This is a genomic window from Paenibacillus sp. LS-5 (assembly GCF_056121505.1).
In genome coordinates, this window is record NZ_JBWAVA010000002.1 from 230,686 (window position 1) to 346,028 (window position 115,343).

105 protein-coding genes, 3 tRNA genes and 1 pseudogene (2 of these 109 only partly in view) are annotated in these 115,343 nt (G+C 49.2%); 81 read left to right on the forward strand and 28 right to left on the reverse strand.

The genetic code is table 11. From position 1 onward, the window contains the following. From carB to AC0MA3_RS04350, 8 genes are all read left to right on the forward strand, one after another. Nucleotides 1-2,159, forward strand: the 3' portion of a protein-coding gene (gene carB / locus AC0MA3_RS04315) for a carbamoyl-phosphate synthase large subunit (protein ID WP_379161282.1). The gene continues 1,063 nt to the left of window position 1, outside the view; 2,159 of the gene's 3,222 nt are visible here — the last part of the coding sequence; its start codon lies off the left edge, out of view; it ends in the stop codon at nt 2,157-2,159. Between the two features lie 225 nt (nt 2,160-2,384). Beyond that, nucleotides 2,385-3,119, forward strand: a complete 735-nt coding sequence (gene pyrF / locus AC0MA3_RS04320; protein WP_474655443.1) for an orotidine-5'-phosphate decarboxylase — start codon at nt 2,385-2,387, stop codon at nt 3,117-3,119. Then, complete coding sequence (gene pyrE, locus AC0MA3_RS04325) at nt 3,116-3,757, forward strand: orotate phosphoribosyltransferase (protein ID WP_474655274.1); 642 nt, start codon at nt 3,116-3,118, stop codon at nt 3,755-3,757. Before pyrF ends, pyrE begins: the two co-directional genes overlap by 4 nt. Nucleotides 3,758-3,954: 197 nt before the next feature. Further along, entirely contained in the window at nt 3,955-5,451 is a 1,497-nt protein-coding gene (locus AC0MA3_RS04330) for an extracellular solute-binding protein (protein WP_474655275.1), read from the forward strand. A gap of 121 nt (nt 5,452-5,572) precedes the next feature. Then, on the forward strand, nt 5,573-5,737 hold the full coding sequence (locus tag AC0MA3_RS04335; protein ID WP_019909365.1) for a hypothetical protein: 165 nt from the start codon (nt 5,573-5,575) through the stop codon (nt 5,735-5,737). Between the two features lie 83 nt (nt 5,738-5,820). After that, nucleotides 5,821-5,897: transfer RNA gene (locus tag AC0MA3_RS04340), tRNA-Met, on the forward strand. Nucleotides 5,898-5,943: 46 nt separating this feature from the next. Beyond that, nucleotides 5,944-6,017, forward strand: a tRNA-Ile gene (locus AC0MA3_RS04345). A 323-nt stretch (nt 6,018-6,340) separates the two neighbouring features. After that, the gene (locus AC0MA3_RS04350) at nt 6,341-6,790 is read left to right on the forward strand and encodes a hypothetical protein (RefSeq protein ID WP_474655276.1); all 450 of its coding nucleotides are present in this window, start codon (nt 6,341-6,343) and stop codon (nt 6,788-6,790) included. A gap of 191 nt (nt 6,791-6,981) precedes the next feature. On the opposite strand, the gene AC0MA3_RS04355 is transcribed toward AC0MA3_RS04350, so the two are convergent. Then, nucleotides 6,982-7,143 carry a hypothetical protein gene (locus AC0MA3_RS04355; protein ID WP_379161290.1) on the reverse strand — a complete coding sequence of 54 codons (162 nt, stop codon included), beginning with the start codon at nt 7,141-7,143 and terminating at the stop codon, nt 6,982-6,984. Between the two features lie 91 nt (nt 7,144-7,234). Continuing rightward, entirely contained in the window at nt 7,235-7,777 is a 543-nt protein-coding gene (locus AC0MA3_RS04360; RefSeq protein WP_474655277.1) for an ImmA/IrrE family metallo-endopeptidase, read from the reverse strand. A gap of 259 nt (nt 7,778-8,036) precedes the next feature. Here AC0MA3_RS04360 and AC0MA3_RS04365 point away from each other — a divergent pair, with 259 nt between their 5' ends. After that, on the forward strand, nt 8,037-8,192 hold the full coding sequence (locus AC0MA3_RS04365) for a YjcZ family sporulation protein (protein WP_474655278.1): 156 nt from the start codon (nt 8,037-8,039) through the stop codon (nt 8,190-8,192). A 78-nt stretch (nt 8,193-8,270) separates the two neighbouring features. Here AC0MA3_RS04365 and AC0MA3_RS04370 read toward each other — a convergent pair whose 3' ends face one another. Continuing rightward, a complete protein-coding gene (locus tag AC0MA3_RS04370) occupies nt 8,271-8,711 on the reverse strand; it encodes a NucA/NucB deoxyribonuclease domain-containing protein (protein WP_379161296.1) in 441 nt (146 codons plus the stop codon). Between the two features lie 117 nt (nt 8,712-8,828). Between AC0MA3_RS04370 and AC0MA3_RS04375 the strand changes: the two genes are divergently transcribed. Then, nucleotides 8,829-9,245, forward strand: coding sequence for a cytidine deaminase (locus AC0MA3_RS04375; protein ID WP_474655279.1), 417 nt, complete (start codon nt 8,829-8,831; stop codon nt 9,243-9,245). A gap of 138 nt (nt 9,246-9,383) precedes the next feature. Here the strand turns inward: AC0MA3_RS04375 and AC0MA3_RS04380 are convergent, their stop codons facing one another. Next, nucleotides 9,384-9,884 (reverse strand): zinc ribbon domain-containing protein, encoded by a 501-nt coding sequence (locus AC0MA3_RS04380; RefSeq protein ID WP_474655280.1) that lies wholly within the window; start codon nt 9,882-9,884, stop codon nt 9,384-9,386. Between the two features lie 214 nt (nt 9,885-10,098). On the opposite strand from AC0MA3_RS04380, the gene AC0MA3_RS04385 reads away from it, so the two are divergent. Both AC0MA3_RS04385 and AC0MA3_RS04390 read left to right on the forward strand, forming a co-directional pair. Then, complete coding sequence (locus AC0MA3_RS04385; protein WP_474655281.1) at nt 10,099-10,740, forward strand: hypothetical protein; 642 nt, start codon at nt 10,099-10,101, stop codon at nt 10,738-10,740. Between the two features lie 187 nt (nt 10,741-10,927). Next, entirely contained in the window at nt 10,928-11,263 is a 336-nt protein-coding gene (locus AC0MA3_RS04390) for a YolD-like family protein (protein WP_379161304.1), read from the forward strand. Nucleotides 11,264-11,303: 40 nt separating this feature from the next. Here the strand turns inward: AC0MA3_RS04390 and AC0MA3_RS04395 are convergent, their stop codons facing one another. Beyond that, nucleotides 11,304-11,465 carry a hypothetical protein gene (locus AC0MA3_RS04395; protein WP_474655282.1) on the reverse strand — a complete coding sequence of 54 codons (162 nt, stop codon included), beginning with the start codon at nt 11,463-11,465 and terminating at the stop codon, nt 11,304-11,306. A 209-nt stretch (nt 11,466-11,674) separates the two neighbouring features. Here AC0MA3_RS04395 and AC0MA3_RS04400 point away from each other — a divergent pair, with 209 nt between their 5' ends. The 9 genes from AC0MA3_RS04400 (at nt 11,675) to AC0MA3_RS04440 (ending at nt 19,800) form a co-directional block, all read left to right on the forward strand. Further along, nucleotides 11,675-12,361: a M15 family metallopeptidase gene (locus tag AC0MA3_RS04400; RefSeq protein ID WP_474655283.1), complete on the forward strand. Its 687-nt coding sequence runs from the start codon at nt 11,675-11,677 to the stop codon at nt 12,359-12,361. 71 nt (nt 12,362-12,432) lie between these two features. Continuing rightward, entirely contained in the window at nt 12,433-12,867 is a 435-nt protein-coding gene (locus tag AC0MA3_RS04405; RefSeq protein WP_474655284.1) for a WGxxGxxG family protein, read from the forward strand. A 350-nt stretch (nt 12,868-13,217) separates the two neighbouring features. After that, nucleotides 13,218-14,207: a tyrosine-type recombinase/integrase gene (locus tag AC0MA3_RS04410; protein ID WP_474655285.1), complete on the forward strand. Its 990-nt coding sequence runs from the start codon at nt 13,218-13,220 to the stop codon at nt 14,205-14,207. 172 nt (nt 14,208-14,379) lie between these two features. Then, nucleotides 14,380-15,396, forward strand: coding sequence for a tyrosine-type recombinase/integrase (locus tag AC0MA3_RS04415; RefSeq protein ID WP_474655286.1), 1,017 nt, complete (start codon nt 14,380-14,382; stop codon nt 15,394-15,396). Nucleotides 15,397-15,474: 78 nt separating this feature from the next. After that, entirely contained in the window at nt 15,475-15,621 is a 147-nt protein-coding gene (locus AC0MA3_RS04420; protein ID WP_474655287.1) for a hypothetical protein, read from the forward strand. Between the two features lie 655 nt (nt 15,622-16,276). Next, nucleotides 16,277-16,507 (forward strand): hypothetical protein, encoded by a 231-nt coding sequence (locus AC0MA3_RS04425; protein WP_474655288.1) that lies wholly within the window; start codon nt 16,277-16,279, stop codon nt 16,505-16,507. 419 nt (nt 16,508-16,926) lie between these two features. Next, nucleotides 16,927-17,394: a helix-turn-helix domain-containing protein gene (locus AC0MA3_RS04430; RefSeq protein ID WP_474655289.1), complete on the forward strand. Its 468-nt coding sequence runs from the start codon at nt 16,927-16,929 to the stop codon at nt 17,392-17,394. Nucleotides 17,395-17,957: 563 nt separating this feature from the next. Beyond that, on the forward strand, nt 17,958-18,767 hold the full coding sequence (locus tag AC0MA3_RS04435; RefSeq protein WP_474655290.1) for a hypothetical protein: 810 nt from the start codon (nt 17,958-17,960) through the stop codon (nt 18,765-18,767). A gap of 169 nt (nt 18,768-18,936) precedes the next feature. Beyond that, on the forward strand, nt 18,937-19,800 hold the full coding sequence (locus tag AC0MA3_RS04440; protein ID WP_474655291.1) for an ATP-dependent DNA ligase: 864 nt from the start codon (nt 18,937-18,939) through the stop codon (nt 19,798-19,800). Here the strand turns inward: AC0MA3_RS04440 and AC0MA3_RS04445 are convergent. The 5 genes from AC0MA3_RS04445 to AC0MA3_RS04465 all read right to left on the reverse strand — a co-directional run bounded on the left by AC0MA3_RS04445 (nt 19,793) and on the right by AC0MA3_RS04465 (nt 21,851). Beyond that, on the reverse strand, nt 19,793-20,377 hold the full coding sequence (locus tag AC0MA3_RS04445) for a hypothetical protein (RefSeq protein WP_474655292.1): 585 nt from the start codon (nt 20,375-20,377) through the stop codon (nt 19,793-19,795). The two genes, AC0MA3_RS04440 and AC0MA3_RS04445, sit on opposite strands and share 8 nt — an antisense overlap. Nucleotides 20,378-20,496: 119 nt before the next feature. Continuing rightward, complete coding sequence (locus tag AC0MA3_RS04450; RefSeq protein ID WP_474655293.1) at nt 20,497-20,691, reverse strand: hypothetical protein; 195 nt, start codon at nt 20,689-20,691, stop codon at nt 20,497-20,499. A gap of 84 nt (nt 20,692-20,775) precedes the next feature. Next, the gene (locus AC0MA3_RS04455) at nt 20,776-21,162 is read right to left on the reverse strand and encodes a YhjD family protein (protein ID WP_474655294.1); all 387 of its coding nucleotides are present in this window, start codon (nt 21,160-21,162) and stop codon (nt 20,776-20,778) included. Between the two features lie 247 nt (nt 21,163-21,409). Then, the gene (locus AC0MA3_RS04460) at nt 21,410-21,619 is read right to left on the reverse strand and encodes a hypothetical protein (RefSeq protein ID WP_474655295.1); all 210 of its coding nucleotides are present in this window, start codon (nt 21,617-21,619) and stop codon (nt 21,410-21,412) included. A 16-nt stretch (nt 21,620-21,635) separates the two neighbouring features. Beyond that, nucleotides 21,636-21,851, reverse strand: coding sequence for a helix-turn-helix domain-containing protein (locus AC0MA3_RS04465; RefSeq protein WP_474655296.1), 216 nt, complete (start codon nt 21,849-21,851; stop codon nt 21,636-21,638). A 175-nt stretch (nt 21,852-22,026) separates the two neighbouring features. Between AC0MA3_RS04465 and AC0MA3_RS04470 the strand changes: the two genes are divergently transcribed. The 10 genes from AC0MA3_RS04470 (at nt 22,027) to AC0MA3_RS04515 (ending at nt 29,198) form a co-directional block, all read left to right on the forward strand. Then, the gene (locus AC0MA3_RS04470; RefSeq protein WP_474655297.1) at nt 22,027-22,200 is read left to right on the forward strand and encodes a hypothetical protein; all 174 of its coding nucleotides are present in this window, start codon (nt 22,027-22,029) and stop codon (nt 22,198-22,200) included. Continuing rightward, nucleotides 22,197-22,526 (forward strand): hypothetical protein, encoded by a 330-nt coding sequence (locus AC0MA3_RS04475; protein WP_474655298.1) that lies wholly within the window; start codon nt 22,197-22,199, stop codon nt 22,524-22,526. Before AC0MA3_RS04470 ends, AC0MA3_RS04475 begins: the two co-directional genes overlap by 4 nt. Before the next feature lie 121 nt (nt 22,527-22,647). Next, entirely contained in the window at nt 22,648-22,899 is a 252-nt protein-coding gene (locus AC0MA3_RS04480) for a hypothetical protein (RefSeq protein WP_474655299.1), read from the forward strand. After that, on the forward strand, nt 22,877-23,200 hold the full coding sequence (locus AC0MA3_RS04485; RefSeq protein WP_474655300.1) for a hypothetical protein: 324 nt from the start codon (nt 22,877-22,879) through the stop codon (nt 23,198-23,200). Before AC0MA3_RS04480 ends, AC0MA3_RS04485 begins: the two co-directional genes overlap by 23 nt. A 1,160-nt stretch (nt 23,201-24,360) precedes the next feature. Then, a complete protein-coding gene (locus AC0MA3_RS04490; protein ID WP_379161339.1) occupies nt 24,361-24,726 on the forward strand; it encodes a hypothetical protein in 366 nt (121 codons plus the stop codon). A 37-nt stretch (nt 24,727-24,763) separates the two neighbouring features. Beyond that, nucleotides 24,764-25,576, forward strand: coding sequence for a phage antirepressor KilAC domain-containing protein (locus AC0MA3_RS04495; RefSeq protein ID WP_474655301.1), 813 nt, complete (start codon nt 24,764-24,766; stop codon nt 25,574-25,576). A gap of 70 nt (nt 25,577-25,646) precedes the next feature. Beyond that, on the forward strand, nt 25,647-26,624 hold the full coding sequence (locus AC0MA3_RS04500; RefSeq protein ID WP_474655302.1) for a hypothetical protein: 978 nt from the start codon (nt 25,647-25,649) through the stop codon (nt 26,622-26,624). A gap of 193 nt (nt 26,625-26,817) precedes the next feature. Further along, on the forward strand, nt 26,818-27,480 hold the full coding sequence (locus AC0MA3_RS04505) for a hypothetical protein (RefSeq protein WP_474655303.1): 663 nt from the start codon (nt 26,818-26,820) through the stop codon (nt 27,478-27,480). A 210-nt stretch (nt 27,481-27,690) separates the two neighbouring features. Further along, nucleotides 27,691-28,212, forward strand: a complete 522-nt coding sequence (locus AC0MA3_RS04510) for a hypothetical protein (protein WP_474655304.1) — start codon at nt 27,691-27,693, stop codon at nt 28,210-28,212. A 584-nt stretch (nt 28,213-28,796) separates the two neighbouring features. Beyond that, nucleotides 28,797-29,198 carry a hypothetical protein gene (locus AC0MA3_RS04515; RefSeq protein WP_474655305.1) on the forward strand — a complete coding sequence of 134 codons (402 nt, stop codon included), beginning with the start codon at nt 28,797-28,799 and terminating at the stop codon, nt 29,196-29,198. 173 nt (nt 29,199-29,371) lie between these two features. Here AC0MA3_RS04515 and AC0MA3_RS04520 read toward each other — a convergent pair whose 3' ends face one another. Next, nucleotides 29,372-29,869: a tyrosine-type recombinase/integrase gene (locus AC0MA3_RS04520; protein ID WP_474655444.1), complete on the reverse strand. Its 498-nt coding sequence runs from the start codon at nt 29,867-29,869 to the stop codon at nt 29,372-29,374. Between the two features lie 436 nt (nt 29,870-30,305). On the opposite strand from AC0MA3_RS04520, the gene terL reads away from it, so the two are divergent. The 21 genes and pseudogenes from terL to AC0MA3_RS04625 all read left to right on the forward strand — a co-directional run bounded on the left by terL (nt 30,306) and on the right by AC0MA3_RS04625 (nt 49,368). Beyond that, nucleotides 30,306-32,117, forward strand: coding sequence for a phage terminase large subunit (gene terL, locus AC0MA3_RS04525; RefSeq protein WP_474655306.1), 1,812 nt, complete (start codon nt 30,306-30,308; stop codon nt 32,115-32,117). Between the two features lie 14 nt (nt 32,118-32,131). Further along, on the forward strand, nt 32,132-33,589 hold the full coding sequence (locus AC0MA3_RS04530) for a phage portal protein (protein ID WP_379161354.1): 1,458 nt from the start codon (nt 32,132-32,134) through the stop codon (nt 33,587-33,589). Further along, entirely contained in the window at nt 33,589-34,422 is an 834-nt protein-coding gene (locus tag AC0MA3_RS04535; protein ID WP_379161356.1) for a phage minor capsid protein, read from the forward strand. The genes AC0MA3_RS04530 and AC0MA3_RS04535 overlap by 1 nt, the downstream gene beginning before the upstream one ends. An 88-nt stretch (nt 34,423-34,510) precedes the next feature. Further along, entirely contained in the window at nt 34,511-35,131 is a 621-nt protein-coding gene (locus tag AC0MA3_RS04540) for a phage scaffolding protein (protein ID WP_379161358.1), read from the forward strand. Nucleotides 35,132-35,191: 60 nt separating this feature from the next. Beyond that, nucleotides 35,192-36,118, forward strand: a complete 927-nt coding sequence (locus AC0MA3_RS04545; RefSeq protein ID WP_379161360.1) for a major capsid protein — start codon at nt 35,192-35,194, stop codon at nt 36,116-36,118. Nucleotides 36,119-36,137: 19 nt separating this feature from the next. Then, nucleotides 36,138-36,362 carry a hypothetical protein gene (locus AC0MA3_RS04550; RefSeq protein WP_474655307.1) on the forward strand — a complete coding sequence of 75 codons (225 nt, stop codon included), beginning with the start codon at nt 36,138-36,140 and terminating at the stop codon, nt 36,360-36,362. 14 nt (nt 36,363-36,376) lie between these two features. Continuing rightward, the gene (locus AC0MA3_RS04555; RefSeq protein ID WP_379161364.1) at nt 36,377-36,760 is read left to right on the forward strand and encodes a hypothetical protein; all 384 of its coding nucleotides are present in this window, start codon (nt 36,377-36,379) and stop codon (nt 36,758-36,760) included. Next, nucleotides 36,760-37,080 carry a hypothetical protein gene (locus AC0MA3_RS04560; RefSeq protein ID WP_474655308.1) on the forward strand — a complete coding sequence of 107 codons (321 nt, stop codon included), beginning with the start codon at nt 36,760-36,762 and terminating at the stop codon, nt 37,078-37,080. Before AC0MA3_RS04555 ends, AC0MA3_RS04560 begins: the two co-directional genes overlap by 1 nt. Before the next feature lie 44 nt (nt 37,081-37,124). After that, entirely contained in the window at nt 37,125-37,457 is a 333-nt protein-coding gene (locus AC0MA3_RS04565; protein WP_474655445.1) for a minor capsid protein, read from the forward strand. 63 nt (nt 37,458-37,520) lie between these two features. Further along, entirely contained in the window at nt 37,521-38,045 is a 525-nt protein-coding gene (locus AC0MA3_RS04570) for a hypothetical protein (RefSeq protein ID WP_474655309.1), read from the forward strand. Nucleotides 38,046-38,105: 60 nt separating this feature from the next. After that, complete coding sequence (locus AC0MA3_RS04575; protein ID WP_474655310.1) at nt 38,106-38,558, forward strand: hypothetical protein; 453 nt, start codon at nt 38,106-38,108, stop codon at nt 38,556-38,558. A 308-nt stretch (nt 38,559-38,866) separates the two neighbouring features. After that, a complete protein-coding gene (locus AC0MA3_RS04580; RefSeq protein ID WP_474655311.1) occupies nt 38,867-39,268 on the forward strand; it encodes a hypothetical protein in 402 nt (133 codons plus the stop codon). After that, the gene (locus AC0MA3_RS04585; RefSeq protein WP_474655312.1) at nt 39,265-42,888 is read left to right on the forward strand and encodes a hypothetical protein; all 3,624 of its coding nucleotides are present in this window, start codon (nt 39,265-39,267) and stop codon (nt 42,886-42,888) included. Before AC0MA3_RS04580 ends, AC0MA3_RS04585 begins: the two co-directional genes overlap by 4 nt. A 35-nt stretch (nt 42,889-42,923) precedes the next feature. Continuing rightward, a pseudogene (locus AC0MA3_RS04590) lies at nt 42,924-43,202 on the forward strand (phage tail domain-containing protein); the annotation flags it as partial. Between the two features lie 51 nt (nt 43,203-43,253). Beyond that, nucleotides 43,254-43,688, forward strand: coding sequence for a phage distal tail protein (locus AC0MA3_RS04595; protein WP_474655446.1), 435 nt, complete (start codon nt 43,254-43,256; stop codon nt 43,686-43,688). 19 nt (nt 43,689-43,707) lie between these two features. Beyond that, nucleotides 43,708-45,399: an SGNH/GDSL hydrolase family protein gene (locus AC0MA3_RS04600; protein ID WP_474655313.1), complete on the forward strand. Its 1,692-nt coding sequence runs from the start codon at nt 43,708-43,710 to the stop codon at nt 45,397-45,399. Nucleotides 45,400-45,794: 395 nt separating this feature from the next. Further along, a complete protein-coding gene (locus tag AC0MA3_RS04605) occupies nt 45,795-47,909 on the forward strand; it encodes a phage tail protein (protein ID WP_474655314.1) in 2,115 nt (704 codons plus the stop codon). Between the two features lie 66 nt (nt 47,910-47,975). After that, nucleotides 47,976-48,164 carry a hypothetical protein gene (locus tag AC0MA3_RS04610; RefSeq protein ID WP_474655315.1) on the forward strand — a complete coding sequence of 63 codons (189 nt, stop codon included), beginning with the start codon at nt 47,976-47,978 and terminating at the stop codon, nt 48,162-48,164. Then, nucleotides 48,165-48,476 (forward strand): hypothetical protein, encoded by a 312-nt coding sequence (locus AC0MA3_RS04615; RefSeq protein WP_474655316.1) that lies wholly within the window; start codon nt 48,165-48,167, stop codon nt 48,474-48,476. Beyond that, nucleotides 48,477-49,178 (forward strand): M15 family metallopeptidase, encoded by a 702-nt coding sequence (locus tag AC0MA3_RS04620; protein ID WP_474655317.1) that lies wholly within the window; start codon nt 48,477-48,479, stop codon nt 49,176-49,178. Between the two features lie 4 nt (nt 49,179-49,182). Beyond that, on the forward strand, nt 49,183-49,368 hold the full coding sequence (locus AC0MA3_RS04625) for a hypothetical protein (protein WP_474655318.1): 186 nt from the start codon (nt 49,183-49,185) through the stop codon (nt 49,366-49,368). A 61-nt stretch (nt 49,369-49,429) separates the two neighbouring features. Here the strand turns inward: AC0MA3_RS04625 and AC0MA3_RS04630 are convergent, their stop codons facing one another. Further along, entirely contained in the window at nt 49,430-49,792 is a 363-nt protein-coding gene (locus AC0MA3_RS04630) for a YhjD family protein (protein ID WP_474655319.1), read from the reverse strand. 248 nt (nt 49,793-50,040) lie between these two features. Between AC0MA3_RS04630 and AC0MA3_RS04635 the strand changes: the two genes are divergently transcribed. The 8 genes from AC0MA3_RS04635 (at nt 50,041) to AC0MA3_RS04670 (ending at nt 60,559) form a co-directional block, all read left to right on the forward strand. After that, nucleotides 50,041-50,126: transfer RNA gene (locus tag AC0MA3_RS04635), tRNA-Leu, on the forward strand. 379 nt (nt 50,127-50,505) lie between these two features. Further along, nucleotides 50,506-51,834, forward strand: a complete 1,329-nt coding sequence (locus AC0MA3_RS04640; RefSeq protein ID WP_379161404.1) for an ABC transporter substrate-binding protein — start codon at nt 50,506-50,508, stop codon at nt 51,832-51,834. Nucleotides 51,835-51,905: 71 nt separating this feature from the next. After that, nucleotides 51,906-53,978 carry an alpha-glucuronidase family glycosyl hydrolase gene (locus AC0MA3_RS04645; protein WP_474655320.1) on the forward strand — a complete coding sequence of 691 codons (2,073 nt, stop codon included), beginning with the start codon at nt 51,906-51,908 and terminating at the stop codon, nt 53,976-53,978. Nucleotides 53,979-54,123: 145 nt separating this feature from the next. Beyond that, nucleotides 54,124-55,083 (forward strand): carbohydrate ABC transporter permease, encoded by a 960-nt coding sequence (locus AC0MA3_RS04650; protein ID WP_474655321.1) that lies wholly within the window; start codon nt 54,124-54,126, stop codon nt 55,081-55,083. Beyond that, nucleotides 55,083-55,928, forward strand: a complete 846-nt coding sequence (locus AC0MA3_RS04655) for a carbohydrate ABC transporter permease (protein ID WP_474655322.1) — start codon at nt 55,083-55,085, stop codon at nt 55,926-55,928. The genes AC0MA3_RS04650 and AC0MA3_RS04655 overlap by 1 nt, the downstream gene beginning before the upstream one ends. 104 nt (nt 55,929-56,032) lie before the next feature. Further along, nucleotides 56,033-57,769, forward strand: a complete 1,737-nt coding sequence (locus AC0MA3_RS04660; protein ID WP_379161413.1) for a sensor histidine kinase — start codon at nt 56,033-56,035, stop codon at nt 57,767-57,769. A 47-nt stretch (nt 57,770-57,816) separates the two neighbouring features. After that, complete coding sequence (locus AC0MA3_RS04665; protein WP_474655323.1) at nt 57,817-59,436, forward strand: response regulator transcription factor; 1,620 nt, start codon at nt 57,817-57,819, stop codon at nt 59,434-59,436. Between the two features lie 43 nt (nt 59,437-59,479). Beyond that, the gene (locus AC0MA3_RS04670) at nt 59,480-60,559 is read left to right on the forward strand and encodes a Gfo/Idh/MocA family protein (protein WP_474655324.1); all 1,080 of its coding nucleotides are present in this window, start codon (nt 59,480-59,482) and stop codon (nt 60,557-60,559) included. Between the two features lie 42 nt (nt 60,560-60,601). On the opposite strand, the gene AC0MA3_RS04675 is transcribed toward AC0MA3_RS04670, so the two are convergent. After that, entirely contained in the window at nt 60,602-61,459 is an 858-nt protein-coding gene (locus AC0MA3_RS04675) for a helix-turn-helix domain-containing protein (RefSeq protein WP_474655325.1), read from the reverse strand. 148 nt (nt 61,460-61,607) lie between these two features. Here AC0MA3_RS04675 and AC0MA3_RS04680 point away from each other — a divergent pair, with 148 nt between their 5' ends. Further along, the gene (locus AC0MA3_RS04680; protein ID WP_474655326.1) at nt 61,608-63,584 is read left to right on the forward strand and encodes a hypothetical protein; all 1,977 of its coding nucleotides are present in this window, start codon (nt 61,608-61,610) and stop codon (nt 63,582-63,584) included. Nucleotides 63,585-63,656: 72 nt separating this feature from the next. On the opposite strand, the gene AC0MA3_RS04685 is transcribed toward AC0MA3_RS04680, so the two are convergent. Next, nucleotides 63,657-64,544 carry an AraC family transcriptional regulator gene (locus AC0MA3_RS04685; RefSeq protein WP_474655327.1) on the reverse strand — a complete coding sequence of 296 codons (888 nt, stop codon included), beginning with the start codon at nt 64,542-64,544 and terminating at the stop codon, nt 63,657-63,659. A 238-nt stretch (nt 64,545-64,782) separates the two neighbouring features. On the opposite strand from AC0MA3_RS04685, the gene xynC reads away from it, so the two are divergent. The 12 genes from xynC (at nt 64,783) to AC0MA3_RS04745 (ending at nt 87,141) form a co-directional block, all read left to right on the forward strand. After that, on the forward strand, nt 64,783-66,465 hold the full coding sequence (xynC, locus tag AC0MA3_RS04690) for a glucuronoarabinoxylan endo-1,4-beta-xylanase XynC (protein WP_474655328.1): 1,683 nt from the start codon (nt 64,783-64,785) through the stop codon (nt 66,463-66,465). A gap of 229 nt (nt 66,466-66,694) precedes the next feature. After that, nucleotides 66,695-67,663 (forward strand): LacI family DNA-binding transcriptional regulator, encoded by a 969-nt coding sequence (locus AC0MA3_RS04695; protein ID WP_474655329.1) that lies wholly within the window; start codon nt 66,695-66,697, stop codon nt 67,661-67,663. A gap of 189 nt (nt 67,664-67,852) precedes the next feature. Beyond that, entirely contained in the window at nt 67,853-68,770 is a 918-nt protein-coding gene (locus AC0MA3_RS04700) for an ABC transporter permease (protein WP_474655330.1), read from the forward strand. A 13-nt stretch (nt 68,771-68,783) separates the two neighbouring features. After that, complete coding sequence (locus AC0MA3_RS04705; RefSeq protein ID WP_379161431.1) at nt 68,784-69,680, forward strand: carbohydrate ABC transporter permease; 897 nt, start codon at nt 68,784-68,786, stop codon at nt 69,678-69,680. A gap of 115 nt (nt 69,681-69,795) precedes the next feature. Next, nucleotides 69,796-71,421 carry an ABC transporter substrate-binding protein gene (locus AC0MA3_RS04710; RefSeq protein ID WP_474655331.1) on the forward strand — a complete coding sequence of 542 codons (1,626 nt, stop codon included), beginning with the start codon at nt 69,796-69,798 and terminating at the stop codon, nt 71,419-71,421. Nucleotides 71,422-71,449: 28 nt separating this feature from the next. Continuing rightward, on the forward strand, nt 71,450-73,894 hold the full coding sequence (locus AC0MA3_RS04715; RefSeq protein WP_474655332.1) for a PfkB family carbohydrate kinase: 2,445 nt from the start codon (nt 71,450-71,452) through the stop codon (nt 73,892-73,894). A 20-nt stretch (nt 73,895-73,914) separates the two neighbouring features. After that, nucleotides 73,915-76,194 (forward strand): GH32 C-terminal domain-containing protein, encoded by a 2,280-nt coding sequence (locus tag AC0MA3_RS04720; RefSeq protein WP_474655333.1) that lies wholly within the window; start codon nt 73,915-73,917, stop codon nt 76,192-76,194. A 197-nt stretch (nt 76,195-76,391) separates the two neighbouring features. Next, on the forward strand, nt 76,392-82,067 hold the full coding sequence (locus AC0MA3_RS04725; protein ID WP_474655334.1) for a GH32 C-terminal domain-containing protein: 5,676 nt from the start codon (nt 76,392-76,394) through the stop codon (nt 82,065-82,067). A gap of 200 nt (nt 82,068-82,267) precedes the next feature. Continuing rightward, nucleotides 82,268-84,475 (forward strand): MMPL family transporter, encoded by a 2,208-nt coding sequence (locus AC0MA3_RS04730; RefSeq protein ID WP_474655335.1) that lies wholly within the window; start codon nt 82,268-82,270, stop codon nt 84,473-84,475. A 104-nt stretch (nt 84,476-84,579) separates the two neighbouring features. Next, the gene (locus AC0MA3_RS04735; protein ID WP_474655336.1) at nt 84,580-85,329 is read left to right on the forward strand and encodes a glycosyltransferase; all 750 of its coding nucleotides are present in this window, start codon (nt 84,580-84,582) and stop codon (nt 85,327-85,329) included. After that, on the forward strand, nt 85,295-86,491 hold the full coding sequence (locus tag AC0MA3_RS04740) for a sensor histidine kinase (protein WP_474655337.1): 1,197 nt from the start codon (nt 85,295-85,297) through the stop codon (nt 86,489-86,491). The genes AC0MA3_RS04735 and AC0MA3_RS04740 overlap by 35 nt, the downstream gene beginning before the upstream one ends. Beyond that, entirely contained in the window at nt 86,491-87,141 is a 651-nt protein-coding gene (locus tag AC0MA3_RS04745) for a response regulator (RefSeq protein ID WP_474655447.1), read from the forward strand. The genes AC0MA3_RS04740 and AC0MA3_RS04745 overlap by 1 nt, the downstream gene beginning before the upstream one ends. A 116-nt stretch (nt 87,142-87,257) precedes the next feature. On the opposite strand, the gene AC0MA3_RS04750 is transcribed toward AC0MA3_RS04745, so the two are convergent. From AC0MA3_RS04750 to AC0MA3_RS04770, 5 genes are all read right to left on the reverse strand, one after another. Continuing rightward, entirely contained in the window at nt 87,258-89,675 is a 2,418-nt protein-coding gene (locus AC0MA3_RS04750) for an MMPL family transporter (RefSeq protein WP_474655338.1), read from the reverse strand. Between the two features lie 28 nt (nt 89,676-89,703). Continuing rightward, nucleotides 89,704-90,321 carry a TetR/AcrR family transcriptional regulator gene (locus tag AC0MA3_RS04755; RefSeq protein ID WP_474655339.1) on the reverse strand — a complete coding sequence of 206 codons (618 nt, stop codon included), beginning with the start codon at nt 90,319-90,321 and terminating at the stop codon, nt 89,704-89,706. Between the two features lie 171 nt (nt 90,322-90,492). Beyond that, nucleotides 90,493-91,164, reverse strand: coding sequence for a LutC/YkgG family protein (locus AC0MA3_RS04760; protein WP_474655340.1), 672 nt, complete (start codon nt 91,162-91,164; stop codon nt 90,493-90,495). Then, nucleotides 91,161-92,588: a LutB/LldF family L-lactate oxidation iron-sulfur protein gene (locus tag AC0MA3_RS04765; protein WP_474655341.1), complete on the reverse strand. Its 1,428-nt coding sequence runs from the start codon at nt 92,586-92,588 to the stop codon at nt 91,161-91,163. Before AC0MA3_RS04765 ends, AC0MA3_RS04760 begins: the two co-directional genes overlap by 4 nt. Beyond that, nucleotides 92,585-93,334, reverse strand: coding sequence for a (Fe-S)-binding protein (locus tag AC0MA3_RS04770; RefSeq protein ID WP_474655342.1), 750 nt, complete (start codon nt 93,332-93,334; stop codon nt 92,585-92,587). The genes AC0MA3_RS04765 and AC0MA3_RS04770 overlap by 4 nt, the downstream gene beginning before the upstream one ends. A 170-nt stretch (nt 93,335-93,504) precedes the next feature. Here AC0MA3_RS04770 and aldA point away from each other — a divergent pair, with 170 nt between their 5' ends. After that, nucleotides 93,505-94,950 (forward strand): aldehyde dehydrogenase, encoded by a 1,446-nt coding sequence (aldA, locus tag AC0MA3_RS04775; RefSeq protein ID WP_474655343.1) that lies wholly within the window; start codon nt 93,505-93,507, stop codon nt 94,948-94,950. Between the two features lie 131 nt (nt 94,951-95,081). Here the strand turns inward: aldA and AC0MA3_RS04780 are convergent, their stop codons facing one another. Further along, nucleotides 95,082-96,050, reverse strand: a complete 969-nt coding sequence (locus AC0MA3_RS04780) for a bile acid:sodium symporter family protein (RefSeq protein ID WP_474655344.1) — start codon at nt 96,048-96,050, stop codon at nt 95,082-95,084. 95 nt (nt 96,051-96,145) lie between these two features. Beyond that, on the reverse strand, nt 96,146-96,799 hold the full coding sequence (locus AC0MA3_RS04785; protein WP_474655345.1) for a GntR family transcriptional regulator: 654 nt from the start codon (nt 96,797-96,799) through the stop codon (nt 96,146-96,148). Nucleotides 96,800-97,018: 219 nt separating this feature from the next. Between AC0MA3_RS04785 and uxuA the strand changes: the two genes are divergently transcribed. From uxuA to AC0MA3_RS04805, 4 genes are all read left to right on the forward strand, one after another. Continuing rightward, nucleotides 97,019-98,095: a mannonate dehydratase gene (gene uxuA, locus AC0MA3_RS04790; RefSeq protein WP_474655346.1), complete on the forward strand. Its 1,077-nt coding sequence runs from the start codon at nt 97,019-97,021 to the stop codon at nt 98,093-98,095. Then, a complete protein-coding gene (locus AC0MA3_RS04795) occupies nt 98,096-99,706 on the forward strand; it encodes a mannitol dehydrogenase family protein (protein ID WP_474655347.1) in 1,611 nt (536 codons plus the stop codon). A 15-nt stretch (nt 99,707-99,721) separates the two neighbouring features. Next, entirely contained in the window at nt 99,722-101,134 is a 1,413-nt protein-coding gene (gene uxaC / locus AC0MA3_RS04800) for a glucuronate isomerase (protein WP_474655348.1), read from the forward strand. 185 nt (nt 101,135-101,319) lie between these two features. Further along, nucleotides 101,320-102,765 (forward strand): glycoside hydrolase family 32 protein, encoded by a 1,446-nt coding sequence (locus AC0MA3_RS04805; RefSeq protein ID WP_474655349.1) that lies wholly within the window; start codon nt 101,320-101,322, stop codon nt 102,763-102,765. A gap of 391 nt (nt 102,766-103,156) precedes the next feature. On the opposite strand, the gene AC0MA3_RS04810 is transcribed toward AC0MA3_RS04805, so the two are convergent. Further along, nucleotides 103,157-103,546, reverse strand: a complete 390-nt coding sequence (locus AC0MA3_RS04810) for a hypothetical protein (RefSeq protein WP_474655350.1) — start codon at nt 103,544-103,546, stop codon at nt 103,157-103,159. Nucleotides 103,547-104,018: 472 nt separating this feature from the next. Between AC0MA3_RS04810 and AC0MA3_RS04815 the strand changes: the two genes are divergently transcribed. Further along, nucleotides 104,019-104,891 carry an AraC family transcriptional regulator gene (locus AC0MA3_RS04815; protein ID WP_474655351.1) on the forward strand — a complete coding sequence of 291 codons (873 nt, stop codon included), beginning with the start codon at nt 104,019-104,021 and terminating at the stop codon, nt 104,889-104,891. 34 nt (nt 104,892-104,925) lie between these two features. Beyond that, nucleotides 104,926-105,840, forward strand: coding sequence for an alpha/beta hydrolase family protein (locus AC0MA3_RS04820; protein WP_474655352.1), 915 nt, complete (start codon nt 104,926-104,928; stop codon nt 105,838-105,840). A 258-nt stretch (nt 105,841-106,098) separates the two neighbouring features. Here the strand turns inward: AC0MA3_RS04820 and AC0MA3_RS04825 are convergent, their stop codons facing one another. The 5 genes from AC0MA3_RS04825 to AC0MA3_RS04845 all read right to left on the reverse strand — a co-directional run bounded on the left by AC0MA3_RS04825 (nt 106,099) and on the right by AC0MA3_RS04845 (nt 113,262). Then, nucleotides 106,099-107,850 carry an ABC transporter substrate-binding protein gene (locus AC0MA3_RS04825; RefSeq protein WP_474655353.1) on the reverse strand — a complete coding sequence of 584 codons (1,752 nt, stop codon included), beginning with the start codon at nt 107,848-107,850 and terminating at the stop codon, nt 106,099-106,101. 75 nt (nt 107,851-107,925) lie between these two features. After that, nucleotides 107,926-108,828 (reverse strand): carbohydrate ABC transporter permease, encoded by a 903-nt coding sequence (locus AC0MA3_RS04830; RefSeq protein WP_379161474.1) that lies wholly within the window; start codon nt 108,826-108,828, stop codon nt 107,926-107,928. Nucleotides 108,829-108,838: 10 nt separating this feature from the next. Next, nucleotides 108,839-109,795 carry an ABC transporter permease gene (locus AC0MA3_RS04835; RefSeq protein ID WP_379161476.1) on the reverse strand — a complete coding sequence of 319 codons (957 nt, stop codon included), beginning with the start codon at nt 109,793-109,795 and terminating at the stop codon, nt 108,839-108,841. 127 nt (nt 109,796-109,922) lie between these two features. After that, nucleotides 109,923-111,482 (reverse strand): response regulator, encoded by a 1,560-nt coding sequence (locus AC0MA3_RS04840; protein ID WP_474655354.1) that lies wholly within the window; start codon nt 111,480-111,482, stop codon nt 109,923-109,925. After that, nucleotides 111,475-113,262 carry a sensor histidine kinase gene (locus AC0MA3_RS04845; RefSeq protein ID WP_474655355.1) on the reverse strand — a complete coding sequence of 596 codons (1,788 nt, stop codon included), beginning with the start codon at nt 113,260-113,262 and terminating at the stop codon, nt 111,475-111,477. Before AC0MA3_RS04845 ends, AC0MA3_RS04840 begins: the two co-directional genes overlap by 8 nt. A gap of 225 nt (nt 113,263-113,487) precedes the next feature. On the opposite strand from AC0MA3_RS04845, the gene AC0MA3_RS04850 reads away from it, so the two are divergent. Further along, nucleotides 113,488-114,216: an SDR family NAD(P)-dependent oxidoreductase gene (locus tag AC0MA3_RS04850; protein WP_474655356.1), complete on the forward strand. Its 729-nt coding sequence runs from the start codon at nt 113,488-113,490 to the stop codon at nt 114,214-114,216. 144 nt (nt 114,217-114,360) lie between these two features. Here AC0MA3_RS04850 and AC0MA3_RS04855 read toward each other — a convergent pair whose 3' ends face one another. Continuing rightward, nucleotides 114,361-115,343: the 3' portion of a glycoside hydrolase family 1 protein gene (locus AC0MA3_RS04855; protein WP_474655357.1), read on the reverse strand. 436 nt of this gene lie beyond the right edge of the window; the window shows 983 of its 1,419 coding nt (coding positions 437-1,419); the start codon falls outside the window, past its right edge — the gene reads right to left on this strand; the stop codon is at nt 114,361-114,363.

The following is a 115,343-nucleotide window of genomic DNA, read 5'->3' on the forward strand; positions in this document are numbered from 1 at the left end:
GCAAAATTCCACGCTGGCCGTTTGACAAGTTCATCTATGCGAACCGCAAACTGGGTACACAGATGAAGGCAACCGGCGAGGTAATGGCGATCGGCCGTACCTTTGAAGAGTCGATTCACAAAGCTATTCGTTCCCTTGAAATCGGTGTGCACCGTTTCCGCCTTCCGGGTGCAGAGCAACTGGAGGACAGCGTGCTTCGCACAAGGCTCGCCAAGCCAGATGATGAGCGTCTGTTCCTGATCGCTGAGGCCTTCCGCCGCGGTTATGGCTTGCAGGAGATTCAGGATATCACGAGCGTAGACTGGTGGTTCCTCTCCAAGATCGAGGGTCTAGTGAACTTTGAAGATGAGATCCGCAGCGAAGAAACGCTGTCGCCGGAAACACTGTATCAAGCTAAGCGTAAAGGCTTCACTGACCGGGCGATTGCCGAGATCCGGGCGGAAGGTCGTTCAGGTCTTGAGCAGACCAAAGAATCCGAAGTCCGCGTGATGCGTATTCAGCAAGGACTGGTTCCGGTATTCAAAATGGTTGATACCTGCGCCGCTGAATTTGAAGCCTCAACGCCATATTACTACTCGACTTACGAAACAGAGAATGAGGTCATTCATTCCGACAAGCAAAAGGTCATTGTACTGGGTTCCGGTCCTATCCGGATAGGCCAGGGTATCGAATTCGATTACTCTACCGTACATGCAGTATGGGCGATTCAAAAAGCCGGCTATGAAGCAGTAATTATCAACAACAATCCAGAGACAGTGTCTACGGATTTCAATACCTCGGACCGGCTGTATTTTGAGCCGCTGTTCTTCGAGGATGTTATGAATGTTATCGCTCAGGAAAATCCTATCGGCGTCATTGTCCAGTTCGGTGGACAGACAGCTATCAACCTGGCCGCTCCGCTGGCTGCTGCGGGTGTGAATATTCTGGGCACCAGCCTGGAGAGCATCGATGAAGCTGAGAACCGCAAGAAATTCGAAGCACTGCTGGCCCGTCTGGATATCGCTCAGCCGAAGGGCAAGACGGTCATCAACATTGATGAAGCTGTAGAAACCGCACAATCGCTCGGGTATCCGGTTCTGGTTCGTCCTTCCTACGTGCTGGGCGGCCGTGCGATGGAGATTGTCTACAATGATACAGAGCTGCTGAGCTACATGGTTGAAGCGGTGAAGGTCAATCCGGAACATCCGGTGCTAATCGACCGCTATATGCTTGGTAAAGAGGTTGAAGTTGATGCCATCTGCGACGGTGAGACCGTAGTTATTCCGGGTATTATGGAGCATGTAGAGCGCGCAGGCGTTCACTCCGGTGACTCCATCGCCGTCTATCCGCCGCAGTACCTGGACGAAGGCCTGAAGCAGAAGATTGCTGAAATCACCATCAAAATTGCTAAAGAGCTGAAGACCATCGGGCTGGTCAACATCCAGTTCGTTATCTATCAAAATGAAGTGTATGTCATCGAGGTTAACCCGCGCTCCTCGCGTACGGTTCCATTCCTGAGCAAGGTGACTGGGATTCCTATGGCTCACCTCGCCACCAAAATTATCCTCGGCGGCAAGCTGAAAGAGGACGGTTATACAGAGGGTCTGTGGCCGGAGAGCGACTATGTTTCGGTAAAAGTGCCGGTGTTCTCTTTTGCCAAGCTGCGCAGAGTAGAGCCTACGCTCGGGCCGGAAATGAAATCGACCGGTGAAGTTATGGGCCGCGACAAGCTCTACGCCAAAGCCCTCTATAAGGGACTGATTGGAGCGGGCATGAAGATTCCGGCAACCGGAGCCATCATTGTTACGGTAGCGGACAAAGACAAGGCGGAAGCCGTTGAGCTGATGAAGGGCTTCCATGCCATGGGCTACAAAATCATTGCTACTGGCGGTACAGCTCTTGCGCTTGAACAAGCGGGCCTGAACGTGATGAACGTCAACAAGCTGGATGAAGGAGAGCCGACCATCCTCGATCTGATCCGCGGGGGTCAAGCCAACTTCGTCTTCAATACCCTGACCAAGGGCAAGACACCAGAGCGCGACGGCTTCCGTATCCGCCGGGAAGCCGTAGAGAACGGTGTTGTGTGTATGACATCGCTCGATACAGTAACGGCGCTGCTGAGAATGCTCCAGACGATCAACTTCTCTTCCCAGTCAATGCCTGCTTTTGTCGGACAATAAGATTGAAAATATATAAGGCAGCCTTTCGGGGTGATGTCACAGGGACGGTTTGCGTTAGCGCAGACCGTTCCGCTGCGCCCGGAGATAAATCCCAGTAAAGTAGAGGCTGCTGCTGAGATGAATTGAAAATAGTGCATGGCAAGGAGCGTATAAACGATGACCAAGGGAGAGAATCAGCAAGTGGAGCAGACGGTTACGCAGCACGGGCATGAGAATATCGGACAAATGGAGAAGCGTGAGGAAATGGCAGGCCGCCTCATGGTTGCCCTCGATTATCCGGATGTGGCCCAGGCCAAACTTTTGATTGAGAAGCTGGAAGATATTCCATGTTATATGAAAGTGGGTATGCAGCTGTTTTATGCGGCTGGTCCAGACTTTATCAGAGAGCTGAAAACGCGTGGCTATTCCGTATTCCTGGATGTCAAAATGCATGACATCCCGAATACGGTTCGTGGTGGAGCAGAGAGCCTGACCATGCTGGGGGTAGATATGTTCAATGTGCATGCAGCCGGGGGGAAGGCCATGATGACTGCTGCGCTGGAAGGCGCAGCGAAAGCGGCAAGCCTGCATCCATCGCTGCGTATTCCGCTCATAATCGCCGTAACACAGCTTACAAGCACCAGCCAGGAGATCATGAACACCGAGATCGGTATCTCAGGCTCGGTAACCGATACTGTTGTGCGATATGCCAAGCTGGCAGCCGAAGCAGGCTTGCACGGCGTGGTGGCTTCACCGCAGGAAGCAGCAGTTATCGCCGCTGCCTGCGGACCGGAGTTCCGCACAGTGACGCCGGGAATTCGTCCTGCAGGGGCCTCCCTGGACGACCAGTCCCGCGTGATGACACCCGGACAAGCAATCCTTCAGGGAAGCCACTTTCTGGTTGTCGGCCGGCCGATTACAGCTTCGGAGGACCCGCGTCAGGCCGCACTTAATATTATCGAGGAGATGAGCCAAGCATGAGCCCATTATTGAATAAAAGTGAACAGATCGCCCGTTACCTGCTGAAGATCGGTGCGGTGGCGCTGCGTCCACAGGATCCTTTTACCTGGACCTCCGGTATTAAATCACCCATCTACTGTGATAATCGTCTGACATTGTCCTTTCCCGAAGTCCGGAGCTACATCGCCGATGCATTCGTGGAAACCATCGCGAGTTCATACCCGGATGCCGAAGTGATTGCAGGCACGGCTACCGCTGGTATTCCTCATGCTGCCTGGGTAGCAGACAAGCTTAACCTGCCAATGGCTTATATCCGTGACAAGGCCAAAGGCCACGGCAAACAGAATCAGATCGAAGGCCTGATCACGCCAGGCCAAAAGGTCATCGTGATCGAGGATCTGATCTCCACCGGAGGCAGCTCCATCAAGGCCGCTCAGGCTGTACAGGAAGCGGGAGGCATACCACTGGTCGTGCTGGCCATTTTCAGCTATGAGCTGGACCGTGCCACTGAAGCATTCACCGCAGCAGGCATACCGCTGCAGGCTCTGTCCAACTACACCACTCTAATTGATGTGGCTCTGGCCCAGGGCACCATCGCCGAGACCGATGTAGAACTGCTGCAATCATGGCGTAAAGATCCGGCGTCTTTTGGCGTGTAAGATCTGAATTCATAAAGAGCTTTCATTCTAATCCCCACCTGACGGTGGGGATTTTTGGCATCATCCTATGAAGAAATCGTAGTGCATCTTTAAACTGCCTGTAACTTCCTGGACCGCACCAATCCTTATAATGCTAATTATAGGAAAGTTTTATTTCCGTAAGGGAGATAAGAATTCGACCAGGAGGGGATTTATTCATGAATAGTAAGGGAATCAGTACGGCAGCCAAACGCTGGCTGTCACTTGGCATCTGTGCGGCACTTGTGCTGCCGCTTACATCTGCAGGAGGGATTCGTGCCGCCGCCGAGGGTTCCAAGGGCTCTGAAGGGCAGCGGGTACTGCGTATCGGGAGCTTGTGGAGCGGGGAGGACGACAATTATTTCCGTCAGCAGTTTACCGATCTCTATGAGTTGCAGCATCCTGAGGTTAAGCTGGAGTTCGTCCCGGCCATTGATACCGAGAAGCTCCGCTTCAGTATCCCAGATCCTGTGGCGGGTCCGGATAACCTGGACAGTATGCGGGCGATTATGGGCGGTGCTAAGCCGGTGGATGTGGTTATTGTCGATAATACGCTGCTAAAAAGACTGGCTGACCACAATTTGGTGGACCCGCTGCAGCCTCTGATTGATCGTGACCATTACGATCTCAGTAATATAGCTCCCACGGTACTGGACGGAATACGGGAGCTGGGCAAAGGGCAACTGTATGCATTGACCCCTACCTTTTCTTCAAGTGCACTGTTTTATAACAAAAAGATATTCGATGCTGCCGGGGGAGCCTACCCAGAGAACGGGATGACTTGGGAGAAATTGTTCTCTGTCGCTGCCAAGGTTACGAAAGTGTCCAAACAGGACAAAGGCCGCGTCTATGGATTAGCCTTGAACCGCTATGCGAATGATCCATTCTGGGATATGCTGAACTACCTTTCTCCGCTGCAGCTGGCGATGTACGATCATAATGGGGGGCAAATGACCGTAAACACTCCTTACTGGACCAAGGTATGGACGGATTTCAACCTTCTGATCAAAAAACAGATCATTCCGGGCTTGCAGGAAATTAGTAACCCCGAATCTTCTCCTGTGGGTGGCGACTTGTTTCTGACAGGCAAAGCGGCTATGACAGTTGGCGAATACGGTTATATCAATGAGCTAACAGCAGCCAACAGGAACGCCTCACTCATTAAAAATTTCCAGCCTGTTGAGTGGGGCATCGTGTCCGTACCTACCTTTGCAGAAAAGCCCGGGGTAGCTATGGGAACCACGCTTTACAGCTTGATGGCGGTCAATACATTGGCACAAAACAAAGAGGATGCCTGGGATCTGATCCAATTTGTCAACAGCAACGGAGTTGCCAAAATCAAAGCCCATAACCGCTACGAGCTGACTTCACGAAAAGATTATAATGTACCTCCGGAAAAAGGTCTGGATCTTACTCCGTTCTGCATCCAGAAGCCACTGCCGGCGAGTGATCCGGCCATGGACAGTCTACAGGCGCGCATTCCTGGAATTACCCAGATCAATGATGTCGGGCGGATCTTATTCACTGAGGTGTATCAAGGCAAACGAACCGTTGCCAGTGCTCTTCAAGCCTGGGAGAAACAGGGCAATCTCATGCTGAAGGCTCTGCAGAAAGAGCCTGAGAAGTATTTTGATGTTGAGAATGGCTGGCCTGGGAAAAGCCCAACAACCAAATAAGACGCACCCAGAAAATTACACAGCCGCCGCCGGAAACCGGCGGCTTATTTTTAGGAAACAGGGCATGATATCTTTAGCAACAGAGCAATCATAATTTTGCGGAGAAGGAGAAGAAGGTATCATGAACTGGATATACTTCGCGAAGCTGTTCAGGACGAGATTTCAAGCCGGATGTCTGGCCAAGAGGCTGGAGCAGGACGGCTGGATATACGGCTATCATGACCCGCGTTTTGTGGAAATATACCGTTCACGCAAGGGCCGCTATGGTGTTCGTTTTCTGCCTTGAACCCATTGGTCAAAATCATGCTTGACTATTGACCCGGATATGATGTATATTATCTATTGTCGCTGTTTGAATATAATTACTGACGCGGGGTGGAGCAGCCCGGTAGCTCGTCGGGCTCATAACCCGAAGGCCGCAGGTTCAAATCCTGCCCCCGCAACCAATTTTATTTTCTCAGACAGCCATTGTATATACGGAATCCTAGATCCGGGCCCTTAGCTCAGTTGGTTAGAGCGGTCGGCTCATAACCGATTGGTCACAGGTTCGAGTCCTGTAGGGCCCACTTCTCAAAACCCCTTGCCTAGCAAGGGGTTTTTGCTATTTATAGGCTCGTAGAAGCGAATATGCTTGAGTGGGGAAGGGCCATATTTTTAAGCTTGCTAACGTATTTGATAACGGAGACTTTTATTCCACAGATTCAAGCTGCTTTTCTACAAATTTGCCAAAGTATCAATGTAGTAGGCCAGTGATAATTGTAAAAGGTAATGAATTGGTTGCTTTATTTTGTACTCATACCATTGAGTCGATAGTACAAACAATACTATGATCCGGCTCATAGAATGTACTATCTTCCGGAAGAAATCTTTATATAAAGGAGAGAGTGAAATGCCAATTCAATTCCTTGATTCCAGAACTTCAACGGCCTTGGCGGGACCTACCGGTACAACATCAATTCCAGAAGTAACACCAATCTTACTTGGTGACATAGGTCTTCAGGTAGCCGCAGTGATCGGTACTCCTAATGAGGCAGACGTGCGTATAGAGCTTTGGGGAACGATTGGAGTAGTCGGTGTGGCCACAAATCAAGTGACTGTCACTGTAGAAAGAGGCGGAACAGGAGTTAGTGGTACAGGTACTGTAATCTACACCGCCATTGTGGATTTGATCACAGGGTACAATCTGATTTCTTTCACCGCAGCAGATTTCCATCCGACCGTCCCTGCTTCGGGCGAGCTGCGCTATACCATGTATGCGGTAGATACAGGTCCAGGACCAGCAATAACTATAGCAGGACCTGTTACGTTTAATGGAATAGCTCAAGCTGGTGCATTCTAATTGCACTGTGTTAGTACCCTAACGAAAGTTTGTTAGGGTTTTTTCTTATCTATAATAGAATAGCTCTATTTCATATGTATTTAAGCTAGAAGGAATATACTAATAGCATATCCCCTAATTAAGATATTGGACCCTGCCGGATGCCGGCGGGGTCACTTTTTGTGGATTGGCCAGTCTTGCGGCATAAGGGCTTAATCTTCCTGAGGTTCCTGCAGCAGAATGGAAAAAGTCTGAGTCTCATGGTTCACTTCAATGGCTTCGATACCAACAAAATCCGGGATTTCGGGATGCACCGCGTCCACGTTGTAATCTGGATGGTTCAATAATAGGTGGATTATTTCGATGGCTTCCATACCGTTCCCCCCTAAGGGTAATTTCGCTTAAGTCTGATGGCTTGAGCTCCTATTGCAGCAGATTCGTGTCTGCATATTATCTCCTATGCATTTAGCGAATATGTCTGTGGATTAATTTTCTGTCCTCATTTCTCTCCATAACAGCTATTAACTGCCCCTGGAACACACGCCGCTGAATTTGATCGATCCGCTGCAGAGCCAATTCGCTGGGAACCTGAAAAGTGGCGGCAAGCTCCTGAACCGCTTCTTCGCGGAGCTCAGGCAGGGTCATCTTCGAGATTATGGAGTAAGGCATTGCTGCATACAAAATAAAGCGTTCCGATTCATCCTGTTCCGCTTGACTATATTGCTCAGGCATCAGCGTATGGCTGCCGGAATGACGGAGCAGGTGACAAAGCTCCTGCAGAAATTCCAGGCGCTGCAGTTCTCCAGAAAGCCGGTTATCGATGAACATACTGTACATACCGGCTGAGGCTTCAATCCCTTTGCTCCTCACATCCAAATAATGAACCCAAATATTCAGGCGTTCGGCAATATACGCAATCGAAATTTGTGCCGGCTTACAGATATCCAGCCGTTCATATAAATCCTCCGTCCATTTCTCCAGAGCAGTCATTTGATAATAGGAATGCATTTGATTCACCTCAGATACAAGATCGTATGTTCGTATTTATGGCCAAAAGAAAAGCCCAGAGGGCTTAAAACTACGCGAACCTGTGTTCTTATGTGTCTAAGCATATAGCAATCAGATAGTAATATCAAGTGTTTTCAGCTTGGAAGGTTGGGCTTACATAATTAGATGAATCGGAATTTCTTTGCCTATTGGCCCATGCAGTACAATGGCCTGTAACATATTCTGTGCTGTAGTCATTATTTCAGAGGAGGAATTAACAATGGGAGCAGATTATGGTTGCGGTTGTGGAAATAATATCGGTGGAGTAAATCAGGGACCCCCAGTAGTACCGGTTGTCAGCCCCTTTACTTCAACAGGTGCAATTCTGGTACTGTTCATTCTTCTGGTAATTATCACCAGAGCCTGGATGTTCTAGAATCTCCAGCCGTGATTGTTGCCCTGTCAGGCTAAAAGCCTGATAGGGCTATACGGGTTTCCACGATCAATGTGTGCGCTATCTGAACATGAATTCTACTCGCGTTCCGTCAGGCAGCTCCTCCAATTGATTGCCCACCCAGCTGCCAGCCCCGCGGTTATCTTTTGGCGTTATGTATTCGATGTCAGCTCCGCTTCCGCCTTCCTCGCACATGGCCATCGGCCATTCATCGCGGTCATAGCCTTTTTTGGTCGGAATCCCCTTCAGTGACTCTTTACGGTTCTCTTCAGCTTCCTGCCGGTCGATAGTGCAAATGGACGACTCTCCACTTCGGATAGCATCTTGAATGTGCTGAGCAGTCTCCGGATAACGGTCACTTGGAAAGTCCAGCTGGACAACATCAGTATCTTCTGTGGAGTTCTGACTGCCAGGCAGCGGACCATTCTCCTCATACCAGTATGCGGCGGCCAAAAGCACCAGGATGATGATGAGACTCGGGATGAATTTCTTGGACTTCACTGTGCTGCCCCCTATAAGTTTGTAAGCCTGCGCTTAAAGCATACGCAGACTTAACCAGTATATCTTAAATATAGCCTCCTTTAGTATACTGAAAATAGTAAAAAGGGGGTAAGGTTAATGGAATATGAGATTACTTCAGAGGATCAGAATTTGATTGCCTCCGCACAGGAGATCATCACGAAACGTTATGAGTGGGAACGTCACCATGTGGGAGCGGCTCTGCGGACCAAGACGGGAGAAATCTTCACCGCCGTTCATGTGGAAGCCAGTCTATCCAGAGTTACGGTCTGCGCAGAAGCGATGGTGATAGGTAAGGCTATATCGGAGGGATACAAGGAGTTTGATCTGATAGTCGCGGTAAGACATCCCGATCCTGACAACCCTGAGGAGGAGATCAAAGTCGTCTCGCCCTGCGGCATGTGCAGAGAGCTGATCGCCGATTACGGCAAGGATTGCAAGGTAATTGTGCCTGTTGAGGGAAGAGTGATCAAGGTGAATGCAGCCGAGCTTCTTCCGATGAGGTATTCCAGATAACCGGGGAAAGAAACATACATAATCGTATGAAAAACAGAGCAATGCGCGAACGGTTCAGATGTGGGGACAGCCCCAGCCAGGTTTAAGGCGTTAATCCGGCTGAGGCGTTCTATCCTCCCTACGAGGCAGACCAGCGGGTTAGATTTGTTCGCGGTAGCTGATATTGTTGGCGATTTTTTCATCGCGTACCGCTTTGCGGAGTACATCCTTAACGGTTTGGGGTTGGCGGATTCTGCGGAATAGCAGCTGCGGTGATGAAGCATCGTCCGAAAATATCGTAAGCATCCCGATGCCGAGAATACGCTGCATGATCGACTGGTCCACAGAGAAGTCATTCACTCGCAGCAGCTCGATTTCTTCAACGTCCTTGCCAATCAGTCCGGTTTTGACCATAATACGCTGGCTGGTGATCGTATATGTGGTTGTGTTCAGCCGCACAATGCCTTTGAGGCGGTCAGCAATACCGGCTGGTTTACCCTGCCACAGCTCGACTTCAGGCCCTGAGCCCGATCCGGGTACACTTCCAGCTGACGGTCGGCGTATATGTGCAGCCGAGTCTCCCTCCGTACTTGCTCCACATTCTCCGCAAAATTTGGCGCCTTGCTCGTATTCTGCTCCACAGCTTGTGCAATAAGGCATGGTCAATCTTCCTTTCTGTCAGTCATAATGAAATCATTATAGTACAAACAAAGATTTCCAGACACTGCTTGTGATTCTTTTTATTAAATATTACTCACTGAATCAATGAATACGCTTCATTTCTGTCAAATGTTCCATTCATCCTAATTTTACATAATTTTCAGTTGCACTTTACAAAACTCGCTATTATTCTGTTAATTGGAGGGATATAAATATGAGACAAGCCTTACTGGCAGTGTTATTAATGGTAGTGGTGATTCTGAGCGCCTGCAGCAATAGTACTTCGGCACCTGCTTCCCATGAAGAGGTACAGGAGAAGGTGCAAAGCTTTTATAATGAAATGTCAAAATTTGATGAACTGGGCAAATCCTCATTGGAAGAGTTCAACACAACCCTAACCTCGTTTTCAAGTGGAAAAGCATCAGACAAAGAAATGGAAAAGGCGATAGATCAATTTCAGGATACTGCTACTGATATCGCCGATGAAGTCAAAGATGTGAAGATTTCCAAAAGCCTGCCCGAAGATATTCAAAAGCTCCTGAAAGAGTCGGTAATTGCGTTCCAGAGCGCGTACTCGATCAAAGAGAAGGCCGCAAAAGATGCCGCCTCCCCGGACGTTACAGCCGATGAGTTCAACGATATGAACCAGCAGGCGGACGTTGCGATGCTGTACGGGATCTCCAAGCTGAATGAAGCCAGAGCAGCCGCGGGGCTGATTGAGCCGGAAAGTGCGGCAGAGGGAACGTTGTCCGGGACAGACAGCGGCACTGATGCAGCAGGTAAGCAAGCTAATACAGACTCTACAGACACGAATGCAAAGTCCGGTTCTGGAACATCGGTATCTGACGTTAAGTAAAAAGGACACACTCAGGTATTATAGAGGCGCTGCACAGAAAAACTGTGGGCGCTTTTTTACTTGCTATTTACATTTTTTTCTGATTGCTTAAGAAGCAGATAAAGGCATATAATACAAACATACGTTCGGTTATAGTGGAACGCAATCGGTGAATGGAATCAAGAATAATTCTGGGAGGAGGGACATAATGGGAAAAAAGCTGGAAGGGAATGGCCTGGGGATGAGCAGCCGAATGATGCTACCGGATCATACAAGCCGGATTCGGAATGAAGAATTGGAAACTCTGCACCGCGGGAAGCCGTTTCTGGATAAACAGAAGCTGGAGGAGATTGAGTATACGCTGGCACTGTCACTACGGAGTCATGTCCGGGTAACGCTAGTGGTGTTTGATGCTTTTGAGAAGAAGCTGCTGAACGGATTTGTGACCTCCATCCACACCCACTCGCGCGAGATCAAGCTGCAGTGGGCGGAGGAATGGAAGTGGATTGATGTCGATAATATTGTGGAGGCGTATATCGTCTGAATAGGCAGTGAGGACAACTTTGTGGAGTGAACCTTGTTCTTTAGGTATGGAATTGGGCTTCGGTCCTCTCATAAGCGATCAGGGTCACCGGCTTGTTGCCATTGATCTGGGCAATTGCCGTTTCGGCTTGGCGGATGATCTGCAGCGCCTGGTCCTGTCTACTCAATTCCGCAATTTTGTAGCTGTCACTGTGAATGTCCATTTTGTCATCCCACCTTTCGCTTATAGAATAGCCTGTTCGGATAGGAATCATCCCGAAAAAAATGTGCGGAAGGTGGTTACACGTACAACCCTATAGGATAGATACTCAGGCTCCGTGATGAATCGGGGTCTTCTTTTTTATAGATTTAAGGGAACAGCGTACAAGCAACAGCAGAATAAAGGGCATTTACTGTACCAGGAGGGGATTAGATGCTGACTTTAGATGAGGTGATTAATAAATCGGCAGCCCGGCTCGGCGGTCTTCATCCCGTCTTGTTGATGGCTGCAAATGTCTTGATTCAGCGTTGTTATGCCAAAGGCATCCCCATTGTCATTACACAGGGCATGCGCACCATAGCCGAACAGAATGCACTGTATGAGCAGGGGAGAACCCGAAAGGGGAATATTGTAACCAATGCCAGAGGTGGCAGCAGCTATCATAATTATGGCTTAGCCATGGACTTCGCGCTGCTGCTTCCGGGTGGGCAGAACATCTCTTGGGACATGAACCTGAATGGGGATGGAGACAAGCTGGCAGACTGGCAGGAGGTCGTACAGGAAGCGAAAAAGTTGGGATTCGAATGGGGCGGGGACTGGACTTCTTTTAAGGATTATTCCCATTTGCAGATGGCTTTTGGACTGACTGTTGCACAGCTTAAGAGAGGCCAGCGTCCGACCGCTCAGCAGGAGAAGGAAGCTTTAAGCCGGATTACCGGAGGTGAGGGTGAAGTGAATAAAGATGTGGAAATTACGGTCAATCTGAACGGAGTTAAGCTTATGGTTGGAGTGCTGGATAAGGGGACCACCTATGTTCCTGTGCGGGTATTGGCTGAAGCTCTTGGCGCCAAGGTGACTTATGATCCTGCGAGCAAGACAGTGAATGTGGTAACTGTATAAAATTCTTTGCATAGATTACACGCCGCAGGGGAAAATTATCAGCGACAAACCACACAAGGGGGTATCACATTTTGAACAAGCTGATTACAAGTCTTGCCTGCGGCACGATTTTATCCATGAGCCTGCTGGGAGTAGGATATGCATCCAACGCTTCCGGTACAGCCGGTATGGGCGGAACGGCACCGATATATAACGGTTCATCTACGAATGACCGTATGGGTACCGGCACCCGGATGATGAACGAACAGGGTAACACTATGTTAAATAATACGACCGGCACCCTGCGCAACAATGATACGATCATGAGAGACAAGGTACGCACCGGAGATAACAGCACGGTCTCTCCCCTGTCTAACACCACGCAAACAGGCAGATACCGGGCTACAAGCACGACCACTAATGCAACAGACAACGACAACGGCTCCAATTGGGGCTGGCTAGGATTGGTAGGTTTGCTCGGTCTGGCTGGCATGAGAAACAGAAGCAGCGAACGCGAACGCCGCTAGTCCTGCAATACAAGAGGTCCGTATCGGCTCCGGCTGAGCGGGCCTTTTTGATAAGTATACACTAAATAAAAATTATGATTGCGTATCCACAGAAACCATGATAATATATTTATTGTCGCGTTAACAACGCTGTTATCATGCCGGGGTGGCGGAACAGGCAGACGCACAGGACTTAAAAATTTGTGCGCATACTTACGCATCCGATTCGCATAGCATTGCGGTGTCGGTACGTATCCCTAACGGTAAAACTTACGCTAGTCCTACGAATCATATTAAACGGAAACCTGTACGCCTGCATTCGCTTTATTCGTTATTACTGACGGATAGAACGAATGGAGGCGTTTATTTATATGGCAGCAGAACGGAGCCGGCGCGTTAACCTCGCGGCTGCCGGCCGCAATTCATCCGCAACAGAATTACCGCTAGAGTCTACGGACTTTGAAGCCGCACAAACCGCATTCCTGCGCTACTGCCGCATACGAAACCTCTCAGATACAACTCTAAGCTATTACCGCGATACAACGAAGGAATTGCGCACTCAATTAACCGCGCAAAACGTAGAGAGACCGATTGACGTCACGCGGGATCACGTCCTTACCGCGCTGGACACGAAACGGAGCTCGAAGATTAAACGGGGACGTGCGGAAACACCCTCGGACGCAACGATTAATAAGTTAATCCGAGGCTGGCGCGCGTTCTTTAATTGGTTGTATACAGAAGGCTACGTCGATAGTAATCCGTTTAAAGGCGTAGGCACCGTTAAATCGGAAAAGCGTATAATCGAAACATTCAGCAACGCGCAAATAAAGGCGCTGCTCGATGCGCCTAATCGCGTAACATTTACGGGCTATCGAGATTATGTGATTATGCTGACGCTCTTGGACACGGGCATTCGCGTCAGTGAACTTGAAGGTTTGGAAGTTACCTCCATTGACTGGCGTGATCGTATGTTGAAGGTTTATGGGAAGGGTCGTAAGGAGCGCTTAGTACCGTTTAGTCGTACGTTAGATAAACACCTGCGTGAGTATACGGAAATGCGTGGTTATCTAACAACTCCGCGACTGTTTGTGAACATCGATAATAATCCGTTCCAAGTGCGGGGTATCCAGCAGGCGATCCAACTTTACGGACAGGCTGCGCGGATTAAAGGGGTGAGAGTGTCGCCACATACGTTCCGCCATACGTTTGCGAAGATGTATATTATGAACGGAGGCGATTCGTTCAGTCTGCAGAAAATCTTAGGCCATACCTCATTGGAGATCGTTAGAATGTACGTAAATCTGTTCAGTACAGACATATCAACACAGCACGCGAAGTTCTCGCCATTGGAACGAATGTAAAGAAATGCGAACGCGCTCGGTCCTAAGCGGATCGGGCGCTATTTTTCGCAATACGGTAGCCGTAAACATTAGTGATTACTCGATAGTACATAATATTGCCAATATAACTCAACCTGCCAAAATACGCTATACTGGAGAGTGGCCTAATACATGCATAGAAAGGTTGTCCCGAATGGTCAATAGCTCGGATATTGAAAAATACAGATTGGTAAGGAGTGTTAAGGCGGCAGATAAGCAACTCGATTATTTGTTTGAAATATTCATCAATGCTAAGATTTCCGAAGGTAGATCACCTCGAACAGTGGAATCATACGAGGAGTATTATCGGTATTTCTGCGGTTATCTAGACAAACGCGATATAGAGAAGGTATTCTCGTCAGTAACCCCGGAGTTACTACGCTCTTATATGGGGTGGATGCTTTACGGCCAATTAAAATGGAGCGGTCATCCCCATAAAAGTCAGGAAAACATGACATTAGGATTGAGCCCGGTCACCGTCAATACAAAGATGAAAGCGATCAAAGCAATGTTTCGTTTTCTTCATGAGGAAGGCGTTATACCGAGTAATCCGGCTGCGCGTGTCGGGAAAGTGAAGGAGCCTGAGAATAAAATACGGATACTCACAGTAGAAGAACTTCAGCAGTTGCTTGAATCCATAGATTTAACAGAATATCCGGATTTCAGAGATTTTGTAGCAATAAATGTTCTGATTGATAGTTTTGCGAGAGTTGGCGAAATACTGTCACTTAAAGAAGAAAGCATCGACTTCAAACTCGGCATGCTCCACTTTGACGCAGACATAGTAAAGACCCGTAAAGGACGGTCCGTTCCAGTATCGAATAGTACCTTGCGGCTACTAAAAATACTTATTAATATGAACGGTGAGTTTGAATCGGAATACATATTCTTAACAAAACAAGGCCGAAGATTACGCGACGATAGGCTAAGAGACCGTATCAAGAAGCATTCGAGGAAAGCCGGCATCGACGCGAACGTATTCTTACACCTATTTCGCCACACGTCAGCCACGATGTTCATGGAGAATGGCGGTTCAATGCGACACCTCGCCGCTATCCTGGGGCATACGGACCCGCGCTCGACCATGCGATATACAACACCGTCAGACCGGTCGCTAAAGGAACAGCATGAAGCCTATTCGCCAATGAATATCGTTCTGAATCCGTATTAACTCTGACAAGCCGGAAAGCCCACGTAGGGCCGACCGGCTTTTTCTTCGTTTATGGTTCTCGTACACTGGAGGCTTAATATGCTCGGGCTTCCGTTTGATGACGTAGGTGACGAATTTATCTCGGAGTGTATACGTGTGGGAGCGCTAATCTCGCAAGGTGGACGGGAGCAAGCGGCATATGCATTGTACCTGCGGAGAAACAAAGGGAACGAGGAGGCAACGTAAGTGAAGAGGGTAATGTCTTTTATGACACAAGTTAGACACACTCACGGGCTTTTACAAAGTTTCTGTTGTACCGGCCCGAAAAATACTAATAGAGAAGAACCGCGCCCAGCGTGGAAAATCGGCGGTTTCATTAAATATCAGGGTCCGGAAGCAGGTTGGAAAAGTAAAGATAAACGGAGTGACTACGAGATAATGAGAGATATTCGCAGATAATGTATATGGCGGAAAGGGTAGATGAGTTGTTTTTTCACTTAGACTATTTGAGAGAGTTGGCAATATAATCGAGGTATCGGACGAAGGGAGTTTTTGGAGATGAAAACATAAGAGCGCCCGAGAATAAGGATGAATTCGGGAGGATGGGCAAAATGTTCGCATGGTAATTTTTGATATGAACAAGCTGTAATATTTATCACTCTATTATCGTTTGTATCATTCTATTTATGTATAAGTACCTTATTCCTCGGAATAATTACCAGCGAATTTATACCGCTAAATGTACGAAATCGCCTATTTTGGCGTTCGCACATCGTTCGTGTTAAATCTATAATCGGAGGTGTCAACGGAATGACCACGAGTGAAGCTACGGAAACACAAATTTAAGCACAGACTTGACGGTCTGCAGCGTGGCAACCGTGAACTGTGAGAGGCGATCGACATGCACGGTCCTGAGTTACTGCGCGCAGCCTGTGAGGTTGCGTTCGCGGGGTATAAACCGAGGCGCGAGTATCCGCTGCTGACCGCCGGCTTCTGCATGGCGTATCAAATTAACGGAATCATTCCGCAGCTACAGGAGGAGATTGCCCGGAAGGAACGGGCAAAGGCAGCGCAGGAGCAGCGCGTGGTAACTGGCGGGATGTCGGCGGAGGAGATTGCGGCGTTTTTATAAAATGTGTAAATAGGCGCAATCTTGGGAGAATAGGCGATAATGTACGAGAGCCGCAAACTCGCGCACCCACGCCCTTGTAAAAATAAAAATCGTCAATTATGGGCTAATATCGTGGAATAACGAAGAATATCAGGTTTTTCAAATACGAACCGATACGGTAACATATTCCACAAAAGGAGGAACGGAAAGACACAAGATTCCGCATTGTGTTCGCTCACCGAGGAGTACGGCGAGGATACACGCGTCGAAATCGTGTACCTGCCGATTTGGGGTATCGTACAGGAAACGGATTTAGCGCAAGAAGCTGCGCAGTTTAATCCGTAGAAGCTCATTATAAAATTATCATAACAAGATAATAATATTCCTGTTGACCCTTCAATTATTATCATGATAAGATAATTTTGAGGGGGTGGATAAACATGGAATTTTCAGAAATAGTGCGTAAAAACAGAAAAAAGCAAGGACTAACGCTGAAAGATCTTGCAGATAGAACAGGCGTTAGCGTTTCCCAGCTTAGCAAGATTGAGAGAGGTACAAGCGAACCTCAAAGAGAAAGTGTAGTGCTCATAGCGAAAGGACTAGACATGTCAGAAGAAGCATTACTGGTGGCCGCTGGGTACGCATCAAAATCGTTGGAGGATATTACTAGGAAAATAATACGACTCTCGGAGAGCTATCAAGTCAGTTTTCAAGAGGTAACGGAAAAGCATGAACAATTTATTCAACAACTGAATGCTCTCACCTATCAGGAGTGGTCCCGCACTTGGATGAAAAGGCACAACGGGGATATTCTTAGTGTTGAGCAGTTAGATTTATTATCCGCTGAGGTGTCTGATTTTTATGAAGTCCGGAGGGCCTCAATGTTAAGAGGGATTAAGGCACCTTGAGCGTATAAAGCAGGAGGTGAATCTATGAACATAAATAATCACGAGCTATTTCTTTCTGCCATCGAACGCCGCCCATTCCGCAATCTCCTCCACACTTGATCCGGGCGCCTCATTGCGACGTATCCCGAGGGTTAACGCGGTTTGTCAAAGTTCCGACGGAATGTGCGCCCGGATCAAGCATAGGGTAGCTGAATTGATTTAACTAACAAAGAGTTTTTACATAAATGCAAAGGAGGTGAGGAAGATGTTAAGTCTGAATGATGCTCTAACGCTAATGATATCGTTTGCTTCCCTGGTACTTGTAATCGACAGAAAAAAGCGAAGCTAAAATAACCGGCCATCCGCCAAGATAACGGTTATCACTCCGCTGTACTTACTTAACGCAATTGTACGCTCATTTATATTCAGGCGCAACAGTGAGGCGCCAGGAAACGGGGAGTAAGGTCCGTGTAACTGGCGTTCTACTTTCGCTAATTTTGATCTTTTCATGTCTTTAGAACTCGATTTACATCAATATCACCAATTTACAAGTCAGTAAATACTTCAATACTTAGGAGGCAGTTATGGCTTGTGATTTTATACATTATTATGTTGAATCTAGCTTTATAAAAATTAACGAGATCTATACTGAGAACGTTTATGATTCTCCCGTTGTTAAAGTAGATATTAGCTATGAAAATAAAGAAAGGGAAATAGTTTATGTAAGATGTTACTTTAACAATATATCCAACCTCGACAGTGCGCGTGTTGAAGCGAATAGGGTGGCGTCTAAGATTTTAGCCCAAATATGTCTAGCTTACGACAATGTGATATTTGGCCCGCTAAACTTTCTATATGCTTGGTTAGGAGGAGAGGTTATTACCCCATCAGATTTAACAGCGACGGTAGGAGTGAGAAGATTACTGGAATCTCATAAAGTGAAAGAATTTGAAGGAGTCTCAGAAAAGCACCTTTTACTCTATAGGTATGCAAATTTAGTAGATAATGAAGCTTTGAAATTTATCCATATGTACGGTATCCTAGACAGTATTGTTAGAGATAAGTCCGATCGCAAAAGCCAACTAACAAATGACACTTTAATCTATCAATGGGAGCGCGCTAGGGGATTGAGTACAGAGTGGAGAAGCTCGCTAAATCCTGATAAAAGAGATCCGGAGACAATTTATACTTGGACAAGAAATCAAATAGGACATGCGGAAGAAACTTCATATTCAAATGAGGTTTATTCACTGGCGTACAATAATCTAAAGCCTTTAAGAGATATAGTTAAATGGTGTATGCTTGAGTATGATAACCTTGTTCAGGGGTTTTTTGACAGTTCCTATCGATTATACCGGGGCGATAGTAGGGCGATCATTAGGAGTATTATTTGATAACTTAATACCTGTTAACTGAACGGTCTGGGTACAAGAACATAAAAGATATTCTTAGTTATATTTGAATAACGAGCAGGCCGGACGCACTCCGGTCTTTTCCGCGTTCCATAACTTACCGCGCCAATCAACGCCAGCCGCGCGTTATAATTAACGTTGAGGTGATTACGTGTTTATTTCCCCAATGTTACTTGAAACTGCGGCCGCCCCGTTCTCGGATTCGCGCTATATCTACGAGCCGAAGATCGACGGCCACCGTTTAATATACGATCAAACAGGCGGTAACGTCCGCCTATACACGCGTCATAACAACGAATGCACGCGCCAGTATCCGGAGATTAGCGGCGCACTCTTTCCGCACGACATAACGCTCGACGGCGAGATTGCGTGCGTAGATCCGCAGAACAGCGCGGTTGACTTTGAATCCGTCATGTCGCGGTTCCAAGCGCGGCGCTCCGATACCATCCGCCGGCTTACCGCTGAGCTACCGGTTACGTACGTCATATTCGATATCCTGCGCTATAAGGGCGAGGACCTGCGCAATCGGCCGCTAATGGAGCGTAAGGCCATTCTTGCGGGCCTAACGTTACCTAACGCACACTTCGGCGTGACTCCGTACGTTGAAGGCGCCGGCGAAGCGCTATTTACGCAGATGCAGGCGCGGGCTATGGAGGGCGTAGTCGCCAAGCGGATGGACAGCGTATATGAAACGGGAAAACGTTCTTCACAGTGGCAAAAGGTCATTAACTGGACGTACGCTGACGTTTATCTTAGCGGATATAAGAAGGCTGAGTTCTGCTGGCTCGCGTCTGTGCCGGACAATCGCGGTAAAATGCGGCCGGCTGGCATAATCGAGTTCGGCGCATCGCCTACGCATAAGCGTGCATTTTACGGCGTCAGTAAGGCGCTGATTACGGGCGAGGACAGCGACTTCGTTTACGTGGAGCCGCGCATTAGAGCTCGCGTGAAAATGCGAAATTGGACTCGCGCGGGGATGTTGCGGAGTCCGGTGTTTACGGAGTTTCTCATTTAGACTGTTTCTTGAGTTCACGCATGACCTCATCAGACAGAGCGTTTGGAGTGTCTTTAAGTACATGCTCGAGACTTTTACCGTTCATGAAATAACCGTTTGAAATCATCTGGAGGTCTGAGTAAGTAAACTTAAGTTTGAGTATTTTCGCCAGACTGTCGAATGCCTTAATCCTATTTTCTTCTAAATAATGACTGACGCTTGACTGGTTAGACACATTATCAGATAACTCAACGAGGTCTGAAGTAACTTTAAGTGTCTCTCTTAAAGACGGGTATCGCAGAAAGAAAGCGAAAATCGAGTAGAAAGGGACGGAACGGGAAGTCGAGATCAAGTCTCCACCTATCTCGATAGACTTTCCAATAAGGATTTTTCGGAGCTCTTTTACTGACTCAAATGACCGCTCATTTTGCGTTTTTTCTAACGTGAATACTTCTGAATTTAAAACAATGTGTTTGACCACTGCGGCCCTTGCCTTCTTAAACTCTAATAAGGGGTCCAGTATGTATCTATGTACGGTCTGACCAAAGACGTACACAGTAGCGCCGCTGAATATAGTCCAAAACACAGTTGTAGGCATCTATACATTACCTCCGATAGTAGTAACGTGAGATTTTCTGACGTAGTATACCCCGCCGATCTTCACGCTTTCTAGTGTATACTTCTCAATCGGCCCAGCGTAAGCCGCAGTTTTTCCGTTTAGCTCGCGTATTTAAAAGTGCAGGAATCGCGCATATAATACTCACCCCGCACCTTAACGGCCGCATACGATATATCTTCGATTAATCCGCTGCCCGCTAGTTCGTTTCCGATGAATACTACGATTGGCAATCGCTCTATCTGCGCGGTATAAAAGTGAACGTTAGCGGTCAGCGGCTTCATAAATCGGCTCATTAACGTAGTCCTTTCGTTAGGTATTACGTTAATATTCGCTATCTTTCGCGCCAGTTCCTTCCGGGAGCTGGCGCTTATTTGCGTTCAACTAAGAGCTCCACTAACGGCCGCACCAAAATCAGCTATATATTGCGCCATCCTCGCGCGCATTTCATCGCGCAAAACCTCGCGGGCAACCGCGTATACTTCCGCCTGTGATTGACCTTTACGCGTAAATTCAACGTGAATCAATCCGTTAAGCTCGGCTGTCCGGGTAATTCGCAAGCCGGCGCGGCTAAGTGCTAAGCGGTTCTCGCCCAGGTCTTTCGTCATTTTACGTAGTAGGAACGTACCGGATGCGCTGTAGGCCCGGTTGAGTACGTTAGGCACGTCATCAAGTTCGTCTATACTGCGCTGAACGGCAGATGTGAGCTGCGGAAATAGTATGTAATCGCGTAATAACGCGTTCTCTTCGTTGATATGGTTGTTCATCGTAGAACCCTCCGTGATAAGAACATATGTACGTATTATATGCGCCTAAACTATTCTTATGCAATGGAGAATCATTGGATTTCGGTCTCGCTATAATAAAAACGCCAGGATGCGGAGTGATATCCGTTATCCTGACGTTCGTTTTCATCGTTATATGAGCGTTGATTTACCCTTGAATTAGCCGCGCTAACCCTTGCGGAGTGTATTCGTTAGGGTTGCATAAGCTCAGGCTCGCCGTAGAACAATTCTACTCCTCTGTTGAGAAAAAGTACTTCGATGTCTCGTAAGAAGTGCCATTAATTGTTATGTAGTTGGCTAAAAATCCGCCGCCCGTAATTATGCCCTGGTCAATGGGGCTCTGAATATTCTCAACTTCAAAAACATATATCGTTATCTCAGCAGCTCTGCAGAAAGCAAAGTCCTCATTAGTTTTAATACTACGCGGAACTGATTCCATAAAATAACCTCCTATACTATTCTTTTATATACTCAAGTATATCTCCAGGCAATACTCCCAAGCCCCGGCATAGCGCTCCAAGTGTGTCGTAGTCTATGCGCTTAGTAGCATTAGCAGCTAGTGATGTGATTGTGTTGCGGCTAACTCCTGTAAGATCGACGATTTGCTTATTGGATAATCCTCTCTCTTTCATCAAATCCCCTAAACGGCAGCGTATTAGCAGGTCTTCCATATGTATGGCACTCCTCATAAAATATTATTGCACAACATGTTGACATGCGGAAAAAGAGAGGTTAATATAAGGTTAATCAATGCACAGCATGTTGACATATTGATATGTTGACTATTGATAAATATTACGCAGATTATACCATAACGTTTCAAGATTATAAAGGAGGATTACCGAAATGCCCAATCTGATACCGATCAATGCCGTAGAAATCCCCGCTGTCTACCCATCCCGTTCAGGTTCTCGTACCGCCGTCCGTAATCGCCGCGCTGCTCTCCGGTCTGCTCTTTGGAGCGGTCTTAAATTCGCCGTTACTTTGGCCGCTATTATCGTTAAGGAACTCGTACTATGAACGCGAGGCTTATAACGCTGATTCTCGGCCCGTTCGATCCCGGCGAGTTCGAAACGCTGCCGGCGTATCTTGTCGGCAATGACCGCGCTATCTTCGTATTCGAGGGCGCACTATGGGCGCAGGTCGTCCGTCAGAGCGAATCCAGCGCGGATTGTTACGAAGGAAACAACGGTGATGACTCCGTAATGATTGCGGATGATGTGACCGGCGCGGCCGTAGACGTTGTGCCGGCGCTTATCGAACGGTGGGCAGGCATGAGTGCGCTGCAGTTTATCGTACGGGACATGGTTAGCGCCGTGTGTGACGAAATGGGGTTAGCGCTATAATGCCGCTCGATAAGCAGCCGGAGGGATACCGGCCGAAACCTACCGGTGATGCCGGGATGGTCGCGGTAATCCGCAATGCAATCATACAATAGCCGGCGGGCTTTAAACGCGGAGGTCATTCATGGTAAAAACGTTTGAGATTGGATACGCACGCGACTGTAACGGTAATTTTATCGTTACTTGGATTAACGCGCCAGGTCGCACGCAGCAGATAGTTGTTTTACCTCGTGTATTTCTTCGCAATTTCCCCACAACAAATAGCCGCGCCTACACCGGCAGACGGCCCGTAAGTACCGCGCAACTTCATGAACTCGGCTTTATCGTCCGCGTAGAAACGGAGGTCGCCGCTATTGACGAACTCATCCCAGCCTAAGTACCCGCGTATCAATGTCCGTTGGATTCCGGATGACGGCGCAATGGAGCCGGAAGATAGTCGGGGGATCCTCGTAGCAAATAACGCCGCACTCTACCGTTCAGAAGACGGACGCACCGCGCTGGGCATCGTTGAGCCAGCGGATAGAGCCGACTCGTACCGAATTAAAGGCGCTGACCTCGTTTTGTTGTCGCGCGAATCGTTGCCGAAGCTGGCCGACCGTCTCACCGGTATGACCGCGCTGCAGTACCTTCTCTCACTTGTTCCGCATTTTGAATGTCCGGAGGAACTTCCGGTATGAAATATTCACGCAGACTCGCTCGTAAAGATCGCCGTCGTTTGTACATCCGCGAGGTTAACGATACATGGGCGGAGATTAAGATTTACCCGCAAGGTGTCCGCCTGGGTTAACTATTACCGGACCGTCTTCGCGCTAACGTTGACGTCCGTAGTGTGTAACCAACTTTGGGGAGACCCATGTCCGCGCCTACCGGTTGCAGCCGGAGGATCTCGACGCGGAGAATCTCACTGTCCAACTTTGGGCAGCCAACTCAGATTCACGGTGAACCTAACCCCGTACCGTGCGTTACTACTGAATCCACTTGTGGAGTGAGTTAACACGGATCGCCATGCGGGTATGAACCTCAGTCTTACGCAGTACGCCAATGCTGCGCGTAACAACGTGAGTAGCGCCAAATACTTGCGTATCACATCCGGTCACTCACGCCAGGGACACGCCAATGTCTTAACGGGTGGCCGGATTTACTATCGCCAATTACTGTACCGTCGGATGTGGCGCATCCTCCGTGTACGTTCACATATACCCTTGCGGACATCTCCGGGGGCATACGGGGTTGTTCGTACGTTATGAAAAGTAATACGCGCATGTGTTCTCACGGTTCCAAAATATTGAATTTATTTTTTTTGTTTACAGAAACACCTTTGTTGGGTTATTTTTACTTATCGACGAGGCGCTTCCGTAAATGGTGGCGTCTTTTTCATACGTCAATGTCTCAATCTACGAAAATACTGTCCTATTATATAGGGTAAGGTGCGGGAGGTCGAAGTCATTACGGATATATTAATGTAAGGGTGCGGGAAGCCTCGGAGACTGTAAGTAAATCAGTAGATGGTGCGCGAGGCCGTACAGGCTACGATTAATACAATAGGCGGAAATTTAAGTATGTGGTGCGCACAGTGTTATCGGCCGGTGTCAGTAAAAGTATACGGAAAGTGTGTCAGCAGACTCGGCCGCTGTAGATAATACCGTAAATGGTGCGGGAGGCTGCGCAGGCTGTAAGTATATGAGTAGGCGGATATTTTATTTTCGCTGAGTGTGCGAAAAGCAATCGGCAGGTTAGTTAGTGAAAGTGTGCAGGGTCAAAGATAGCTTTCTATAAAGGGGTATAGGCGGCATGACCGCTTAACTATATAAAACCAAACGATAAAGGAGACGCTACTATGAACGATAATCGCTGCGTTGTCGGACGTTTCGGATCGGCGACGTTCACACTCGGACAAACAGCGCTGGCGCTCGGCTGGGATGAGCGTACTATGCGCGAGTTCCTTTACAGACGCAAGGTGCTGCGTAAGTTCGGATTGCCGTTACAGCGCTATATTCCGAAATACTTCGTTATCCACGAGTTCGAAGTGACGGAGACTCCGGAGCCGCCGTTCATTATGCGCTACACCGGTGTAACTGCGGAGGGTATGGCGCTGATTCGTAGGGTTCGAGAAGGGGCAGACGTTAGTGTCCGAGGGGATGACGGCGATATCCAGGTAATGGTCGATCAGCCAATACCGACACGGCTGCCTTACGCCGCTTAGTCGTTAATATAAAACCATTCATTAAGGAGGCATCGTAATGGAACAGTTAACAAAGGTAATTAATATCGAGGGCGTGCGGGCTTACCTTGACGAAAACGGGAATGCGTTTCTAAATCTAGAAGACGTCGCACGGGGGTTGGGCTTCACACAGATAAAGGCCGGTGTTGAGTACATCCGGTGGGAAACCGTAAGCGCGTATTTACGTAACTTTGGATTTTCCCAACGAGCTGGGAAAGACGACTTCATTCCCGAAAGTGTCTTTTACCGTCTTGCAATGAAGGCTAAGAACGAGGTAGCAGAGGCGTTTCAACTAAAAATTGCGGAAGAAATTTTACCATCGATCCGCAAGCACCAAGCATTCATCACTCCGACAAAACTCGAAGAACTCATTCGCGATCCGGACCTTATGATCGGGCTGCTGCAAGAGCTCAAGCACGAACAGCGGGAACGTGCGAGGTTACAGGCGGAGGTCGCTGTTATCCAGCCGAAGGCGGACAAATACACGGAGTTCCTCGACTCCGAGGGGCTCACGACGTTCACGACGATCGGTAAGCACTTCCTCGGCGGAGTTGAAGCGCAGGACCTAACGAAGTTCCTTCAGGGACATGGCATACTCTTTGGGCGGTCCGTGGACAAGTGCTTCCCGCCGCGTAAAGGTTACGAGAAGTGTTTCCGCATCATCCCGCACTATCAAGACGGCCACCTACTGAGACAGCGCGTTAAGGCAACCCCAGCAGGTATCGACCTCATCGTTGAACTTTACCGTAAGCATGACGGAAAGGTTCCGGAACGCAGCAAAAAACGGACAGTGACTCCAGAGATTTCCGTCAGTGTGCGGAAAAGTGCTTAGGAACACGCATAGGGGTGTCTGCAGACTTGCGGATGCCCTATATCTATAAACAAACGGAGGGGGAATACGGATGGACTTTCGTCAAGCAGTATCCGCATACCAAACGGCCGGCGACCGCTACATAATCGACGCAATCCTTGAGAAAGTTGAAACGGACTTCTTAGCGAATACCTCACGCAGATATAAAACGAACTTCACGCGAGACATTTCGATTAATCTGACGAGTCCGGAGGAATACATCGCATATCGGATAAAGGCGATCCGCGAAAAGGCCGTCAAGAGAGCGTACTATGTCCGTAAGGACTCGCAATGGGCTCACTCGGAGATTAATCGCTACCTATCTATTATGGTACTCGACCTAGGTATGCGCATCCCCGCCAAACCCGTAAGGCAATGCTCGTACGGCTATGAGTACGTCTTAACGCCGGAACTAACCGCCTGGCTAAGAGAAAAGAACGGCCGAATAGAGCGAAGGTTCCGCGAAGAAGGTTTTCGCAGCTCGTTTACACACTACCAACGCGCCCTGGACGTTGCCGAAGGCACTGAACAGGAAGCCGTCGCTGAGGAAACGCGGATACGGGCGGAGGTTATGGCGGACATGGTCGGCGCACTAGAATATGCGCTAAAACACGTCGATGTTAGCCGTAGTTCGAGGGAGATCGTCACATACGTCAATAAGGCTCTGTTAACACGCTACTACGACGTCCAGGCGCGCCGAAAGGGAATGCGGAGGGTTACTGTAGACGGACGCCGCCGAATGATTGCGCCTTTTTATGCGGGGGCGATCCGAACGATATTGGGCGTTAACTCTTCGGAAAATTACGTATTTAAACGAGTGACCAATAAGCAGGCGGATTTCATGCGTGAGCTCATCGGCATCGTAGACGGGGACATGGCTGCGGGGGATTGCTCAGCTTACCACGTGCTTCCGAACGGTGAGTACCGTCTCTCGCGGAAATACGCGGCTGAGAAGACCGGACTGCCTTATTTAACCGTAAAAATGCGGCTTTTGAGAATTCGAAAATTAATTATGGAAAGGGCATCGTAAATGTATCCGTAGGGATGTATATCTAGAGACTACGCAGGAAGAAATAAGGGCGCAGACTGCCGCTGAACCACGCGTAAACCACAGTGAGAAAAAGGCGGAAGAGTCATGCGGCATGCGCTTATTTACGCTTACAGGAGGCACGAGTATCCTTCGTACGTCCTTACGTTATTTTAACGATGGAGGGGATGTTAGAGTGGGAATTTTAGAGAAGACGATAGAGGTAAGTACCGCTTTTCGCAACCGACAGTACTACATAGACAAGGGATACACTATTGACCCCGGCGTAAAGAGGTTGGAGGTATCAATAGACGATTTACCACGTGGGTGCGAAAGGTTAGTTACTCCCATATGTGACGCTTGTGGCAAGGTAGGGAGGCAGCGGAAATGGTCTCTCGTAATGAGGGATCGCATTTACGGCATGGACCTCTGCGCAAAATGTATGTACGACATAAACGTAGTTGTTGATCTAGGTGATCGCGAGTCCGTAGGTGAGAAGACGGTAAGATACTGGCTAGATTTTTACCAGTTAGAATATAGAACGCAAGTGCGCAGGAAGGGTGTTATCGGAGTTTGTGGTAGACCTCTTCTGTTTGACTTTGCAATACTAGGAATTTCCGGAGAACCTATCGCATTTATCGAGTACGATGGGGAGCAACACTACCGTCCGTCGGTCTTTGACGGAGGAGACTCGAGTAAAGCTGACCATAATTTCGTATTTCAGCAAGAGTTCGACCGCAGGAAAGATAATCACTGCGCTAAGATAGGGGTCCCTATGATCCGCATAAAGTATGATCTATCTGTTCAGGAGATCGGCGATATTTTAAGTAGATTGAAAGGGGAGTTGCTCGTTGCCTAGTAATTATCTTTATTGCTATTCGCCCGCTATGTTCCACTTTTTACGAGCGGCCGGCCACCGATATATCTGCGTAGGGCTTAACGAAAAGACTGGCGGACGCTTCTGGCTGTTCGCTAAGGACGACGCGGTTAAGCGCACTTTAGACGAATATGACGCAAATAAGTAACGCCAAGCTAACGCAAATATACGCAATAAATGGAGGTTATACGGATGATTGAACAAGTTAAGCCGCTACCTAATGATAAGCGTACGCTACTAGACGGGGCGGCCGGTTATGAAACGTACAATCGCGAGCTTATTCGTAAAGTGTTCCCACGCATCATAACCGAAGCATACGACGAGGTGTTCGCGGGCTCAAAGCGTAAGCCAGAGATACGCGATATTGTTGCGTTGTACTTCCTTCTGCAATCGTATATTGACGGGAATCACACGCGCGCAGACGGTACACACAACGACCGTTTCGGCGCGTGTTTCCTTTCGTATGAGGCGATTATGGCTGCGCTGCGTATCGACAGGCCCCGCGTTAAGCTATTGGCGGATATCCTTGATACTAACGGGATTATACGGACAGCGAGCCACTACGAGGGAACTCGGCGCTTTAAGTGGTACTTTCCGTCATTCTGTCCGCGCATAACCGACGATGGTTATATCGTGGATGAGGACGGCGTAGTTATTAAGCCGGATTTGTCAGTGTATAAACCGAGACGACGCGCGAAAGAGGACGCCGCCTGATGGACCTAAATTGTCTTAGTGTGTGCAGGGCGTACGACTGGTAGTAGGCGCAGGGCGCATTACGGTTAGTACGTCCTAGGCACACGGTAAAGATAGAAAGTAGTAAGAGAGAAAGATGTAAGAGAGAAACAAAACATTACCGCATCGAATTAATTCGCTACGCTCATGAATCCTTGCGGGACAATAGGATTAATAGATTAATCGCGCATAAAAATAGTTTCGAGGGAACGGTAGTGACTGAGATAGGTTTTGCAAAGGACTGAACTATTACCTATTCATGATGATTAATCAAAGAAGAATCTCATGTAGGCAAAGACAAGGAATAGCGCGGATCTAAATAAACGTAGTTTACTTCGCAGGTATAGCGCTATATACCGAATCTATTAAGCGCTAGTATCACGTTAAGTATCGATATACGCAACGCATATTTAAGCGCTGTTCTTACGCTTTGCCCGAGCGTATGAGTAGCGCTATTTATTTGCGCTTTCTACCGTTAAATATACGTTGAATTAGGCGTTCTATACGCAAGGTAATACAAACACTAATAAGCGTCATTCAGGCGCTAATATACGGGAGGAATAACGGTGGCATTAAAACGGTTAGAGGCGCACCATCTTATCGCGCTGAACTATCTTGCGCTACCAAGGCGCGGAGGATTAACGATGGAACAGATCGGAGAGGCCGCAAGTGTATCGCGCCAGGCTGTATACGATTGGCTAAAGGACCCGCTATTTGAACGCGAGCTTAAGAAGCAGATTACGCGGAACACCCTCGATCGGATGCCGGAAGTAGTCGACGCAATGGCAGACGCAGCTATTCGAGACGGTAACGCTGCAGCTGCGAAGCTATTGCTAACGATGAACGAGATGTTAACGGAGAGAGTGGACGTTACGAAGACGGATGTAACCGGACTGGACCGCGAAGAACTCGACCGTAAGATTGCGGAGTATAGAGCGCGCAGAGACGCTGTTAATCCGGAAGTGTAAAGCGTAGGGGAGGCGCAGTGTTAGCGTGTATTAGATGAAGGAATGCGAATGGGTACGTCTTGACTACAGCTTACAGCGCGGTAATTACATCGGCTGCGATGCTCTGGCGCGTGCCCTCCGAGAATTTTTGGAATAGCGAAAAGGGTACGCATTAACTACGTACCCTACGCTCGTTACAGCTTAAACCCTTCGAGAGACTCGTCGATTTCGTCCTGGCGGATGCCTATGTAACGCTTCGTGATGGACGGCGCGGAATGGTTGAATATCTCCTGCAGCGCGGCTACGTCCTTATTGCGCTTGTAGTGGTGATAACCGAACGTCTTACGCATCGTATGCGTACCGATATCCGTACGATCAATCATCTCGCCAGCCTTTACGAGCGCCCTATACGCCTGTGTCGGCGTGATATGGCCGTTGCCCTTACGGGAAGGGAACAGCCAGTCTTCCGGGCTCATACCGCGCGTATACGCAGTGATTTCCGGCTGTATCGCCTTGAGATTAACGTTGCGGACCTTACTGCTCTTTTGCTCAACGATTCGTACGTGCGTCTTGTCTTTGACGTCCGCGACCTTGAGCGTGACTATATCCGATACGCGAAGGCCCGTATTTATTCCGAGGGTAAACATAAATAGATTGCGTTCGCCACACCAGCGACGGAGTGATTGCTTCATGTCTTCGATTTCCTCACGGCTTCGTAACGGCTGGACATCGTATATAGCTTTCTTTTCGTTCACTTTGGCACGTCCTTTACATACGAAATAGTACGTTGAATGTACGATTACGTTATCATGAGCCAATCATAACACGCAACCCTAGTAAAATCAACGTTTTGAATGTACGAAAAGATACAAAATCATACATTCGGAAAATTATGAGGGCGGCCCACCCCCGGCACCCCTCGAAGGGCCTACGTTTCGTGGCGTGTCGGTCCGCGAATCAAAATTAACTTTGAACTTTACGTTATTTCCGCCGGTATCGTAGTCTCGCTGGCATACGCTTGTTTTTACCGTAGAATCACCGTTAAATTAGCCCGCGTAAGCCTTGGAGGGTATAAACGGAAGGTTACACTGTACAAACGCTAATTCCACGACAATTCTACGGGCTGACATGGCGCTGCGTTTTTGCGCCAATTATATCGAAGGAGGTGGCGCGGATATCGCTTGGATAAATGACCGCTGGATTAAACGAGATGAACGCGCCGAGATGATCTCGGGACTCGACGCACTTATCGGGGCGATGACCGCGAGCCTTGATACGTTGACGTACGAAGAAGAATCGGAGCTTGCGCAATATTTAGATGAGATCGATCGATTAGCGCGGATTCATCGGGCGGAGGGAGACCTGCTGTATTTTGCTTTCGAATACTTCTCGGAGACGCGCAATCCGGGTAACGCGGGTAATTGGGACGGATTCGATATCGTGAGCCTTGATGAAGCACCCGCATTTCACCGTGAAATCTGCGAGGAAATGGACAACGTTTCGATGCGGACCATTAACGCTAAGGTAGTGCGGGCGGCGCCGCGATCTCACGCTAAATCATCGTATTTATCAAAGGCTAAGCCCTTGCGTGAGATAGCGTACCGTCATCGTAAGTACATCATTAATATTTCGGAGACACCTACTGTATCAACCGGTAACCTTGAATGGATCGCGGGGCAGCTCAAAAGTAACGAAAAGCTCCGGCGCGATTTTGGGCCGTTGCTTTCGCCGAAACAGCAAGCAAATCCAAAAGACAACTCCACGGAGTTTATCGCATGGGAACCGCAGCCTAACGGAGTACCTCATTTACTTACGAAGATGGAGGCCGCAAGTAGTAACCAAACGTTGCGTGGCCGAAATTGGGAAGGCGTACGGCCAGATCTCATTATCTGCGATGATTTGGAGGACGTAAGGACGAACGCCGCAACGCCTGAACAGAGGTTGAAACTGCGGGACTGGTTCTCTCAGACAGTTGTACCGCTAGGAGATCCGGAAGGTAAAAAGACCGCGATTATCTATATGGGAACTGTCGTACATGTTGAATCCTTGCTCCGAACTGTAATGAAGCGCCCTGACTTCAACGCGAAGCTATATAAAGCACTAATCGAGGAGCCTGAGCGGGCCGATCTATGGGACAATTGCCGCACAATTTATCTAAATACAGACGACGAGGATTCGGTAGCAAAGGCACGAGCTTATTACGAAGCGAATCGCGAAGAAATGGATCGCGGAGCCGTCGTGCTCTGGCCTACGGTTCAGCCGTTATGGACACTGATGACGTGGAAATGGGCAAACGGATCGAAGGCATTCAACACCGAGTATCAAAACACGCCGATTGACGAAGAGTCTGCGATTTTCAATCCGGAAGTATTTCACTATTACGATGAATCCGACTTATTTGACGAATCGGGGCGTCCTAGAGCGCTTGAATTATACGCGTTTTGGGATATCGCACAAGGAAAGAACAGCCGGTCGGACTATAACGCTATCGTTACGATAGGAAAAGACAGATTAACCGGCGTGATGTATGTACTGGACGCCTGGGCGCGCAAATGTCCGGCACATATTGCGTTAGATCAGTCTGTTACGGCAATCGTAGAATACGGGCATAAGGTCTTTGCGATTGAAACAGTCGGCGCGCAGCACGATATGTATCGTCAATTACAGGAACGGCTATCAAAAGAACGCATCGGGACCACTCGACTAAAGCCCGTCATATCCCGCACTAAAAAGGAAATTCGCATAGAGTCATTGGAACCACTCATTGAGAGTGGTTTTTTACGTTTTAACCGTTCGCACCGCCTCTTGTTTGAGCAAATGGAGCAATTTCCTTCCGGGACACATGACGATTTGCCGGATGCACTGGCTGGCGCTGTAGAGGTCGCAGGTGGAACGGGGCGGCGCGGACGGACGTGGCAGAGAAAACCAAAAGGACTTTAAAAGGAGGTTAGGACTTGTTCGAGGTAGGGCATATTTATCCACCAAAAGAACACGAAGACCGAATATCCCGGTACAGAGAGAATGCAGAACTAATAAGCTGCAGCAAAGACATGATTAGGCGAATTGCTCAGTTACTCGAAACAGAAGAACATCGGTTTATTTATACGAACTATGCCGGGTTAATCTGCAAAAAGTCAGCAGACCTACTATTCGGTGAGTCTCCGATATATAGCGCTGGTGAGGACAGTTCTAAAGAGCAAAAAGCCCTTGAGCGTATTGTTAAGGACAACGCGCTAGGTACTGTCAATTACGAAATGGCCTACGGTAACGCCTATCGGGGCGACTCGTTCTATAAAGTGAAGTGGGCGCAGGAATATCGCGGGGCCTTACCCGAGACACTCGATCCTTACCGCGCCGTAATCGAAGCGCAAAACGCAGCGTATGTGTTTCCGGAAACTATCCCAGGTAACGATAAGAAAATCGCAGCTTATCATATCGCGGTTCCGGTAAAAGTTACCGAAGGGAACTCTGTAAAATGGGAACTTTTCGTAGAGACGCATAAGCCGAGCGAGATCATTACGGCTAAATATGCAATGTCTGCGCAGTCGACTAAAGATGGCGAAGTTATTTCGTGGAATATTACCGAGGAACTTGAAGCGCCGGGCGATCCAATCGAGACAGGCGTACCCCTTCCGCTAGTAGTTCACGTTCCTAACTTTGCGCTTGATACGTCTTGGCAAGGCGTCGACGACATTACTGAGAATAGGGCGCTTCTTCGCGAGATTAATCACCGTCTTACGCAGATATCTAGCATCCTGGATAAGCACGCCGATCCAATTCTCGCGGTCCCAACTGGCGTATTAGAAGACGGTCCCGACGGCGTGCCTCAGCAAAAAGCGGCTTACGCTAAAGTGTTTGAGATCGTAGGAAAAGACGACGTTATACCGCAGTACGTTACTTGGGACGGACAACTTGAGTCCGCTTTTAAAGAGCTAGACAAGCTCATTGACGCGCTGCTAACCGTCGCTGAACTTCCTCCGGTGGCTCTCGGTAAAGAGAACGCTGGAACTAGCGGTGCGACGGGGCTCGCGGTCAAATATCGGATGGGACCACTGCTTTCGAAGACGACGCGTAAACGCCAGTATTTCGATAAAGCGTTAATCGAGGTGCTTTTCATCGCGCAATTATTAGAACACGCACAGTCCCGTGAGGATCTCGGATATACTCCGACGAAGCCACACATTATTTTCAAAGACGGACTGCCTACGGACGCCCGCGAGATGGCAGAAATAGCGCAAATACGTACGGGTGGAAAAGCGACATTGGCAGTATCTGATGCGATTAAGCGGTTGGACGGAGTGAACGATGAACAGGCCGCACAAGCAATCGCGCGGATTGACGACGATGAATCGCGAACGGCTGGAACGGTCGACTCCTCAGTATTTAATGAGACCGGCGAGAGTGCTGCGTAATGGTTATACCGGACCCGCAATACGATTACGACGTCGGTCTACTCGTTCACGCATTCAAAACCGCAATACTCGATATAACTGGCGAACTCTCCCGTCTTGACTTAACCGGCCTATCCCGCGCTAATTCAAAGTTCGCACTCGCGGAAGTTTCAAAGATACTCAGCGGACTCAACGCGGAGTCTGCGGCGTGGGTAGAAAAATACGTACCAAAAGCGGCGACCGACGGAGTAATCCGCGCGATCGTCGATTTGGGCGTTGTGAACACCATGGCCGAGGCGGAGAACATTGCGAAGTTTAACCGCATCAATCGCGAGATGGTCGCGGCAGCCGTAGCAGATACACAAGCGGACGTATTGGCGGTTACGCAGAATATCGAGCGCAAGGTACGGAGCGCAGTCCGCCAGGCAACCGCAGATTCTTTGCGGAGGAATATGGCGAAAGGGGTTAACGGCAACCGTACGATTAGCCGCGATATTCTCAGCGGAATGAAGAGGACGCTGGGCGACTCCGTTAATACCGGAATAATTGATTCGGCCGGAAGGCGCTGGGACCCAAAAGTTTATACCGACATGTTGGCGCGAACAAAGTTATCGCAAGTACATCGCGAAGCTACGACAAATGAGGCGATTGGACGAGGGGCTTATTATGCGGTAGTGTCGCGCCACGGTGCCTCGGATGCCTGCCGCAATTGGGAGGGCCGGATAGTGAGGCTGATTCCGGAAGCGCCCGGCGACTTTCCGTTTGTAGGCGAAATCCCGAGGCGCGAACTGTTTCACCCGTCATGCCGGCACGTTTTATCGCCAATACGTGATCCGAAGTTATTGGAGCAATAAGGCTCCGCGTCCAGACGTGAATTGACGCGATAAACTTTACGGTTAGCCATTCGATAGCCGACGGGCTCAAAACGGACGGAGGAATACGATGGAAACCGAATTTACACGTAGCAAAGTCTCACGATATCCGTTGAATCTGCAGCTATTTGCGGAGGGCGATCCCGATCCGGACCCAACGCCGGACCCAACAGACAAGACGTTCACACAGGCGGATCTAGACCGCATTGTTGCCGACCGTCTCGCGCGTGACCGAAAAGGACGCGAAGATTACGACGATATCAAGGCAAAACTCGCTGAGGTGGAAGGTAAGCAGGCTACAATTGCAGCGGAGAAAGAGGCTGCCGAAAAACGCGCTCAGGAAGCCGAAGAAGTGCGCTCGAAAGTGTTTGAGGAGGCTAACGCGCGGTTGGTAAAGGCGGAGTTTAAGGCGCTGGCACACTCCGGAGAGCTGAAAATCCGGGCGGATGCAGTTGACGATGCGTTCAGGCTCGCGGACATGTCCGCAGTTACAGTTGATGATGCTGGCAATGTAGTCGGAATAGAAGACGTAATTAAAGTGCTAATCGAGTCTAAGCCATATCTGGCAGACACGGCCGGCGGTAGAAGCCGTCAAATTGGCGGGGATACAAACGGGGGGAGCCGTAAGCCTGGAACTGACGGGCTTAGCACTCGCGAGAAGCTTTCCGCAGGATACGCTGCAGGTAAATAAGATAGCAGAGGGCCCTAAATGGGTTCTTTTTTATTACAAAAAACTAGGGGGATTTATAAAATGGCATTGACACTATTGGAATCCGCAAAACTTTCACAAAACACGCTTCAACAAGGGGTAATTGAGACTTTCGTGCAAAATGCACCAGTGCTGCAGCTTATGCCGTTTATGGACATTCAGGGCAACGCCTACACGTACAATCGCGAGGCTACGCTGCCTGGAGTTGCATTTCGCGGCGTTAACGAAGCCTACACCGAGTCCACTGGCACGGTTAACCCGGTCACTGAGAGCCTGGTAATCCTGGGCGGGGACGCTGACGTTGATAGATTTATTCAGCAAACGCGCTCTAATATCAATGATCAACGCGCAATTCAAACGGCATTGAAAACAAAAGCGGCGGCCTTCAAGTTCCAAGACACTTTCTTCAACGGTGACACTGCTGTTGATTCTAAATCATTCGACGGCTTGAAGAAACGCCTTACCGGTAGTCAGTTAATTACGGCAGCCACCAACGGTTTGGATCTAAGCGATGCAGCAAACGCGGCCCTATTCCTCGAAGCTCTGGACGCTTTGATTTATCAGACTCGCGGTAGAGCAGACGCGCTGTTCATGGATTCTAAGACAATGATTAAGGTCAACTCAATTGCGCGTAAGCTTGGCTACTTCACTCAAAGCGAGGATGCTTTCGGTAAACCGGTCGTTACTTATAACGGCGTTCCAATGTTCGACGCAGGCGATAACGCTGCTGGAAATAAGGTAATCGGCCACGCTGAAACAGCCGGAACAGCAACCAACACAACTTCAATCTACGCCGTTAAATTTGGTGCAGACGAGTTCGTATCCGGTCTGACTAACGGTGGCGTGATGGTTGAAGACCTCGGCCTTCTGCAAGAAAAGCCGGCTTACCGTACGCGTATCGAGTTTTACACTGGACTCGCTCTCTTCGACGGCAAGTCCGCTGCACGTCTGTCCGGTATCATTGCCTAAGTAAACGGGAGGTGCGCAGATGTCCGTAATCAAAACGCCTAACCCGAACTATGACGGGATGACAATCGGCGTCAAGTTTAGCGATGGAATGGCCGTGGTTGAAGACGAGGATCTGCGCAGGATTCTGGTTAATGACTACGGCTATTTTTCGGAAGAAGACGAAAGTAAACCGGAGGAGCCGCAAGTCAGCGCCATAAAATCGTCAAGGCCGCGTAAGACTGCCGCAAAGCCCTCCGGTAAATAAACGGAGGTGTGCGCATGTCAACATCAGTAACCGCAGCAGAGACTTATATTAGCGCGAACGTAATCGATATTGAAGGATGGGCGGACTCAGACGTAGCCAAAAAACAACGATTGTTAAACGTGGCTGAGCGTACTTTGATTCGCTATTATTCTAAGTACTCGGTTCCAGACGACGCGGTGTATGAATTTGCTGCGGCTCTGGCTACGGTCTACAGCGACGTAATGGTGCAAGGTCAGCGCGGAATACAGGCGACATCACTCAGCGGAGTTACCTCGATGACCTTCCGTGATGGTTCACGCGAGTTAATTGTACTGATACCGCAAGCCTGCCGGGATCTTATCGGAGACGCGAACGGTGTCAAGATACCAACGCGTAGAGTCGGGAGGTTGATTCCGTAATGGCGCTGATACCGCTTAAACAGACGGTCACAATTACGCCGGCGGACGGCTTCGATCCGGATTATAATACGCCGATACCGGGCGTCCCTTACGCGCTGAAATGTAGGTTCCAGGAGGGCGTTAAGCTCGTGCGCAATCAATACGGAGCCGAAGTCGTGAGCGTCGGCACGTTCTACCTCGATAAGCTCGCGGATATTTTACTCAGCGATACATTTACGTATACCAACGAATTAGCAGCGGAAACAACGTACACGCCAATCGCAATCAGCGTAAAACGGGCGCTCAACGGGAAGCCACTGTTAACGGAGGTGGACGTATAGTGGCGCTCACATTAGTGGATATCAACGCAGCGGTCCGGTTAGCGATGCCGGGCATTACCGTAGTCGGCAACGATTTTATAACGGGCAATCCGGATGATTGCGCATATGTACGGATAACAGGCGGCGGCGCTCCTCGCGAGTGGTCGTCCGTTGCTTATCCGGCGTTCCAAGTCGTAATACGTTCGAAACTCTCCGCGACTGCAGAAGCGAAGGGGAACGCGTTAATCGCGGCGCTGCACGGTAAGACCGAGTTTATGCTCGGGAGTACGCGCGTGGTGAAATGCCTGGCGGATCAATCTGCGCCGTGGTATCTCGGTCCGGACGAGAGTGGCCGCGCACTATACTCCGTCAATTTTACGTTAACAACGTCACTATAAACGCAGGGCTGTCCGTAATCGGACGGCTCTTTTTGTTACGCACATTAAAGGGGGAAATAACGAATGGCTCAAGACTTTAGCAAAATCGAGATCGGACCGGCAATCGTTGAGTACGGGGATGGCGCGGGCATGGTCACGTTTGAGACCACAATCGGCGGCGTTGTGCTCAACACGGAGACAACTTACCGCGAGCAGAAAACGGACCAAACCGGTGAGACAGTCGTCGGCAAGCGGATTACTGGCCGTAATGTGAGCGTGACAGTACCATTCGGCGAGTACGAGATCGACACGATTCCGAAGATTATGGCGGGCGCTGAGGTAGTTACCGGAACCGGCGGGTCTAAGGTTCTCATTAAAACCGGAGTCGGCGCTAACTTGATTGATACCGCAAAGAAGGCCGTAATCAAACCAATCGCTCATAAGACCGACGCGGACTTTTGGATTACGCTACCTCTCGCTTACTCCGAAACTGACCTGTCTTACTCGTTCAATAACGAGAACGAACGCATCACTAACGTAACACTCCGGTCAACTCCGGATACTGACGGAGTAGTCCTTATTTTGGGAGACGTACTCATCACTCCGTAACACCTTAACCAAAAGGGGCGCGTAACTGCGCCTCTATTTTATTTATAGGGAGCGAAAATAATGCAGCTATTTAAGCGTTCAGATAAAGCGGCCGAAACGGAAGCAACCGCGCAGGAAATCCCCGTGATTGATCCGTCCGTAGTCACACTCGGCGGCCAGGCGGTTAAGGTGCGCAAGGTAACGATTAAGCAATGGCGCGAACTGTTTACGGTCGTCGGCACGTTGCCCCAAATGTTAATCAGCGTAATGACTGCGCCAGAAGAAAGCCGGATATCGTACCTGCTCGCGGTCGTTGAGCACGCATTAAGTGACGTTGTCAACGTGGTAAGCGTGTTGACCGATCTTGAGGCGGAATGGATCGATGAGAACGTAGCGCCTGACGAATTGATGGCGTATTTCACCGCCGTTGCGCGCGTGAACGATTTCGGCGGACTCTTAAAAAACGTGCAAGGCGCTCTAAAACTGACGCAAACGCTGGACAAAGCGGCGGACGCAGCGATGAGCGCGGAATAACGATTGAGCACTTTTTTATTGACGCAGCCGTACGCCTGGGCAAGACGCAAGTCGAGTTCGAGCGCGGTTACTACGTGATGGACTTACTCGACGTTCTCGAAGCGGAGACACGGCGCAAGGCCGGCGAAACATTGGACGCGCTCAACGTAAACGTCATGTCGCAGTCGACGAACGTTGATGATTTCCGGAGTTATGCGGACGGCTTACGGAACGCGGCTGGCTTTAAGCAGGATAGCGCGCCAAAATACGACGAGGCCGGATTTATACTAATGCGCGAGCAGCTGCGAAGGGAAGCGAGGTGATCGGATATGAGTTTTGGCGCAGATACATCGGAATTATTCCGTTTCTTAGCGCAGCAGGAGTCGCGGGTAGTTGCCGCAGCGATATCCGGATTGCACGACGCTACCGACCGCCTGCTTGTGGACTCGCGGAATGAGGCGCCACTTAAGACCGGAACATTGCGGATGACGGCCGGCAAGAAAGTCGTTAACGAGAACGGCCAGATATACGGAGAGGTGTTTTATTCCGCAACCGAAGAGAGTCCAAGCGGCGTCCGCTTTAACTACGCGCTACGCGTTCACGAAATGGGCGAATACAAGAATCCGACTACGCCCGGCACGCGTCCGAAGTTCCTATCGCGGCCGCTGCGTACGAATGAGCGGCTATATCAACGTTTTATAAATGACGCGATAAGGAGGGCGCTATCATGACGACAGGAGGCGCAGCAAGCGTCGGCGAAATACGCGCACGGATCACGCTAGAGATGACGGAGTTTCGTCGCCAACTAGACGAAGCTCGGCGCAGAATACGCGAACTCGAAGGCGATACGCGGCGCGGAGCTGACGGATTCCGCGATATGGGCGGAGCAATCGCAGGGCTCGCGGCTGGCGCGGGACTATCGAAGTTGGTCAACGAAATGCAGCGCGCAGTTAACGAAGCGACGAAGTTACACTCGGCATTCGCGGGGCTCGCGGCGGTTGCGAAGGGATTCGGAGTACAAACGAAAGACGCAAACGCAGCCGTACAGGATCTCGCATCGCGCGGATTCCTATCGTTGACCGAGGCGGCACAAGCGTATAAGACTGCGTTATCGACCGGATTAAGTCTCGATGAGTCAACGAAGCTAATTAACTCGCTCGCGGACTCGGCGGCATACGGGCGGCAATCGTTTTATACGATGGGCGGCGCGATCCAGGCGTCACTCGACGGGATCAAGAACGGTAACTCCGTACTTTCCGACGCAGTAGGTGTGACGAAGAATCTCAGTACCATGCAGAAGGAATACGCGGCATCCATCGGGACGACCGTCGGCAAATTGACGGACGCGCAGAAGATACAAGCCGCATACAACGGATTTATCAACGAAGGTATTTACTACGTCGGCAACGCGGACCAAGCGATGCAGGGGATTATCGGAAGCCAAGCGCGATTCACGCAGTCCACTAATCAAGCGACGGTAGCGCTCGGCGAAGCGTTTACGCCGGTCGTACAGAAAGCGCTCGACACGCTGACTCCGCTGATTATCGAGTTTGCGGACTTTACTTCCGCGAATAAGGAGCTCGTATCAGGACTCGCAACGGGTACTGGCGGGCTATTGCTTTTCGTCCTCGGAATAACTACGTTGTCAACGGCGCTAAAAGTGATACCGGCGCTGTTCACCGCAATAAAAGTAGCGGCGGCCGGACTCGGAATAGCAACGGGACCGCTCGGAATTGCGCTATTAGCAGTTGGCGCATTGGCTGCCGCATTTGGTGCATTAACAGCGGCTAAAGCGCGCGATAAAGCGCAGACAGAAGCGATGCTATCGGCGCAGAAAGAGCTTAACGAATTGCTCGCAAAGGCTCCGATCGACCGCACGTCTGCAGACGACGATACCTTGCGCTCGAAAGCGGAGGAGCTTAACGGAGTCCTCGAAGAGCGCGCGAAGCTGCAGGCGCAGATTAACGAGTATCAAGCCGCAGGTGAGCGGGGCGAAGGTACTCCGCAGATGCTTTCGGAGGCAATGGATATTAACGATGAGCTCGAAAAGATGGACGATAAGCTACGCACGCTCGGCTTCGACGGCGTATCCGCAGCAACGGACGCACTCAGCGAAATGAACCAGGCGCTCAAATACTCGGTTGACCGCGTTACCGAACAGGATCAAGCGGAGTACGAGGCGCTGGCTACAAAGAAGGCTACGTTGGTACAAATGAGCGCGCTGGCTAACGAGTTTAAAACGCTGAACGCTGCCCAAACGCTGGACGCATCGCAGAAAAGCCGCATGGTCGATATTACGGAAAAGTTAATCGAACAGTATCCGGAGCTTAACGCGCGCCAAGGCGAAGACGGCCGTATACGCGCGGATAACATTAATACGATTATTGCGCAGATCGCGACGGATAAGCGCTTTACGGATATGGCCGCAGACAATGCCGCTACACGTATCCGTAACTTTGCGAAGGAAAACAAGGCGCAGGCGGCGGCGGTGCAGGCGCAGATCGATAATTATACGCGGCTCATTCAGGCAATGGCGCAGGTATCTGGAGCGCGTGCGGAAACATTTGCGGATTCCGTTGCGCAAGGTGCCGCGAAAATGGCTGGCGGAACTCCCGGCGTTATGGACATCGTGTTTAATAACGCGCTAACGAGTAAAGTAACGCAGGAGGCCGAAGCCAAGCGGACCGAGGCGCTTCGCCAGCAGCAAAAGTACTCGGAAGCTGCGCGGAATATGGAAAAGCTCGCTACGCAAGTTACTACGGGTACGCAGACGTTCGACAAAGGAGTTATAGCGCCTGACGCTCCGAAGGCACCGAAGGCCAAAAAGGAAAAGTCCGCAGCCGAACTAGCCGCCGAAGCGCGTAAGGCCGCGTATGAATCCGATCTTAAAACGGTTCAGTTTCAAGCGGACTTTTACGATATGACGGCCGATGCGCAAATTAAGAAATACGAAGAGTTGCGGAAGAAGCACGCGCAGTTTTTGAAGGAGTCCGTAGACGATGCGCGCACCTTATCGCTGCAGCTTAAAAACCTATCGGAAGACAGCGTAAAATCTCGCTATGACTTCTCGGCTACATGGATTGAAGCGGAATCTAAGCGCATGGAAGACAGCGGTAAAACGGAGCTCTCCATCGCGGAAATGAAACTCGCAAGCTGGACGCGGCTGCGCGACCGATACGCTAAGGATTCGGAGCAGTATAAGGCAGCGGACGAACAGCGCCGCCAAGCGCGAAAGGACGTAGCGAGCGCAACTGAAGCGGCTGCCCGCGATCAATACGATGCGTCCGCTAAATGGATTGACGCGGAAGAACGCCGTATGTCTCGCGCGGGCAAAACGGAGATAGAGATCACGCAGATGAAGATCGCCGCCTGGACTCGTGTGCGCGACCGCTATTCGAAGGACAGCGAGTATTACGCGAAGGCCGACGAACAGCTTTACCAACTTCGCGAGGACCTGACGAAGCAGACGGTAGCACTCGCGGACGATCTCGTTAAGGCGCAGAAGGACGCGATTAACGACGCGAAGAAAGCGGATATCGACGCAATCGAAGAACGTAAGCAGGCGGCTCTTGACGAGTATGATGCGCGTATCGACGCTATCCAGCGGTTGCGTGACGCTAATAAGGAGCTCAACGCCGATGCCGATTACGAGACGCAACTCGCGGAGAAACGGGCGCGTGCAGCGGAGTTACAGTCCGCAGTCGGTCCGGCCGGCATCGAGGAGCGTAACGCGGTACTCAAGGAAATCGAGCGGATGCAACTCGAACATGACCGCGAGCTTACGGATCGGTCGTTAGAAACGCAGCAGGACGCGCTTAAGGACGAAAAGGACGCGCAGTCCGCCGCGTTTGACAAGGAAAAATCCGCAGCCGAAGCGCAGTACGATGCGCTATTAAACGCATTCGACGCTTACTCCGGTAATATCAAAACGGTTGAGGACGGAATCGCGGCGTACAGAGTCAGCGCAAGCGGAGCGGCGAACAGCGCGATCCTCACGGAACTCGACGCGTTCGTAGCGCAGTATAACGCGAAGATGGCGGTTATAAGCGCACCGAACACGACGCCGAAGACTAGCGGAGCGGGTAGCGCATTAGTCGGACCAGCCGCGCCAATCGCGGCGCTCTCCGGTGCAATACCGCTCAGTTCGCAGCAGCAGTCGACGTTATGGGGCGCGCTAGCAACTCCGCGTGTTGCGTCTGCGTCTCCGGCGGCGCCTACGTACGTAACAACGACCATCGACATGAGCGTAAACGACGTTGCTCTGACGGGCAAAGCGGACATAACGGCGCTGTATGACGAGCGGGCTCGCATAGCTGCGCGCTTGCAATCATCGGGGGTGAAGACAGTTTAATGACGATAAAAGACGTTAGTGTTAACGGAATATGGATGTCAACGTTAGGGGCGGCGCTTTATGAGCGTCGTCTTCCTGTTTTACCGGAAACGGAAGATAACACGCTTAAAGTTGCGGACAGGACCGGCGTGCTTGACTACGGCGCCACGTACGGAACGCGGTCGATAGCTTTAACGTTCGAGATCACGTCGAGCGCTGCGGATTTTAACGCAACCGTTGCGGCGCTGGCCCGGACATTCAGCGTTCAGCGCGGAGAATTAGCGCTAGAGTTCTCAGATATGCCGGATAAAAAGTGGCGCTGTGTCTACGCCGGGACATTAACGCTCGGCGCGACCGGATCGCGTTTAATTGACGTACAGTTGCGTATGAATGATCCGTGGCCGACGTCCGCACAGACGACAGAGCTGCGTGAGTACGGGCAAGGGCTGTCCGTCGGTGAGGGATATTACTATTCTGCGCACAGCTTCGCGATTACAGCGAGCGGCCAAACGTTCACGGTAAATAATCGCGGATCGCTCGAAGTCGGACCGCTGATTCGCATATACGGATCGTTTACGAATCTAACGCTTTCTGACGGACTAAACACGCTGACGCTTACGGGATCGACCGCAGCGAATGACGTTATCGAAATCGACTGCGCTCCGGATAAACATACGGTTAAGAAAAACGGCGCGAACGCCTACGCGATGAGTAACCGCGTGTTTCCGTTGCTGCAGCCGGGAGAGACGACGTTTACCGTAACGGGCAGCGCGGTTAATGTGCGGATTGAGTTCGTGTACTACTATAAATATCTGTACTAACGAAAGGGGCGCGTAATTAATGGGATTTGTAAGACGCGTGATAACGGAAGCGCTGGACTTCGCGAACCTTGCGAAGCATAACGCCAACTTTGCGGACATTGAAGCGGATTTAACGGATCATAGCGGGCGGATCTCGGATGTGGAAGCGGAGTTAGTAACGCAGGACGGACGAATTGATAATATCGTAGCGAGTAGCGGGAGTAGTAACCTGGAGATCGTAGATGCGCGCGAAAGTTACGCTACGCTGCGAGAACGGCTGGATACGGAGTTTGGCGGGATTGGTACGGAGTTGGCTTCGGTAAATGTGCAGATGGCGGAAAATACGCAAGATATAGCCACGCTATACACCACAACTACTTTGATTGATAGCCGAAGCCAAGATCGGTTTCGCAATAATATTATGGACACCTCCACAGAGAAAGCTATAGTCTTGGTCGGGGATTCAATCGGTGAAGGGACAAAATCATCGAACTTTGTGCGGGATAGTTTTGCGGGGGTCGTCCGTAAGGTTATTAACCTGGAGTATCGTAATAAGAACTATGGTTTTGAAAGTTTTTATGTCGGTTCGGGAGTCACAAAGTACCATACCTTGAACATATCCGCGTTCACCGTGAGTTTTGACAGCGCATATTATGGGGGCGTAAAAGCAGCAAGTACTACGTCTGGGGGTTATATTGAGGCGACATACGTAGGAAAGTCTGCAAAGTTGGTATACAGTAGCCGGGTTGGCGGTGGAAACTTAGCAGTTTATATGGATGGCACACTAATTGGAACTATTAACACTTCAGTGATGGGCGCTAATCCAAATGCGTGCGTTTCCTTTGAAATACCGGCATCTAATTGGGGTCAGCATACTATAAAAATACTCAAAACAGATGCAAATCCAACTGATATTTGCGGACTAATGTACTATGAAAATTCATCAATCAATTCTCCGACTGTTCATAATGTAGGGCGTTCGGACATCACACTCAGTGAGATTCCTACAGCTATACTGGATTCATATTGCGCTGGTGGCATGGTTGTTCTAGCTCTAGGGGTTAATGATAACCATTTCAATGCTGATATTAATACTTATATAAGTAAATTGAACTATGTAGCATCTAAAGTGAGGTCGCTTAACGGTAATTTGATCATATGTGATTTTATTTTCAGCCTTCCAAGCACGAACATCTATAAGAAGGCCATGGCAGATGTGATCAATAGTTATCCTGAGTTTGACTTAATCGACTTTGGAGCGCTGTGGTTTAGCAACACATCCGACAATATAGTTGCTGGACTACTTGATCCCGATGCAGTACACCCTACAGTAGCAGGCCACGAATTCATAGCAAATACATTACTCAAACATATGAACCTACCGTACACCAAAAAAACTTCCTCATTTGTTCCAGATACTTCATTTGTCCCGTTACCTCTACAGAATGGATGGGTAAGTTTCGGTGCTGGATATGAATCGGCAGCATATCGTTTATACCCAGACGGGCGAGTTTACCTAAGAGGAACCATTAAATCGGGTACAATACTAGCTACAACCGTGATCGCTAATCTACCTCCTGGACGCAGACCTTTAAAAGACCGTGTCTTCCCAGTCGCTAATACAAGTTATGCCGAAGTTGGGGTGAGTTCAACTACAGGAAATGTCTTTATTAATTCTGCTACATCATCTGTTTATGTATCCCTAGACGGAATCACGTTTGAAGTCGACTAGGGGGCATTTAACGTCGCTGTTTAACCGTTCTTCCTTTTATTTTTAACTTAAAGACGTTTCGACATCCGTTAGGACAGTAACCGGTTCCTTTTTCGTATATCCAACCACCACCATCATAATCATAACTGCCTCTTGCCACCCATAAAGTGCCGCATTTTTTACATCTTAGCGTATCATAATCCGAGTCAGACGTTTCTGGTAGGACAACCATACAACTACCCCCTTTTCAATCTAATTATAACGGAATTTACCATGAAATAATGTCGAAACGTGTAGTTTACCGGTGCAATTTTTGTTAGGTACCGCTAAATAACGGAAACCGCACAATTAACGTAAGCCCTACGCTCCCTCGCACGGGGCTTTTCGCTTTCTACACGAAAGGAGGACGCTACCCTATGAACACGCCAGCACCACTACTCGCACTTGACCGCCATCTCACGCCAATCGGCGAGCTTGTTTCCGCAGACGACATCGCTAGGAATCGCCGCATCAACGCCGACTATACACTCAGCTTCACGGTCCCGTTAAACAGCGTGGACTACCGCGAGCTCCTACCGCTGAAAGGCCACGTACAGGACGAGCGCGGCCAGTATTACGTAATCAACTCGCGGAAACGCCAGCGCGACGGCCGCAAATTGACCGCGCAGATATCGTGTTCGCACGTTATGTTTAAACTCGCGGATTATAAATTACCGTACGCCTCATATATCGACGAAGGCTACGGAATGCACATCACGCAATTAACGGCGCTCATCTCGGCGGCAACGGGTGGGCGCTTTACTATTGCGGTAGACGACACGTTTGACCTCTCGGACGTTAAGGCATTCGGCGGCGGCAACTGTCTCGAAGCGCTGAACGCAGTAATCGCGCTGTACGGTGCGGAGGTAGAGCCGGATAACTTTACGATTCACTTGCGCAAGAAGATCGGCGATACTAACTCCGCGCTGCAATATCGCGTCGGCAAGAATATCGTCAGCGCTTCGTTCTCGGACGATACTGGATCGCTATGTACGCGCCTGTTCTGCGAAATGAAAGACTCGCGCACATGGATCGGTCAGCCCGCGTCGATACTCACAGCGGATGAACAGGCGCGACTACTTGCGGTTAATCCCGGCTCGATATCCGGCGGCCTGCTTACCGTTAATTATCTCGTCAGCCAATACGCAGGTACGTGGGCCAGCGATACCGTTCCGTTTTACGATGATTTACTCACGGAGCAAGACGTTACTGATCCGCTGAAACTATTAGATGCCGCGCGCTTACGGTTGGCCGAACGCGAGGTGCCGGCGCTAGAAGTATCCGTCAGTACAGCGGACTTGTATAAGCTTGACGCTACGGAGCCGCGTCCGGGCCTCGGCGATATCATTACGCTAGTCGATCCGGACATGGAACTTACACATATAACCGCCCGGATTACGGAATTAACGGAATATCCGTACGCTCGCGATAAGCACGCGCAGGTCACGATCGCGAACGTTATGCGGCGGGATTATGCGCAGATTATCGCGGACCTGGAATCGACGCGGCGGGCGGTAGATAACGTATTCAGCGGCGGCCGAATCCGGGCAGATGCGTTCGAGGAGTTCGCGCGGCTGGCCGTACGCGAGATTAACGATTCGAAAACGGAGATTAAATACGATACGCGCGGGATCGTGCTACAATCGACCGTTGACGCGGACGACCAAGTTATCCTCACGTCGAACGGGATCATCATGACGACGGACGGCGGCCTGACCGCGCGTACAGCGATAACCGCAGGCCGTATTGTCGCGGAGTCTATCGTAGGGCAACTCGGCAGCTTCGTGTCTATGCTGATCGGTAGCGGAAACGCTATTACGCAGATTAATCCGAACGGTATCGCCGCCGGACACGCAACGTTTGAGTCCGCGCCTTTCCGCGTATATATGAACGGTGATGTCGTAGCGCGGTCGATTACGCTGACCGGGCGGATCGAAAACTCAACGATGGCCGATTCGGATATCACGTTCGGCTCGATTACAGGCGCAACGATTCAAACCGCAACGGCCACGCGTAAGATCATACTCGACGCTGATGGATTCCGTTCGTTCGATGGCGCGGGAGTTCGGCGGATTTCGATCGACACGGACGACGGATTTGGAACGCAGGAGATGCGATATTACGGATCAGCGGGCGGCAAGAGCGGCGTCATCAGCGGAAGCAACGGTCAGCTCAACGTGGCCGCTACGCCTCCGTGCAATCTCGTACTTGCGGGCGTTAACGTTGTGCTCGGCGGAGACGCTGACGTTGAGGACTTTCCGATTACGCACAGTGTTTCCGTAGGGGCCGGCGTTAACTCGTTCGATCTGAACTACGTGCCTCTCGTTAATTGTGGCGAAATAGATTCGATAAACGCGCAGATTGCAGCGTTATGGTCAGCACTATCTGGTAAGGCCGACGCAAGCCATTCGCACAGCGTTACGATTCCGAATCATAACCACGGCAACCCGGCGAATGCTAATAGTGGTGGCGGTACGTTCATCGCATCATAACGAATATATCACGAAGAGTCTTGCGCTATAACGCGTAGGGCTCTTTTTACGTAAAGGAGACGTTATATGAAAGCACGTGCATTACTCGAATTAACCGTAGACCTCGCGCATCCAGCCGCCGAGCTTACGGATGCCATCAGCGCAGTCCTCGGATCAATCGCGCCTGAACAACGTGAGGTCGTCCTACGCGCACTGGACGAATCTGTCGGCGCGGCCCTGGCGCAATTTGACGCAGAAGCGGAGGCGGTCGTATAAATGGACGTACTATGGGCAGAAGTCGCTAAGAACGGAATATTTGCGCTGGCCGCTGCGGTTGTTGCCTACGCGCTATGGAAGCAGATGCAGCGAATATCCGACGAGGCCAAACAGCGCGAGGAACGGATTAGCGCGGAGGCCAAGATCGAACGTGACCGGATGCATAGCGAAGCATTGGCGCGGGAAGACCGCTTGATGAACCTAGCGGAAGGGTTAACGCAGCGTTTCGAATCGCTGGCGGGTCAGTACGAAAGCCTGGCGCTCGACGTTCGCGATATTAAAACGGTAGTACACGGAAGGGAGGCGGCATAATTGACGTTAACAATCGAACAGGTACGCGCGAAGTCCGCTGCTAAACTAATCGGGCTTCTTCCGTGTGTCAAAGCGGCGGCCGAAGCGCTCATCGACCGTTCATACGCGTCCGGTATTCCGATCGTGATTACGCAGGGGTTGCGGACATTCGCGGAGCAAAATGCACTATACGAACAAGGGCGCACGAAGGCTGGCGCTATTGTCACGAACGCACGCGGTGGCCACTCGAATCATAACTTCGGCGTAGCGATAGACTTTGCGTTGCTGACGAATGACGGGCACGGCGTTTCGTGGGATACGAAGCTCGACGGTGAACGCGATGGTATTGCTGATTGGGACGAAGTCGTAGCGATCGCAAAGGCGATCGGCTTTACGTGGGGCGGCGACTTCAAATCGATATACGACGCGCCGCATTTCGAAATGACGTTCGGACTATCGATCGCAGATTATCGCGCGGGGAAATGTCCGACAAGGGCGCAGACAGACGCAGTTATGGCGCTGATTAATCCGAAGAAAGAGGCGGTAGACGTGATCGTAAATAAAGCGAACGTAGTTATTGACGGGTGCAAGGCGAAGGACGGCGTGCTTATCGACGGAGCGGTTTACGTCCCTTTACGCGAGGTATCCGATAAGCTTGGCGCGGACATTACGTGGGATAACGTAAGTAAGACCGCAACTATCACCGTTAAGGAGGCGAAATAATACAATGAAAAAGCGCTTATTGAATCCGGTATTTATCGCAGCGGTTGCGGGCCTCGCGTATCAACTACTCGTTAAGTACGGTGTGGCCCCGGAAGCCGGCGTATACCAGGCGGCCGTCGATATCGTGGTCTATGCGATTATCGGCGTCGGTATTTACAAAACGTTCCCGGCGGATAGTACGAAGAAATAAAAAAGGCGCAGTCTTTGCGGAGTAACATCCGTAGGGGCTGCGCCTTTTTGTGCGTTATACCTCAGCGTTCAAACGTCAATAATCTCCGCATAAAACCCGCCGCCTCTTTCGCAATTTCTGCGTCTTTAAGCGCCATATCTCCGAAGTAGCCTCGGCACTGATAGCGAACTAACAGCGTACCATTTACGCGTTGCTGTTCCGTTATTTTTACGCCGCGACGATGGGCCTGCGCCCTAACCGCCTTCGCTTCGTTCGATAACCGTTCTCGGGCCGCGTTAAGCCAGTCAACGTAGGGGTCCGGTGTCCGTAGCGTGAGGAATACGCGTGAATCCCGTTCAAATGCCGCTTGCACCAGCGGCAGGATTACGTAGGGTTTTATTAGGCTGCGGTCATCTTCTGTGATTTCTGCGGGTACTGCGTTCATTGAGAGGCCTCCGTTCTAATACGAATATATGTTCGTATTATAGCGCAGGAAACACGTTCATACAAGCGTATTTATTTGCGCATTGACATGGCGGCTGGCCGCGTGTTATGATCTAATTCGTTCGGTAAACGAATAAAGCGCGCTTGCTAACGTGTAGCATTCCGTTTGTCGGTTCGTATCCCATGCGTAGGGACGAATAAAACGCGTAGGGAAAACGTAAGAAAACGCGTTAACAACGCTGTTATCATGCCGGGGTGGCGGAACAGGCAGACGCACAGGACTTAAAATCCTGCGGTACGTGAGTACCGTACGGGTTCGACCCCCGTCCTCGGCAGTAGTAGAATAAGGGTTCCAGCTCATACGAGCTGGAACCCTTATTTGTTTTTAATCGGTTTTGCTACTATTTTGCTAGAAGTGTCCCCCCCTTTTATGTAGATTCAGGGTTTCCAGTACGCTCGGAATGATGCTTGTGCAGACTTCGTGATGTACGCTTCTTGTTTAATAACAGTCTAGCGAAGGTCTGAAATCCCGTGTATGAGAGGATTACCGGCATTTCGGACGAGAGCGGGAAGAGCGTTGTCGGCGGATGCGACTGGATCTTTTTTTCGTGAGATTTTATAACAAATCGTGCATCGCTCTCATATGAACTTCTATTTATAATTGTTAGTATAACGGTATAGCAAGATAATACAGATTCAATTGGAGGGTTAAAGATGTTGAAATGGAAGCGTTCTCTTTCAGTATTGGCCATGACAGCCGTGCTTGGGACGATGGCAGCATGCGGTGGTGGCGGGACCAATAATAATGCGGAAAAGACTGCAGAGCCTGCTGGCACTAATTCTGCCGCAACGGCTGCACCAAGCAATGAACCGGTCAAGCTGCGGATTATGTGGTGGGGATCACAGCCGCGTCACGAGGCAACCCTGGCTGCGCTGGATTTGTACACGAAGAATAATCCTAATGTTACCTTTGAGCCGGAGTATTCCGGTATGGATGGCTACTTGGACAAATTATCGACTCAGGCTGCAGCTAACAATGCACCAGATATCATTCAACTGGATCCGGGCTGGATGCCGGACTGGATGTCCCGTAATCAATTAGCTGAGCTGGCACCTGAGGTTGATGTAAGTAAATTCGATGAGAAATTGCTGGCCGGTGGCCAGCTTGACGGCAAGCAATATGCTGTTCCTCTGGGTTCGGTAGCCTTTGGTATGGTGTATGACAAAGCCGCTATGGATAAGCTCGGGATTGCGAATCCTGCCAACGGCTGGACATGGGATGATTTCTTCGCCTTGGCCAAGGAATCCAAATCCAAGCTCCCTGGAGGACAATATTTTACCCTGGACTATGCAGGCAACTATTTTATGTATTCAGCCTACCAATATGCCAGAGGTAAAGGTCAAGTTATCACTGATGATGGCCACTTCAATGTGGATCAGGCTACCTTCTTGGAATGGACCAAGAAATTTGAAGAGCTGCGCAAGGATGGACTGGTTCCTCCAGCAGACGTAAATGCATCCGATAAGGAAAATGATCCGCAAATGGACTTGATGGCAGCGGGCAAAGTGTTATTCCGTTACAGCTTCTCTAATAACCTAGGGACTTGGGACAGTATAAAACCAGGTGCTTATGCCCTTGTCACTATGCCGCGTGCAGAACAAGCGGGCGGATGGCTCAAACCGTCCATGTACCTGTCCGTCTCCAAAACCTCCAAGCATGCAGAAGAGGCTAAAAAATTCATCAATTGGTTTGTGAATGATCAGGAAGCGGGAAATACTCTGAAAACCTTCCGCGGTCTGCCGGCCAATAAGGAAATTTCCGCTGCTCTCGAAGCAAGTATGAGTGATCTGGATAAGGTTGGATTAGGACTCCTCCGCGCTACTGAAAAGGATGGTCAGACCTGGTCGGCCGGAGCAGGGGGCTGGACGAACTTTGTTGACAAAGATTGGGTTCTTGTCCGGGATCAGCTTAGCTTTGGAAAGGTCACACCGGAGAAAGCCTTTGATCAGTTGAAAGAAGCAGCACAATCTTACGAAAAATAAATCAGGAATTAAAGCCCGGAACAACCTTGTTCCGGGTCTTAATTTATATTGGTCATGGAAGGATGATATCAATGAGTAATTCTGTGTGGCATCGCCCGGGGGACGGATATCTGGCCTGGCTGCAGTACCGCCGGGTCACCACGGGAGCAAATGTGGATCAATATGCGGTATATGATCATATTGTGGCTGTGGAGCGGGATGATGTTATTATCCGATCCGCAGTGAACGAGCTAACTCAAGGCTTAGAGGCAATCACAGGGAGGAATGTCTCGATCTCAGGTGAAAAAGGGACAACTCCTTGTGTGATGCTAGGAACCTTCGGGAATGGCCCGGAGATAGATAAAGTATTCAGTGCTGAAGTGAGGGGGACCATCCAAGCGGAGGGCTACGCGATACACACGGATAGCCTTACCGGTAATATTGCTATCGGAGCAGTCACCTCCGCAGGTATATTATATGGTGTATTTCACCTCCTTCGGATCATGGGGATGGGGGGCTCTGTCCAGCATTTAAATATCGTGGAGAACCCTGTCAATCAGCTGCGCATGATCAACCAGTGGGACAATATGGATGGTAGCGTGGAGCGGGGATATGCCGGCAAATCCATATTTTATGAAGATAACCGGGTAACCAGTAATCTTCAGCGTATCCAGGATTATGCCCGCCTGTTGGCCTCCAGCGGAATCAACGCCATCGCGATTAACAATGTAAACGTTCATCAGGTGGAGAGTCGTCTGTTAACGGAATTCCTGCCAGATGTGGCGGAGCTGGCCGCTATCTTCCGCGCATATGCCATCAAGCTGTTCCTGAGTATCAATTATGCCAGCACCCTTGAGATCGGCGGTCTGTCATCGGCAGATCCGCTGGACTCCGGTGTGCGTGAATGGTGGATTGCTACGGCGTCAGAAGTATATGCAGCCATTCCTGACTTCGGAGGTTTTCTGGTTAAAGCCGATTCGGAGAACCGGCCGGGACCGTTCACCTATGGAAGAGATCATGCCGATGGTGCCAATATGCTGGCTGAAGCGTTGAAGCCGCATGGCGGTATCGTCATCTGGCGCTGCTTCGTATATAACTGCAAGCAGGACTGGCGGGACCGTACAACGGACCGGGCAAGGGCAGCCTATGATCATTTTCAGCCGCTGGATGGCCGCTTCATGGACAATGTCATTCTTCAGGTGAAGAATGGGCCGATTGACTTTCAGGTTAGAGAGCCTGTATCTCCTCTGCTGGGAGCCATGCCGCATACGAATCAAGTGATCGAGTTCCAGATCGCTCAGGAATATACCGGACAGCAGCGGCATGTGTGCTATCTGGTGCCCCAGTGGAAAGAGATTTTGAACTTTGATACACATCTTCAAGGGGAAGGGACTACGATCGAACGCATTGTGGGCGGAAAGGTTCACGGCAATGCCTACAGCGGTTTTGCCGCCGTCTCCAATATCGGAAATGACACCAATTGGACGGGCCATTTGCTGGCACAGGCTAATCTGTTCGGTTATGGCCGTCTGGCCTGGAATCCGGAGATGTCTGCCGAAAAAATTGCTATAGAATGGATTACGCTCACCTTCGGCACCAATGAGCTGCTGGTTCAGACCCTACTAGACATCCTTATGAACTCCTGGGAAATCTATGAATCGTATACAGCCCCGCTGGGTGTCGGATTTATGGTCAATCCTGACCATCACTACGGCCCGAATGTGGATGGATATGAATATTCGATGTGGGGCACTTATCACTTCGCAGACTGCTATGGTATTGGGGTTGACCGCACCTCTGCAACCGGAACCGGCTATACCTCTCAATATGCCTCTATCAACATGGAACTGTATGAATCGCTTGAGCGATGTCCTGATGAACTGCTGCTGTTCTTTCACCATGTCCCCTACACTCATGTGCTACATTCCGGCAAAACGGTGATTCAGCATATTTATGATACACATTTTGAAGGTGCGGAACGGGCAGACGGGCTGGCGGCTGCATGGAAACTGATGAAGGAGCATGTGGATGAACAGGCGTATAGGCAGGTAGCAGACCGCCTGGCGGAGCAGGCTGATCATGCCAAAGAGTGGAGGGATAGAATCAATACGTACTTTCTCCGGAAAAGCGGGATTGCTGATCAATGGGGGAGAACCATTTATTAATCAACGGAAGCAGGAAGCGGTGAAGGATGCCGCTTCTTTTTTTATCGTTATATTTTGAAAGAATTCGAGCATTCCCCTCCTTTAGCAGGCAATGAACGGATTATATACTTAAAGTATAAAAATTGACCACAAGAGGTGACCACAGATGAACCGTTCCACAGCCACTGTAGCCCAACCTGCTGTAACGACGAGGAAACATTCCTATTTTCGAAGCAGATGGAACGCTCCGCTTGCAGGCTATATGTTTATTTCGCCCTGGCTGATCGGGTTTCTGGCGCTTACGGCGTATCCGTTATTCTTATCCCTGTACTATTCGTTTACCGACTACACTTTAATGCAGCCGATGAAGTGGATCGGGTCCCGTAATTATGAGCGCATCTTTACAGCGGACCCCAAATTCATTCAATCCGCCAAGGTAACCTTCACTTATGTGCTAGCCTCCGTGCCTCTAAAGCTTATAGCGGCTCTCATGGTCGCTATGATCCTGAGTAAGGCGGTAAAAGGAATAAGCTTCTACCGCACGGCGATTTATTTTCCTTCACTTATCGGAGGGAGTATTGGGGTCTCGCTGCTCTGGCGCAACATTTTTGGTGTTGACGGAGTCTTTAACAAACTGATTGGCGTCTTTGGCTTTGAAGGGAAGGGCTGGATTACAAGCCCCGACACGGCACTTGGTACGCTGATTCTGCTGACGGTCTGGCAATTTGGATCCACTATGGTTATTTTTCTGGCAGGCCTGAAGCAGATTCCAAATGATCTGTACGAGGCGTCTTCTGTAGACGGGGCTAACAAGGTAACCCAGTTCTTCAAAATCACACTGCCGATGCTTTCGCCGATTCTCTATTTCAACCTGATTATGGCAGTCATCGGTGCTTTTCAAATGTTCACATCTGCGTTTGTAATTACGAACGGAGGTCCGATGAACTCCACCTATGTGTATGCGATGTACTTGTACGAACGCGCATTCAGCCGCTATGAGCTGGGGTATGCTTCGGCACTGGCCTGGATTATGCTGGTCGCCATTATTGCAGCAACCGTTCTGATCTCTTACACCTCAAAGTATTGGGTATTCTATGAAACAGACACCGGAGGGAAAAAACGATAATGACAACCCTAAAATGGAAACCGGCGTTCCGTCATCTGTTCATGATTCTCTTCAGCTTCATTATGGTATACCCGGTCATCTGGTGGGTCGGCGCCTCGTTGAAACACAGCACTGAGCTTGGATCACCGTCTATCTTTCCGGCTTCTCCGCAATGGGGCAACTTTACCAAAGGCTGGAATTCGGTTCCCGGCCATACCTTTACGGATTTCTATCTCAATACCTTCGGACTTGAATTCGCTGTAATCATCGCAACGCTGCTGTCCTGCACACTCGTTGCTTTTGGCTTCGCGAGATTGGACTTTCCGCTCAAGAACTTCTGGTTCTCCATCCTGATGCTGACCTTAATGATGCCTGGACAAGTGCTGGTCATTCCCCAATATGCGCTTTTTCATCAACTGGGCTGGGTGAATACGTATCTCCCGTTCATTATCCCCCATCTGCTTGCCGGTGGGGCAGGCGGCAGCTTCTTCGTCTTCCTGCTGATTCAGTTTATCCGCGGAGTTCCAAGAGAACTTGACGAATCGGCCAAAATTGACGGATGCTCCTGGTTTGGTATCTTTTGGAGAGTCGTTATGCCGCTTGCCTTCCCCGCAATCGTTACCGTGACGATATTCTGCTTCCTGTGGAATTGGGATGATTTCCTGGGACATCTCCTGTACATTAACACGGTAGACAAGTATACGGTCGGCTTAGCGCTACGCATGATCAATGATTCTCAGTCCGCTCAGGAGTGGGGACAGCTCCTTGCCATGTCACTGGTGTCTATTCTTCCGGCAACCATCGTCTTCATGTTCCTTCAGAAGTATTTCGTAGAAGGGATTGCGACAACGGGAATAAAAGGATAAGATGTAAAAAAAACATCCGTCCGTCAACGGTAAAGCGCCCGAATGTCCTTCGCAGCTTTACCGTTTGCTGTGTCTGAACGGAAGCCTGAAGGAAGGTAGAGCGTTTGATCAATCCTTTTAAAAAATACCGAATCGACCGTCTGTTTTTTCATAGCTTTGCCATAGTCCTTATTGCCGTTATCGTGATTACCGCATGGACGAGCTACAGCAACTCCTCTAAGGCGCTCGTACAGACCACTTCCCATTACCAGCAGCAGCTATTGGATGAGCTGAATAATGAAATTACGACCCGGCTAGATATGATTGAGCAGATTTCACTGTCGAGCTCCCGCGATAGCGAGCTGATTGATTTTCTCCTGAACAGGCAGGATGAATTTGAGAGATACCGCAGCCGTGCAGGTGTTGAAAGCGCGCTCGCGAATTTGACCTATGCGATTCCGCTGATTCAAGGGATTGACCTTTATATGGACAACCCTATCCAAAGTGAACGGCAAAGCTACATCCAGTTCCGGAGTCTGCCGGATCTTAACAAGCAGGTAGGGGCCGGATGTCTGGCGAAGAGTGATTTTTGCTGGTCCAAAGAGTATGATTTTCCCAGCACACAAGGTAAGGTTCCGGTGCTCAGCTTTTACAGGAAAATAATAACTGAGAATGACTATTTAGGTGTCCTTGTCGTCCACATCAAAGCCAACGAGATCCGAAAACTGCTAACCGGCAATTCTGACCGATCTAACCGGATCATGGCGGACAGCGAAGGACAACAAATTATGAAAATAGGTGATACGCTGGACCAGAATAACTGGTCCCAGTGGATTGATCTAAAGAGCAATAATTCGGGCTATGTTCATATCCCTGCCAAAGGCGGATCCCGCGACACACTGCTAGTCTATTCCAGGATGGATAATTCCATCTGGACCCTAATTGAATTCACCTCCTGGAAACAGATCACGGCAAGTAGTCTGAAGCTGGCGGAGTGGATTGGTCTGATCGGTATTGCTGCGGTGCTGCTGGTATTGCTCCTGACCCATTTTTTAAGCAAGCAGTTTACAAAGCCGATCAAGAATCTGGTAACAGCGATGCGAGTGTATTCCGTTGGAGGTAATAATGTCGAACTTCCAGTGGATTATGAGAATGAATTCGGTTATTTATTCTCCGGCTACCGCAAGCAGAACGAACGGATTGAAGAGCTGTATCTCTCGCTTGAACGCCGCTATGAACAGCAGCGGAAAGCTGAAATTGAGGCGCTTCAGGCTAATATTAATCCACATTTTCTTTATAATATGTTGGATCAACTCAACTGGATGGCCATTGAGGCCGGACAGAACGAGCTTAGCCGCATTCTGGAGCTGATGGGCCGAATGTTCCGGATTGGTTTGTCCAACGGAAACAGCTTCATCAAGATAGCAGACGAACTGCTCCATATCGAGTGTTACCTCGAAATTCAGCAGCTGCGCTGGGGGGATGGACTGGAATACCGGATTAAGGTAGCGTCTGAGCTGCAGGAATTGTACATTCCAAAGCTTACACTGCAGCCGTTCGTGGAGAATTCCATCGTGCATGGATTCAACAAGCAACGCAGCGGATATGTATCGATCGAGATGGGGCGGGTAGGGGATGCTCTGCACATTATTATTGAGGATAACGGAGCTGGCCTGAAACAGCCCGATCACAATCCCCACAAACGGCATACAGGCGGCTACGGTATACGCAATGTGAGAGAGAGAGTCGCCGGGTATTTCGGGGAGAGTTATGGTATAACGCTTAGTGAGCGTGAAGAGGGTGGAACAAAGGTGGAAATGATGCTGCCGCTACTGACAGAACCTCCTAGCAAGAAAGACTGATTCTTAACATTCAGATATAAATCAGTGTGTTTAAGGAGGTAGGGGTAATGTGGAAAATTGCAATCATTGATGATGAACGCCAAGTCCTGAAGGGGATGAAACGGGCGATTCCATGGGATGATCTGGGCGCTGAATGGGTGGGAGAAGCTTTGAACGGGGAGGACGGACTGGATATGATCCGCAATGCCCGTCCGGATATTGTGATCACTGATCTTTATATGCCTGTAATGAGCGGTCTGGATATGATGGAACAGCTGAGGCAGGAAGGCTTTCAAGGGAAAATCATTATCTTAAGCGGTTATTCAGATTTTGAGCATGCAAGACAGGCGCTTCGGTTTCACGTGAGTGACTACGTCTCTAAGCCAATCAGTCTGCCAACGCTAAAGTCGATTTTGACCAAAGTCATTCAGGAGCTTGAAGAAGAGGAGGAAAAGCGGGTCAGGCAGTGGGAGCTTGAGTCAAAGATGACGCTGTATGAGCCTTTTGTTGAAAAGGAATGGGTTCGTTCGGCAGCTGTCGGTACCCTGGACCATGCATACAAAGACAGTACACGTCTTCCGCCGTCATACCTTTACTGGCAGGAACGCAAGCATGTTACGGTTGGTATTGAACTGATCCGTGATGAGCGGGCTAGATGTTTATCCGTCTCGGACTGGAACCTGTTCCGGTTTGCAGTAAGCAATATCGCTTGTGAAGTAGCACGGAAGCTGTTCCCGGAGATGGAATACACAGAACTGCACAGTACCCGTTCTTTATTGATTATTCATCCGTGTCCAGAGCATCTCGAACCGTTAGAGGGCAAACTGGTGGAACTGGGAATCAGACTGAATGACAGTATCGGCGGTTATCTTAAGCTGGTGACACGGATAGGAGTCGGGGGAGTGAAGGATACCTGGACGAAGCTCTCCGACTCGACGGAGGAAGCGTTTCAGGCCATGGACCAAAGGGCATTGCGCGTGGCTTCAGCACATGAAGTATATATGTACCGGGAGAACAGTAGCAGCGAACCGGGAGACGTCGCCCTTTTTCCGGTAAAGTTCTCGTATAAACTGGCGACAGCGATGAAGGCATCGCAGGAAGCCGAAGCCCATCAGCTTGTGCTTGAATATATAACAGATATGAAAAATCAAGAGGGTATGTCACAGGGATACGTACAAATGCTTGGAAGCGAGCTGTGGGGAATTATAACCTATTCGTTATATGAATCCGGATTTGTACTGGATGACCTATTCACCAATGATCAGATTGCCAAGGAAATCAGCAGCCTAATTGTACCGGATCAGCTGGCAAGCTGGCTTATGGACAAAATCAGCAGGATCTGCAGCAGCAGGCAATGGAAAGGAAGCAGCAAGCATAGACAGGTTGTTGACTTTATGACCAGTTACATCCATGAGCACTATGCGGAGGAACTGACACTTGCCGAGCTTTCGGATAAGGTATTCATTTCCCGGAACCATTTGTCTATTATTTTCAAAAATATTACCGGTGAGACCTTCAATAATTACCTGACCCGGGTTCGGATCGAGAAGGCAAGGGAGCTGCTTATGGAGCGGAAAATGCTGGTCTATGAAGTGGCGGAACGGGTTGGATATAAGAATATCCCCTACTTTAGTACCCTGTTCAAGAAGATAACCGGCATGAACCCTACAGAACTTATTAAGAACTAGACACCGCGATTCTACGGGAACGGTTGATAGGGGGGAAACAGGTATGACAGTGAGATTTAGTATTATCGGGGGAGCGGGGTTTCGAGCACAGTATTTTCTCCGGATCGCCCGTGCTCTACCGCACCGTTTTCAGATTAGCGGAGTTGTGGTCAGAGACGAAGCCCAGGGAAGAGCTGTAGAAAGGGAGTGGGGAGTACGTTCTTACCGCTCGCTTGATACGATGCTGAAAGACGAAGCTCCGGATTTTGTAGTCGTCTCGGTCAATGGTGCGGCCGGCCTGGATTATATGTACCGCTTGGCGGAGCGGGGGGTTCCCGTACTGGCTGAGACACCGCCGGCTTCAGATCTGAAGGGGCTTGAGCAGCTTCACCGGGAACTTACCGTACATGGTGCCAGAATTCAAGTCGCTGAGCAGTACCCATACCACCCAGTCCAGGAGGCGCGTCTGTCACTGATCCGCTCGGGCAGACTCGGGAGAATAACCGAAACGACAGTCTCCGTCTCCCATATGTATCATGGGGCAGGATTGATCCGCAAAATGCTGGGAATCCGTTTTGAGGAAGCCAGCATACGGGCGATGCGTTTTGAATCCCATTGGGTTAATGGTCCTACACGCAGTGGTCCGCCGAAGGAAGATAAGCTAATTCCGCTGCAAAGGGACATGGCCTGGCTGGATTTCGGAGACCGGCTCGGGATTTATGATTTCACTAAGGACCAACACCGCTCATGGATTCGTTCGAATCATCTCTCCGTGCGCGGAGAGCGGGGAGAGATATTCGATAACCGTGTCTTGATTCAGCAGGAAAATACCGTACCGCTTCAACTTGAGCTGAAGCGTATCAACAAAGGTGAAGAGGAGAATGCGGAGGGTTATTATCTGCAAGGAATTATATGCGGAGAACATTGGCTGTATGAGAATCCGTTCATTCCGGCCAGGCTATTTGACGATGAGATTGCCATTGCTTCGTGCCTGTGCAAAATGGTTGATTATGCAGCCGGGGGACCCGGTTTTTATAGTCTTGAAGAGGCCTCTCAAGATACCTATCTGGGAATGATGATCGAGCAGGCGATTCAAAGCGGAGTAACTGTAAGAGCAGAGCAACGATGCTGGGCTAATGAATAGGAGATTACCCTCAATCTCAATCTGTAAAAAAACGCAAGCCTTCTACTCTGGAAGGCTTGCGTTTTTTTTGGCGAACCGGCCGGGTGAGATTCCCACGATTTTGGTGAAACTGCGGATAAAGTTCGCATAGTCGCTGAATCCGGATTGATAGCAGGCTTCAGTGATAGTGAGTCCCTCGCAGAGATAGGATTGGGCGAGTGCGATTCGGCGGTCTACGATATACGAGCGGAGCGTTAATCCAGTGTGTTTCTTGAACTGGCGGCTAATATAAGTACTATTCAAATGTAAAATGCCGGCAAGCTGTTCAAGCGTGAACTTCTGCGCAAGATGCGCTTCGATATAGTCCATAGTTTTACGAACCAGTTCCGGCATAATATCGGTAGGAAGAAAGCTTGTATTTTGAAAAATAGCATTGGTTAGGACTAATAATTGAGCGATACAGCAGTTGGCCTTAATATCTGTTCCATACGCCTCAGAAGCAAGCGCCTCCTCCAGCTCACCTGTGAATTGTAGATATTGCTTCAGCTGCGCTTCATCTAAATGCACGATATTGCCTTTCCCCTTCGGGCGGTAGTCAAAGCACCCCGATAAATGGGTTGCCGGAGTAGAGAGCTGATGCAAATAAGACTTCTGGAGGTTAATTGTAATCCGTTCATATTCAGTTTCATCCAGGCTGAAGGAACGGTGCATTTCTTCCGGGTTAATCACAAGCAAATCACCAGGCGCCAGACGGTAACAGCTGTTTTCAATATAAAAATTGACATTCCCGCGAAGAAATAAGTACAGCTCATAAGCTTCGTGCCGGTGATAAAAGGTTCCCATATTATAAGTAGTAGTCCTGTGCAGGTAGAGGAAATCCTTCTGGATGGGATCATAGCGAAGCTCATAAGAGTCGTTCATCTGAGTAACCTCCTGATCTGTTCGCGCAATAAATATAACGGAATTTGCAATGATTATTCTCTGGAACTACTCTAAAATGTCATTATCCTAGCATGCAGGAATGAACATTGCAAGTATTTTGTTATATAGCAGACTGGAGGGTATTATCGTGGAGCTGATTGTAACTGCAAGAAGCAAATATCAAGAAGATATTGAATATACCGGATTAGACAGGCATGGACTAAGTTCTTCTGTAGAGATCACAGGCGGGACCGGCAGCGCGGAGCAGCCATTTCAGGCAGTGGTGCGAATAAGTAATCTAAGCCGCTCAACCTGGTCGGGAGTTATTCATGTGGAGCTGCCGTTTGTCAAAGGTAACCCCCGCTTTTTCCTGCCGGCATTTATGTATGGCCGAAACCGCGGAGAGGCTCCCCAGAATGTTCCGAACGAATTCCCCAGACTGAGAGAAGGCAATCCTTCACGTCCTTCTTCCCCTTGGTGGATGGTACGCAGTGACCGCCTGTCTCATCCTGCAGCTCTGGTATATGACAACGGCACTATTTACGGCCTCTGTGCCAGTCCGTATTTCATAAGCAAGGATGGAGTCAAAATCCAGTGGAGGCCGGATCTGCAGGGTGAGTTCTACCAGTATGGCGGCTATACCTGCTCGCTTGCTAACGGAACGGTCGGGTATACGCTAGGTTACGAGAATGCTCCGCTTCTATTCATCAAATCCCGTCTGGTTAAGACGCGGGCTCCTCTTGACGAGAATTGCTTTGAACTGGCGGCTGCCGAATCGCTGGAGTTCACCTTGGATTTGTATGAGTACGAAGCCGAGTCCGCGCTGGGCATCAATACTGCACTGGAAGACATCTATTACCGTTACCATCAGTATCCAAGACCGGGCAGTGATATCCGTACGGCTGCCGCTGACCTGTCGAAGGCTATCTATCAATATGCGTGGCTGCCCGATGAACGGAGTTATTCCACGTTTGTCTATGAGGACAAGGAGACAGGGGGGTTCCGGTATAATAAAATTCTTTCGATCAGTTGGACAGACGGTTTGTCTGTAGCCACTCCGGTTCTGATGGCCGCACTGCGTCTTGAGGATGAGCCCATGCGCGAGCAGGCACTTTCCTGTATCGAGAACATCATTGTGAATTCTTTGAATCCTGCTTCCGGACTCCCGTATGAGGCATATCAGGACGGTACATGGAGTATAGCGGGCTGGTGGTTCGACGGGATGCGCACTCCGGGACATTCTGCTTATCTATGCGCACAGGCAATGTTCTATATTATGAAGGCTTACGAATTTGAAAAAAGGATCAAGAATTACTGTCATGAGGACTGGATGGTCTTCGTAAAAAAAGTTTTGCTTGTATTGGAGAAAAGCAAAAACTCGGATGGGGAATACCCGGCCATTCTATCTGAGCGAACCGGTGCCGGGCTTGAATATGATTCCTTCAGCGGAACCTGGTGCATGGCCGCAATGGCATACTACAGCTGGCTCTCCGGGGATAGAACGTATCTCGAGAGCCTGAAGCGCAGCGAGAAGCATTACTATGAAACCTATGTGAGACGGATGGAGTGTTACGGTGCTCCGCTAGATGCGGATAAGGCGGTAGACTCCGAAGGGATTCTGGCATACATCAAGGCTGTCAGATATCTGCACACCCTTACTGGCGATGAACGGTATCTGGATCATATGAGGGATGCGATTGACTATGAATTCACGTTTAAATTTGCTTACAATTCGCCGATTAAGGTACCGCCGCTAAGTACCATTGGCTGGTCCAGCTGCGGGGGAAGCGTCACCTCTGTCGCCAATCCGCATATCCATCCGATGTCCAGTAATATTGTGGATGAGCTGTACTACTTCGTACAGCAGCGTGAAGATTCCTACGTCCGGCAGCGGATGCTGGATACCGTCGGCTGGGGGTGTCAGACCTACAACCGCTTTGATAAGGAGTTCGACCATGGCCTAACGGGCTGGATGTCCGAGAGATTTTGTCATTCTGAGGGGCTGGTTACGGAGACCTACAGCGACGGCTCCCCTGCAAGCACATGGTTCTGTCTCATGCCCTGGGCAAGCAGCAGCATTATAGAAGGTCTGGTTGGCGACTACTGGGAAGCGAACATCGGGTAGCCGCCGGGGAATGTGAGCGATACGCACAATGAGGGTGGGACAGAACCGAGCGCCATGCAAAGGTGGCTTGGTTCAGCCCCATCCAGCTTTGATGCGATTCATGTCAAGATGCCTATTGGTTTTATATTTTCCAGGAGATATTCCGGCTACTTTTTTGAAGCTTCGTATAAAATTGGCATAGTCACTGAACCCGGAAAGCTCACAGGCTTCGGCGACAGATTTGCCGGCGGACAGGAGATCCTTAGCCAGGGAAACACGCTGGTCGATAATATAGGAGCGGATCGTAAGTCCGGTATGCTCCCTGAACTGCTGGCTAATATATTTGCCGCTGTAATGAAACTCCCGCTCCAGCTGCTCGGAAGTTATGGCTTGGACCAGATGATTCTTGATATAGGTCATGGTATTGCCGACCAGTTCAGGCATGATATTGTTCGAACTATGCGTGGAAGACTGGTAAAGGGTGTTGATGAACACGAGCAGCTGGGTTACATAGGCTTCCGCCAGAAGATCCTGTCCGTATTCCTCCGAGTCGAGACAGGAGATCAATTGTATCGCGAGCCCGCTGTAATACTTAATCTGCTCCGTCGTAAGACGGATCAGATTGTTCTGTCCAAAAGGATGGGATTCGAAGCAGGAAGAAAGATTAGAGCGGCGACTCGAAAGCTTATCCAGGGCTGCTCTCTTAATATTCAATCCTATCCTTTCATACTTCTGTGTATCAAGACAGACACACCGGTGCATTTCGCCGGGACTGATGATCATCAAATCGCCAGGTACCAGTTTATAACAGGATTGTTCAAGATACATATAAGTATTGCCTCTCAAGAACAAATAAATCTCATAAGCATCGTGGCGGTGATAGGGCAAGGCCGGGTTGATTAGTTCCGTATCGGTTGTTCTATGAAAGCAGATCAGCTCTTCTTTAATAGGTGAAAAAATATAGTTGGTATCCTTGTCCATAGCGTCCAATCCTTTTCTTCGTATCGTTCCGGAATTATAGGTATCCGCGCAATATAGTAGTGTCTATCTGCAAGGATTATTAGACGGATACTTATTATAATACAAGAAAAGGAAGCGCTTGCAAGTACTGCAAAAATAAAGACAAGCTTAGTCGCGTTAGAGCACTCGCTTTCGGTCAGACAGGAGGTGGCTAGACCAGGATTTTAGCGGAAAAATACTCTATGAGGAGATGAAAAAGATGATTTCAGGTGTAAAAAAATCACTTTGTACATTATTGGCATGTGTAACCGTGCTGTCGGTAATGCTAGTACCCGCACCTCCTAAAGTATCAGCTGCAAGCGATGTAACCGTTAATTTGTCAGCGGAGAAACAGGTGATCCGAGGGTTTGGGGGAATCAACCTCCCGGCTTGGGCTGGAGATTTGACTGCAGCGCAAAGAGAGACCGCTTTTGGCAATGAATCGAACCAGCTGGGATTCTCTGTTCTGCGAATCTATGTGGACGATAATAGAAATAACTGGTACCGCGAAGTAGATACTGCAAAGGCTGCCGTTGCACACGGAGCCATCGTGTTCGCTTCACCCTGGAATCCTCCAAGTGACATGACGGAGACCTTCAACCACAATGGCGACACATCAGCTAAACGGCTCCGATACGATAAGTACGCTGCTTATGCCCAGCATCTGAATGATTTCGTTACCTATATGAAGAATAATGGAGTGGACTTGTACGCGATATCCGTTCAGAATGAGCCTGATTATGCACATACCTGGACATGGTGGACTCCAGCTGAAATGCTTAAATTCATGAAAGAAAATGCCGGGTCCATTAATTGCCGGGTCATTGCTCCCGAATCCTTCTCTTACCTGAAGAATATGTCTGACCCGATTTTGAATGATTCTCAGGCACTTGCCAATATGGATATTCTGGGTACGCACACTTATGGCACTTCGTTCAGCAATTTTCCTTATCCGCTTTTCCAGCAAAAAGGAGCTGGAAAAGAGCTCTGGATGACGGAAGTATACTACCCCAACAGTGACAATAACTCCGCGAACCGCTGGCCGGAGGCGCTGGAGGTTGCTTATCATATGCACAATGCTATGGTAGAGGCGGATTTCCAGGCCTATGTGTGGTGGTACATCCGCAGACAATACGGTCCAATGAATGAGGATGGTACGATCAGTAAACGCGGAGACAGTATGGCTCAATTCTCGAAGTTCATCCGTCCTGGATATGTAAGAGTGGATACCACCAAGAATCCCAACACTAACGTCTACACCTCCGCATACAAAGGTGACAACAAGGTGGTCATTGTTGCCATTAACAAAGGCACCTCATCTGCAAGCCAAAACTTTGTCCTGCAGAATGGGACCGCATCAAGCGTGTCCACATGGATAACGGATGCCAGCAGAAAGGTTGCCTCCGGAGCATCCATTAATGTGTCGAACGGTGCCTTTACAGCACAGCTTCCTGCCCAAAGTGTTACGACCTTTGTAGCTGCACTCGGAAGCGGAAGCGGCAGCGGGACAGGCACAGGCACCACTTATGAAGCTGAAACGGGCACAACCTTGACTAATGCCGCAGCTGAAACCACTAATTCAGGTTATAACGGAACCGGATACGTTAACTTTAATGCTCTGGCCGATGCAGCGATTCAGTGGAACAACGTCTATTGTGCAGTTGCGGGCACCAAAAATGTTAAATTACGCTATGCACTGGAAACGGGAACAAGAAGCCTGGATGTGTATGTGAACGGTGCCAAAGTGATCAGCAATACCGCCTTTGCTGCAAGCGGAAGCTGGTCGTCCTGGAGCGAAAAAACAATTCAAGTCCCTATGGTTGCAGGAACGAATACTCTAAAATTGGTCACTACCGGTACTGAAGGACCGAATGTGGACAGTATTACTGTGTCGGCCCAGTGAGCTAATTGATTCTGCTCCAAAAACGTTATTTGTAGAAGAAATATTCTGGCTTGTAGATCCGCAGCTTGGATAAGTGCGGATCACAGGCCTTTTTTTGTCTTCTATAACATTAAATATTAGAATCCGAGTTCTTTTGAATTTTAAGTATTGAAACGTTTCCAAATTAACTATTGAAACGTTTCCACTTTGATGATATTATAATTTTCATAAGAGAGGTCGGGGGTGTTAGATGACTAGCATTAAAGATGTAGCGAGCTTAGCGGGTGTTGCAGTGGGAACCGTGTCCAGAGTCATTAACAATTCCGGCGCGGTAAAACCAAAGACACGCAGAAAAGTAGAGGAAGCCATACAAGAACTGAATTATTTTCCTAATGAAGTCGCCCGGAATTTCAAGATGCAGAGATCCAAGATGGTAGCTTTGTTGCTTCCAAGTATCTGGAATCCGTTCTTTTCTGAATTAGCCTATTACATTGAGGATGAATTGGACCGGGAAGGCTATAAGCTAATGCTATGTAACAGCGGAGGCAAGCCCGAAAAGGAACTATATTATCTGGATATGCTTCGGCAAAATAAAGTGGCTGGTATTGTGGGCATAACTTACAACGATATCGAGAATAATGTAAGCAACGACATTCCGATTGTAAGTATCGATAGACACTTTAACAAGAAAATCACTTGCGTGACCTCAGATAATTATGAGGGAGGGCGTCTGGCGTTAAGAGAACTTGTTAAAGCGGGAGCAAAGAAACCTGCTTTTATGGGGAGCATTACTTCTGTTTTCAGTGAAACCATGAACCGGAGAGAAGGTTTCGTTCATGAGGCAGAAACGCTGGGAGTAGATTATGTAATCTACGAGAAGGCGGACCCCATAGTAGACGACGATGCTTATTTTAACGAGTTTCTGAATGTATATGATGATGTAGATGGCATTTTCGCAATTACCGATATGCTGGCTGCCAATTATATTGAGAGAGCGCGTAAGCAGGGCATTCGTGTTCCAGAGGATGTGAAGGTCATCGGTTACGATGGCATTCAGGATAATCCTTATTTTCATCCTATATTATCAACGATCAGACAGCCTGTTGAAGAAATGGCACGTATGACAATCAAACTACTCTTTAACAAGATTGAAGGCATCACTTTAGATAAACAAGTATATCGCATCCCCGTTATGTTCAAACAAGGTGAGACTACATGATTCCTTTTGGATTGGAAAAACATCAGCTTATATTGAATAACTGATTGTTTTTCTTTTAGGAATTGGAAACGTTTCATAAGAAAATGGTGTTTTATCTAAATTAAATTGGAAACGTTTCAAAATGGCTGATTATTTTACAGGAGAGGGAGTTTAAGAGTGAATTCACGAACCAGCGGAGCGGATCATTCTATGATCAAACCAAATCGCAATAGATGGAGTCGATTCAAAAGGGACTATGAACTGTATCTGTTTTTGCTGCCCATCATTATTCTTTATCTCGTATTTAAGTATTATCCAATGTACGGTGTGCAAATTGCTTTTAAGGACTTTTCACCAAGTCAGGGGATCTGGGGAAGTGAATGGGTGGGGTTCCAGCACTTTGTGGATTTTTTCAAATCCTATAACTTCTGGACCATCATCTCGAACACGCTCTCACTCAGTATTCTTTCGTTATTGTTTGGCTTCCCGGCCCCAATCATCATCGCCATAATGCTGAATCAAATGCTGGGTAAATCATACAAGAAATTTGTACAAACAGTGATCTATGCACCGCATTTTATCTCTACTGTTGTACTCGTCGGCATGCTTAATGTTTTTTTGTCTCCAAACAGCGGAATCGTGAATCACGTCATCACCTTGTTCGGCGGCAATCCTATTCTATTTATGGCAGACGCAGGCTGGTTTCGTCCTCTCTACATTTTGTCAGGCATTTGGCAAGAGACGGGATTTGCTACCATTATTTATTTGGCTGCTCTTGCGGGGGTCAATCCCGAACTGCATGAAGCTGCGATTATGGATGGAGCGAGCAAATGGAAACGTGTGTGGTATGTGGATATCCCAAGCATTTTGCCAACGATCGTCATACTGCTGATTCTAGCACTTGGGAACATTATGAGTATCGGTTTTGAAAAGGCATTCCTTATGCAAAGCGATTTGAACTATGCCACCTCCAATATCATCCCGACCTATGTCTATGAAATGGGGATTCAGAAGGCCCAATACAGTTTTTCTACGGCAGTGGGTCTGTTCAATTCACTTATCAATATTATTCTGATTTTTACCGTTAACCGGATCGCCAAAAAGATGACAGAAACCAGTCTGTGGTAGGGAGGAGTTCATTATGAATCAATTTATGAAAAGGAAGAGCAGAGGGGACTTCTGGTTTGACATTATCAACTACGTTCTGTTGACCATAATTATGCTGCTCGTATTATTTCCGCTCTATTTTGTACTGATTGCATCCTTCAGTGATCCCAATTATATCTACTCCGGCGAGGTATGGTTGATTCCGAAAGGCTTCACGCTCGATGGGTATGAGCGTATCTTCAGTGATTCATCCATATGGATCGGGTACGCCAATTCGATTCTATACGCGACTCTGGGAACCTTAATTGGAGTAGCTGTAACTGTATTTGCGGCTTACCCGTTAGCCCGTAAAGATCTGGCAGGAAAATCCGTGATTATGTGGTTTTTGCTGATTACTATGTTTTTTAGCGGTGGACTGATTCCAACCTACTTGTTGATCAAGGATCTGCATCTGCTGAATACGATGTGGGCACTGGTTATCCCTGGAGCAGGCGGTGTATTCAACGTCATCATTGTAAGAACCTTCTTTCAGTCATCCATACCGGATGAAATGTGGGAAGCGGCGTCGATTGACGGATGTTCCAACACCAGATTCTTCTGGAGCATTGTCTTGCCTTTGTCCAAATCGATCCTCGCGGTAATGGTGCTGTATCATGTAGTCGGCTTCTGGAATGGGTTCTTCGATGCTCTGATCTACCTGAACGATGAGAGCAAATATCCGCTTCAATTGGTGCTGCGCAACATTCTGGTCCAGAATCAGGTCAACTCCGGCATGATGATCGATGTGGAATCCTATGCAGCGAAAATGCGCGTTACCGAACTGATTAAATACGGTGTGATTATGGTATCGAGTCTGCCACTGTTGATTTTGTATCCATTCCTTCAAAAGTATTTTGTGAAAGGCGTGATGATCGGCTCCATCAAGGGGTGATACTGGGATGGTCTCGAAAGGGGGTGGTGTGCAGGATTAGTTGAAGACCTGAGGATAAGCAAAAGAAATATATGATTTGCACTTGTGGAACGAAATAAGGGGAGGTTATGTACTAATGAAATCTTTATTTAAAGGTGCTGGAATTGCAATGCTGGCTGGAGCATTTGCGCTTAGCGGATGTTCTGGAAATGGTAACGAAGCAAATGATCAGGCCGGTAATCAGAATCAAGAAGCGAATTTCAATCAAACCGGCCTTCCGATTGTTAAACAAGCAGTGACTTTAAGAATGGTATCCCCGAAAGCATCATTGGCACCTGAGTTCTCTGAGTTGGAAATTTTCAAACGTTTGGAAAAGGAAACTAACGTAAAAATTAACTGGGAGAACATTCCTGACACCGATTATGCAGAAAAGAAAAATCTGCTGCTCGCGAGTGGTGATCTGCCTGATGCCTTTTATACAGCCGGATTCACTGATTATGAGTTAATTAACTATGGTAAAGATGGAACCCTTATACCGCTTGAGGATTTAATTGAAAAGTATGCACCAAATTTGAAAGCGCTTCTCAACCGCCGTCCTGATATCAAATCATCGATCACAGCACCGGATGGACACATCTATGGGCTGCCATCCTTTGAAGAGAATAACCTGGGAACCAACCCTTTCTTTCACGTCATCAATAAAAGCTGGCTGGATAAGCTGGGTCTGAAAGTACCTCAAACCCTGGATGAATATACGGAAGCCCTGCTTGCTTTTAAAACAAAGGATCCGAACGGTAATGGAAAGCAGGATGAAATCCCGCTCAGCTTCAGACACATGCAGTGGTGTTCGGATATCGCCGGTCTTTTCGCGGCCTTTGGCCTTCCAGATAACCTGGAGCACAGGGTCGTCCGTGACGGAAAAGTAATTTTTACCGCGGTACAGCCTGAATATAAGGAAGCTCTTAATTATTTCCATGAGAAATGGTATAAGCAGGGTCTGATCGATCCGGAATCCTTCACTCAGGATGATGCTCAGTATCTGGCCAAAGGAAAAACAACGGATGAGACGCTGGGATCTTACGTGTGGTGGGAAATCGAAGAAGTTGTCGGAACCGAACGTGCCAAGGATTATGTTCTATTGTCTCCGCTCAAAGGACCGGAAGGAGATCAAACGATTGGACGCGCCAATGGCGGCGGCCCGGGACGCGGATCTTTTGTGATTACTAAAGCGAACAGCAATCCCGAAATCACTATGCGTTGGATCGACCAGCAGTTTGAACCGTACATGGCTGCTCAAATCCACTGGGGTCCGCTAGATATCGTATACAAGAAGGACGAAAACGGAAAACTGGTGAATTTGCCACTTCCTGAAGGAACCTCTGCAGGTGAATTCCGTCAACAGGTTGCTCCTGGATCAGGTGCGCCTGGTGTCATTACATTTGATGAATTCGGAAAAATTGTAGATATGGAACCTCGGGCCCAGCAGCGGGCAAAGGATCTGGAGCAATACTACAATCCGTACATGGAAAAAGAAAACTATCCAAGTATTTTCTTTGAGCCAGATGAATTGGACAAAATCAATAAGATTGAGCCGGAACTGATTAAGTATGTAAATACCCAAAGAGGTAGATTCATCGTGGATGGCGGTGCAGATGCGGAATGGGACAACTATTTGAAGACACTGGACAAAATGGGCCTGAAAGAACTAATGGAAATTTATCAAACCGGATTGGACCGTTATAACGCAAATCTGAAAAAATAAATAAATAGACGATAGGTGGGGAGAAACTGTGCTTGATGTTATCGCTATCGGAGAGGTATTAATAGACTTTACTCCAACAGGTCGTACAGCTGGGGGGAATGAGCAATTTGAATGCAATCCAGGAGGAGCTCCGGCTAACGTAGCTGCTGCACTATCCCGTTTAGGAGCCAAGTCAGCGCTCATTAGCAAGGTCGGGGATGATCAATTCGGTTCCTTGCTGCATCATACCCTGCTACACAGCGGTGTTGATGTGTCGGAAGTTTCTTTTACGAATGAAGCGAGTACAACGCTGGCCTTTGTCCATCTGGATGACAAGGGGGACCGGTCGTTCAGCTTCTTCCGGAAGCCAGGAGCAGATACCTTCTTACACTCCAAGGATATCCCGCTTGATCTTATTGCAGCCAGCCAGGTTCTTCATTTTGGCTCATTGTCTATGACCCATGAACCTGCCCGTACGGCAACTAAGACAGCCGTTCTAAAGGCTAAGGAAGCAGGTGTATTGATCTCATTCGATCCTAATATCCGGTTTGCGTTATGGGGGAGCAAAGAGGAAGCAAAACAGAATATTCTTTGGGGTATGGAGTATGCCAATATATTGAAAGTATCGGAAGAAGAGCTATCTTTTATAACGGGCATCAGCAATGTGGAAGAAGGTTCGCTAAAGCTTCAGCAACAATTCGGTATCGGGTTAATCGTTGTCACCTTAGCGGAAAAGGGCTGCTATTACCGTGTGGAAGGTCAGGATGGATATGTGCCGGGAGTTCAGGTCAAGGCCATAGACACTACAGGAGCAGGCGATGCTTTTCTGGGGTGTTTGTTATATAAAATCCTTGAAACCGGTAGTTCTTTGAAAGATCTGACCAGCCATCAAATCATTAACATGCTGACCTTTGCGAATGCCGGCGGAGCGTTAGTTACAACACGGAAAGGGGCTCTTGGGTCTATGCCGACGACAGATGAGATTAACCAGATGATAGAGTCCAATAAACCGAATCATGCCGATCGTTTCAGACCGGGCTTTCATTTCGCACCTCCCTCCAACTGGGCGAATGATCCGAATGGATTAGTCTATTATGAGGGAGCTTATCATCTCTTCTATCAATACCATCCTTATAGCAATAAATGGGGCCCTATGCACTGGGGTCATGCAGTAAGCGAAGATCTGGTGCACTGGAAGCATATGCCTATCGCCTTGTTCCCCGATGAGCATGGAGCCATTTTTTCCGGTTGCTGCGTAGTAGACTGGAATAATAGCAGCGGATTATTCGAAGATTCCCATGGACTGGTCGCAATCTTTACCCATGCCGATAATCATCCTGAGACGGGGCAGCCACGCCAGCGGCAGAGCTTAGCTTATAGCAGTGATAAGGGCGAGACATGGCATAAGTATGCCGGGAATCCTGTACTTGCTGAGGATGGCCTAATAGATTTCCGGGATCCGAAGGTATTCTGGCATCCACAAAGTGAGTACTGGATTATGGTTATTGTTGCGGGAGATCATGCCCGGTTCTACCGGTCTAAAAATCTGCTAGAGTGGTCACTGACCGGAGAATTCGGCAAGGGAGAAGGTTCGCATGACGGTGTTTGGGAATGCCCTGACCTCTTTGAATTACCAGTGGATGACACCGGCCTTTCCAAGTGGGTACTGATCATAAGTATCGGAGATCATCCAAGCTGTCCGGAAGGATCACGCACACAATATTTTATAGGGGAGTTCGACGGAAATACGTTCATTAATGACAATCCGGCTGATCATATCCTGTGGCTGGATTACGGCAGAGACAACTATGCGGGAGTTACCTGGTCGGATATACCTGAGCAAGACGGGCGCCGTGTAATCATCGGGTGGATGAGCAATTGGAAGTATGCTAACGAGACACCTACCGGCTCATGGAGAGGTGCGATGACTTTGCCACGTGTCTTGTCACTGACGAATCGTGGCGGGAGCGTTACTTTGTCACAAATGCCTGTGCGGGAAATGGAGCAGCTGCGCAATGAATCAGTGAAGTGGAAAGGGGTTATTGTTACACCTAAGACTCCTTTTATTAAGCAGATGAGCGAAGACCTGCTGGAAATTGAAGCGGATATCGATATCCAGTCTGGTGATGAGGTTCATATTAAGCTGAGTTCCTCTGGGCAGAGTGAAATTGTTATCGGATATGACCCTGTTCAGCAATGGCTGTTCATCAACCGTTCGAAATCGGGTGTGACGGATTTCCATCCTTCATTTGCAAGCACGCATGGTGCCCGGTTGGTATCAGAGAGTGGAAAGATTAAGCTGCAAATCTGGTTAGACCGCAATGCACTTGAAGTATATGCGGATCATGGATTGGTAGCATTGACAGATCAAATCTTCCCTGATGCTCCAATTGAAACCGTTGAAGTAAGCACACAATCAGGGCAAGCGGTACTGGATTCGCTTCAGATCCATACGCTTCAATCCATTCATACTCCGGATGGTGTCCCAGAATAGATATAAGGGAGGAATGATGCATGAGCCCTATCAACGGTGATCATGGACTGGTGATGCACTGGGCCTTTGATGAAGGCACTGGTGCAAGCACTCTGGAGAGCATATCCCGAATCCGGGATGATATAGAGTCCGTATTTAACCAAGAGGAGTTTGCCGGACGCTCCGGCCCCCAGTGGAGGCAGGGCGTAACGGGAAGCGGACTTCTGTTCGATGGTTACTCGACTTCTATAGCCCATCGGGTTAATGAAGAAGACACAAAAGGCGAGCCAAAATCGCTGTCAGCCCTAAGTATCGGAGTATGGATTGCGCCACGTTCCTATGACTTGGGTCATGAAGGGAAGCTGACTGCCATTGTTAACCGCCACAATATGGAACGCAAGCAAGGTTATATTCTTGGAATGTTCCGGCACGGGGCTTGGTCCTTTCAGATTGGCCTGGAAGGAGGCACCTGGAAGGAGCTTTGGTCGCCGGACGGGTCTGAACTCCCCAAGAATCAATGGTCTTATATAAATGCTGTATTTGACGGGAATCAAGGTGTGATCAAGCTGTATTTGAATGGCCGTGAAGTGGCTTCTAGTCTCGTGCCCCGCGGTTCCCGCATAATTGAAGCGGCGGGCACGGATCTGCTCATTGGCAGGAATAATCACAGCAGCCAATTGGCTGGAGTATTTAGCCTTCAGATGTTCAGCGGTATCATGGATGAGCTGAAGATTTATAACCGGGCCTTAAGTGAGGAGGAAGTGGCTGCATCTTATCAGCATGTGCTGGATGGTGCACATGGAGGCTCCAAGCCTCAAGTGCAATATGACGAGATCAAGCTGGACCGGAGACCTCTGCTATCGGATCGGCACAGACCGCAGTATCATGTCAGCCCACCTGCGCATTGGATGAACGAACCTCATGCGCCGGTCTATTTTGACGGGCAGTATCATTTGTTCTATCAGCATAATCCGTTGGGCCCCTTCTTCTATCATATTCATTGGGGTCATTGGGTAAGTAAGGATCTGGTACATTGGCGTGATCTCCCTGTAGCACTGGCACCTGAAAAGGATCAGCTGGCACCGGACGGGATCTGGTCGGGAAGCGCGACCTATGATGAAGATGGCTTGCCAGTCTTGTTCTTTACGGCGGGCAATGACAGTGCTTCACCCAATCAGAGTGTTGCGCTGGCCCGGAGTACCTATTCCCGGGATGAAGACCCGGATTTAGTTCAGTGGGTCAAACATCCAGAGCCGCTCATTGTACAGAAGAAGGGAATGGGCGCATTCGGAGATTTTCGTGATCCTTTTGTGTGGAAGGACGATGATGGCTGGTATGCTCTGGTAGGCTCAGGGATCGAAGGCGCAGGCGGAGCCGCATTGGCCTTTGCCTCCCGGGATATGCTGAACTGGACGTACAAAGGTTCATTCTTCGAGGCGGATATTCAGAAGTACCCTTATCTTGGACCGATCTGGGAGCTTCCAGTGCTTCTACCTCTGGGTACCGACAAACAGGGGCATCATAAACATTTGTTATTGGTCAGTCCAGTGGGAAAGGGAGCTGATGTTGAGGTATTCTATTGGATGGGTCAGCTTGATAAACACAATCTTTCATTTATTCCAGATCAGGAGGAGCCGGAACTGATCGATGTTGGTGATTTCCATTTTACCGGACCGAGCGGAATGGTGGATCCGAAGACTGGCAGAAATATTGTATTCACAATTGCTCAAGGTGACCGGACATCTGAACTTGAATACCAATCAGGGTGGGCTCATAACGGCGGTTTGCCATTAAGCGTGTTTTTAAGGGATGACGGGCGCTTGGGAATAGAACCGATACAGGAGCTTCAGTCGCTACGAGGCACCAAACGGCTATCCCTCCAGAGCAAGTCAATGGCTGAAGCTAATCTACTTCTGGGGGATGTACAAGGTGACATGCTTGAGATTCGGATGGAACTGGAGCCCCGTAATGCTGCACAACTTGGAATCAAAGTCCGCTGTACACCGGATGGAGAAGAAGAAACGCTGCTGTACTATGATTTTGATGAAGCTAAGCTCTTGGTAGACCGGACGAAAACAACACTGCATCCGGGTGAAAAGTGTAGAGGCGTTCAAGGCGGTAAGCTGGAGCTGCTAGGGGAGAATCTGAAGCTTCACATCTATTTGGACCGCTCCATGGTCGAAGCCTATGCCAATAATTTGAAAAGCCTGACGACCCGTGTATACCCGAGCCGTAAGGATGCCTTGGGGCTAAAGATCTGGGGAGATGGAGAACCCCTTATTAAATCTATTGAAATATGGAATATGCAGTCCATTTGGTAGCAGAAGCGCTAAGGCGCTTCTTACCTTTTGGCTCCAAGAACGACCAGTGAAGATAATTTGCATTCTCCTGATTGGAAGCGCTTTACTTAATTTTTCTCCTTTCATCCTTCTTAACTATTCAGCCTTGTACAAGGAGAGCGTATCGGAAACAGGCATCACTGTTTTCATGAATAAGAAATTATGAAGGAGGCTCTTGAATGAGTATAGTCAAAGGAAGAAGGCCGTGGATCTCCAGAGTGGTTGTAGGGGTTATGGTTCTCCAGCTTGTCGCACCAGGAATCTCGGCGAATGCCAGCTCTGGTACTGAGGCTGGAGGAGTGTCTATTCCAAAGGCGGATATGGGTTTGTCAGCTACGGATGCGGTCTATCAGATTCCCAAGTATGGTGTGGGCTTGTCGGTTACAGATACCGTCTATCAGATTCAGAATCCAGGCTTCGAAACTGGGGATATGTCAGGTTGGACGGTTGTCAGGGGTCAAGCGTTCGGGCAGGACAGTGTATCGGACGAAACCACTTGGTGGGCAGAACAAATCCCTTACAATCAGGAAGGTAATTATCATCTAAACGGCTGGAAGCATGACGAGGCTGCGACCGGAGTGCTACGTTCCAGCACCTTCGAGCTGGGTGGCAGCGGTTGGGTCAGCTTCAAGCTTGGCGGTGCCAAAAATCCGAATAAATCCTATGTGAATATCGTGGAGGCCCATACGGGCCAAGTCCTTGCCCGGTATGGCAATAGTGCCTTCGCTGATGTTAGCTTCCCGAATCCCGATCAGGGCTTGCGGCTTGCCAATATGGAGCAATATAAGGCAGATCTTTCCCAATATTTGGGCAAGAAGCTGTATATAGAGATCGTTGACAATGCAACTTCAGATTGGGGGGTTATGTTTGCGGATGCCTTCTTCATGTACCATGCAGCCGAGCCCGCTGAAGGAATAGTGGCTAAGGATATCAAGCCGGATTTCAAACGCTATCAAATCGAGAATCCCAGCTTTGAAACCGGGGACTTAACAGGCTGGACCATTATAGAAGGCGGAGCGTTTGGTCCGAACAGCGTATCGGACCAAACAACCTACTGGGTTGAACAAATTCCGTATAACCAGGAAGGCACTTATCATTTAAACGGATTGAAGTATAACGAGTCTGCGACTGGCAAGCTTCGATCCAGCACCTTCGAGCTAGGCGGAACAGGCTGGATTACCTTTAGATTAGGCGGAGGCAAGCATACGGATCAAGTATACGTGAGCGTCATCGATGCGGATACAGGAAACCTGATTGCCAGGTACGGTAACACCGAATTTAATGAGTCCGGGTTCCCGGATCCGGCACAAGGATTGAGACTAGCTAATATGGAGCAATACAAAGCCGATCTCTCCAAGTATATCGGTAAGAGGCTTTATGTGGAGCTCGTCGATAATGGGAACTCGGATTGGGGCGTAATCTTTGCGGACGCCTTCCACACCTTCAATGAACTCGTGCCGGAAGAAGGAGTCATGGCAGATAATATTATGCCGAACGAAATCCGGAATCCTAGTTTTGAAACCGGGAATTTAGAGAGCTGGACCGTGGAGGGGAATGCTTTTCAGGCTAGCAATGAAGCTCAGGCAGGTAAAGAAGGCAGCTATGATGCCAGGTCCTCTTTAGAGGGACAGGGCTCAATAACCTCCAGTACCTTCACGCTTCAGGGAACCGGAACGATTCATTTTACCGTTGTAGACATTGTCCATCCTGAGGACGCCTTCGTCGCATTATACGATGCCAACACTAACACATTACTTGAGAAGACCGGGAATGTCAGTGCGAATGAGAAGATTTCATGGAACATGCAGAAGTACTATAATAAGATGCTTTATATCAAGGTTATTGATCAATCTAATCAAGCCAGTATTTCTGTTGATGCTTTTCAAGCGAATAGTACGGGGACTATTTTCTACATGAATCTTGATGAAGGCACAGGAAAAAAGGCGCTTGAGGAGGTAAGCAATCTCGCACATGATGTGAACTATGTGTTTAATAACGCCAGATACATGGCCTCAAAGGACCCTAGATGGACTCCGCGCGGCATTAAAGGCGGCGCTTTGCTGTTCGATGGATACTCGAATGATGTTGAGGTCAATGCAAAGGATACCATTCCTGTAAGTGACGCGTTAACGCTTGAAGCCTGGGTAGCCCCGCGCAACTACGAATGGGGAGACGGAAATAAGCTGTCTACAATTGTGAGCCAGTCCAATCAGGATAAGGCGGAAGGGTTCGCACTTGGCATGTACCGGCACGGTACTTGGTCGATGCAAGTCGGGATCGGAGGCCAGTGGATTCAGGTGTGGGTAAAGGATCACCCGCTCGAAAAATACAAGTGGAATTACGTGGCTGCTACATTCGACAAAAAGGATGGAAGAATTAAGTTATACCTGAACGGTGAGGAAGTAGCTTCAGAGGCGACCCCTGTCAATGTTCCGATCACACCATCTACCGAAAATCTGATGATCGGTAAAAATAATAAACCGGTAGAGTTAGCAGGGTTGTTCTCTTACAATATGTTTTCCGGACTTATGGATGAAATTAAGCTGCAAAACAAAGCTCTTACCGATCAGGAGATCCTTGCTGAATATGAGAGTGTGAAGACACTGCACGGCGGTTCGGTTCCTGAAATTCCGAATGCTGATATTGATGAGGACCCGAGTGTATTTGACGGGGATCAGCATCGTCCGCAGTACCATGCCATGCCTCCGCAAAACTGGATGAATGAAGCGCATGCGCCGATTTATTATAACGGCAAATATCATTTATTTTATCAGCATAATCCGCAAGGACCTTACTGGCATCAAATTCACTGGGGCCATTGGGTAAGTGACGATATGGTGCACTGGGAAAATGTAAGACCCGCTCTTGCACCCGAAGCGGGTACCCTTGACCCCGACGGCACATGGTCAGGCAGCGCAGCGTATGATCGAAACGGTAATCCCGTGCTGTTCTATACCGCTGGCAACGACTCCCTGTCACCGAACCAAAGAACAGGGCTGGCAACTCCTGCAGATCTGTCAGACCCTAACTTAGAGAAGTGGGTGAAATATCCAAATCCTGTAACCGAGCAGAATGGAAATGGCATTCATAACGAGTTCCGTGATCCATTCGTATGGTATGACAAGGAGGTGGATAAGTGGTATCAGTTAGTGACTTCGGGTCTTCCAGACTTCAGCAGCGGTACGGCATTGGTGTATGTGTCCGATGATATGTACAACTGGGAGTATAAGGGTCCTTTGTACGTGAGTGACAGAAGCCTTTATCCGGAGCTCGGTACGGTGTGGGAGCTGCCGGTATTGCTGCCGCTAGGTAAGGATAGTGCGGGCAAGCAAAAGTATATTTTTATGATTAATCCGCATGAAAAGCCGGAGCAAGTTCCTCCAGCGAACGATGTACAGAGAGATGTTGAAGTTTTTTACTGGATTGGAGTCTGGGATCGGGATAACCTCAAATTTATACCTGATCAGGCGGCACCCTCCAAAATGGATGTGGGCGATGGCTATTTAACCGCAGAGAGCGGAATGGTTACACCTGACGGAAGAACGGTCGTGTACTCGATGGTGCAGAACGTAAGAACGCCGCAGGCTGAATATCAAGCTGGTTGGGCTCATAATCTGGCATTGCCAGTTTCTCTAAGCTTGGATGAACAGGATGAATTACGCATCGAGCCGATTCAAGAATTGCAGAGCCTCCGGGGTAATAAACTGGTTGACTTCACTGATAAAAATCTGCAGACTGCCAACCAATTGATACAGGATGTTAAAGGTGACATGCTAGAGATTGTGATGGAAATTGATCCGCAGGAGGCTGGGAAATTCGGTATTAAGGTAAGACGCTCCGATAACGGCGAGGAAGAAACGCTGATCTACTACGACAAGACAAACGGGACCTTTAATGTGGATCGGACCAAGAGCAGCATTGATCCGGATGTGCGCGTGGACGGCATTCAAGGCGGTTACGTGGATCTGGATGGTGAGAACTTGAAGCTTCATATTTTCCTCGACCGCTCGGTTGTTGAAGCCTTTGCCAATAGCAAGAAAAAGCTGACAACCCGCGTCTACGTAGGCAGGTATGATTCCTTGGGCCTCAAGGTCTGGGCCGATAACAACATTACGGTTAAGTCGATGGAAGTATGGAATATGAATGCCCTGACAGGTGAACCGGCTGCTCCGGTAGATGTGCCTGACAACTGGGACAACTCTGTGTATACCGATATTTCGGATCTGCCTAACCATGATTTTGCCACAGGTGATTTAACTGGCTGGATTACGGAAGGTGACGCTTTTCAGAATGTACATGTGACGAATGCCCAGTTTTTCTGGGACACGATCTACTTTAATCCGTCGCATAAAATTCCTGGGGGCTATCACTTATGGGGCTTCAACGAGAAAGCTGGCGGTGACAGCTTAACGGGAACGCTAAAATCTCAGAACTTTGTCCTTGGCGGGAATGGCACAATCAACTTCCTGGTCAGCGGCGGGCGTGATATCGATAAGCTGTATGTTGCGCTGGTCCGGGCATCGGACGGCAAAGAACTATTTAAAGAGACCGCAACGAACTATGAGGAATATCAGCGGAAGATCTGGGATGCATCGCAGTATATCGGCCAGGAACTCTATATTAAGGTGGTAGATCAATCGACAGGCGGTTTTGGTCATATTAACGTTGATGATTTCAATGTACCGGTTAAGGTACAGAGTCCAACTAACCCAACAAGTCCAACAAGTTCAACAAATCCAACCAGCCCTCCGGATATTAAAGTAATCCCTGCAAGCAAACCAAACAATCAGAACAGCCTGTCATTCGAAATGGCAAAGGGAGAATGGCAGGTTAACTTCCCGGTGATCTTGGCGGCAAACGACGGCAAAAATGCACTGAAGGTTAAAAATGCAGATGCGGAGATTGAAGTTCCTGCAGAGGTATTAAAGGAATTACAGGCGCTGGTTACGGACAGCGAACTCCAACAGTCGACCATTTCTTTTGAAATGGATGCATTCTCTTCAGAGGCAAGCAAAGAGCTGCTTGCACGAGCCGGGAACAAGAATCATGCGGTCATCTCAGCAATAGGAGAGGTCTATGACTTTAAATTGTCTATAGTGAAGGCAGACGGCACAATGCTTAAGCTTGAGAAATTCACTAAACCAGTCACCATCAAATGGAATACAAATAAGACTTCCAACCCTGATCTGACTGGTATCTATAACATCGCCGATGACGGTAATCTGGAGTATATGGGTGGAACCTTTTCAAACGGTAAATGGACGGTGAATGTGAATCATTTCAGTGCTTTTGCCGTCCTTACTTATGACAGAGCGTTTGAAGATGTTAATGCATTGTATTGGGCTCATGACGTGATTAAACGGATGGCTGCGAAGCAGATTGTCTTAGGTGTAAGTGAAACGGCCTTCGCACCGAAGCAAAATGTGAGCAGAGCGGAGTTTGCTTCTTTGATCACCCGTGCACTTGGAATAAAGACTTCACAGTCAGTTGCATTTAAGGATGTTGATCCTACTAAAGGGTATGCCTCTTCCATTGCCGCTACATTTGAAGCAGGAATCGTAACCGGAAGAAGCATAAATACATTTGCACCGGAGGAGAGCATAAGCCGTGAAGAAATGGCAGCCATGGTGTACAAAGCTTATTTGTTTCATACAGGACAAAAAGCTATCCCTAATCGCGTGAGTAGCTTTAAGGATGCCGATACGATCAGCGGCTGGGCTGTAGATGCGGTCGCTGCTGCACAAGAGCTTGGCTTAACCAATGGTCGAGGAAATCAATTATTCATGCCGCATGACAAAGTGAACCGCGCAGAGAGTGCACAAGTCATCGCGCTATTGCTTGATAAAGTCAATTAATAACATGTTCTACTGTAAAACAAAGGGCTATCTCAGGCAGCCATTTCATGGCTATCGGGATAGCCCCCTTTTTTTGGGGGTCTGAAGGGCTGCCCGAAAGGGCAATGACGGCTCGCCCCTTTGGACGATGGCAGAAGGTTTCCCGGTCTATAAGATAAAGACATAGAGAAGACTTATAGCAAAGAGGAGACGATACTGAGATGGCAAAATTTTTATACCGGCTTGGATTTTGGTCCGCGAAGAACAGGATTAAAGTCCTCCTAGGAAGCATTACTCTTTTGGTGGCAGCGACTATTGTGGCATTGTCGATGGGAGTCAACTTTGGTGAGGAGACCAGCATTCCCGGACTTGCCTCGCAAAAAACACTGGAAGTTATGGAAAAAGAGTTTCCTAACCCGCAGGGTGACCTGGGTAAGACCCAATTGGTGCTGAAGGCTCCGGAGAATGATACGTTATCCTCTGAAGCAGCACAGCAGCTCATTGCCGCCAAGCTCAAAGAAGTGGCAGCAGATCAGGAGGTCGCTTCGGTGGTTGGTCCGTATGATAACCATTCCTTGAATGCGGACAATACGATCGGATATGCCACAATCACGTACAAAGTGCCGGGTGCAGATGTCACTGAAGATTCGAAAGATTCGATTACCGGGATTGCAGAAAGTCTGAGGGATGCGGGCTGGCAAGCTGAGCTGATTGGAGATGGCTACGTAAAAATGGCAACCAGCAGTCCGACCGAAGCGCTCGGGGTATTGGTGGCACTGGTGATCCTAGCGGTAGCTCTTGGTTCTATCCTTACCGGTGTTCTGCCGATTCTAACAGCGGCTTTGGGACTTGGCTCTGGCATTATGCTGATTATTATTGGAACGAGTCTGTTCGACATTCCTTCGTTTGCATTATCGCTGGCCGGCATGCTTGGTCTCGCCGTAGGTATTGATTATGCACTATTCATTATCGCCAGATACCGCCAGCAGCTTGCAGAAGGATATGAAAGACGGGAAGCGATTGCCATTGCGAACGGAACAGCCGGAAGTGCAGTGGTGTTTGCGGGAGTAACGGTTATTATCGCACTAGTGGGATTTTCTTTCGTCGGCGTACCCTTCCTTAGCGCCATGGGTATGGCAGGTGCGGTTACTGTATTCACCGCAATATTGATGACGATATTCGTGGTGCCGGCGATACTGGATTTGCTGGGAGGCAAGATTAAAGCACCGGTTAAGCGCTCCATCGGCACAGGGAGCAAGCAGAAGCCTGCAAGCCGCGGGAATTTGTGGGGAAGATTTGTTACCGGCCAGCCTTTAGTGGCTGTAGTGCTTGGGGTAGCGCTGCTGGCAACCCTTGCTCTGCCGTTCTTTCATATGGAGACGGGCCTTGGTAGTGATGGACACAAATCGCCGGATCAAACCGAACGCCGGGCTTACGATCTTCTGTCTGAAGCTTACGGTGAGGGGTACCACGGCCCCTTAGTTATTCTGGCTGAAACGGATGGCGGCAAATCGGCCGCGGCTAACCTCAATAAAGTGATTGAAGAAGTAAAAACTTATCCCAATGTCGTTATGGTAAACCCGGCGGTCACTGGACCTTCAGGAAAAGTGTCGCTGATCACCGTTATGCCGGCTACAGGCCCCAATGATTCGGAAACTGTAGATCTTGTCCATCTCATTCGTGATAAGGCGCCGGGAATAGAGCAGCAGGACCATGTGAAGATTGGTGTAACTGGCAGTACGGCGGTCAATATCGATATTACCCAGAAATTGAACCAGGCTTTACCTAAGTTTTGTCTGATCATTGTTGGTCTGGCTTTTGTACTTCTGATGCTGGTGTTCCGCTCGATTCTGGTTCCGGTCAAAGCAGTGCTCGGATTCATCCTGTCGCTTGGCGCTACTTTAGGGTTTGTCACCTATGTTGTTCAGGACGGCCACTTCCAGAATCTGTTCCACTTTTATGCGAAGGCGCCGGTGTTTAATTTCCTGCCGATCATTGTAGTTGGTGTTCTGTTCGGACTGGCGATGGACTACGAAGTTTTCCTGGTCAGCCGGATGCGTGAAGAATTCAAGAAGAGCGGAGATGCTAAAAAGTCTGTTCTTGCCGGTATCCGCCACAGCGGCGGAGTTGTAACGGCAGCAGGACTGATTATGGTCGCTGTTTTTACCGGATTTATTCTGGCAGAGGAACCTATGGTTAAGGTAATGGGGCTGGCGCTCGCCTTCGGTGTTCTCTTTGACGCTTTTATCGTCCGGATGCTTGTTGTTCCTGGAGTGATGACCTTGCTCGGGAAGTCAGCCTGGTATTTTCCAAAGTGGCTGGACCGCTTGCTGCCGAATCTCGATGTGGAAGGTGAGGGAGTGATGGAGGAAGTGGAGAAGAAGCGGCTGGCTGCAGCGGACGAAAGCAGAATCAGGCTTCTTGGCTAAATAACAAGCGGAGTTTATTTTCCAGCACGCGAAAGGGATCTTTCGCGTGCTTTAGCTGATGCCGGAAGTTCTCCCATCCTATAGGATAAAGGAGATAATAAGCGATGGTTCAATTCATTCCGGGAAGGTGGCCCACGATGATCCGTCTTTCAGTCGTCATACCTGTATATAACGAAGAGGGAAATATATGTGACCTTTATTTAAGCATTACGGATGCACTGAAGGGGACAATTGAAAGTTATGAAATACTGCTGGTGAATGATGGAAGTAAGGATCGCAGTTCAATACTGCTGAATGAGATTGCCCAGATGGATGCAGACCTGCAGACAGATCCCCGGGATATCTTCAGGCTGATGCCGTTTATCGGAAAAGTTGATTTTATTAACGTAAGACGTATGGAACGTAAAGAAAACAGACTTAAGATCATGCCTATGCGGCTCGGAAATGGAATCCGCAATTGGATAACAGGAGAAGAGCTGTATGATACAGGCTGCCCCATGAAACTCTTCACCCGGGAAGTGGCTGACAGTTTTCATTTATACAATGGAATGCACTATTTTTTGCCGACACTGGCTAAGATGAATGGATTCTCAGTTGTTGAAGTCACGGTAACCCATCAAAAAAGAAAACATGGCTTCTCTAAATACAGGATTCTGAAGGGGATCTGCACAAGGTTCATGGATGCTGTGGTAATTGGCTGGCTCAAAAAGAGAGGGATTCTATACCATACAGATACAGCAACAGGGGTAGGCAGAGCGACAGTAGAATTGTATGCTAAGGAAGCTGCCAAGGAATTAAGTACAGATAAGGGGAAGGACATTGAACGAAAAAAACAACGCACTGCAGAGCATTAGTGAATTATTCGCTTCGAGGTTGCCGATTATTATCTGGGTGTCAATTGTATATGCAGTAACGGTCATATTGCAATTTCTGGAGGAGCCTTTGATTTTTGAGGGAGCTGTATTTACAGGTTTATTCACAGTTCATGTATTATTACACTGGAATTCTTACAGAGTCACTCACAAAAAATTTTGGCTGTATTTTTCCGTTCAAGCTGCTTTAATCTATTTGTGCGCGATATTAATGAGGGATGGTTACCAGGCGGTATTAATCGGACTGCTACCTGTCCTGATCGCTCAAAGTCTCATCTTTTCCTTCCGGGTGAAGAGAGCAGTGTTCATCTCCCTTATTAGTATTGTGGTGTTTTTTGATTCCGCTTTGACTGTTGGAGATACCGACGAGCTTATCTTATTTCTTCCTATATTTATTCTGATGCTGATTATTGTGCTGGCTTATGCCATACTGTTTTTCAAGCAGGTTCAAGAGCGGCTTAGAATACAGAGCTTCCTTGAGGATCTTAGAGAAGCTCATGAGAAGGTGGAGGAGTTAACCCTTGCGAATGAACGCCAGCGTATGGCCCGGGATTTGCATGATACACTGGCACAAGGGGTTGCAGGACTCATTATGCGGCTCGAAGCCGCAGATGCCCATATGTCACAGAATCATGCGGAGCGGGCGCAGGAAATTATCAGGCAGTCGATGCAGCAGGCGCGGCAAACGTTGGCTGAAGCGCGAAGAGCGATTGACAATCTGCGGATGAAATCAGCACCAGAAATTGATTTCAAGGAGGCAATTGATGATGAAATCGAACATTTTATTGGCGCCACCGGGATTCTTGTAACCAAGGAGTATCATCTGAACAAGCGGTTGTCCAGATTGCTGATGGAACACAGCTTGCATATCGTCAAGGAATGTCTGACCAATATTGCCCGCCATGCAAAGGCGGATAAAGTATGGGTTGCGATTTCCGCACCTGACGACAGGCTTATTATTGAGATAAGGGATAATGGAATTGGATTTAAAACCGATGATATTGGCAAGGATGCTGGACATTATGGGTTACTGGGAATGAAAGAAAGGGTTAGGCTCATTGGTGGAGAGATTTACGTGAGCAGTAACTCAGAAGGAACTGCTATTAAGCTGGAGACACCGTTCATAAAAGGAGAACTTACATGATTTCATATAAGATTCTGATTGTAGACGATCACTTTGTTGTCCGGGAAGGATTAAAGCTGATTCTGGAGACAAGTGATCAGTTTCAAGTGGTTGGTGAAGCTGAAAACGGTGCAGAGGCTCTACGATTGATAGAGGAGCTGGATCCAGATGTGATCCTGATGGATCTGAACATGCCAGTCATGGGCGGGCTGGAAACGATGAAGGAGTTAAGGAACCAAGGATGCCCGATTCCGGTGATTATACTCACGACTTATAACGAGGACGAATTAATGATTAGCGGTCTGGCTATGGGGGCAAAAGGATATCTATTAAAAGATACCAGCCGTGAGAATCTTTTCAGAAATATAGAGTCTGCAGTACATGGAGAAACCTTGCTTTCGGCAGATATTATGGAACGTGTGATTGCAGTCAAGACTCAGCCAAAAGATCCAATCATTCCTCAACATGACGCCACTGGCTTGACCAGCAAAGAAATACTCATCTTGAAATCTGTAGCTCAGGGGTTGAAAAGCAAAGGTATTGCCATGGATATGGGGATCTCCGAGCGGACGGTAAAAGCACATTTAACGACCATTTACAATAAACTTGGAGTGGATTCACGTTCTCAGGCGGTTGCCGTTGCGCTTGAGCGGGGGATTTTGGGAATGTAGTATCGGTTAGAGAATGCGGATTAGCGGCTAATAGTAAAAAAGAGCAGCGCCTGCAGATTATATGCAGGCGCTGCTCTTCAAGCATTTGTACGGGACGGCCTTCGTGTCGTCCTTTTTTATTTATTGCTTCCGCTCTCGGCATGAAGCTTGGCGATCAGCTTATCGCCCTCGACATCGAGGTTCGGAAGCAGACGGTCCAGCCACTGTGGAAGCCACCAGGCTTTGTCGCCGAAGACCGCCATTACGGCGGGAACCAGCGTCATGCGGATGAGGAAGGCATCGATCAGGATGCCGAATGCCAGGGCGAAGCCGATCTGCTTGATCATTGCGTCAGGCGCGAAGATAAAGCCGGCGAAGACGGATACCATGATTACGCCCGCAGCAAGCACAACGCGGCTGGCGAGGTCATAGCCGTGAACGACACTCTCATTGCCATGACGACCATGAACGTAAGCCTCGCGCATGGAGCTGACCAGGAATACCTGATAATCCATTGCCAGACCATACAGAATACCTGTGACCAGAATCGGCATAAAGCTGAGCAGTGGTCCACCCGTGTCAAACCCGAACAGGGAATGCAGCCATCCCCACTGGTAGACGGCAGTAGTTAGACCGAAGGTAGCGAGGACACTGAGAATAAAGCCGACCGTCGCTTTGATCGGAACGATGACCGACCGGAACACGAGCAGCAGAATGATCAGGGACAGGATCACGATGATGCCGATATACAGAGGGAAAGCATCGGATAGCTTGGAAGACATATCGATGTTGATGGCAGTAAAGCCGGTCACGCCGAGCGTTACATCATTTCCGGAGGCCACGCTGGAAGCGGGATCACGCAGATCCTGGACCAGATCTCTTGTCTCTGTATCTGTCGGGCCGGTTTTGGGGATCAGACTGATAATGGCAATATTGCCGGTCGCGTTGACGCCCATTGGGGACACCAGCGTAACGTTATCATGCATTTGCAGCTCCTGAACCAGCTTGCCCAGCGTCTGCATTGAAATTTTATCGGTCGGGTTCTTTGGTTCAGCGACTAGGAGCAGCGGTCCGTTGAAGCCTTCTCCGAAGCCTTTGGAGATGACATCATAGCTTTGGCGAGCCGGGGTGTCCAGATTGGCCGAGGCGCCGGACGGAATACCCAGCTCCATTTTGGTTACCGGAATTGCCGCCGTTCCAAGAATCAGAATCACCAGAATAATGATGACCCAGCGGTATTTCACTGTTGCATTTGCCCAGCGGTGCGAGAATCCGTGGCGGTCTTTATGGCCGGCAGCCGTGCTTTTTGCACGGGCTTTGGCAGTGCAGATCCTTTCACCAACCAGACCGAGTAATGCAGGCAGCAGGGTTAGCGCTAGCAGGACGTTGATCAGTACACTGGCAGCCGCAACGAGAGCCATGGTCGACAAGAAACCGATACCGATGACCAGCATGCCGCACAGGGCGATGATTACAGTCAGACCGGCGAAGAATACGGCACTGCCTGCGGTGCCAAGTGCGCGGCTTGCCGCTTCACCCGCGCTTAGCTTCTGATCGAGAATGAGCCGCCGCTGCCGGTTAACGATGAAGAGCGAGTAGTCAATACCGACGGCCAGACCGATCATAATCGCGAGCACCGGTGTAATATCATTCATCTGGATCACACTGGAGAGGGCAAAAGCACCGCCGACACTGATTCCGACGCCGAGGAGCGCGGTAATCAGCGGCAGACCGGCTGCAACGACAGAGCCCAGCGTCATGAATAGTACAACCGCAGCGACGACTACGCCAACTGCTTCAGTCGAGCCGATGGCAGGTATACTCTTCAGTGAATCGCTCGGAATGGCTGTGATACCGGAGCCTGCCTGCTCGACTTCAGTCACAGTGTTGATGATGTTATCCGGTACGGAAGAGGGCAGCGAGGTCTGCTGAACGGTGAATTGGAACTGGAACAGCGCGATGCTGCCGTCAGCGGAAAGCATCACACCGGGAACCGGAGCACCGTTAGCCATTAGCGGGCCGTAAGGCGCAGCCTGAGCAGCCCCGGCGGATTGCCCTGCCGCGCCAGTCTGTCCCGCCGCGGCTGCTTGGCCAGCTGTAGCCGCCGGATCTGCCGCTGCAGACTGTCCATCTGCGGTCGATTGTCCCGCCGCGGCTGCTTGGCCAGCTGCAGCTGACGAATCCGTAGCCCCAGCCTGGGCAGCCGCAGCAGCTTGGGCAGCCAGTTCTACGGGGTTAATGATGTAGTCCATGCTGTAGACATCATGGATAGCTTTCTGGAGCAGCGCTGCCCGTTCCGGCGTGTCCAGACGTTCTCCGTCCGGAGCGGTAAAGGCGACACTTGCCTGGCCTCCGGCAGCGGCGGGAAGCTCTTTAGCCAGCATATCCAGCACTTTTTGCGATTCAGTGCCTTCAATTTTCATTTCGGAGCTGGATTGTATGCCATTAATGCCTAACAAAGTGCCAACAACACCAAGAATGACGATCCAGGCTGCGAGGAACACCCACGGCTTGGAATAAGCCGATTTACCCAATCGGTATAGAAATGTGGACATGTGATGGTTTCTCCTTTTTTTCTCTGTTTTAAAAGCCGTTGCGTAAATAAGCAAACATAGAATTCAAATACTGATCGAACGGCATGGCACCGGAGCTCTCATCTCCAGCTTCGCCCGGCAGCATCACATTCATCCGTCCGTCCAGAATCGGCACGAACGCTCCGTAGACCGCACCGGCAAGCAGATGGGTATATCCGCCTTCATAGCGCCCGTGTGAGAAACGCTCGAGCACTTCCTGGGCAGCGATCTGCAAGCGGCGGAATACGCTGAGGATATACGGCTCAAGCGACGGATATTGATTCGCAAGGGATACGAACTGACGGAGTTTTTGCAGGAATTCGGAGGTGAACTGCAGCTTGAGAAGACTGTATAGTGCATCCAGCGGCGTTGCATCCGGAGGCAGGCCTGCGAACAGCATGTTCTGATCCTCTTTTGAGGCGTTGCCCATAAAATACTCCGCTACGGCTTCTTCTTTACACGAGAAATAATTGGCAAAGGTACGCCGGGAATATCCGGCCTGCCGGACCACGTCATCGACAATGAAGCCGTCCATACCTTGCGCAAGCGCAAGTTCGAAGGCGGCTTCAGCCAAGGCATAGGCGGTGGCTTCCTTTTTTTTGTCCCGCAGTGTCGGGTTAGGGTTCAAGTTCCATGCGGCCTCCTTTTTGTGAGATAGATAAACAGACTATGCTCTGTTCAATATATGCTATTATTGCACAATGGGCAAAATTGCACAATGAGCAACAAAAAAGCAGCTCCATCTTTACTGAGGATGCTGCCTGGTGATATGAACTTGGTATTAAGCCTGCTCATAAATCTAAATAAGCACGTAGGTCGCTCTCAAGGGGCCATGTACCCCGACAACGAGCTGCATTTCAATATCGGCGGAATTCGAAGGACCGGAGATGAAATTGATGGATGAACCCAAAGGTTCACCTGCCTGAATTCTGCGGTTTAGATCTGCTGCAGCCTGAGTAGAGCGGAGCACGAGCCGCTTTTTTTCGATCACTGCAATATAGTGGGCGGGCAGAAAATGGAGGGAGCGCCCTTGATCCGGGCGGCTCTCTACGACAATCGTTCCGGACTCGGCCAGTGCGTAGTCTGCAAAGACAATAGCGGTATTGGCCGATTCGGAGCGCAGAATATTCTGCTCCCTTCCTGCTGATTCTTCCCAGACGAGTGCATTTGCGAATTCCAGGCCGTACTCGGTAAACCGGGTATCTCCGGAAGTTATTACTGCCCCTCCTCCGTTGGCCTTGATCAGATCATTTAATGTTCTCTGTAAGATGTCCGGACTTGATTCAATGAACTGAGTATGAATGAAGAAACATTGCTCCTTGAGGATGTCTACCAACTCGTCGGTTGTAACACTGCTGGAATTACCCGGCATCAGGTCGTGCATATCAGGACGCTGAACGTCATAGATGCGTTCCCGCCCCAGCTTGGAGGCGATGGTGCGTAGAAAAGAGTCCCTGTTCGATGCTGTCATTGGCCAGAGCCCCCTTTGCGTTGTTCAAGCCAGGCCCGGAAGCTGTCCTTCTGCTTGACTGGCTGGCTTAGATCACGGGTATTGATCCAGCCGTGAATGAGTCCCGGTCCTCTCACAATGCGGCCATGTCTGCTGATCAGCCGGCTTGCCGGGTTCGCAAACCGCAGCGCTTTGCCGAATAATGCCTGGGAGGACAGCAGCCTTCCTGCCGTCTTCATCTGGAATCTTTCCGCGGCACCGGTGCGATGCTCCGTCACGATTTTTTGACGGTGCATGATCAACTGCTCATGCAGCGGGATTTTGACCGGACAGACATCCGTGCAAGCTCCACACAGGCTTGAGGCAAAAGGCAACTCTTTATAGTCATCGTATCCCTCCAGCAGCGGAGTGATTACCGCTCCAATCGGCCCCGGATAAATGGACCCGTAGGCATGCCCGCCAATATGACGATAGACCGGGCAGACGTTAAGACAGGCTCCGCAGCGTATGCACTGCAGGGCTTCACCAAACTCGCTTCCAAGAATATCGGAGCGGCCGTTGTCCACAACAACTAAATGGAACTCTTCCGGCCCATCCGTCTCCCCCGCCGCCGAGGGTCCCATTACGGTGATGTAGCTGGTCAATTTTTGACCTACTGCACTACGGCAGAGCAGGTTATCCAGAACTTCCATCTCTTCAAGCGTCGGCACAATTCGTTCCATGCCCATCACCGCGATATGCGTTTTTGGTATGGCGGCTGTGAGATCACCGTTGCCTTCATTCGTCACCAGATTAATGGCTCCCAGGTTAGCAACGGCAAAGTTGCAGCCTGTGATCCCGATATCCGCTTCCAGGAACTTCTGCCGCAGGACCGTCCGGGCAAAACGGGCAAGGTTCTCGGGATCTTCATCACCGGTATATCCAAGTTTCTCTGTGAACACTCTGCAGATTTGTGTCCGGTCTTTGTGCAGCGCGGGGGCTACAATATGCGAAGGCGGGTCCCAGTCATCCATCTGGAGAATATATTCACCCAGATCGGTCTCGATCAGCTCACAGCCGGCTTCCATCAGAACATGGTTCATTTCAATTTCCTCAGTGACCATCGATTTGGATTTGACAATTTTTTTAGCCTTTTTTTGTATGACGATGTCCCGGATATAGCTGCTTGCTTCCTCTTTGGTTTTGGCAAAATAGATATGCCCGCCCTTTTTCTCAATATTATCGGCCAGTTGCTCCAGGTAATAATCCAGATGTTTCAGGGTATGCTGGCGGATTTGCTGGCCGAGCGTACGCCATTGTTCCCAATTCCCGAGAGCGGTGGCGGCGGTCAGGCGCCTGGTCTTCAGGCTGTCCTGCGCTGAACCGACTGCACTTCTCATGAATGGATCACCGAGGCCATCAGTAGTCCGTGCGTTGAAATCCCGTTTATCCGTTTGCAGGCTCATGTCAGGGCTCCTCCTTTGGCAACAGCAGCATGGTGATGGTTCAGCACTTCTGCTATGTGCATAATCTTTACGGGTTCGCCTTTGCGGGAGAGGCGTCCGCCGATGTTAAGCAGGCAGCCCATATCTGCACTGATTAGAATATCCGCACCGGTGTCAACTACACAACCGCATTTTTCATCGACCATTTGCCCGGAGATTTCCGGCATTTTCACCGAAAAGGTTCCGCCAAAGCCGCAGCAGTTATCGCTGTTCTTGAGTGGTTCCAGCTGCAGACCCTTTACTTGTTCAAGCAATAGGAAGGGGGTTTCACGTTCGCCCAGCAGTCTTGTCATATGGCAGGAACGGTGGTAGGTGGCGGTTCCGTCCAGCCTTGCGCCCACATCGGTGATGCCAAGCACCCGTACGATGAACTGCGTAAACTCATAAGCTTTCTCTTTCAAAGCAACCGCTTTCAATTCCCATTGTGGATCTCCCTTGAAAATTTTCGGGTATTCATGGAACATGGCGATACAAGAACCGGATGGACCCACAACATAATCCGAGTGTTCAAAGGCAAGCATCATATTTTTCATGGCAAGCTTGGAATCTTCCAGATAGCCGCTGTTGTAAGTGGGTTGACCACAGCATACCTGAGAGGCCGGAAAATCAATCTCACAGCCCAGCCTTTCGAGTACCTGGGTCATAGCTATTCCGACGTTCGGAGAAGTGAGGTCTACGAGACAAGTGGAAAAAATACTGACTTTCATTCCGATTCCTCCAATCACAACCTTTTGTGATTATAGCTTAACTCAATAAGTCAATGAAAAACAACACAAAAACAAATAAAAAATGTGAATCTTGTTGACATAAAATAATGGTAGCGTTTACACTGTGAGGAGGGCAATTGGAACAATCTACCTTATGAGGGGGAGAAACAGTGGAAAAGCATTTGATGTACATCAACGGCCAATTTACAGAATCTGAAGGCAAAGAGTGGATGGAAGTAACTAATCCAGCAACAGATGAAGTGATTTCACAGGTTCCCAAAGCTACAAGGAATGATGTCGTGCGTGCCATTGACGCAGCAGAAGCAGCCCAGACTGCATGGGAAGAAACCCCCGCAGTTGAAAGAGGAAAGTATCTTCATGCCATTGCCAGCGGAATTCGGGCGGAGGCGGATAGCCTAGCCAGACTGATCTCCGAAGAAGTAGGCAAGACACTGGAATTGTCTACGGTAGAGGTTAATTTTACAGCGGACTATATGGATTATATGGCAGAATGGGCACGCCGCTATGAAGGGGAAATCGTGCAGAGTGACCGTGATAATGAGAATATTTTTGTGTTTAAACGGGCGATAGGAGTCACTACAGGCATTTTGCCGTGGAATTTTCCATTCTTCTTGATTGCCAGAAAAATGGCACCGGCGCTGATTACCGGAAATACGATTGTAGTCAAACCTAGTGCCGAATCACCAAACAACGCAGTGGCCTTTGCCAAGATTGTCGACAAAGCTGATCTTCCCCAAGGGGTATTCAATCTTGTCACCGGCAGAGGTGCAGAGGTCGGTAATGAATTGGCCAGTAATCCTAAAGTCGGAATGGTTAGTCTCACGGGCAGTGTGCCGGCAGGACAAAAAGTGATGCAGGCGGCTGCAGAGAATATCATCAAGGTCAGTCTGGAGCTGGGCGGCAAAGCGCCTGCCATTGTCATGGATGATGCCGATTTGGATATAGCGATTCGGGCGATTGTGGATTCCCGGGTAATTAATACGGGGCAGGTCTGCAACTGTGCGGAGCGGGTATATGTGCATAAGAAGATCAAAGACGAATTCACCACCCGTCTGGTTGAAGCCATGAAGACGGTAAAGTATGGCGATCCGCTGAAAGACAAGGATATTCAAATGGGTCCGTTGATCAATAAGGCGGCACAAGAATCCGTGCAGCAAAAGGTTGACCGTGCCGTTGAAGAGGGAGCCAAAATCGCCTGCGGCGGTAAAAAGGTTCAAGGCGCCGGCAGCTTTTTCGAACCAACGGTCATTACCAATGCCACCAATGACATGGAGATCGTTCAGGAGGAAATCTTCGGACCGGTCATCCCGATCATTTCTTTTGCTAACCTAGATGAAGCGATAACGCTTGCTAACGACAGTGAATTCGGACTGACCTCATCCCTATATACGCGGAATTTGAACGTTGCCATGAAAGTTATCAAGCGTCTTAAATACGGGGAAACCTATATTAACCGTGAGAACTTTGAAGCCATGCAAGGTTTCCATGCAGGCTGGAGAAAATCCGGCATCGGCGGCGCAGACGGCAAACATGGCCTGAACGAATATTTGCAGACTCATGTCGTCTACTTGCAGTATGATAAGTCGGTCAATTGAATCAACTGATCATGAATAGGGTAAGCGATACGGTCCGGGAGGGCCGTATTTTTATGTGTACCGGTGTAACTCTTTTAGTAGTGAACAGCAGATTGTAGGAGCAGGTGAAAGAGCTGTTTCAGCTCTCGGAATTACGCTGCCGAGGTCTGATCAGCCGTGTTTCGGACCTTCGTGCGGTGGCTGAGCAAAAAGCCGACGAGTGAAGCGAGCAGCTGCTGGAACACCATGCCTAGCACGACAGGAACAGCTACCGGAGCGGGGAAATAGGACACGGCCAGGACAGCGCCAGCGCTGATATTGCGCATGCCTCCATTGAAGATAAGGGCAACTTCGTCTGCTTCGTTCCAGCGCATAAGCCTCGCCGTCAGAAAGCACAGGGCATAACCCGTTGAAGCCATAAGCACAATGACGAAGGCCAGGCCCAGCAGATGCAGGTTGATATCAGCCAAGTACGGAGATATGACAGACCCGTTAATGATGATAACCGCTGCCATACAAAGTTTGGAGACCGGATTCAGCCGGGGACTCCATACGGGAGCAACTGCGCCTTTGGTCCATTCATTAAGCACCATGCCAGCCAGAGACGGGACCACAATCATCCAGAACAGGCTGCTCATCATAGCGCCCGCTTCAAGTTTTACGTTCGTTCCAATCAGCAAAGACAACACGCCCGGTACGATAAAAGGCGATAGCATGGTGTCGATCAGAATGATGGACAGGGTGAGTGCCGTATTTCCTTTGTAAATGCTGACCCAGATAAAGCTGCTTACCCCCGTTGGAATTACTGCGGCAAGTACAAGGCCTGTGATTGTAAATTCATCCGAATGATACAGCACATTCCCGATTCCTGCGGCAAATAGCGGCATGGCAATGTGCAAAATGAATAAACAGGCGAACAGAGGCAGGGGTTTTTTGAGTACGCTCACGAAATCTTTGAATCCAAGACTGATACTTCCGGCAAATGTCATAAAAGCGAACAGCCAGGGAGCCAGATAGGTATAGGAGGAGAGTGAACTTCCGCAGAGGACTCCGGTCAGAACGCTAAGCGGAGTGATTAACGGCATCATTCGGTTCAGCGTCCTGTTTATAGCAAGAAGCATAATATGACATCCTTTTTGAATCATTTTTCACTATTATACATCTTTTAATGAACAGCAGTTTAGAGGATCCTAGACAACCCTTCTTTGATATTGGACTATTTTTTTAAGTACTCTGAGAAGTTCTCCTGAAAGTCCAACGAATGGATATCTTCCCGCAGATGGTGGTGAATCAGAGGTCCGATGTGCTCTGTATCCTTGTGTACCAGGAGTTCGAGAAGTGTCTGGTGCTCCTTCCAGATTCCTTCCAGCTTCTCTGTCTTTAGCATGTGCAGCCTGCGGTAGCGCAGGTAGTGCACATTGGACTGCTGAATCAGATTCCATAGGAACTCCCGCCCGGCGAGCCGGTACATAGCACGGTGGAACGCATCATCCAGATTGAGAAAGGAATCGATGTCGTTTTCTTTTCCGATGACTTCTTTCTGCCTCTCCAGAATGTCTTTGAGCTCATGCAGCCCGGTCAGCAGCAATTGTGATGATAGATCCTTGAGAATTTCTTTCTCCAGGGTGCTTCGCAAATAAGTGATCTGTTCAACGGATTCAAGATCTATATAGGACACGATGTTTCCTTTTTTGGGATAAATATCAGTATAGGATTCCAGTGCAAGCTGTTTCAGCACGTCACGGAGCGGCGTCCGTGAAATCTGAAATCGGTCGGAAAGGGCTGTTTCGCTCAGAATAGTGCCTGGCTTCAGGGTAAGGGTGAGAATCTCGTGCTTCAGTGTATTCAAGATTTCATCTTTGATCGACATTTCTCTTCCTGCTTTCAATAGTTAATGACATGATAATACTAGTATACATGATGATAGAAGATAATAAAATTGTTTATCAAAAGGGTTGAATAAATAGAATCATATTATCCTTACATACTCTAATTTATATTGTGTTGACAACAGTAGAGTCTTATTCTATGATCAAGAAAATCTTGTATACAAGATTGATGGGGAAGACAATCATAGGAGGGGTTATCAATGAACATGACGTGGAGATGGTATGGTGAGGGCAATGACAATATCACGCTTGATCATATCCGGCAGATTCCGGGAGTGATGGGTATCGTCTGGTCTTTGCATGAGAAAGTGGCAGGAGAAGTGTGGGAAATGGAACGCATCCAGGAAGTGGCGGATCAAATTACCAGCAAAGGCTTCAGTACGGCTGTGGTCGAGAGCGTCAACGTTCATGATGATATCAAAATCGGCTTACCGACCCGTGATAAATATATCGATATTTATATTGACACCATCCGCAAACTGTCTAAAGTCGGCGTAAAGGTAATCTGCTACAATTTCATGCCGGTGTTTGACTGGACCCGTACGGAGCTCTACAAGGAATTGCCCGACGGCTCCAATGCCCTCTTTTATGAAAAGGCTGCCATTACCGACAATCCGCGGGAGATGGTGGACCGGATTCTCAAGGGAGCCGGAGAATTTACCATGCCGGGCTGGGAGCCTGAGCGCCTGGCGAAGCTGGATGAGCTGTTTGCCTCCTACGCGGATGTGACGGAAGACATCCTGTTCGAGAACCTCAAGTACTTCCTGGAGCGCATCATTCCGGTATGTGAGGAAGTGGATATCAAGATGGCGATCCATCCTGACGATCCGGCCTGGCCGATCTTTGGGTTGCCGCGCATTATCCGTAACCGGGATATGATCCGCCGATTCCTGGATTTGGTGGATAGCCCGTACAACGGTCTGACCTTCTGCACAGGGTCGCTGGGCACGAATCCGGATAACGATCTGCCGGCAATGATCCGCGAGTTCCATGACCGTATTCATTTTGCCCATATCCGCAATGTGAAGGTGTTTGAGAACGGGGATTTCATTGAGGTATCGCATCGTGGGCGCGATGGAAGTGTCGATGTGGCGGAGGTCGTCAAGGCTTATCACGACAATGGATTTATCGGTTATGTCCGTCCGGATCACGGGCGCCATTTGTGGGGTGAAGAGAAAAACTGCCGTCCAGGCTATGGGCTCTACGACAGAGCTCTTGGGATCATGTATTTGCTTGGCGTCTGGGACAGCCTGGACAATGTCAAGGGGGCGAAATAAATGCTGCGCCTGAACAGAATCAGTATCCAAGGGGAAGCGGCAGCCTGGAACGCGGTAGGAGTGGAGCTACCGAAGTTCGACTACGCGCAGGTGGCGGAGAATACAGCACGGAAGCCGGAATGGATTCATTTCGGTGCAGGCAACATTTTCCGAGGATTCGTGGCGAATGCCCACCAGAAGCTGCTGGAGAGCGGCAAAGCGGATACAGGTATCATCGCGGCGGAAACCTTTGACTTTGAGATGATCGATAAGGTATACAAGCCGTATGACAACTTGACGCTACTGGTGTTGATGAACGCAAACGGAGATTTTCAGGAAAAAATCATCAGCAGCATCGTAGAAGGAATCGCAGCGGACAAGAACCGTGAAGCGGATTACCGCCGCCTGATTGAAGTGTTCGAGAACCCTAGCTTGCAAATGGCCAGCTTCACCATCACGGAGAAGGGCTATTCGCTCACGGGTCCAAACGGAAAGTATCTGGGCATCGTGGACAAGGATATCGAAGGCGGGCCGGAGCAGCCGGTTCATGCCATGAGCATTGTGGCCTCTCTTGCATACAAACGTTATTTGAAGGGTGCTTATCCAATGACCTTTGTCAGCATGGACAACTGCTCCCATAACGGCGACAAGCTGAAGAACGGTGTGGTTACGATTGCGAAGGAATGGGCGGCAAAGGGGCTGGTAGAGGAAGGTTTCGTGGCCTATCTGGAGGATGAGCAGCTCATTGCCTTTCCGCTGTCGATGATCGACAAAATCACGCCGCGCCCTTCGGAATCGGTACAGGCGGCGCTGCTGGAGCAAGGAATTGGCGATATGGAAGTAATCATTACCTCCAAGAATACCTATACGGCTCCCTTCGTCAACGCGGAGGTTAGTGAATATCTGGTGATTGAAGATAAGTTCACGAACGGCCGCCCTCTGCTGGAGGAAGCGGGCATCATCTTCACCGATCGGGATACGGTCAATAATGTGGAGACGATGAAGGTTACAACGTGCCTCAACCCGCTGCATACGGCGCTTGCCGTATCCGGCTGTCTGCTTGGTTACACCCTGATTGCGGATGAGATGAAGGATGATACCCTGCGGAAGTTCGTGGAAGTCATTGGCTATAAGGAAGGGCTGCCGGTTGTGGTAGACCCGGGCATTCTCAGTCCGAAGCAGTTCCTGGACGAAGTGTTGACCGAGCGCTTCGCCAATCCGTTCATACCCGATACGCCGCAGCGGATTGCTACCGATACCTCGCAGAAGGTAGGTATCCGATTCGGTGAGACCCTTAAATCCTATACCCGTCGCGATGATCTGGACCCAGCACAGCTGACAGCCATTCCGCTGGCCATTGCGGTCTGGTGCCGGTATCTGCTTGGCGTGAATGATGAGGGTGAAGCTTTCACGCTAAGTCCGGATCCGCTGCTGGAATCACTGCAGGGACATCTGAAAGGGGTCACCCTCGGAGACCTATCCGCCAATATACGCCCGATTCTTGAAGATGAGCAGCTCTTTGGCGTTCCGCTCTATGAAATTGGCCTCGGAAGCAAAATCGAGGGCATGTTCCTGGAAATGCTGGCCGGTCCGGGAGCCGTGCGGAGAACCTTGGAGAAGGTTCTGAAGTAGGAGAGGAGAATGACGATGAAGCCTTTTATACATGAGAATTTTCTGCTGCAGACCGAGGAAGCCCGGGTACTCTACCATGAGTATGCCGAATCGCTCCCGATTATCGACTACCATTGCCATCTGAACCCGGGGGCTATCGCTGAGAATAAGCGGTTTGGCAGCATAACTGAAGTATGGCTGGGCGGAGACCATTACAAATGGCGGGCGCTTAGAACGTTCGGCGTCGACGAGAAATATATTACGGGTAATGCATCGGATGAGGAGAAGTTCGCCAAGTGGAGCGAGGTGCTGCCCTTTACCGTGGGCAACCCGCTGTATCACTGGTCGGCGCTGGAGCTAAAGGCGTACTTTGGTGTGGAGGAGCAGTTAACCCCGCAGAATTGGCGGCGGATATATGATCATTGCAATTCTTTTATCGCTCAGGATGGCTTCACGGCCCAGGGGCTGATTACCCGTTCTAAGGTGAAATGGATCTGTACTACAGATGATCCGGCCGACGATCTGCACTACCACAGGCAAATCGCCGAGCAAAAAGAGTTCCAAACCGGCGTTACGCCGACGTTCCGTCCGGATAAGGCGCTGCAGATTGAACCCGATGCTTTTCTGGAATATGTTCATAGTCTGGAGCATGCTGTAGGTTATGCCATCACTTCCTATGCACTCATGGAACGTGCCTTGCTGGAGCGGATTGAGTATTTTGATAAGCATGGCTGCAAGGTCTCCGACCACGGGTTCTCGCATCTTCCCTTTGCTGAGGCAGCACCGTCCGTGCTGGAGGCCATCTTCAGCAAACGTCTGAGCGGCGGAGTCTTAAGCCGCCTGGAATCCGACCAGTATCAGACGGCGTTATTCCTTGCCATGGGCCGCAAGTATGCCGCCCATGGCTGGGCCATGCAGCTGCATGTCGGAGCGATCCGCAATCCGAATTCACGCATGTTCCGTGAGCTTGGCCCGGATACAGGCTTCGATACTATCGGAGACGGCAGCTATGCGGATAGCCTGTACAAGCTGCTCGACGGACTGGAACGGACCGGAGAGCTTCCGCGAACGATTCTATACAATCTGAATGCGGTGCAGAATGATGTGCTGGCTGCGATGGCAGGTTCTTTTCAGGGAGGCGGAATCAAGGGGAAAATCCAGTTCGGCTCCGGCTGGTGGTACAACGACCAGAAGGACGGAATGCTGAAGCAATTGACGTCTTTGTCCAATCTGGGTCTGCTAAGCTGTTTCGTAGGGATGCTCACGGATTCCAGATCCTTCCTGTCCTACACGCGGCATGAGTATTTCCGGCGGATTCTCTGTAATCTGATCGGAGGCTGGGTGGCTGACGGCGAAGCGCCGGGGGATCTTGCGTTCCTGGGAGGCATCGTTCAGGACATTTGTTATCATAATGCTGAACGTTACTTCGGGTTTCCGCTGGAAAAGTAACCTGACTTATTCATAACTGAGGGGCTGTGGGTCTGTTGAAGACTTCCGGTCCCTTTTTTTTGTGGGACGATGTGCTATCTTGTGAAATACAATCTGGAGAGTATGATAAACTGATCTACAAGAGTTACAAGCATACAGAAGGAAGCACGTGCCAATAACATATCCAATATAAAGGGTGATGAAGAGTGGGGATTCTGGAAAAAGCCAAATACAGGCCTGTAGTGCATTTTTCTCCGGAACAGAACTGGATGAATGACCCGAATGGACTGATTTATTTTGAAGGAGAGTATCATTTGTTCTACCAGTATCATCCCTTCTCCACCACATGGGGCCCTATGCACTGGGGGCATGCTGTCAGTAAGGACCTGATTCAGTGGGAAGAGCTGGATATCGCCTTATATCCGGACCATAACGGAGCGGCGTTCTCAGGAAGTGCAGTTGCCGACTGGAATAATACCTCCGGTTTGTTCCCTGAGAAGCCGGGGATTGTAGCGATTTATACCAGTCATTTGGATGGAAGTGCAGACACCCCGGCGGTCCAAAGTCAGAGTCTCGCATACAGCCACGACAACGGAAGAACCTGGATGAAGTATGAAGGGAATCCTGTGCTTACACACCCGTCCAAGCCTGATTTCCGCGATCCCAAAGTGTTCTGGTCTGAAAGCTTCAGCAAGTGGATCATGGTTCTTGCTACAGATCAGACGATCACATTGTATTCTTCTGTGAATCTGAGAGAGTGGAGACTGGAAAGTGAGTTCGGTGAGGGAGCTGGCTCCCATGAAGATGTGTGGGAATGTCCCGATTTGTTCGAACTTCCGGTAGAGGGGACGGAGGAACACCAATGGGTGCTCCTGGTCAGTATTGCCGATAACAAACAATTGAATCACGGGTCCAGGACCCAATACTTCATCGGTTCGTTTGACGGATCGGTCTTTACACCGGAGCATAATGATATCCGGTGGCTGGATTACGGCAAAGACAACTATGCGGGGGTCAGCTTCTCGGATATTCCAGGGGAAGACGGGAGAAGAATCTACATCGGTTGGATGAACAACTGGCGCTATGCCAACCAGACACCGACTCCGGGATGGCGGGGGGCGATGACGATTCCCAGATCGTTGTCGCTCCGTGAAGATGAAGGTGAGATCCGTCTCTGTCAGCAGCGGGTTAAGGAGCTAACGCAATATTTGGACCAGCAAATAACCTTGCCGAACCTGCTGCTTAAGCCGGGCGGCAAGTACGAGGTCAGACTGGATGCGTCCGTGATCGAACTGAATGTGAACATCGGGGAATATCATGCGGAGGAGTTCGGAATCATCCTTAAGTATGCCGGTTCCTATCAGACGGTTCTTTCCTATTCTACTGCCGAGGGAACTCTTATACTGAAAAGAGATCAGTCCGGAGAAACCGGATTCTCGGATATGTTCAAGGATATGCAGACTACAGAAGCACTGGGTACTCTCCGCAATCTGCGTGTGCTTGTGGATTCCTGTTCGGTTGAAATCTTCGCGAACGACGGGCTGGTATCGGTCACAAGTCTGATTTTCCCAGGCAGCCATTGCCAGAGCGTATCTCTGTATGCGGAGGCTGGACCGGTTCAGTTGCGGGAAGGCCATATTATGTACCGGTAAGGCTGCGGGGAAGTTTTTTTATGGGCAAAAGCCTTGCAAAGAATTGATAATTTATGAAACACAGGCTAAGGTGAGTTCGGAGCCTATATGTGACTACTTTGGAACAACTGTGCGGTTGTCCTTGAGCTGTTTTCCGATCCTTTGGCCGGTGGCTGCAATGTTAGCAGAATGTTAGTGGCGACGTTCGCAGCAGTGTCCATTTCAGCATACAACTCGCGTAAGTGGCAGTATTCATTTCAGTATTCATCCTAGCCTTCGCAACATCATTCTTCTCAATGTTCCCCTCCATGATCGTGGCAGCGGGCACGCACCGTATGAACAACTGTCAGAAGTAAATAAAGTGTTAGACTGGCAACTGGTGCCCGTTGGTTAAGCTAACAGGCAGGATAGTTCAAGATAAACCGCGGTGAACCGTACCATAAGTAAGTACAAACTCTTCTCTAAGTGAAGCGTCAAAGAACAATTCAATGTCCTCGACGCTTCTTTGGTCTGGGCTATTGCCAGCGTTTATTGTGATTTTATTGATGATCGTGTGGAGCAAGTCTTTTTGCTTCTCAGGCTCAATTGTCGGAATGATTTTCGAAAATTCATTCAGTACGGCATTTACTTGCTCAAACGATACTTCGGTTATAGTCGGTAGCGTAAGATCATGCTCAATTTGCCTTTTCTGATCAAGTAATTCTTTCTTCTCTATTTCAAGCGCATGGACTTTATGAGGGAAATACGAAGCGATACAACACGGAATTACAATATATGATATGACTAAGTAGGCATATGCCAATGATTGAGCAATTCTAAGGAGGAATATATATAATGCCATACCCTTTTGATTGCATAACCAACTTTATGTTTTATGATACGGAAATTTCCACAGCAGACGTAATCTTAATTCCTGGCGGAAGCCACCCACAATTAATGGAGAGAGCCGCCGACTTGTTTCATCAAGTTAGCGCCCTATATTCTTCCATCGGGTGGTGATACGTCACATGTAGAAAAAACTGAATGGGACTTCCTATGAAATGTAGGCTTAATGCTAGGTATTCCAGATTCAGCAATTCTCAAGGAAGATAAAGCAACAAACACCTTTGAAAATTCACGATTCTCATGGAATGTTCTACAACTGGTATCTGGAAGAAACAAAAATACAATGTGTAATGAATGAATTGGAGAAGGAGTGCCCCAATTCCGCAAAATATATCAAAAATAAAATTATGAAATGATGTACAGTTGTGGTATATCCATGGAGGCGTTTAATGAATTACATTGCATTGGTAACCAAAGCAATATCCTATATTGAAGACCATCTGATAGAAAAGACCACAGCCGAAGAAATTGCAGAATGGGTAGGATATTCCCCCTATCATTTCCACCGAATCTTTCAATCCGTTACACGAAACACCGTCTCAGATTATATCAGGAGGCGGAGATTGACTCTTGCCGCGTATGAATTATTTCATTCCGATCTTAGAATCGTAGAGATCGCGATAAAATATCAGTTTGAATCTCAGGAAGCCTTTACCCGTGCCTTTCAAAAAATGTTCTCCATCTCGCCGGGACGGTTCCGCAAGCAAACAAACATGAAAGACACGTTGTTTCGGACAATGGAGAAGAAAGCATTGGATGAATCCGGGATGCGGCATTTGCTCTACGGAGTAACCCTCGATCCCTTGATTATCAACAAGGAAAAACTCAATTTGGTTGGAATGGAAATAAGGGGGATGGGCTCCCGAGAAATCGGAAAGCTGTGGAGCGGTTTCAGGCAACGAGTAGCGGAAATCGATAGAAGAAGAAATCCCGAATCTACCTTTTACTCGTTATTTATGCTTACAGGAGTTCAGTGGGAAGTCTCTTACATCGCTTGCGTCGAGGTTTGCGAAGAGGGGCAGATCCCTGAAGGGATGGTCTATATAGTCCTCCCAGCAACAACATACGCTGTATTCACGCACCGGGGGTCGCTGGATAGAATACCAGATACGTTCTATTACATCTATAACACATGGTTACCGAAATCGGGAAGAATACGCACGAATGATCCGGAATTTGTACGATACGATCATAGATATACGGGTCCTATGAATGATGATTCCGAGTTTGATATTTATATACCCATTGGCCCGATATCGTGACTTGAGCGAAGTTCGAGGAAAGGAAGTATGGTGAATGATAGGAAACGCAGAGTTTAAGAATGGGTATGCAGGATTCCGAAAAGTAATAATAGACGATATCTCCTTAGGCATTACGTTTCCCATGACGGTGATGTATCCGGTAGGCAATCCCGAACAAGTAGAGCGATTGGGACCCTACCTGTTGGAATTGGCCAGAGAAGCAGAGCCTTCGGAAGGGATGTTTCCACTGGTTATCATCTCTCACGGTACCGGCGGTTCACCGCTTGTATACCGGACGCTGGCTCGGCATTTAGCTCGCAACGGTTTTATCGTCGGCATGCCGGAGCATCCATACAACAATCGAAACGACAATAGCTTGGAAGGGACGGTACAGAATCTTGTAAACAGACCTAGGCACCTTAGGATGGCCACCGACTGGTTTTTCGAAAATAAGATGTTTAAGGAGAAATTAATGCCGAATGCCGTCTCGATCATCGGGCATTCCTTGGGCGCTTACACGGCATTGGCAGCGGCGGGTGGCGTACCAACTTCGCTTCCTCATGAAACTTCGGACGGAAAGCCGCAGTTCATAGAGGTTACAGAGGATCACAGAATCAAGTCCCTAGTTCTACTTGCGCCGGCGTCGGTCTGGTTCCAAGCTGAAGGGGCCTTGCGTGCGGTTAACCTTCCCATCTTGATGTTGGATGCAGAGAAGGATCTATTTACTCCCCTTTTTCACGCACAAATAATAGTGGATGGCGTTGCTGATCCGAAGAAAATACAATACAGAACAGTTGAAAACGCCGGACATTTCTCCTTTTTGTGCCCCTTCCCGGAATCGATGAAGAGCCCGACGTTTCTCCCTGCTCAAGATCCCCCAGGCTTTGATCGCGAACATTTCCATAAAACGCTTAATGCAAACATATTGGATTTTCTTTATACCCATCATGACGGGAGATATGACGACTAGGCAAAGCTTTCTGTTCATGTGCACATATTAGGTTGCATAAAGAATGAGTTTTTCTACAAAGGATGACTATAAACGTGCCGTTACAGATAGCGCGGTGAAGCGCATCACAAGTAACGCCTAGATCATTACACTAACGAGGAACGTTAGTTCAACAAAGCCGGCGGCAGTCTAATACTTTATTTTCTTTGGACAACAACAACAAGAGCCGTACGGATTATCCGCATGGCTCTTATTGTTGCTGCATAATTCAGGTTGCTCTTATTTACTACTCCATAAGGCGACACGGTCCTGCACATATTTGGTGTAGCCCTTTTCCATTTTTGCTACGCCGGCTTTGTCGAGATCTGCCATGTAGGCATCCCAGATTTTGTCGAAGTCTGCTGGCTTAGCCAGGATGGCTTGAGGGATGCGTTTCCATGTAATGTCTCTCATTTTGTTGCCCAGAATGGAGACTTCATCTTCCCCGGGAATGGCGATGTTCCAAGCGGCTCCGTATGCTTTTTCCTTGAATTCTTCTTCTTTCGGGAAGAGATCCTTCCAAGTGGTAGCTTTGTAGGCAGCCAAAGTTTCTTTCTCAACGTCACTGTAGCCAAGCACCAGTTGTTCAGGGAAGTTCTTGGTATAGTAGTTGCCAGTCGAATCCTTAGCGCCGTCGCCGTAGTGAACCATCATATTCCAGTAGAAGCCGATGCCTGACTCCTTGGTGAATGCTGTATTGTCGTTGTTGATCCGGTCCTGAACTTCTGCAGGAACCACACGTTTGCCGTTCTCGATCTTATAATGCTTGCCTTCGATACCCCAGTTATTCAGAATTTGTCCTTCATCGGATGCCAGGTAGTCCAGGAACTTGATGGTGCGGACCGGATCGGGATTCGTGCTGGAAATGGAGATCCCGTAACCGCCCATGAAGCCGGTAGGCCAGAAGCTGGTTTCCTTATATTCTTCTTTCAGCGTCACCGGATAGTGACCGTAGGTCTGCTCGAATTTGCCTGCTGTCTTGAGGGCCTGCTGAGCATCATTGTAGTCCCAGTCCTGGTCAATCAGGCCGAGCACACGTCCTGTTGCAACTTTGGCTTTATATTGGTCATACTTCTGCACAAAGCTCTCCTTGTCGAGCAGGCCGATGTCATTCATGTGGTTCAGCCAGCGGAAGTATTCCTTCTCTTCAGGACGGCGGAAGTGGTAGATAGCTTCATGTGTTTCTTGGTCTACATAATATTCCCCGTCATCCGAGCCGCCTGTGGTAGACACGGCAGGGTTGGTTACAGAAATGTACATATGCCAGTCATCCGCGTTCAGGGAGACTCCGATGTTTTTGTTGCCGTTCTCATCGGTGGGATGCTTATCTAAATAGGCTTTGATCACATTTTCGTAATCCGTAACCGTCTTGATCTCCGGATACCCGGCTTCCTTCACAACGCGGTGCTGCAGCTCGAACCCTCCGCCAGCCACGAATTTCTTCTCATCTACCGCAGCCCAGGTCGGGATGGAATAGATGGACTGGTCTTCATTGGTATACTTTGCCCGGGCCAGGTTATCGCCGAGCACACGCTTGATGTTGGGTGCATATTTGTCGATGAGTTCGGTCAGATCAATTACCGCTCCGGCATCGACCAGCTTACCGATATCGCCTTTGGCGGAGATGATGTCAGGATATTCGCCGCCGGCTGCGATCAGGGCGATTTTTTGCTGCGGATCGCCTACGGCAAATTCCGCATCGAGCGTAACGCCTGTTTTTTCCGTGATGACGGTGCTGACCTCATCCTTCATATTATTCCAGTTCGGATTCGGGTCTTCTGCGAAGAAGGAGAGTGTCAACGGACTTAGATCTTCGGCTTCGGCCGTAGCCTCTGCAGTAGCAGTGGCAGTGCCTCCATTAGCAGCCTTAGTAGCCTCGGCATTATCTGCCGTATTCTTGGTATTGTTCGAACCGCTGCATCCGGCCAGCACACTGAGGAGCAAGGTCAAGACCATTAGCAGCACGTACGGTTTCGCTGTCTTTCTTGTCATGAATAGAAACCCTCCCTTTTTCTCGTGAAAAATGTATTGTATACACAGGCAAAGCCTGATGATACCGCAAGCGGCCTAGCTTTTTACCGAACCCAGTGTCATGCCCTTGACGAAGTAGCGCTGCAGGAACGGATAGACCACCAGAATAGGCACCGTGACCACGATCGTGATCGCCATTTTGACCGATTCGGGGGAAATCTGCGCCATGACCTCGACCATATTGCGGCCGCGGAAGTTATCGGCGTTGGTTGTCGTACTCTGGATGACCTTCATGAGCTCGAACTGCAGGGTGGTCAGCCCCTCCTTGGAACCGTTATAGAGATAGGTGTCGAACCATGCATTCCACTGGCCGACGGCCAGGAACAGGGCGATGGTCGCCAGCGCCGGCTTGGTCAGCGGGAGGATTACCCGCCAGTAAATCGTGAAGTCATTGGCACCATCCAGCTTGGCGGATTCCTGCAGGGCATAAGGCAGTCCGTCGATGAAGGATCGGATCACGAATACGTTGAACGCGCTGACAAGACTGGGGAGGACATATACGCCGAAGGTCCCCATCATATGCAGGTTTTTGATCAAAATGTAGAAGGGGATCAGTCCGCCTGAGACGTACATCGTCAGCGCCAGAAAGGTGGAGACGAACTTGCGTCCCTGAAAGTCCACCCGGCTCAGGGTGAAGGCCAGCATGGAGGCGCTGATCAGCCCGAGGATCGTCCCGATGACCGTACGCAGAACAGAAATCTTCAGTCCGGTCATCAGCCCGGAATAGGCGAAGATCGTCTCATAGTTCTTGAACGTAAACACGCGGGGAAAGACCGTAATCCCGCCCTTGATACTGTCCGTAGAATCGTTAAAAGAGATCGCCAATACATTCAGAAAAGGATATAACGTAGCGATGGTCACCACAGTAATCGCCACATAGACTACCAAATCGAAGATACGGTCTGACCAGGATGCGGCGGCCAGTCTGTTATTCAGCATAAAGGGCCTCCTAAATGATGCTTTCCTTAGTTATTTTTTTGAAAATACCGTTCGCTACAAACAGCAGAATCACACTCACCACAGAGTTGAAGATGTTGATGGCTGTACCGAAGGAGAAGCGTCCCATCCCAAGCCCGTAGTTCAGTGCGTACAGGTCCAGTGTCTGGGAATAATCACGCACCAGATTGTTGCCCAGCAGGAACTGTTTCTCGAATCCGATACTGATTAAGTGGCCGATGGAAATGATCAGCAGGATCACAATTGTCGTCCGGATCCCCGGCAGTGTTATGTTCCGCACCTGCTGGAGCCGGCTTGCACCATCCACTCTTGCGGCTTCATACAGCTCTGGACCGATACCAGAAATGGCTGCGAGATAGATAATCGTGTTCCAGCCAGTTTCTTTCCAGACATCCGAAGCGGTGACGATGCCCCAGAACAGATTGCCTTTGGCCATGAATTGGATGGGTTCGCTAATCAGATGCAGACTCATCAGCAGGTCGTTCACCGCACCGTTGTCGGTAGAGAGCATCTTGGTAATAATCCCCGCAGCAACCACCCAGGACACGAAGTGGGGCAGGTAGGAGACCGTCTGTACAAAACGTTTCAGGAACATCAGCCGCACCTCGTTCAGGAGAACGGCGAAAATAATGGGAATAATGAATCCGGCCAGCAGGCCCATAATGCTCATCGCCAGTGTGTTGCGGAGTGCATTGAAGAACTGCTCATCCTGGAATAGCTCCTTGAAGTATTTCAGCCCGACCCATTTCTGCTCGAAAAAGGATTTGCCCGGCTTGTATTTCTGAAAGGCCATCGTCCATCCCCACAAAGGCAGATAGTTGAAGACAAATGCCCACAGTACAAACGGAACAGACATCATATAGAGATATTTCTGCTGCAGGAACTTTGGCCAAAAACGTGAGGCAGGCTTCTTTGGCACCGGCTCTACTTTAGCGGTAATCGCTTTCATTTATGTCCCTCCTTCGATATGGCATTATCATAATCTATGAAGAATCCGGGAAACACCCGAACATTTGAGTTAAAAAACAGGGAGGAATCCGCCTTTTTCGTAAGCGCTTTCTGAAATTAACTGGCGGTCAAATTGTGCTTTTTCTGCGATAGTCGGAAGGAGAAATACCTTCGATCTTCTTGAACTTTTCCCGGAAATAATCCACATCACTGAAGCCGACTTCGCTTGCGGCCTGATGGATTTTACAGCCTTGATCCAGCAGATCCTTGGCTTTTTCGATGCGGACTTTGTCCAGATAGCTGTTGAACGGGAGGCCAGTGCTGTTCTTGAACAGCTTGCCCAGGTAGGCGCTGCTGTAAGTGAACACCTCGGCGAGCGTATCCAGCTTCAGATTATCCTGATAATGGCGGTGGATGAGGTCCAGCATCCGTTTCATTAAAACATCCATATCGTCATGGGCTATACCGGCTGCATATTGCTCCAGAAGATGAATGACATGCGTCTGCAGTCTGGGGAGGGAGGTGTGTCGGTAGATTTGCTCGATCTGCTCATCCATTCCGCTCTGCAGCTGTTCCAGCTCCTTGTAATGCAGCGAGAGCTTGTTGATCAGATAGGTGACCAGTCTCACATAACGTGATTTCATCGCCATCTCCGAATAACAGGCGGCAATCATCAGATCTCCGGCTTCCCGGATCAGTGGGGATAGTACCTCAATGCTCCCGATATCCATGGCAAAAAACAGCCGTTCCACCACAGAGACAAGACCAGATTCCGATTCTTCCGCAGTGAACGGCAACCCTTGCTTCAGCTTGAGGGAACCCGGTCCGATCATCCCCGGCTCATCGTAGAAAAAATGCTCCTTCATCCGGGCCAGTGCCGATTGGTGGGAGCGGGGAACCTCTTGCAGAGTGTCCACCATATCACCTGCGGCAATGATACAGTCCAGCCCTTGGCACGTTACCGCTTCTTGTATATTCTGGACCATTAATTTACGCACGAGCTCCTTCTGGAAAGAAGGCTGGAGCAGGACGCCCAAATAAGAGTCCATAGCGAAAACAATACCCCATTCCTGTTCTTCAAAGCTGGCTGTAAGTCTCGCCTTCACTGCCGTTGAGGGACCATTATCTGCATTGTCCTGAAGCAGCAGCCGGATCAGGACCACCTGATAGGAATCCCAGTGTATTCCGGATTCAAGCACGGCTGCATCCAGGGAGGACGATGTCTGCAGGTTATTCTCCATCAGCAGGGACTGGATCAGCATTTCCCTGCTCCATACTTTGACAGCAGCATGCTTCTTCCGGTGCACGGTCCGTGCGGCAAGCTCTGCGGACAGCGTGGACAAATAGTGATGTAATTCATCTTCATCCACCGGCTTCAGCAAGTAATTGTCGATCCCGAAGGTCATTGCACGCTTGGCATAACTGAAATCTGCATACCCGCTGAGGATAATGATATGCATCTCCGGATCATTTTCCCGCAGCTCCTGAATAAGCTCCAGGCCGTCTCTGCCGGGCATGCGGATATCGACAATCATCAGATCCGGGGAGTACAGCTCATATTTATGTTTCGCTTCAATAGCATTCGCTGCGGTATCAACGACCTGATAGCCCAGGCTCTCCCAGTCCAGCAGTGCCGCAAGCCCCTCACGAATGGCTTGTTCATCATCCACAATCAGCACACTATACATAAGTATCACTCCTAAGGGGGATCACAAAGCTGATCTGCGTGCCAAAACCGTTCTGGCTTGCCAGACTCAGCCCATATTCCTGGCCGTAGGTCAGCTTGAGCCGCAAATGAATATTGCGCATCCCGATATTATTGGTTTCATAGTCATCCTTGTCCTCCAGCATCTCCCGGATTTCTTGCATCCGCTGTTTGGAAATGCCTGTTCCATTGTCGGAGACCTGGACTTTGAGCTGCTCGTCTTCAATGCGGATGTCCAAGCGGACCATGCCTCCGTCGATCTGATCTTCCAGCCCGTGGACTACGCAGTTCTCCACGAGCGGCTGAATAATAAGCGGGGGAATCTGAATGAGATTAGCCTCGGGATCTACGTGTAGCTCATAATTGAGCCTGTCATCATAGCGGAATTTCTGGATGACCAGATAACAATTAACGGTCTCCAGTTCGCTCTGCAGGCTGATCATCCCGTTGCCTACCTCCAGGTTCTTGCGCATCATTTTCCCAAGCAGCCGAACGACTTGTGATATATCGGCCTGTCCCCTGACATGGGCTTTCATCCGGATAGATTCCAGGGCATTGAAAAGAAAGTGGGGGTTGATCTGGCTGGCCATCATTTTGAATTTGATCTCATTTTGCTTCAGCAGGGTAGCATTTCGCTGCCGGTTGGATTCTTGAACTTCACTCATCAGATCATTAATGTTCCGTACCATATGATTGAACTGTCTGGCCAGCTGGCCGATTTCATCTTTACCGTCAATTACGAGCGTAGCTCCCAAATTCCCGGAACCCACCTTGGAAATATGCTTGCTTAGATGCAGCATCCGTCCGGTAAGCAGCCGCGAGAAGTAGTAAATCAGCAGAATAGCCATAATTAATGCGGAGATAATGACCGAAGAAGCGAGCGAAATAATCCGGTTGGGCTCCTCCACGATACTTTCTACGGAGAAGATCGAGATGATGCGCAGGCTGTTCAAGCTTCCTCCCGGCTGCCAGTCATCAATCAGCATTTTGAAAGGCTTGCCTTCAATCGATACATCATAGGGTCCTTGTCCGGCAGACGATACAGCCTTAAAGTCTATATCGTTCAGAGTTTTGCCGAGGGTGCCCGCACGGTTGGAGGCCACAATATGGTCATTCTCATCGACAATGAGGGTTTCAAAGCTCTCCTGGTCCAGAATGTCATTCAGTTTCTCCGCATTTACGTTGACGACCAGTACCCCGGCAGTCCGCTGTTTAAAAAAATCGACCTTGCGGATCAGGCTGAGATAATATTGGCCATCGCGGTTGTCGAGAATATAGTTCCAGCAGACCATCCCCTTCTGGGTCAATGCTGTCTGGTACCACGGCTCCTGTGTGACCTGCTCATCCGCCTGCAGAAACTCCCAATTGTCCAGAACGGTCGGATTGTCGATGTACAGGCGGATACTGGAGATTTCCCTGTACAGCCGGACAAATTCACGGAAGTCGGGGTAATTCCAGTAGGCTTGCACCACATCATATACCGACACGTAGCGGTGGTTGGCGGCCTCCTCCAGACGGCTGTCATTGGACAGACGGTAAGCGATATCGAGTGGAACATTAAGCATTTCGCCGGTCCGTTTCTTCACCCGGTCCACATTGGCCGTAATCTGTTTCAGCGCATTATCCATTGCCATATTCCGCAGCTCACTCGTCAGGAACACTCCCACAATCAATACCGGAATGAGCGTGACACAGCCAAAGGACAAGAGGAGCTTGGTCCTTAGCCGCAGATTGTTCATCATAGTGATGATATGGGCATACACGAAAAGAACACCTCCATTCCTTATATTGATAACGCTTACAAGAGATTATATCGTGAAATACAACACCAATATATGTAATCATTTGTGCATTTATTGTCCTCAGTTATGTTTTTTAGGAGGCGGGATTGTACACGAATTGGCGATATTATTACATAAACAACAGATATCGGGTCATATGTATTCCGCGCGGGCCATTGTATAATCAGCCGCAGGAGGTGTTTTAGGATGAATAATCATTGGGCGATGGTAACCGGTGCGGATCGGGGAGTAGGATTCAGTCTGGCCAAAGGGTTGCTGGAACAGGGTTATCATGTAATTGCAGGACAGTATCTGCAGCAGAATCCTGCGCTGGAACAGCTGGTAAATACTTATGCAGACAGCCTGCATGTGCTGCCGCTTGATATCAGCGATGATACTAGTGTGAAGCTGGCGCTGCAGGGGGTGGCGGCTATTACAGACCGGCTGGATATGCTGATTAATAATGCTGCAATTCTGGGCGATATGCAGGCAACGATTCAGGATGAGCTGAACTTTGAAGAGATGGAGCTTGTATTCCGGGTGAATGCACTGGGTTCACTCCGGATGTCTAATGGTCTGATGGGATTGCTTCTTCGGAGCGAACACAGACTGATTGTCAATATCTCATCAGAAGCAGGAAGTATCGGGAACTGCTGGCGTACCAGCTGGTATGCCTACTGTATGTCTAAGACAGCCCTCAATATGCAGTCACAGCTGATTCATAATCAGATCTCGGAGCAGGGTGGAAAGGTAATGGTGATTCATCCGGGCCATGTTCAGACCTATATGCAAGGTAAGCTGGATACGTCAGGCAGTCTGACACCAGATCAATCAGCAGAGCACATTCTTCAATTAATAGAGAAACGTCTGCAGCCGGATTATCAGGATCACAGTCTGGTATTTGTTGATTATGCAGGGAATACGCTGCCCTGGTAGTGTATGCTCTGCATAATCAACATATTTTCTATTCAAAAGACGACAGAAACAGGACAACGGTGAACGTTCACCGTTGTCCTGTTTCTGTCGGTTTTTTTGCTGTCCACGGACCAGCGAGCGGTATCCATTCTGCCGGATATCTGGTTAACTGCGAAGCAGGCTTTGACCGTTCGTGGCGATGACCTCCTTATACCAGTGGAAGGATTTCTTGCGGTATCGCGCCAGGGTGCCTGAACCGTCATCGTGACGGTCCACATATATGAATCCGTACCGCTTGCTCATCTGCGCAGTAGAGGCACTGACCAGATCAATGCAGCCCCAAGAAGTATAGCCCATGACTTCAACACCATCTTGAATGGCTTCGGCTACCTGAACCAGGTGATCGTTCAAATATTCAATCCGGTAATCATCCTCGACCGTCGGCAGGCCATCTTCACCCGTAATCAGCTTGTCCACTGCGCCCAGCCCATTTTCTACAATAAACAGCGGCTTCTGGTACCGGTCATGGAACATATTCAGGACATAACGCAGACCCTGCGGATCAATCTGCCAGCCCCATTCGCTGGCCTTCAGATAAGGATTGGCCACACCGCTGAACAGATTGCCTTCCGATTCCGCACGTTTGCTGCGATCCGCTGTTTCACAGAGGCTCACATAATAGCTGAAGGAGATAAAATCTACCGTGTGCTTAAGGATATCTGCATCTCCCGGCTCCATATGAATTTCGATGCCGTTCTCTCTGAAGAAACGTTTCATATAGCCCGGATAGATGCCTCTCGCATGCACATCGGCAAAGAAATAATTCTTGTGCTCGGCTTCCATGACTGCAATCACATCATCCGGATTCGGTGTGAGAGGGTAGGTGGGCATACTCAGCACCATACAGCCGATCTTGGCTCCGGGATTAATCTCGTGGCCAATCTTTACCGCCAGGGCGCTGGCAACGAATTCGTGATGAATAGCCTGGTAGAGATCCTGCTTGCTGAGTTCCTTCTTCGGAGTGTAGATTCCCCCGCTCATGAACGGCTCTTCCAGAATCGAGTTGATCTCGTTAAAGGTCAGCCAATATTTCACTTTATCCTTATAACGGGTGAAGACTGTTCTGGCATAACGCTCATAGAAGCCAA

Coding starts and splice junctions, on each gene's coding strand:
- AC0MA3_RS04770 (WP_474655342.1), bottom strand. CDS start 93,334: ATGAAAGTCAGTATTTTTTCCACTTGTCTCGTAGACCTCACTTCTCCG.
- AC0MA3_RS04750 (WP_474655338.1), bottom strand. CDS start 89,675: ATGTCCACATTTCTATACCGATTGGGTAAATCGGCTTATTCCAAGCCG.
- AC0MA3_RS04540 (WP_379161358.1), top strand. CDS start 34,511: ATGGAAACCGAATTTACACGTAGCAAAGTCTCACGATATCCGTTGAAT.
- AC0MA3_RS04785 (WP_474655345.1), bottom strand. CDS start 96,799: ATGTCGATCAAAGATGAAATCTTGAATACACTGAAGCACGAGATTCTC.
- AC0MA3_RS04390 (WP_379161304.1), top strand. CDS start 10,928: ATGGGAAAAAAGCTGGAAGGGAATGGCCTGGGGATGAGCAGCCGAATG.
- AC0MA3_RS04500 (WP_474655302.1), top strand. CDS start 25,647: ATGGACTTTCGTCAAGCAGTATCCGCATACCAAACGGCCGGCGACCGC.
- AC0MA3_RS04705 (WP_379161431.1), top strand. CDS start 68,784: ATGAATCAATTTATGAAAAGGAAGAGCAGAGGGGACTTCTGGTTTGAC.
- AC0MA3_RS04815 (WP_474655351.1), top strand. CDS start 104,019: ATGAATTACATTGCATTGGTAACCAAAGCAATATCCTATATTGAAGAC.
- AC0MA3_RS04725 (WP_474655334.1), top strand. CDS start 76,392: ATGAGTATAGTCAAAGGAAGAAGGCCGTGGATCTCCAGAGTGGTTGTA.
- AC0MA3_RS04480 (WP_474655299.1), top strand. CDS start 22,648: ATGGTAAAAACGTTTGAGATTGGATACGCACGCGACTGTAACGGTAAT.
- AC0MA3_RS04625 (WP_474655318.1), top strand. CDS start 49,183: ATGAAAAAGCGCTTATTGAATCCGGTATTTATCGCAGCGGTTGCGGGC.
- AC0MA3_RS04760 (WP_474655340.1), bottom strand. CDS start 91,164: ATGACAGCATCGAACAGGGACTCTTTTCTACGCACCATCGCCTCCAAG.
- uxaC (WP_474655348.1), top strand. CDS start 99,722: ATGAAGCCTTTTATACATGAGAATTTTCTGCTGCAGACCGAGGAAGCC.
- AC0MA3_RS04450 (WP_474655293.1), bottom strand. CDS start 20,691: ATGAGCCGATTTATGAAGCCGCTGACCGCTAACGTTCACTTTTATACC.
- AC0MA3_RS04410 (WP_474655285.1), top strand. CDS start 13,218: ATGGCAGCAGAACGGAGCCGGCGCGTTAACCTCGCGGCTGCCGGCCGC.
- AC0MA3_RS04415 (WP_474655286.1), top strand. CDS start 14,380: ATGGTCAATAGCTCGGATATTGAAAAATACAGATTGGTAAGGAGTGTT.
- AC0MA3_RS04510 (WP_474655304.1), top strand. CDS start 27,691: ATGATTGAACAAGTTAAGCCGCTACCTAATGATAAGCGTACGCTACTA.
- AC0MA3_RS04455 (WP_474655294.1), bottom strand. CDS start 21,162: ATGAACAACCATATCAACGAAGAGAACGCGTTATTACGCGATTACATA.
- AC0MA3_RS04380 (WP_474655280.1), bottom strand. CDS start 9,884: ATGCCTTATTGCACAAGCTGTGGAGCAGAATACGAGCAAGGCGCCAAA.
- AC0MA3_RS04850 (WP_474655356.1), top strand. CDS start 113,488: ATGAATAATCATTGGGCGATGGTAACCGGTGCGGATCGGGGAGTAGGA.
- AC0MA3_RS04335 (WP_019909365.1), top strand. CDS start 5,573: ATGAACTGGATATACTTCGCGAAGCTGTTCAGGACGAGATTTCAAGCC.
- AC0MA3_RS04565 (WP_474655445.1), top strand. CDS start 37,125: ATGCCGGGCATTACCGTAGTCGGCAACGATTTTATAACGGGCAATCCG.
- AC0MA3_RS04765 (WP_474655341.1), bottom strand. CDS start 92,588: ATGAGCCTGCAAACGGATAAACGGGATTTCAACGCACGGACTACTGAT.
- AC0MA3_RS04595 (WP_474655446.1), top strand. CDS start 43,254: ATGAATGATCCGTGGCCGACGTCCGCACAGACGACAGAGCTGCGTGAG.
- AC0MA3_RS04605 (WP_474655314.1), top strand. CDS start 45,795: ATGAACACGCCAGCACCACTACTCGCACTTGACCGCCATCTCACGCCA.
- terL (WP_474655306.1), top strand. CDS start 30,306: ATGGCGCTGCGTTTTTGCGCCAATTATATCGAAGGAGGTGGCGCGGAT.
- AC0MA3_RS04835 (WP_379161476.1), bottom strand. CDS start 109,795: ATGAAAGCGATTACCGCTAAAGTAGAGCCGGTGCCAAAGAAGCCTGCC.
- AC0MA3_RS04720 (WP_474655333.1), top strand. CDS start 73,915: ATGAGCCCTATCAACGGTGATCATGGACTGGTGATGCACTGGGCCTTT.
- AC0MA3_RS04490 (WP_379161339.1), top strand. CDS start 24,361: ATGAACGATAATCGCTGCGTTGTCGGACGTTTCGGATCGGCGACGTTC.
- AC0MA3_RS04445 (WP_474655292.1), bottom strand. CDS start 20,377: ATGCCTACAACTGTGTTTTGGACTATATTCAGCGGCGCTACTGTGTAC.
- AC0MA3_RS04630 (WP_474655319.1), bottom strand. CDS start 49,792: ATGAACGCAGTACCCGCAGAAATCACAGAAGATGACCGCAGCCTAATA.
- AC0MA3_RS04460 (WP_474655295.1), bottom strand. CDS start 21,619: ATGGAATCAGTTCCGCGTAGTATTAAAACTAATGAGGACTTTGCTTTC.
- AC0MA3_RS04385 (WP_474655281.1), top strand. CDS start 10,099: ATGAGACAAGCCTTACTGGCAGTGTTATTAATGGTAGTGGTGATTCTG.
- AC0MA3_RS04780 (WP_474655344.1), bottom strand. CDS start 96,050: ATGCTTCTTGCTATAAACAGGACGCTGAACCGAATGATGCCGTTAATC.
- AC0MA3_RS04820 (WP_474655352.1), top strand. CDS start 104,926: ATGATAGGAAACGCAGAGTTTAAGAATGGGTATGCAGGATTCCGAAAA.
- AC0MA3_RS04735 (WP_474655336.1), top strand. CDS start 84,580: ATGGTTCAATTCATTCCGGGAAGGTGGCCCACGATGATCCGTCTTTCA.
- AC0MA3_RS04550 (WP_474655307.1), top strand. CDS start 36,138: ATGTCCGTAATCAAAACGCCTAACCCGAACTATGACGGGATGACAATC.
- AC0MA3_RS04560 (WP_474655308.1), top strand. CDS start 36,760: ATGGCGCTGATACCGCTTAAACAGACGGTCACAATTACGCCGGCGGAC.
- AC0MA3_RS04465 (WP_474655296.1), bottom strand. CDS start 21,851: ATGGAAGACCTGCTAATACGCTGCCGTTTAGGGGATTTGATGAAAGAG.
- AC0MA3_RS04685 (WP_474655327.1), bottom strand. CDS start 64,544: ATGGACAAGGATACCAACTATATTTTTTCACCTATTAAAGAAGAGCTG.
- AC0MA3_RS04585 (WP_474655312.1), top strand. CDS start 39,265: ATGACGACAGGAGGCGCAGCAAGCGTCGGCGAAATACGCGCACGGATC.
- AC0MA3_RS04425 (WP_474655288.1), top strand. CDS start 16,277: ATGCACGGTCCTGAGTTACTGCGCGCAGCCTGTGAGGTTGCGTTCGCG.
- AC0MA3_RS04655 (WP_474655322.1), top strand. CDS start 55,083: ATGACAACCCTAAAATGGAAACCGGCGTTCCGTCATCTGTTCATGATT.
- AC0MA3_RS04830 (WP_379161474.1), bottom strand. CDS start 108,828: ATGCTGAATAACAGACTGGCCGCCGCATCCTGGTCAGACCGTATCTTC.
- AC0MA3_RS04825 (WP_474655353.1), bottom strand. CDS start 107,850: ATGACAAGAAAGACAGCGAAACCGTACGTGCTGCTAATGGTCTTGACC.
- AC0MA3_RS04400 (WP_474655283.1), top strand. CDS start 11,675: ATGCTGACTTTAGATGAGGTGATTAATAAATCGGCAGCCCGGCTCGGC.
- AC0MA3_RS04330 (WP_474655275.1), top strand. CDS start 3,955: ATGAATAGTAAGGGAATCAGTACGGCAGCCAAACGCTGGCTGTCACTT.
- AC0MA3_RS04435 (WP_474655290.1), top strand. CDS start 17,958: ATGGCTTGTGATTTTATACATTATTATGTTGAATCTAGCTTTATAAAA.
- AC0MA3_RS04375 (WP_474655279.1), top strand. CDS start 8,829: ATGGAATATGAGATTACTTCAGAGGATCAGAATTTGATTGCCTCCGCA.
- AC0MA3_RS04420 (WP_474655287.1), top strand. CDS start 15,475: ATGCTCGGGCTTCCGTTTGATGACGTAGGTGACGAATTTATCTCGGAG.
- AC0MA3_RS04535 (WP_379161356.1), top strand. CDS start 33,589: ATGGTTATACCGGACCCGCAATACGATTACGACGTCGGTCTACTCGTT.
- AC0MA3_RS04795 (WP_474655347.1), top strand. CDS start 98,096: ATGCTGCGCCTGAACAGAATCAGTATCCAAGGGGAAGCGGCAGCCTGG.
- AC0MA3_RS04580 (WP_474655311.1), top strand. CDS start 38,867: ATGAGTTTTGGCGCAGATACATCGGAATTATTCCGTTTCTTAGCGCAG.
- AC0MA3_RS04710 (WP_474655331.1), top strand. CDS start 69,796: ATGAAATCTTTATTTAAAGGTGCTGGAATTGCAATGCTGGCTGGAGCA.
- AC0MA3_RS04730 (WP_474655335.1), top strand. CDS start 82,268: ATGGCAAAATTTTTATACCGGCTTGGATTTTGGTCCGCGAAGAACAGG.
- uxuA (WP_474655346.1), top strand. CDS start 97,019: ATGAACATGACGTGGAGATGGTATGGTGAGGGCAATGACAATATCACG.
- AC0MA3_RS04675 (WP_474655325.1), bottom strand. CDS start 61,459: ATGAACGACTCTTATGAGCTTCGCTATGATCCCATCCAGAAGGATTTC.
- AC0MA3_RS04475 (WP_474655298.1), top strand. CDS start 22,197: ATGAACGCGAGGCTTATAACGCTGATTCTCGGCCCGTTCGATCCCGGC.
- pyrF (WP_474655443.1), top strand. CDS start 2,385: ATGGAGAAGCGTGAGGAAATGGCAGGCCGCCTCATGGTTGCCCTCGAT.
- AC0MA3_RS04555 (WP_379161364.1), top strand. CDS start 36,377: ATGTCAACATCAGTAACCGCAGCAGAGACTTATATTAGCGCGAACGTA.
- AC0MA3_RS04695 (WP_474655329.1), top strand. CDS start 66,695: ATGACTAGCATTAAAGATGTAGCGAGCTTAGCGGGTGTTGCAGTGGGA.
- AC0MA3_RS04355 (WP_379161290.1), bottom strand. CDS start 7,143: ATGGAAGCCATCGAAATAATCCACCTATTATTGAACCATCCAGATTAC.
- xynC (WP_474655328.1), top strand. CDS start 64,783: ATGATTTCAGGTGTAAAAAAATCACTTTGTACATTATTGGCATGTGTA.
- AC0MA3_RS04520 (WP_474655444.1), bottom strand. CDS start 29,869: ATGAAGCAATCACTCCGTCGCTGGTGTGGCGAACGCAATCTATTTATG.
- AC0MA3_RS04610 (WP_474655315.1), top strand. CDS start 47,976: ATGAAAGCACGTGCATTACTCGAATTAACCGTAGACCTCGCGCATCCA.
- pyrE (WP_474655274.1), top strand. CDS start 3,116: ATGAGCCCATTATTGAATAAAAGTGAACAGATCGCCCGTTACCTGCTG.
- AC0MA3_RS04645 (WP_474655320.1), top strand. CDS start 51,906: ATGAGTAATTCTGTGTGGCATCGCCCGGGGGACGGATATCTGGCCTGG.
- AC0MA3_RS04840 (WP_474655354.1), bottom strand. CDS start 111,482: ATGTATAGTGTGCTGATTGTGGATGATGAACAAGCCATTCGTGAGGGG.
- AC0MA3_RS04615 (WP_474655316.1), top strand. CDS start 48,165: ATGGACGTACTATGGGCAGAAGTCGCTAAGAACGGAATATTTGCGCTG.
- AC0MA3_RS04365 (WP_474655278.1), top strand. CDS start 8,037: ATGGGAGCAGATTATGGTTGCGGTTGTGGAAATAATATCGGTGGAGTA.
- AC0MA3_RS04545 (WP_379161360.1), top strand. CDS start 35,192: ATGGCATTGACACTATTGGAATCCGCAAAACTTTCACAAAACACGCTT.
- AC0MA3_RS04430 (WP_474655289.1), top strand. CDS start 16,927: ATGGAATTTTCAGAAATAGTGCGTAAAAACAGAAAAAAGCAAGGACTA.
- AC0MA3_RS04570 (WP_474655309.1), top strand. CDS start 37,521: ATGGCTCAAGACTTTAGCAAAATCGAGATCGGACCGGCAATCGTTGAG.
- AC0MA3_RS04650 (WP_474655321.1), top strand. CDS start 54,124: ATGAACCGTTCCACAGCCACTGTAGCCCAACCTGCTGTAACGACGAGG.
- AC0MA3_RS04350 (WP_474655276.1), top strand. CDS start 6,341: ATGCCAATTCAATTCCTTGATTCCAGAACTTCAACGGCCTTGGCGGGA.
- AC0MA3_RS04395 (WP_474655282.1), bottom strand. CDS start 11,465: ATGGACATTCACAGTGACAGCTACAAAATTGCGGAATTGAGTAGACAG.
- AC0MA3_RS04360 (WP_474655277.1), bottom strand. CDS start 7,777: ATGCATTCCTATTATCAAATGACTGCTCTGGAGAAATGGACGGAGGAT.
- AC0MA3_RS04600 (WP_474655313.1), top strand. CDS start 43,708: ATGGGATTTGTAAGACGCGTGATAACGGAAGCGCTGGACTTCGCGAAC.
- AC0MA3_RS04665 (WP_474655323.1), top strand. CDS start 57,817: ATGTGGAAAATTGCAATCATTGATGATGAACGCCAAGTCCTGAAGGGG.
- AC0MA3_RS04700 (WP_474655330.1), top strand. CDS start 67,853: ATGATCAAACCAAATCGCAATAGATGGAGTCGATTCAAAAGGGACTAT.
- AC0MA3_RS04470 (WP_474655297.1), top strand. CDS start 22,027: ATGCCCAATCTGATACCGATCAATGCCGTAGAAATCCCCGCTGTCTAC.
- AC0MA3_RS04640 (WP_379161404.1), top strand. CDS start 50,506: ATGTTGAAATGGAAGCGTTCTCTTTCAGTATTGGCCATGACAGCCGTG.
- AC0MA3_RS04575 (WP_474655310.1), top strand. CDS start 38,106: ATGCAGCTATTTAAGCGTTCAGATAAAGCGGCCGAAACGGAAGCAACC.
- AC0MA3_RS04495 (WP_474655301.1), top strand. CDS start 24,764: ATGGAACAGTTAACAAAGGTAATTAATATCGAGGGCGTGCGGGCTTAC.
- AC0MA3_RS04670 (WP_474655324.1), top strand. CDS start 59,480: ATGACAGTGAGATTTAGTATTATCGGGGGAGCGGGGTTTCGAGCACAG.